This window comes from Synechococcus sp. BIOS-U3-1 (assembly GCF_014279975.1).
In the GTDB taxonomy this organism is placed as follows: domain Bacteria; phylum Cyanobacteriota; class Cyanobacteriia; order PCC-6307; family Cyanobiaceae; genus Synechococcus_C.
In genome coordinates, this window is record NZ_CP047936.1 from 1,166,637 (window position 1) to 1,275,521 (window position 108,885).

The 108,885-nt window shown below is 52.2% G+C and carries 128 protein-coding genes, 1 tRNA gene and 1 other RNA gene (2 of these 130 running past the window's edge); 44 read left to right on the forward strand and 86 right to left on the reverse strand.

The features are described 5' to 3' along the window. On the forward strand, nt 1-338 hold the 3' end of the coding sequence (gene cobW, locus SynBIOSU31_RS06070; RefSeq protein ID WP_186492553.1) for a cobalamin biosynthesis protein CobW. The gene continues 775 nt to the left of window position 1, outside the view; only the last 338 of its 1,113 coding nucleotides appear in the window; its start codon lies beyond the left edge, outside the window; the stop codon is at nt 336-338. Nucleotides 339-388: 50 nt separating this feature from the next. Beyond that, a complete protein-coding gene (locus tag SynBIOSU31_RS06075; RefSeq protein WP_186492554.1) occupies nt 389-751 on the forward strand; it encodes an MliC family protein in 363 nt (120 codons plus the stop codon). Nucleotides 752-793: 42 nt separating this feature from the next. Here SynBIOSU31_RS06075 and SynBIOSU31_RS06080 read toward each other — a convergent pair whose 3' ends face one another. Further along, complete coding sequence (locus SynBIOSU31_RS06080; protein WP_370593687.1) at nt 794-1,402, reverse strand: hypothetical protein; 609 nt, start codon at nt 1,400-1,402, stop codon at nt 794-796. Between the two features lie 69 nt (nt 1,403-1,471). Then, complete coding sequence (locus SynBIOSU31_RS06085) at nt 1,472-2,020, reverse strand: methyltransferase family protein (RefSeq protein ID WP_255477391.1); 549 nt, start codon at nt 2,018-2,020, stop codon at nt 1,472-1,474. A gap of 67 nt (nt 2,021-2,087) precedes the next feature. Here SynBIOSU31_RS06085 and SynBIOSU31_RS06090 point away from each other — a divergent pair, with 67 nt between their 5' ends. After that, a complete protein-coding gene (locus SynBIOSU31_RS06090; RefSeq protein ID WP_186492555.1) occupies nt 2,088-2,789 on the forward strand; it encodes an SDR family NAD(P)-dependent oxidoreductase in 702 nt (233 codons plus the stop codon). On the opposite strand, the gene SynBIOSU31_RS06095 is transcribed toward SynBIOSU31_RS06090, so the two are convergent. Continuing rightward, the gene (locus SynBIOSU31_RS06095) at nt 2,790-3,173 is read right to left on the reverse strand and encodes a hypothetical protein (protein WP_186492556.1); all 384 of its coding nucleotides are present in this window, start codon (nt 3,171-3,173) and stop codon (nt 2,790-2,792) included. Nucleotides 3,174-3,240: 67 nt separating this feature from the next. On the opposite strand from SynBIOSU31_RS06095, the gene purS reads away from it, so the two are divergent. From purS to SynBIOSU31_RS06110, 3 genes are read left to right on the forward strand one after another with little or no spacing between them, the layout of a single operon-like run. Beyond that, nucleotides 3,241-3,495, forward strand: coding sequence for a phosphoribosylformylglycinamidine synthase subunit PurS (gene purS, locus SynBIOSU31_RS06100; RefSeq protein ID WP_255477392.1), 255 nt, complete (start codon nt 3,241-3,243; stop codon nt 3,493-3,495). Continuing rightward, the gene (purQ, locus tag SynBIOSU31_RS06105) at nt 3,492-4,145 is read left to right on the forward strand and encodes a phosphoribosylformylglycinamidine synthase subunit PurQ (RefSeq protein WP_186492558.1); all 654 of its coding nucleotides are present in this window, start codon (nt 3,492-3,494) and stop codon (nt 4,143-4,145) included. Before purS ends, purQ begins: the two co-directional genes overlap by 4 nt. A gap of 3 nt (nt 4,146-4,148) precedes the next feature. Beyond that, nucleotides 4,149-5,123: a S66 peptidase family protein gene (locus tag SynBIOSU31_RS06110; protein WP_186492559.1), complete on the forward strand. Its 975-nt coding sequence runs from the start codon at nt 4,149-4,151 to the stop codon at nt 5,121-5,123. 28 nt (nt 5,124-5,151) lie between these two features. Here SynBIOSU31_RS06110 and SynBIOSU31_RS06115 read toward each other — a convergent pair whose 3' ends face one another. From SynBIOSU31_RS06115 to accD, 7 genes are all read right to left on the reverse strand, one after another. Then, a complete protein-coding gene (locus SynBIOSU31_RS06115; RefSeq protein ID WP_186492560.1) occupies nt 5,152-5,814 on the reverse strand; it encodes a TMEM175 family protein in 663 nt (220 codons plus the stop codon). A gap of 277 nt (nt 5,815-6,091) precedes the next feature. After that, a complete protein-coding gene (fba, locus tag SynBIOSU31_RS06120) occupies nt 6,092-7,165 on the reverse strand; it encodes a class II fructose-bisphosphate aldolase (RefSeq protein WP_186492561.1) in 1,074 nt (357 codons plus the stop codon). A gap of 127 nt (nt 7,166-7,292) precedes the next feature. Next, entirely contained in the window at nt 7,293-8,360 is a 1,068-nt protein-coding gene (locus tag SynBIOSU31_RS06125) for a class I fructose-bisphosphate aldolase (protein ID WP_186492562.1), read from the reverse strand. Nucleotides 8,361-8,658: 298 nt separating this feature from the next. Then, nucleotides 8,659-9,435: a histidine phosphatase family protein gene (locus SynBIOSU31_RS06130; protein WP_186492563.1), complete on the reverse strand. Its 777-nt coding sequence runs from the start codon at nt 9,433-9,435 to the stop codon at nt 8,659-8,661. 110 nt (nt 9,436-9,545) lie between these two features. Then, nucleotides 9,546-10,625 (reverse strand): Gfo/Idh/MocA family protein, encoded by a 1,080-nt coding sequence (locus SynBIOSU31_RS06135; protein WP_186492564.1) that lies wholly within the window; start codon nt 10,623-10,625, stop codon nt 9,546-9,548. A 32-nt stretch (nt 10,626-10,657) separates the two neighbouring features. Next, nucleotides 10,658-11,068 carry a hypothetical protein gene (locus SynBIOSU31_RS06140; protein WP_186492565.1) on the reverse strand — a complete coding sequence of 137 codons (411 nt, stop codon included), beginning with the start codon at nt 11,066-11,068 and terminating at the stop codon, nt 10,658-10,660. Further along, nucleotides 11,065-11,946, reverse strand: coding sequence for an acetyl-CoA carboxylase, carboxyltransferase subunit beta (gene accD / locus SynBIOSU31_RS06145; RefSeq protein WP_186492566.1), 882 nt, complete (start codon nt 11,944-11,946; stop codon nt 11,065-11,067). Before accD ends, SynBIOSU31_RS06140 begins: the two co-directional genes overlap by 4 nt. A gap of 273 nt (nt 11,947-12,219) precedes the next feature. Here accD and SynBIOSU31_RS06150 point away from each other — a divergent pair, with 273 nt between their 5' ends. After that, complete coding sequence (locus tag SynBIOSU31_RS06150) at nt 12,220-12,768, forward strand: ferritin (RefSeq protein ID WP_186492567.1); 549 nt, start codon at nt 12,220-12,222, stop codon at nt 12,766-12,768. A 23-nt stretch (nt 12,769-12,791) separates the two neighbouring features. Here SynBIOSU31_RS06150 and SynBIOSU31_RS06155 read toward each other — a convergent pair whose 3' ends face one another. The 5 genes from SynBIOSU31_RS06155 to lpxD form a co-directional block, all read right to left on the reverse strand. Then, on the reverse strand, nt 12,792-13,613 hold the full coding sequence (locus SynBIOSU31_RS06155) for a prepilin peptidase (protein WP_186492568.1): 822 nt from the start codon (nt 13,611-13,613) through the stop codon (nt 12,792-12,794). A gap of 11 nt (nt 13,614-13,624) precedes the next feature. Then, the gene (locus tag SynBIOSU31_RS06160; protein WP_186492569.1) at nt 13,625-13,915 is read right to left on the reverse strand and encodes a hypothetical protein; all 291 of its coding nucleotides are present in this window, start codon (nt 13,913-13,915) and stop codon (nt 13,625-13,627) included. A gap of 88 nt (nt 13,916-14,003) precedes the next feature. After that, a complete protein-coding gene (locus SynBIOSU31_RS06165; RefSeq protein ID WP_186492570.1) occupies nt 14,004-14,906 on the reverse strand; it encodes a phosphoribulokinase in 903 nt (300 codons plus the stop codon). Nucleotides 14,907-14,981: 75 nt separating this feature from the next. After that, nucleotides 14,982-16,055, reverse strand: a complete 1,074-nt coding sequence (gene leuB / locus SynBIOSU31_RS06170) for a 3-isopropylmalate dehydrogenase (RefSeq protein WP_186492571.1) — start codon at nt 16,053-16,055, stop codon at nt 14,982-14,984. 31 nt (nt 16,056-16,086) lie between these two features. Next, nucleotides 16,087-17,166 carry a UDP-3-O-(3-hydroxymyristoyl)glucosamine N-acyltransferase gene (gene lpxD / locus SynBIOSU31_RS06175; RefSeq protein WP_186492572.1) on the reverse strand — a complete coding sequence of 360 codons (1,080 nt, stop codon included), beginning with the start codon at nt 17,164-17,166 and terminating at the stop codon, nt 16,087-16,089. A 739-nt stretch (nt 17,167-17,905) separates the two neighbouring features. Here lpxD and SynBIOSU31_RS06180 point away from each other — a divergent pair. Beyond that, nucleotides 17,906-18,151: a hypothetical protein gene (locus SynBIOSU31_RS06180; RefSeq protein ID WP_186492573.1), complete on the forward strand. Its 246-nt coding sequence runs from the start codon at nt 17,906-17,908 to the stop codon at nt 18,149-18,151. Between the two features lie 109 nt (nt 18,152-18,260). Here the strand turns inward: SynBIOSU31_RS06180 and proB are convergent, their stop codons facing one another. From proB to hisA, 10 genes are all read right to left on the reverse strand, one after another. Then, nucleotides 18,261-19,364 (reverse strand): glutamate 5-kinase, encoded by a 1,104-nt coding sequence (gene proB, locus SynBIOSU31_RS06185; protein ID WP_186492574.1) that lies wholly within the window; start codon nt 19,362-19,364, stop codon nt 18,261-18,263. Beyond that, on the reverse strand, nt 19,361-19,870 hold the full coding sequence (locus SynBIOSU31_RS06190; protein ID WP_186492575.1) for a YqeG family HAD IIIA-type phosphatase: 510 nt from the start codon (nt 19,868-19,870) through the stop codon (nt 19,361-19,363). Before SynBIOSU31_RS06190 ends, proB begins: the two co-directional genes overlap by 4 nt. Continuing rightward, nucleotides 19,870-20,412 carry a DUF3727 domain-containing protein gene (locus SynBIOSU31_RS06195; protein WP_186492576.1) on the reverse strand — a complete coding sequence of 181 codons (543 nt, stop codon included), beginning with the start codon at nt 20,410-20,412 and terminating at the stop codon, nt 19,870-19,872. The genes SynBIOSU31_RS06190 and SynBIOSU31_RS06195 overlap by 1 nt, the downstream gene beginning before the upstream one ends. Continuing rightward, a complete protein-coding gene (ruvX, locus tag SynBIOSU31_RS06200; protein WP_186492577.1) occupies nt 20,409-20,915 on the reverse strand; it encodes a Holliday junction resolvase RuvX in 507 nt (168 codons plus the stop codon). Before ruvX ends, SynBIOSU31_RS06195 begins: the two co-directional genes overlap by 4 nt. Before the next feature lies 1 nt (nt 20,916). Further along, a complete protein-coding gene (locus SynBIOSU31_RS06205) occupies nt 20,917-21,990 on the reverse strand; it encodes a hypothetical protein (RefSeq protein WP_186492578.1) in 1,074 nt (357 codons plus the stop codon). 51 nt (nt 21,991-22,041) lie between these two features. Further along, the gene (locus tag SynBIOSU31_RS06210; RefSeq protein WP_186492579.1) at nt 22,042-23,208 is read right to left on the reverse strand and encodes a F420-0:Gamma-glutamyl ligase; all 1,167 of its coding nucleotides are present in this window, start codon (nt 23,206-23,208) and stop codon (nt 22,042-22,044) included. 60 nt (nt 23,209-23,268) lie between these two features. Continuing rightward, nucleotides 23,269-23,805 (reverse strand): thylakoid membrane photosystem I accumulation factor, encoded by a 537-nt coding sequence (locus SynBIOSU31_RS06215; RefSeq protein WP_186492580.1) that lies wholly within the window; start codon nt 23,803-23,805, stop codon nt 23,269-23,271. A 54-nt stretch (nt 23,806-23,859) separates the two neighbouring features. Then, entirely contained in the window at nt 23,860-25,476 is a 1,617-nt protein-coding gene (locus SynBIOSU31_RS06220; protein WP_186492581.1) for a DUF3685 domain-containing protein, read from the reverse strand. A gap of 27 nt (nt 25,477-25,503) precedes the next feature. After that, nucleotides 25,504-25,899, reverse strand: coding sequence for a Fur family transcriptional regulator (locus SynBIOSU31_RS06225; protein ID WP_186492880.1), 396 nt, complete (start codon nt 25,897-25,899; stop codon nt 25,504-25,506). 150 nt (nt 25,900-26,049) lie between these two features. Continuing rightward, nucleotides 26,050-26,820, reverse strand: a complete 771-nt coding sequence (gene hisA / locus SynBIOSU31_RS06230; RefSeq protein ID WP_186492881.1) for a 1-(5-phosphoribosyl)-5-[(5-phosphoribosylamino)methylideneamino]imidazole-4-carboxamide isomerase — start codon at nt 26,818-26,820, stop codon at nt 26,050-26,052. 80 nt (nt 26,821-26,900) lie between these two features. Between hisA and SynBIOSU31_RS06235 the strand changes: the two genes are divergently transcribed. Beyond that, the gene (locus SynBIOSU31_RS06235; RefSeq protein ID WP_255477436.1) at nt 26,901-27,821 is read left to right on the forward strand and encodes an NAD-dependent epimerase/dehydratase family protein; all 921 of its coding nucleotides are present in this window, start codon (nt 26,901-26,903) and stop codon (nt 27,819-27,821) included. Here the strand turns inward: SynBIOSU31_RS06235 and pgsA are convergent. Then, nucleotides 27,790-28,335 carry a CDP-diacylglycerol--glycerol-3-phosphate 3-phosphatidyltransferase gene (pgsA, locus tag SynBIOSU31_RS06240; RefSeq protein ID WP_186492582.1) on the reverse strand — a complete coding sequence of 182 codons (546 nt, stop codon included), beginning with the start codon at nt 28,333-28,335 and terminating at the stop codon, nt 27,790-27,792. The two genes, SynBIOSU31_RS06235 and pgsA, sit on opposite strands and share 32 nt — an antisense overlap. A 31-nt stretch (nt 28,336-28,366) precedes the next feature. Between pgsA and SynBIOSU31_RS06245 the strand changes: the two genes are divergently transcribed. After that, complete coding sequence (locus tag SynBIOSU31_RS06245) at nt 28,367-28,837, forward strand: CBS domain-containing protein (RefSeq protein WP_186492583.1); 471 nt, start codon at nt 28,367-28,369, stop codon at nt 28,835-28,837. Here the strand turns inward: SynBIOSU31_RS06245 and SynBIOSU31_RS06250 are convergent. Then, entirely contained in the window at nt 28,834-30,048 is a 1,215-nt protein-coding gene (locus SynBIOSU31_RS06250; protein ID WP_255477393.1) for a hypothetical protein, read from the reverse strand. The genes SynBIOSU31_RS06245 and SynBIOSU31_RS06250 overlap by 4 nt on opposite strands. A gap of 77 nt (nt 30,049-30,125) precedes the next feature. Here SynBIOSU31_RS06250 and SynBIOSU31_RS06255 point away from each other — a divergent pair, with 77 nt between their 5' ends. Together SynBIOSU31_RS06255 and SynBIOSU31_RS06260 are read left to right on the forward strand one after the other, a co-directional pair. After that, the gene (locus tag SynBIOSU31_RS06255; protein ID WP_370593711.1) at nt 30,126-30,587 is read left to right on the forward strand and encodes a L,D-transpeptidase; all 462 of its coding nucleotides are present in this window, start codon (nt 30,126-30,128) and stop codon (nt 30,585-30,587) included. 35 nt (nt 30,588-30,622) lie between these two features. After that, nucleotides 30,623-30,907, forward strand: a complete 285-nt coding sequence (locus SynBIOSU31_RS06260) for a hypothetical protein (protein WP_370593688.1) — start codon at nt 30,623-30,625, stop codon at nt 30,905-30,907. 311 nt (nt 30,908-31,218) lie between these two features. On the opposite strand, the gene SynBIOSU31_RS06265 is transcribed toward SynBIOSU31_RS06260, so the two are convergent. Both SynBIOSU31_RS06265 and pdeM read right to left on the reverse strand, forming a co-directional pair. Then, nucleotides 31,219-32,721, reverse strand: a complete 1,503-nt coding sequence (locus tag SynBIOSU31_RS06265) for a hypothetical protein (protein ID WP_255477437.1) — start codon at nt 32,719-32,721, stop codon at nt 31,219-31,221. Then, nucleotides 32,715-33,467: a ligase-associated DNA damage response endonuclease PdeM gene (gene pdeM / locus SynBIOSU31_RS06270; RefSeq protein ID WP_255477394.1), complete on the reverse strand. Its 753-nt coding sequence runs from the start codon at nt 33,465-33,467 to the stop codon at nt 32,715-32,717. Before pdeM ends, SynBIOSU31_RS06265 begins: the two co-directional genes overlap by 7 nt. A 140-nt stretch (nt 33,468-33,607) precedes the next feature. On the opposite strand from pdeM, the gene SynBIOSU31_RS06275 reads away from it, so the two are divergent. Beyond that, the gene (locus tag SynBIOSU31_RS06275) at nt 33,608-34,783 is read left to right on the forward strand and encodes a transporter substrate-binding domain-containing protein (protein WP_370593689.1); all 1,176 of its coding nucleotides are present in this window, start codon (nt 33,608-33,610) and stop codon (nt 34,781-34,783) included. A 26-nt stretch (nt 34,784-34,809) separates the two neighbouring features. Here SynBIOSU31_RS06275 and SynBIOSU31_RS06280 read toward each other — a convergent pair whose 3' ends face one another. Further along, nucleotides 34,810-35,046: a ribbon-helix-helix domain-containing protein gene (locus SynBIOSU31_RS06280; RefSeq protein ID WP_186492586.1), complete on the reverse strand. Its 237-nt coding sequence runs from the start codon at nt 35,044-35,046 to the stop codon at nt 34,810-34,812. Between the two features lie 87 nt (nt 35,047-35,133). Between SynBIOSU31_RS06280 and SynBIOSU31_RS06285 the strand changes: the two genes are divergently transcribed. Further along, complete coding sequence (locus tag SynBIOSU31_RS06285; RefSeq protein ID WP_186492587.1) at nt 35,134-35,745, forward strand: PCC domain-containing protein; 612 nt, start codon at nt 35,134-35,136, stop codon at nt 35,743-35,745. Nucleotides 35,746-36,017: 272 nt separating this feature from the next. Here the strand turns inward: SynBIOSU31_RS06285 and SynBIOSU31_RS06290 are convergent, their stop codons facing one another. Then, nucleotides 36,018-36,227, reverse strand: a complete 210-nt coding sequence (locus SynBIOSU31_RS06290; protein ID WP_186492588.1) for a hypothetical protein — start codon at nt 36,225-36,227, stop codon at nt 36,018-36,020. A 588-nt stretch (nt 36,228-36,815) separates the two neighbouring features. Here SynBIOSU31_RS06290 and SynBIOSU31_RS06295 point away from each other — a divergent pair. Then, nucleotides 36,816-37,028 (forward strand): DUF6737 family protein, encoded by a 213-nt coding sequence (locus SynBIOSU31_RS06295; RefSeq protein WP_186492589.1) that lies wholly within the window; start codon nt 36,816-36,818, stop codon nt 37,026-37,028. Here SynBIOSU31_RS06295 and SynBIOSU31_RS06300 read toward each other — a convergent pair. From SynBIOSU31_RS06300 to SynBIOSU31_RS06315, 4 genes are read right to left on the reverse strand one after another with little or no spacing between them, the layout of a single operon-like run. Continuing rightward, on the reverse strand, nt 37,016-37,213 hold the full coding sequence (locus SynBIOSU31_RS06300) for a hypothetical protein (RefSeq protein WP_186492590.1): 198 nt from the start codon (nt 37,211-37,213) through the stop codon (nt 37,016-37,018). The two genes, SynBIOSU31_RS06295 and SynBIOSU31_RS06300, sit on opposite strands and share 13 nt — an antisense overlap. Before the next feature lie 50 nt (nt 37,214-37,263). Next, nucleotides 37,264-38,697: an iron uptake porin gene (locus SynBIOSU31_RS06305; RefSeq protein ID WP_186492591.1), complete on the reverse strand. Its 1,434-nt coding sequence runs from the start codon at nt 38,695-38,697 to the stop codon at nt 37,264-37,266. A 54-nt stretch (nt 38,698-38,751) separates the two neighbouring features. Further along, nucleotides 38,752-39,456 carry a ZIP family metal transporter gene (locus SynBIOSU31_RS06310; RefSeq protein ID WP_255477395.1) on the reverse strand — a complete coding sequence of 235 codons (705 nt, stop codon included), beginning with the start codon at nt 39,454-39,456 and terminating at the stop codon, nt 38,752-38,754. 31 nt (nt 39,457-39,487) lie between these two features. Continuing rightward, entirely contained in the window at nt 39,488-40,297 is an 810-nt protein-coding gene (locus SynBIOSU31_RS06315) for an ABC transporter ATP-binding protein (protein ID WP_255477396.1), read from the reverse strand. 34 nt (nt 40,298-40,331) lie between these two features. Here SynBIOSU31_RS06315 and SynBIOSU31_RS06320 point away from each other — a divergent pair, with 34 nt between their 5' ends. Beyond that, the gene (locus tag SynBIOSU31_RS06320; protein ID WP_186492593.1) at nt 40,332-40,565 is read left to right on the forward strand and encodes a transcriptional regulator; all 234 of its coding nucleotides are present in this window, start codon (nt 40,332-40,334) and stop codon (nt 40,563-40,565) included. Here the strand turns inward: SynBIOSU31_RS06320 and SynBIOSU31_RS06325 are convergent. Further along, the gene (locus SynBIOSU31_RS06325) at nt 40,553-40,981 is read right to left on the reverse strand and encodes an NUDIX hydrolase (protein WP_186492594.1); all 429 of its coding nucleotides are present in this window, start codon (nt 40,979-40,981) and stop codon (nt 40,553-40,555) included. The two genes, SynBIOSU31_RS06320 and SynBIOSU31_RS06325, sit on opposite strands and share 13 nt — an antisense overlap. A gap of 241 nt (nt 40,982-41,222) precedes the next feature. Between SynBIOSU31_RS06325 and SynBIOSU31_RS06330 the strand changes: the two genes are divergently transcribed. After that, nucleotides 41,223-41,666: a hypothetical protein gene (locus SynBIOSU31_RS06330; protein WP_186492595.1), complete on the forward strand. Its 444-nt coding sequence runs from the start codon at nt 41,223-41,225 to the stop codon at nt 41,664-41,666. An 841-nt stretch (nt 41,667-42,507) separates the two neighbouring features. Here the strand turns inward: SynBIOSU31_RS06330 and SynBIOSU31_RS06335 are convergent. Then, nucleotides 42,508-42,762, reverse strand: a complete 255-nt coding sequence (locus tag SynBIOSU31_RS06335; RefSeq protein WP_186492596.1) for a DUF3104 domain-containing protein — start codon at nt 42,760-42,762, stop codon at nt 42,508-42,510. A gap of 143 nt (nt 42,763-42,905) precedes the next feature. Between SynBIOSU31_RS06335 and SynBIOSU31_RS06340 the strand changes: the two genes are divergently transcribed. The 3 genes from SynBIOSU31_RS06340 (at nt 42,906) to SynBIOSU31_RS06350 (ending at nt 43,995) form a co-directional block, all read left to right on the forward strand. Beyond that, nucleotides 42,906-43,169 (forward strand): hypothetical protein, encoded by a 264-nt coding sequence (locus tag SynBIOSU31_RS06340; protein WP_186492597.1) that lies wholly within the window; start codon nt 42,906-42,908, stop codon nt 43,167-43,169. Nucleotides 43,170-43,199: 30 nt separating this feature from the next. Then, entirely contained in the window at nt 43,200-43,445 is a 246-nt protein-coding gene (locus SynBIOSU31_RS06345; RefSeq protein WP_186492598.1) for a hypothetical protein, read from the forward strand. Nucleotides 43,446-43,677: 232 nt separating this feature from the next. Continuing rightward, nucleotides 43,678-43,995, forward strand: coding sequence for a hypothetical protein (locus SynBIOSU31_RS06350; RefSeq protein ID WP_186492599.1), 318 nt, complete (start codon nt 43,678-43,680; stop codon nt 43,993-43,995). A gap of 123 nt (nt 43,996-44,118) precedes the next feature. Here the strand turns inward: SynBIOSU31_RS06350 and SynBIOSU31_RS06355 are convergent, their stop codons facing one another. Together SynBIOSU31_RS06355 and SynBIOSU31_RS06360 are read right to left on the reverse strand one after the other, a co-directional pair. Then, complete coding sequence (locus SynBIOSU31_RS06355) at nt 44,119-44,343, reverse strand: Nif11-like leader peptide family natural product precursor (RefSeq protein WP_186492600.1); 225 nt, start codon at nt 44,341-44,343, stop codon at nt 44,119-44,121. Between the two features lie 213 nt (nt 44,344-44,556). Further along, entirely contained in the window at nt 44,557-44,811 is a 255-nt protein-coding gene (locus SynBIOSU31_RS06360) for a Nif11-like leader peptide family natural product precursor (protein WP_186492601.1), read from the reverse strand. Nucleotides 44,812-45,848: 1,037 nt separating this feature from the next. On the opposite strand from SynBIOSU31_RS06360, the gene SynBIOSU31_RS06365 reads away from it, so the two are divergent. Then, entirely contained in the window at nt 45,849-46,172 is a 324-nt protein-coding gene (locus SynBIOSU31_RS06365; RefSeq protein ID WP_186492602.1) for a hypothetical protein, read from the forward strand. A gap of 64 nt (nt 46,173-46,236) precedes the next feature. Here the strand turns inward: SynBIOSU31_RS06365 and SynBIOSU31_RS06370 are convergent, their stop codons facing one another. Together SynBIOSU31_RS06370 and SynBIOSU31_RS06375 are read right to left on the reverse strand one after the other, a co-directional pair. After that, on the reverse strand, nt 46,237-46,530 hold the full coding sequence (locus SynBIOSU31_RS06370) for a DUF3104 domain-containing protein (protein ID WP_186492603.1): 294 nt from the start codon (nt 46,528-46,530) through the stop codon (nt 46,237-46,239). A 138-nt stretch (nt 46,531-46,668) separates the two neighbouring features. Next, the gene (locus tag SynBIOSU31_RS06375) at nt 46,669-47,211 is read right to left on the reverse strand and encodes a PAP/fibrillin family protein (protein WP_186492604.1); all 543 of its coding nucleotides are present in this window, start codon (nt 47,209-47,211) and stop codon (nt 46,669-46,671) included. A gap of 505 nt (nt 47,212-47,716) precedes the next feature. On the opposite strand from SynBIOSU31_RS06375, the gene SynBIOSU31_RS06380 reads away from it, so the two are divergent. Beyond that, nucleotides 47,717-48,382 (forward strand): hypothetical protein, encoded by a 666-nt coding sequence (locus SynBIOSU31_RS06380; protein ID WP_186492605.1) that lies wholly within the window; start codon nt 47,717-47,719, stop codon nt 48,380-48,382. 48 nt (nt 48,383-48,430) lie between these two features. Here SynBIOSU31_RS06380 and SynBIOSU31_RS06385 read toward each other — a convergent pair whose 3' ends face one another. Then, the gene (locus SynBIOSU31_RS06385) at nt 48,431-48,901 is read right to left on the reverse strand and encodes a DUF427 domain-containing protein (protein ID WP_186492606.1); all 471 of its coding nucleotides are present in this window, start codon (nt 48,899-48,901) and stop codon (nt 48,431-48,433) included. Between the two features lie 53 nt (nt 48,902-48,954). On the opposite strand from SynBIOSU31_RS06385, the gene SynBIOSU31_RS06390 reads away from it, so the two are divergent. Then, the gene (locus tag SynBIOSU31_RS06390; protein WP_186492607.1) at nt 48,955-49,680 is read left to right on the forward strand and encodes a lipase family alpha/beta hydrolase; all 726 of its coding nucleotides are present in this window, start codon (nt 48,955-48,957) and stop codon (nt 49,678-49,680) included. Here SynBIOSU31_RS06390 and SynBIOSU31_RS06395 read toward each other — a convergent pair. Beyond that, nucleotides 49,659-50,264, reverse strand: a complete 606-nt coding sequence (locus tag SynBIOSU31_RS06395) for a DUF1543 domain-containing protein (RefSeq protein WP_186492608.1) — start codon at nt 50,262-50,264, stop codon at nt 49,659-49,661. The genes SynBIOSU31_RS06390 and SynBIOSU31_RS06395 overlap by 22 nt on opposite strands. 250 nt (nt 50,265-50,514) lie before the next feature. Here SynBIOSU31_RS06395 and SynBIOSU31_RS06400 point away from each other — a divergent pair, with 250 nt between their 5' ends. Further along, complete coding sequence (locus SynBIOSU31_RS06400; RefSeq protein WP_186492609.1) at nt 50,515-50,748, forward strand: hypothetical protein; 234 nt, start codon at nt 50,515-50,517, stop codon at nt 50,746-50,748. A 135-nt stretch (nt 50,749-50,883) separates the two neighbouring features. On the opposite strand, the gene SynBIOSU31_RS06405 is transcribed toward SynBIOSU31_RS06400, so the two are convergent. Further along, on the reverse strand, nt 50,884-51,165 hold the full coding sequence (locus tag SynBIOSU31_RS06405) for a hypothetical protein (RefSeq protein ID WP_186492610.1): 282 nt from the start codon (nt 51,163-51,165) through the stop codon (nt 50,884-50,886). 318 nt (nt 51,166-51,483) lie between these two features. Here SynBIOSU31_RS06405 and SynBIOSU31_RS06410 point away from each other — a divergent pair, with 318 nt between their 5' ends. Further along, nucleotides 51,484-51,780: a hypothetical protein gene (locus SynBIOSU31_RS06410; protein WP_255477397.1), complete on the forward strand. Its 297-nt coding sequence runs from the start codon at nt 51,484-51,486 to the stop codon at nt 51,778-51,780. Between the two features lie 947 nt (nt 51,781-52,727). On the opposite strand, the gene SynBIOSU31_RS06415 is transcribed toward SynBIOSU31_RS06410, so the two are convergent. From SynBIOSU31_RS06415 to nadA, 8 genes are all read right to left on the reverse strand, one after another. Further along, on the reverse strand, nt 52,728-52,994 hold the full coding sequence (locus SynBIOSU31_RS06415; RefSeq protein ID WP_186492612.1) for a hypothetical protein: 267 nt from the start codon (nt 52,992-52,994) through the stop codon (nt 52,728-52,730). A gap of 190 nt (nt 52,995-53,184) precedes the next feature. Then, entirely contained in the window at nt 53,185-53,457 is a 273-nt protein-coding gene (locus SynBIOSU31_RS06420; RefSeq protein ID WP_186492613.1) for a DUF3764 family protein, read from the reverse strand. Between the two features lie 355 nt (nt 53,458-53,812). Further along, on the reverse strand, nt 53,813-55,594 hold the full coding sequence (locus SynBIOSU31_RS06425) for an Ig-like domain-containing protein (RefSeq protein ID WP_186492614.1): 1,782 nt from the start codon (nt 55,592-55,594) through the stop codon (nt 53,813-53,815). Between the two features lie 236 nt (nt 55,595-55,830). Further along, complete coding sequence (locus SynBIOSU31_RS06430; RefSeq protein WP_255477398.1) at nt 55,831-58,251, reverse strand: ligase-associated DNA damage response DEXH box helicase; 2,421 nt, start codon at nt 58,249-58,251, stop codon at nt 55,831-55,833. 71 nt (nt 58,252-58,322) lie between these two features. Further along, a complete protein-coding gene (locus SynBIOSU31_RS06435; protein ID WP_186492615.1) occupies nt 58,323-60,032 on the reverse strand; it encodes an ATP-dependent DNA ligase in 1,710 nt (569 codons plus the stop codon). A gap of 25 nt (nt 60,033-60,057) precedes the next feature. Beyond that, nucleotides 60,058-60,408 (reverse strand): DNA ligase, encoded by a 351-nt coding sequence (locus SynBIOSU31_RS06440; RefSeq protein ID WP_255477399.1) that lies wholly within the window; start codon nt 60,406-60,408, stop codon nt 60,058-60,060. A 27-nt stretch (nt 60,409-60,435) separates the two neighbouring features. Further along, nucleotides 60,436-61,428 carry a ligase-associated DNA damage response exonuclease gene (locus tag SynBIOSU31_RS06445; protein WP_186492616.1) on the reverse strand — a complete coding sequence of 331 codons (993 nt, stop codon included), beginning with the start codon at nt 61,426-61,428 and terminating at the stop codon, nt 60,436-60,438. Between the two features lie 55 nt (nt 61,429-61,483). Continuing rightward, entirely contained in the window at nt 61,484-62,416 is a 933-nt protein-coding gene (gene nadA, locus SynBIOSU31_RS06450; RefSeq protein ID WP_186492617.1) for a quinolinate synthase NadA, read from the reverse strand. A gap of 63 nt (nt 62,417-62,479) precedes the next feature. Between nadA and SynBIOSU31_RS06455 the strand changes: the two genes are divergently transcribed. From SynBIOSU31_RS06455 to SynBIOSU31_RS06465, 3 genes are all read left to right on the forward strand, one after another. After that, entirely contained in the window at nt 62,480-63,325 is an 846-nt protein-coding gene (locus SynBIOSU31_RS06455; protein ID WP_255477438.1) for a TIGR04168 family protein, read from the forward strand. Then, a complete protein-coding gene (locus tag SynBIOSU31_RS06460; RefSeq protein WP_186492618.1) occupies nt 63,319-64,404 on the forward strand; it encodes a hypothetical protein in 1,086 nt (361 codons plus the stop codon). Before SynBIOSU31_RS06455 ends, SynBIOSU31_RS06460 begins: the two co-directional genes overlap by 7 nt. A 247-nt stretch (nt 64,405-64,651) precedes the next feature. Then, nucleotides 64,652-65,398 carry a glycoside hydrolase family 24 protein gene (locus SynBIOSU31_RS06465; RefSeq protein WP_186492619.1) on the forward strand — a complete coding sequence of 249 codons (747 nt, stop codon included), beginning with the start codon at nt 64,652-64,654 and terminating at the stop codon, nt 65,396-65,398. Nucleotides 65,399-65,413: 15 nt separating this feature from the next. Here SynBIOSU31_RS06465 and SynBIOSU31_RS06470 read toward each other — a convergent pair whose 3' ends face one another. Then, nucleotides 65,414-66,211 (reverse strand): TPM domain-containing protein, encoded by a 798-nt coding sequence (locus SynBIOSU31_RS06470; RefSeq protein ID WP_370593712.1) that lies wholly within the window; start codon nt 66,209-66,211, stop codon nt 65,414-65,416. Nucleotides 66,212-66,258: 47 nt separating this feature from the next. Between SynBIOSU31_RS06470 and SynBIOSU31_RS06475 the strand changes: the two genes are divergently transcribed. Next, complete coding sequence (locus SynBIOSU31_RS06475) at nt 66,259-67,467, forward strand: class I SAM-dependent methyltransferase (protein WP_255477400.1); 1,209 nt, start codon at nt 66,259-66,261, stop codon at nt 67,465-67,467. Here SynBIOSU31_RS06475 and aroB read toward each other — a convergent pair whose 3' ends face one another. Then, nucleotides 67,468-68,595 (reverse strand): 3-dehydroquinate synthase, encoded by a 1,128-nt coding sequence (gene aroB, locus SynBIOSU31_RS06480; protein ID WP_186492621.1) that lies wholly within the window; start codon nt 68,593-68,595, stop codon nt 67,468-67,470. Nucleotides 68,596-68,672: 77 nt separating this feature from the next. Here aroB and SynBIOSU31_RS06485 point away from each other — a divergent pair, with 77 nt between their 5' ends. From SynBIOSU31_RS06485 to ssrS, 3 genes are all read left to right on the forward strand, one after another. Further along, nucleotides 68,673-69,569, forward strand: coding sequence for a carbohydrate ABC transporter permease (locus SynBIOSU31_RS06485; RefSeq protein WP_186492622.1), 897 nt, complete (start codon nt 68,673-68,675; stop codon nt 69,567-69,569). Between the two features lie 52 nt (nt 69,570-69,621). After that, the gene (locus SynBIOSU31_RS06490; RefSeq protein WP_186492623.1) at nt 69,622-70,788 is read left to right on the forward strand and encodes a 5-(carboxyamino)imidazole ribonucleotide synthase; all 1,167 of its coding nucleotides are present in this window, start codon (nt 69,622-69,624) and stop codon (nt 70,786-70,788) included. A 1-nt stretch (nt 70,789) separates the two neighbouring features. Continuing rightward, nucleotides 70,790-70,973, forward strand: a non-coding RNA gene (gene ssrS / locus SynBIOSU31_RS06495) — 6S RNA. A 359-nt stretch (nt 70,974-71,332) separates the two neighbouring features. On the opposite strand, the gene SynBIOSU31_RS06500 is transcribed toward ssrS, so the two are convergent. Next, nucleotides 71,333-71,497, reverse strand: coding sequence for a hypothetical protein (locus SynBIOSU31_RS06500; RefSeq protein WP_186492624.1), 165 nt, complete (start codon nt 71,495-71,497; stop codon nt 71,333-71,335). Nucleotides 71,498-71,970: 473 nt separating this feature from the next. Here SynBIOSU31_RS06500 and SynBIOSU31_RS06505 point away from each other — a divergent pair, with 473 nt between their 5' ends. Beyond that, nucleotides 71,971-72,318, forward strand: coding sequence for a hypothetical protein (locus SynBIOSU31_RS06505; protein WP_186492625.1), 348 nt, complete (start codon nt 71,971-71,973; stop codon nt 72,316-72,318). A gap of 974 nt (nt 72,319-73,292) precedes the next feature. Here SynBIOSU31_RS06505 and SynBIOSU31_RS06510 read toward each other — a convergent pair. Then, on the reverse strand, nt 73,293-73,751 hold the full coding sequence (locus SynBIOSU31_RS06510; protein ID WP_186492626.1) for a DUF6717 family protein: 459 nt from the start codon (nt 73,749-73,751) through the stop codon (nt 73,293-73,295). Between the two features lie 160 nt (nt 73,752-73,911). On the opposite strand from SynBIOSU31_RS06510, the gene SynBIOSU31_RS06515 reads away from it, so the two are divergent. Both SynBIOSU31_RS06515 and SynBIOSU31_RS06520 read left to right on the forward strand, forming a co-directional pair. Beyond that, nucleotides 73,912-74,088 carry a hypothetical protein gene (locus SynBIOSU31_RS06515; protein WP_186492627.1) on the forward strand — a complete coding sequence of 59 codons (177 nt, stop codon included), beginning with the start codon at nt 73,912-73,914 and terminating at the stop codon, nt 74,086-74,088. Between the two features lie 859 nt (nt 74,089-74,947). Further along, nucleotides 74,948-75,106 (forward strand): hypothetical protein, encoded by a 159-nt coding sequence (locus tag SynBIOSU31_RS06520; RefSeq protein WP_255477401.1) that lies wholly within the window; start codon nt 74,948-74,950, stop codon nt 75,104-75,106. A gap of 205 nt (nt 75,107-75,311) precedes the next feature. Here the strand turns inward: SynBIOSU31_RS06520 and SynBIOSU31_RS06525 are convergent, their stop codons facing one another. Then, nucleotides 75,312-76,241 carry a hypothetical protein gene (locus SynBIOSU31_RS06525; protein WP_186492629.1) on the reverse strand — a complete coding sequence of 310 codons (930 nt, stop codon included), beginning with the start codon at nt 76,239-76,241 and terminating at the stop codon, nt 75,312-75,314. Between the two features lie 412 nt (nt 76,242-76,653). Between SynBIOSU31_RS06525 and SynBIOSU31_RS06530 the strand changes: the two genes are divergently transcribed. Continuing rightward, nucleotides 76,654-77,016, forward strand: coding sequence for a hypothetical protein (locus SynBIOSU31_RS06530; RefSeq protein ID WP_186492630.1), 363 nt, complete (start codon nt 76,654-76,656; stop codon nt 77,014-77,016). Nucleotides 77,017-77,057: 41 nt separating this feature from the next. Here SynBIOSU31_RS06530 and SynBIOSU31_RS06535 read toward each other — a convergent pair whose 3' ends face one another. Together SynBIOSU31_RS06535 and SynBIOSU31_RS06540 are read right to left on the reverse strand one after the other, a co-directional pair. Beyond that, a complete protein-coding gene (locus SynBIOSU31_RS06535; protein ID WP_186492631.1) occupies nt 77,058-77,477 on the reverse strand; it encodes a hypothetical protein in 420 nt (139 codons plus the stop codon). 599 nt (nt 77,478-78,076) lie between these two features. Next, complete coding sequence (locus SynBIOSU31_RS06540) at nt 78,077-78,352, reverse strand: DUF2103 domain-containing protein (RefSeq protein WP_186492632.1); 276 nt, start codon at nt 78,350-78,352, stop codon at nt 78,077-78,079. A 79-nt stretch (nt 78,353-78,431) separates the two neighbouring features. Here SynBIOSU31_RS06540 and SynBIOSU31_RS06545 point away from each other — a divergent pair, with 79 nt between their 5' ends. Then, the gene (locus SynBIOSU31_RS06545; protein ID WP_186492892.1) at nt 78,432-78,659 is read left to right on the forward strand and encodes a hypothetical protein; all 228 of its coding nucleotides are present in this window, start codon (nt 78,432-78,434) and stop codon (nt 78,657-78,659) included. Nucleotides 78,660-78,673: 14 nt separating this feature from the next. Here the strand turns inward: SynBIOSU31_RS06545 and SynBIOSU31_RS06550 are convergent, their stop codons facing one another. Beyond that, the gene (locus tag SynBIOSU31_RS06550) at nt 78,674-80,062 is read right to left on the reverse strand and encodes a BCD family MFS transporter (protein WP_186492633.1); all 1,389 of its coding nucleotides are present in this window, start codon (nt 80,060-80,062) and stop codon (nt 78,674-78,676) included. Nucleotides 80,063-80,099: 37 nt separating this feature from the next. Beyond that, complete coding sequence (gene clpS / locus SynBIOSU31_RS06555) at nt 80,100-80,396, reverse strand: ATP-dependent Clp protease adapter ClpS (protein ID WP_186492634.1); 297 nt, start codon at nt 80,394-80,396, stop codon at nt 80,100-80,102. Between the two features lie 72 nt (nt 80,397-80,468). Here clpS and petN point away from each other — a divergent pair, with 72 nt between their 5' ends. After that, entirely contained in the window at nt 80,469-80,570 is a 102-nt protein-coding gene (petN, locus tag SynBIOSU31_RS06560) for a cytochrome b6-f complex subunit PetN (RefSeq protein ID WP_066907630.1), read from the forward strand. A gap of 104 nt (nt 80,571-80,674) precedes the next feature. Next, nucleotides 80,675-82,156: a hypothetical protein gene (locus tag SynBIOSU31_RS06565; RefSeq protein WP_186492635.1), complete on the forward strand. Its 1,482-nt coding sequence runs from the start codon at nt 80,675-80,677 to the stop codon at nt 82,154-82,156. Here SynBIOSU31_RS06565 and psb29 read toward each other — a convergent pair. Beyond that, the gene (psb29, locus tag SynBIOSU31_RS06570) at nt 82,153-82,833 is read right to left on the reverse strand and encodes a photosystem II biogenesis protein Psp29 (protein WP_186492636.1); all 681 of its coding nucleotides are present in this window, start codon (nt 82,831-82,833) and stop codon (nt 82,153-82,155) included. The genes SynBIOSU31_RS06565 and psb29 overlap by 4 nt on opposite strands. A gap of 81 nt (nt 82,834-82,914) precedes the next feature. Here psb29 and clpP point away from each other — a divergent pair, with 81 nt between their 5' ends. Then, nucleotides 82,915-83,505 carry an ATP-dependent Clp endopeptidase proteolytic subunit ClpP gene (gene clpP, locus SynBIOSU31_RS06575; protein ID WP_186492637.1) on the forward strand — a complete coding sequence of 197 codons (591 nt, stop codon included), beginning with the start codon at nt 82,915-82,917 and terminating at the stop codon, nt 83,503-83,505. Between the two features lie 138 nt (nt 83,506-83,643). Here clpP and ftsH read toward each other — a convergent pair whose 3' ends face one another. The 3 genes from ftsH to pyk form a co-directional block, all read right to left on the reverse strand. Continuing rightward, nucleotides 83,644-85,557 (reverse strand): ATP-dependent zinc metalloprotease FtsH, encoded by a 1,914-nt coding sequence (gene ftsH, locus SynBIOSU31_RS06580; RefSeq protein ID WP_186492638.1) that lies wholly within the window; start codon nt 85,555-85,557, stop codon nt 83,644-83,646. Nucleotides 85,558-85,619: 62 nt separating this feature from the next. Then, complete coding sequence (locus SynBIOSU31_RS06585; RefSeq protein ID WP_186492639.1) at nt 85,620-86,849, reverse strand: ABC transporter permease; 1,230 nt, start codon at nt 86,847-86,849, stop codon at nt 85,620-85,622. 13 nt (nt 86,850-86,862) lie between these two features. Beyond that, nucleotides 86,863-88,647 (reverse strand): pyruvate kinase, encoded by a 1,785-nt coding sequence (gene pyk, locus SynBIOSU31_RS06590; RefSeq protein WP_186492640.1) that lies wholly within the window; start codon nt 88,645-88,647, stop codon nt 86,863-86,865. Nucleotides 88,648-88,707: 60 nt separating this feature from the next. Here pyk and SynBIOSU31_RS06595 point away from each other — a divergent pair, with 60 nt between their 5' ends. Further along, a complete protein-coding gene (locus SynBIOSU31_RS06595) occupies nt 88,708-89,037 on the forward strand; it encodes a nucleoside triphosphate pyrophosphohydrolase family protein (RefSeq protein ID WP_186492641.1) in 330 nt (109 codons plus the stop codon). 18 nt (nt 89,038-89,055) lie between these two features. On the opposite strand, the gene SynBIOSU31_RS06600 is transcribed toward SynBIOSU31_RS06595, so the two are convergent. From SynBIOSU31_RS06600 to ilvA, 3 genes are read right to left on the reverse strand one after another with little or no spacing between them, the layout of a single operon-like run. Beyond that, nucleotides 89,056-89,361, reverse strand: coding sequence for a YggT family protein (locus SynBIOSU31_RS06600; RefSeq protein ID WP_186492642.1), 306 nt, complete (start codon nt 89,359-89,361; stop codon nt 89,056-89,058). Nucleotides 89,362-89,385: 24 nt separating this feature from the next. Beyond that, nucleotides 89,386-89,934, reverse strand: a complete 549-nt coding sequence (gene scpB / locus SynBIOSU31_RS06605) for an SMC-Scp complex subunit ScpB (protein WP_255477402.1) — start codon at nt 89,932-89,934, stop codon at nt 89,386-89,388. 54 nt (nt 89,935-89,988) lie between these two features. Continuing rightward, nucleotides 89,989-91,512: a threonine ammonia-lyase, biosynthetic gene (gene ilvA, locus SynBIOSU31_RS06610; RefSeq protein ID WP_186492643.1), complete on the reverse strand. Its 1,524-nt coding sequence runs from the start codon at nt 91,510-91,512 to the stop codon at nt 89,989-89,991. A 77-nt stretch (nt 91,513-91,589) separates the two neighbouring features. Between ilvA and dxs the strand changes: the two genes are divergently transcribed. Next, nucleotides 91,590-93,533 (forward strand): 1-deoxy-D-xylulose-5-phosphate synthase, encoded by a 1,944-nt coding sequence (gene dxs, locus SynBIOSU31_RS06615; RefSeq protein WP_186492644.1) that lies wholly within the window; start codon nt 91,590-91,592, stop codon nt 93,531-93,533. Between the two features lie 60 nt (nt 93,534-93,593). On the opposite strand, the gene psaK is transcribed toward dxs, so the two are convergent. The 3 genes from psaK to SynBIOSU31_RS06630 all read right to left on the reverse strand — a co-directional run bounded on the left by psaK (nt 93,594) and on the right by SynBIOSU31_RS06630 (nt 94,517). Then, nucleotides 93,594-93,851, reverse strand: coding sequence for a photosystem I reaction center subunit PsaK (gene psaK, locus SynBIOSU31_RS06620; RefSeq protein ID WP_186492645.1), 258 nt, complete (start codon nt 93,849-93,851; stop codon nt 93,594-93,596). Between the two features lie 67 nt (nt 93,852-93,918). Continuing rightward, nucleotides 93,919-94,209 (reverse strand): DUF3593 domain-containing protein, encoded by a 291-nt coding sequence (locus SynBIOSU31_RS06625; protein WP_186492646.1) that lies wholly within the window; start codon nt 94,207-94,209, stop codon nt 93,919-93,921. After that, nucleotides 94,209-94,517: a DUF2499 domain-containing protein gene (locus SynBIOSU31_RS06630; RefSeq protein ID WP_186492647.1), complete on the reverse strand. Its 309-nt coding sequence runs from the start codon at nt 94,515-94,517 to the stop codon at nt 94,209-94,211. The genes SynBIOSU31_RS06625 and SynBIOSU31_RS06630 overlap by 1 nt, the downstream gene beginning before the upstream one ends. 72 nt (nt 94,518-94,589) lie before the next feature. Between SynBIOSU31_RS06630 and csaB the strand changes: the two genes are divergently transcribed. Continuing rightward, on the forward strand, nt 94,590-95,669 hold the full coding sequence (gene csaB / locus SynBIOSU31_RS06635) for a polysaccharide pyruvyl transferase CsaB (protein WP_255477403.1): 1,080 nt from the start codon (nt 94,590-94,592) through the stop codon (nt 95,667-95,669). Here csaB and SynBIOSU31_RS06640 read toward each other — a convergent pair. From SynBIOSU31_RS06640 to SynBIOSU31_RS06695, 12 genes are all read right to left on the reverse strand, one after another. Continuing rightward, nucleotides 95,658-96,632, reverse strand: coding sequence for an ABC transporter ATP-binding protein (locus tag SynBIOSU31_RS06640; RefSeq protein WP_186492649.1), 975 nt, complete (start codon nt 96,630-96,632; stop codon nt 95,658-95,660). The genes csaB and SynBIOSU31_RS06640 overlap by 12 nt on opposite strands. Beyond that, the gene (locus SynBIOSU31_RS06645; protein ID WP_255477404.1) at nt 96,629-97,444 is read right to left on the reverse strand and encodes a carbohydrate ABC transporter permease; all 816 of its coding nucleotides are present in this window, start codon (nt 97,442-97,444) and stop codon (nt 96,629-96,631) included. The genes SynBIOSU31_RS06640 and SynBIOSU31_RS06645 overlap by 4 nt, the downstream gene beginning before the upstream one ends. Continuing rightward, nucleotides 97,441-98,316 (reverse strand): carbohydrate ABC transporter permease, encoded by an 876-nt coding sequence (locus SynBIOSU31_RS06650; protein ID WP_186492651.1) that lies wholly within the window; start codon nt 98,314-98,316, stop codon nt 97,441-97,443. Before SynBIOSU31_RS06650 ends, SynBIOSU31_RS06645 begins: the two co-directional genes overlap by 4 nt. Then, nucleotides 98,316-99,557 (reverse strand): ABC transporter substrate-binding protein, encoded by a 1,242-nt coding sequence (locus SynBIOSU31_RS06655; RefSeq protein WP_186492652.1) that lies wholly within the window; start codon nt 99,555-99,557, stop codon nt 98,316-98,318. Before SynBIOSU31_RS06655 ends, SynBIOSU31_RS06650 begins: the two co-directional genes overlap by 1 nt. A gap of 40 nt (nt 99,558-99,597) precedes the next feature. After that, complete coding sequence (gene ggpS / locus SynBIOSU31_RS06660; RefSeq protein WP_186492894.1) at nt 99,598-101,088, reverse strand: glucosylglycerol-phosphate synthase; 1,491 nt, start codon at nt 101,086-101,088, stop codon at nt 99,598-99,600. A gap of 60 nt (nt 101,089-101,148) precedes the next feature. Further along, entirely contained in the window at nt 101,149-101,706 is a 558-nt protein-coding gene (locus SynBIOSU31_RS06665) for a peroxiredoxin (protein ID WP_370593713.1), read from the reverse strand. Nucleotides 101,707-101,733: 27 nt separating this feature from the next. Beyond that, nucleotides 101,734-101,970, reverse strand: a complete 237-nt coding sequence (rpmB, locus tag SynBIOSU31_RS06670; protein WP_066907589.1) for a 50S ribosomal protein L28 — start codon at nt 101,968-101,970, stop codon at nt 101,734-101,736. 61 nt (nt 101,971-102,031) lie between these two features. Continuing rightward, nucleotides 102,032-103,933, reverse strand: coding sequence for a molecular chaperone HtpG (gene htpG, locus SynBIOSU31_RS06675; RefSeq protein ID WP_186492895.1), 1,902 nt, complete (start codon nt 103,931-103,933; stop codon nt 102,032-102,034). Nucleotides 103,934-104,011: 78 nt separating this feature from the next. Further along, complete coding sequence (locus tag SynBIOSU31_RS06680; protein ID WP_186492654.1) at nt 104,012-104,242, reverse strand: indolepyruvate ferredoxin oxidoreductase subunit alpha; 231 nt, start codon at nt 104,240-104,242, stop codon at nt 104,012-104,014. 24 nt (nt 104,243-104,266) lie between these two features. Next, nucleotides 104,267-105,445 carry an ATP phosphoribosyltransferase regulatory subunit gene (locus SynBIOSU31_RS06685; RefSeq protein WP_186492655.1) on the reverse strand — a complete coding sequence of 393 codons (1,179 nt, stop codon included), beginning with the start codon at nt 105,443-105,445 and terminating at the stop codon, nt 104,267-104,269. Between the two features lie 42 nt (nt 105,446-105,487). Beyond that, nucleotides 105,488-106,357, reverse strand: coding sequence for an inositol monophosphatase family protein (locus SynBIOSU31_RS06690; protein WP_186492656.1), 870 nt, complete (start codon nt 106,355-106,357; stop codon nt 105,488-105,490). After that, nucleotides 106,354-106,737 (reverse strand): 2Fe-2S iron-sulfur cluster-binding protein, encoded by a 384-nt coding sequence (locus tag SynBIOSU31_RS06695; protein WP_186492657.1) that lies wholly within the window; start codon nt 106,735-106,737, stop codon nt 106,354-106,356. The genes SynBIOSU31_RS06690 and SynBIOSU31_RS06695 overlap by 4 nt, the downstream gene beginning before the upstream one ends. Before the next feature lie 52 nt (nt 106,738-106,789). On the opposite strand from SynBIOSU31_RS06695, the gene SynBIOSU31_RS06700 reads away from it, so the two are divergent. Continuing rightward, nucleotides 106,790-106,876, forward strand: a tRNA-Ser gene (locus tag SynBIOSU31_RS06700). A gap of 136 nt (nt 106,877-107,012) precedes the next feature. On the opposite strand, the gene pstB is transcribed toward SynBIOSU31_RS06700, so the two are convergent. The 3 genes from pstB to pstC form a co-directional block, all read right to left on the reverse strand. Then, nucleotides 107,013-107,828, reverse strand: a complete 816-nt coding sequence (gene pstB / locus SynBIOSU31_RS06705; RefSeq protein WP_186492658.1) for a phosphate ABC transporter ATP-binding protein PstB — start codon at nt 107,826-107,828, stop codon at nt 107,013-107,015. A 63-nt stretch (nt 107,829-107,891) separates the two neighbouring features. Next, the gene (pstA, locus tag SynBIOSU31_RS06710; protein WP_186492659.1) at nt 107,892-108,797 is read right to left on the reverse strand and encodes a phosphate ABC transporter permease PstA; all 906 of its coding nucleotides are present in this window, start codon (nt 108,795-108,797) and stop codon (nt 107,892-107,894) included. A gap of 2 nt (nt 108,798-108,799) precedes the next feature. Continuing rightward, nucleotides 108,800-108,885: the 3' end of a phosphate ABC transporter permease subunit PstC gene (gene pstC / locus SynBIOSU31_RS06715; protein WP_186492660.1), read on the reverse strand. The gene runs 862 nt beyond the window's last position; only the last 86 of its 948 coding nucleotides appear in the window; its start codon lies beyond the right edge, outside the window; the stop codon is at nt 108,800-108,802.

Sequence of the window (108,885 nt, forward strand, 5' to 3'; positions counted from 1 at the left end):
ACGACCACCACCATCACGATCACACCCATGTGGAGGCGGTCAGTGGTCAGATTCGACTCGAGGGATCCTTCGATCGTGGGCAACTCGAACAGCTGCTAAGCAGTTTCGTGATCGCCCACGATGTGATCAGGCTCAAGGGTCGACTCTGGATTCAAGGAAAAACTCTTCCTCTTCAGATCCAGATGGTTGGTCCTCGTCTGGAGAGCTGGTTTGAGTCGGCTCCGATTGAGGCCTGGAAGCCGTCCGGATCACAAGGTCTGGAATTGGTGGTGATCGGTTTGCAAAACGATTCCACCCGGCAATTAGAAGAACGCTTGAATCAAGGGTGCTTGCAATAAAACTGGTTGCATCAAGACTGTCAGCAGAAGACTTCTTTGCAGAACATTTGATGCTGTTGTCTTGGTTTGCTGCAGCGGTTCTTCTTGGGGGGCTCTCGAGTCCACATGGATCCGTCAGGGCCGATGAACCGAAGCTTCAAACGGGGTCAAGGGTGAGATACCTCTGCAGCGGGGGTGAGCGGCTTGAGGCGACCTACTACCAGCTCCGCGATCGATCTCTGGCGTTTGTGCGTCTGCGACTTCCCGAAGGGCGTGAGCTCACATTGCCTCAAATTGCGTCGGCATCGGGAGCTCGATTCAGTGCTGAGCAGGATTTCACCTGGTGGATCAAAGGCACTAGCGGTTTCCTTCAACGGCGCGATGCTCAGGGTGAGTGGCAGGTCACGTTGAAGGACTGTGATTCAACGACTTAGAGAGCAGCAGCTCGATCAGCCGGAGTGGTTGTGTTCGATCCTTTAGTTACGGACTTCCAATTGATCGGTACCGCTGCGTTTGATCAGTTGAGCCAGCTTGAGCATGTCGGACCTGTTGACCAGGCCGATGCAGCCGAGTGTGCCGCTGTTCGCATTCCGCAGTCCTGCGCTGGGATCGAGGTGAATCCCAAGCACTCTGCGGCCGGTGGTGAAGGTGGGCTCGATGCTGATCCACACAGGACCAAGTTCGGGGTAATGGCCGTCGACCAACGGTTCGACGACCCCCACGCTGTATCGACCAATGGGCAAGGGAGCACGGCTACCCAGCTGGTCACGATTGGCGTTCTGACGGTTGGCACGGCCACTGAGGGCGTCGAAGCGACGCGGGGGCTCACCTGGAATATCAATCATGAGATTCCAGATGGGATCTCCGGTTGTTTGTAGACGCCGATCGGTGCGCTCTAGAACAAGAGTGGGTACGGGATCTGGCTTCGGCTGTTCAGGCTCAAGCAGGGCCATCAAGGGCTGCCGTTTCAACGATTTGGTCTCAGCCCTTGCTTCCGGCATCAACGCTGCACCTGCCAGAACCATGGCCAGGGTCAGGCCTGAGAACAGGCGGCTGAACAGAGGACGAGTTCTGGCGATTTGCATCCCGTTTGCAGAAAAACGAGCCTTTCATAAGGGACCTGATTATTGCTTGATGAATGAATAAACGGTTGTTCAGCTGGCCTCGAGTCGTCGCCAGTCCAGGCCTGGGCAATGGGCAACGATGGCTGCCGTTGCCTTCATGTAGTCCGCGTAGGAGGGAATCTCGCGAAGCAGTGCGAGTTCCTCGCGTCGTGCTTTGCCTCTCAAGACGGTGACTAGCAGCAGAAGCAGCAGGAAATGCAACATGCTTCCCAATGCGATCACTACTCCCAGAGAACAGACCAGAACCGCTCGGTAGAGGGGATGCCTGCAGCGTGCGTAGACCCCTGTGGTAACAAGACCGGCGCCCGGTTTCGGGTCCGGCAAGGGAGAAAGGCTGGGACCCAGTGTCAGGACCCCCTGGACGGCCAGGCCCAGACCGATTGCCAGGGTGATGAGGCCCATGAGTTGAGCCGTATGAGGCCAGGAGACCCCGAAGATCCACGGCTTTGGCCATGCAGGGAGCAGGTGACAGGTGATCAGGGCCAGCTGTGCCATCAACCACCACTCACCGCGACGGTTATTGAACCAACCGTCCCAGCTCAACCCCCAGCCTGTGAATGCTTGTTTCCAGTCGGTCACGGCAGGGGGGCTCCACTACGGCTGGCCCTCGATGGGACCATGCTCCAATCCTGACCTCCCATCAACCATGAGAACCGTCGTGATCACAGGTTCCAACAGGGGGATCGGAGCCGCGGTAGCTCGCACGCTGATCAAGCAAGGTCAGAGACTTTGTTTGGCAGTGCGTGATCCGGAGAGCCTGTCAGGAACTGATCTGGATCCAGATCAGGCTCCCGCTCAACTCATGTCATGCCCTTATGACGCTCGCGTTTCAGAGGATGCTCAACGGGTCGTGGAGATGACCTTGAACCGGTTTGGATCTCTGGACACGCTCATTCACTGCGCTGGAATCCTGCGTCGGACGCCCCTGCTGTTCAGTGAGGAGCAACGTGCTGAACCAGATGAACTCTGGAACGTGAATGTGATGGGTCCCTGGTGGTTGACTCGGGCTGCCTGGCCTGCCCTTGTTGACTCTGGACAGGGTCGAATTCAGGTGCTGGTTTCGATGAGCGGCAAGCGCTGCAAAGGGTCGCTTGCTGGGTACACGGCGTCCAAATTCGCACTGATGGGCCTCTGCCAGACCATGCGCAATGAGGGCTGGGACAAGGGCATTCGTGTCACCGCTGTTTGTCCTGGTTGGGTCAATACCCAGATGGCCGCTGGGGTCAAAATGCCGCCCGAGCAGATGACACAGCCCGAGGATCTGGCAAGTCTCTGCGCGCACCTGCTCACGCTTCCATCGGCAGCAGTGCCGTTTGAGTGTGCCGTTAATGCCTCGCTGGAGCGCTGATCAATCCAGAGGGATTTCCCCTCGGGCGCAAATGTTGTTCCAGCAGAGAGTCCGTTCGGCGATCCAACGGGCCTGAACGCCAGTCCAGTTGCTGTTGTCATTCAGCTGCATCTTCATGTGGCCGCTGCCGTCATGGTGAAAGCGCACGATCTGCTTCTCGAACGCGAGCTGCCAGCTGGTTCCTGGTTGATCGCTTTCGTAACGACAGTCTTGCCACGTTTGATGTTGTTGCCGGCATTCAATAGTCACGCTCACGGCTGGCCTGGCTGGTGCAGCCAGGCCGAGTCCCGTGGCTAGCAACATGCTGACCTGGCTCAGTGTGCGGATGAGGTGAGCCAGTGGATGGTTCACGGACTGGCCTTTGCCGCAAGGTTCTTTTTTCAACCTGCATTTGGTTGGACGAATGCGGACCCCTGGCCTGTCAATATTTAACAATTGCTGCTCAGAGCCCGTGCCGCGTTACCAAGCCCGCGTTCTGGTGCACCTGCGCCCATCGGTTCTCGACCCTGCCGGTGAGGCTGCCAGGGCGGCCGCGTCTCGTCTTGGTGTGGATGGTGTGGAGCGACTGCGCATCGGCAAAGCCGTGGAACTGGAGCTGGAGGCATCGGACGAGGCGGAAGCACGGCGAAACCTGGAGCTGCTCAGTGATCGGCTGCTTGCCAATCCTGTGATTGAGAACTGGACTCTTGAGTTGACCCAGTCATGACCATCGGGGTTGTCGTTTTTCCGGGGTCGAACTGCGACCGTGATGTTCGCTGGGCGACCGAGGGCTGCCTGGGAATGCCAACGCGATACCTCTGGCATGAGGATCGGGATCTGAGCGGCCTTGATGCGGTTGTTCTTCCCGGTGGATTCAGCTATGGCGACTATCTGCGCTGCGGTGCGATCGCCAGGTTCGCTCCGGTCCTTGAATCACTGCTCAGTTTCGCCTCATCCGGTGGACGGGTTCTGGGTATCTGCAATGGTTTCCAGGTGTTAACGGAATTGGGCCTTCTGCCTGGAGCGCTCACTCGTAATCGCGATCTTCATTTCATCTGTGAGGACACCGCTCTCTCTGTGGTCAGTGATCGATCGCCATGGCTGTCTTCCCGTGTCCGTGGAAGTCAGTTTTCCCTGCCGATTGCCCATGGAGAAGGCCGCTACCAATGCAGCGATGACACGCTCAAGCAGCTTCAGGATGATGACGCCATCGCTTTGCAGTACTGCGTAAACCCCAATGGGTCCGTGTCCGATATTGCCGGCATCACGAATGCCACGGGTTCGGTGCTTGGTCTGATGCCTCATCCTGAGCGCGCCTGTGATCAACAGACAGGAGGCATTGCAGGTCGAGCCATTCTGGAAGCACTGCTCTCCTGATCCATGCATCGTCGTTCTCTTCTGGCGCTGGCTCTCTGCGCCGGCTCGGGAGTTGCTGGGTCCTGGGCTGGAGGCCATCCCAAAACCGTTCCCAGGCCACGTCAACCTCGGCCAGTGTCTCCACTACGTCGTGGTTCACGGCTGAGAGCCATCAATCCAGGCACCTGGATGGACCCCGACACGGATTTCACGCCATTGCTGCAGCGTTGCGCAGCCCAGGGATGGAGTCTTGAAATTCCAGAGAGCGTCAGAGGTCAGTGGCAATGGTTTTCTGCCACTGATGCTCAGCGACGTGAATCAATCGAGGAGGCCTGGAACGATCCCACTCTCGATGGCGTGGTTTATGTGGGAGGTGGCTGGGGTGCCGCGCGCGTGCTGGAGTCTGGGCTGCATTTTCCCGATCGACCCTTCTGGTCTCTTGGATTTTCTGACAGCAGTGCCCTGTTGCTCGCCCAGTGGCAGGCCGGTCTACTGGGAGCCATCCATGGCTCTGCCTGGGGAGTGGAGGACCAGTGGCAACGCACGGTTGACCTGCTGAGCGGACGCCCAACGCAACCTCTGCAAGGACGAGGATTACGCGGTCGAATGGCCCGGGGGCGTCTGGTCGTCACGAACCTCACGGTTGCCACCCATCTGATTGGTACTCACTGGTTCCCTTCGCTCGAAGGAGCAATTCTTGTATTGGAGGATGTAGGTGAAGCGCCCTATCGAGTGGATCGAATGCTCACCCAGTGGCGCAGCGCTGGTCTGTTCAAGGGTTTGGCGGGAGTGGCCTGTGGTCGTTTCCGCTGGACAGAAGACGACGTTCTTCCTGGCGATTTCTCCATGGATGAAATCCTTGAGGAACGTCTCGGTGATCTCGGCGTTCCTCTGGTGATGGACCTTCCGCTTGGTCATGGTCAGCCGAATCTCGCACTCCCTTTAGGGCGTAAAGCGTTGCTTGATGCATCTTCAGGACAACTCACACTGCAGACCTGAAGGGCTTCTTTCAGCAGCTGTTGCGTGTTTATCTTTTTCGCTTTTTGCCTCCTGTTCTTTTCCTCAATAACAAGTCCATTGGAATGATTCCCAGGCTCAAATAGGGCACCAGTGGAGGCGTAAATTCTGCGGCAAGGCCAATCAATAGGAATGCGGAAACGAAGCTTGCTCCTCGATATTTTTTGAGCCCTGAACCTTCACGACGTTCTCGGAGGACTGACTCCTCAAGCAGCTCAGGCTTCTGCCAGGCATGGATTGCAACGAGCCATCCAACTCCGCTAATCAGTGAGAGGGTCCACCAGTACAGGAGGCCAACCCCCTGGGTGTCATTCAGCTGACCATCAGATAACGAACCATACAGTGCTGTGGGCCACGGAAGAAAGACAATCAAGGCCATCCATAACGAATTCAACCAGAAAATTGTCCCGTCAAAGGCTCTCATCGAATTGAAGACCTGATTGTGCTTAAGCCAAAGCACGGAAAGGATTAAAAATGTAAACCAAAATACAAATATCTGAGATGAGTTGTCGCTGATTAGTTTCCATATCGACTCTCCATCTGTTGCGTTAATGTCAACCAGTGGAAGCAGTTGAAGGGTAATCGCAATCGCAACAACGGCATCGGTGAAATTGATCAAACGGTCGAATGATCGCCGCTGAACGGGTGAGATTTGAATTTGAACCTCGTCCATTCGAAACCGATCAAAGGATTCCTATGGTAGATCTCTCTTGGATATGAGCTTTGCTCTCTCTTGGCCTATAGGTCGTCGTTTGATTCAATCAGATGAAGTAAGCATCTTTATTCAATGGAATGCTGCCCCTTGTTTGTTTTGTGCAATGACTCTTTTGTGAAAGATATGGGTTTGATGGGATTTCAATCCGTCTCTGATGACTAAAGGCTTTTGATGACAAATCAAAAAAAAGGGGCCGCATGGCCCCTTGGTGATGCAAGTTCTGCGATCAAGTTGATCAAACAGCAACAGCAGCTTTTGGATCAAGCGCGCCCTTGGCGTAGAGACCGGCGTAGTACGTGATGCTTTGCTGTTGAATTTTGCTGGCGTTACCTGCAGCCCAGAACTGCTGATAGCGGTCGAGGCAGACCTGCTTCATGTATTTACGAGCTGGCTTATTGAAATGGCGGGGATCAAAGTTGGCTGGATCAGCCATCGCCGCTTCTCGCACTGCCGCAGTGAAGGCAAGACGATTGTCGGTATCGATGTTCACTTTGCGGACACCGTTGCGAATCCCTTCCTGGATTTCCTCCACAGGGACCCCATAGGTTTCAGGAATGGAACCGCCATGCTTGTTGATCATCTCCAGCCACTCTTGGGGCACTGAAGAAGATCCATGCATCACAAGGTGAGTGTTGGGAATGGCTTTGTGTATTTCAGCGATTCGGCTGATTGCCAGCACTTCACCGGTGGGTTTGCGGGTGAACTTGTAAGCACCATGACTGGTGCCGATCGCGATGGCCAAGGCGTCGCATTTGGTTTTAGCCACGAAATCCGCAGCTTCTGCAGGATCCGTCAGCAGCATGTCCATGGAGAGCTCACCTTCGAAGCCATGACCATCTTCGGCTTCGCCTTTGCCGGTTTCTAGTGAGCCCAGGCATCCCAGCTCACCTTCGACACTGACGCCGACGGAGTGAGCGAAATCAACAACCTGCTTCGTGACAGCGACGTTGTAGTCGTAACTGGCGGGTGTTTTGGCATCCGCTTCAAGGGATCCATCCATCATCACGGATGTGAATCCATTGATTGCTGCCGAATAGCAGGTATCAGGAGCATTGCCATGGTCCTGATGCATCACCACGGGGATGTGGGGATAGGTTTCGGTTGCGGCCAGGATCAGGTGGCGTAGAAATATTTCACCTGCATAGTTGCGAGCGCCACGGGAAGCCTGCAGGATGACCGGACTGTCGGTCTCGTCTGCCGCTTCCATAATTGCCTGCACCTGCTCGAGGTTGTTGACATTAAATGCAGGGATGCCGTAGCCGTTTTCGGCAGCGTGATCGAGCAGAAGCCGAAGCGGAACGAGCGCCATAGAGAAAGTCCAGAAAAAAGCCCTATCGGACAAAAAGGTCCGTAGGGCCGAGACTTTACCTGAGTGGTGTTCGATTTGTCACGCACGCCTGTTTCGCAAGTGGCGTCAGGCCGTGCGTGATGGTGAATCAGTAGGTGTAACCGGCTACAAACAGTTGCTCGTCGGAGGAGGGCTGTGAGCCGGGCACATAGCGACCGAGTGAGGCCTCAGAGTTGGCCTGGGCGCGAGCCAGCAGTGCTTTCTGGCCAGCCTCCAGATTTGTACCTGCCCACCCTTTCAGGCAGGAGTGCTGCAGTGCCCTTCCGTAGGAGAAACCAAGATTCCATTTCGCTTTGCGCTCGATGGTGTTCATGTTGTTGAGGTAAACCGAAGCGGCTTCTTCGCTCAGGCCGCCGGAGAGGAAGACGATGCCGGGAACGCTTGCGGGGACGCTGCGCTCCAGAGTGCGTACCGTCATGGCAGCAACTTTGGCTGGATCTGCCTTCTCGGAACAATCGGCTCCCTGCACGGTCATCGAAGGCTTCAGCAGGGTTCCCTCAAGCAGAACACCGTTGGCCTGGCAGGCGTTGTAGACCTCTTGGATAACGTGCTCCTGAACCCGGGCAGTTGTTTCGATGGTGTGATCACCATCCATCAGGATCTCTGGCTCCACAATCGGCACAAGACCAGATTCCTGGACTGAGCGTGCGTAACGAGCTAGTCCCCAGGCGTTCTCCCGAACTGACAGTGCAGAGGGGCAGCCGTCAGATGTGATCTGCAGAACAGCGCGCCATTTTGCGAAACGTGCTCCCTGGGCGTAATAGTCAGCGGCACGCTCAACCAGCCCGTCCAGGCCGGTGCAAAGCGTTTCGACCGAGCCGGCGCCCACGAGTGGGCGGAGTCCTTTGTCGACCTTGATGCCTGGAATGATGCCCAGCTTCCCAAGCTTGGTCACCATGGACTCGCCGTCGGCATGGTTCTGGAACAGGGTTTCTTCGTAAAGGATGGCTCCGCTGATGAAGTCTCCGAGACCGGCTGTGGTGAAGAGCATCCCGCGGTAAGCCTGACGATTGGCTTCGGTGTTCTCAACTCCGATGGAGCCCAGGCGCTTGCCAACGGTCTTGGTGGATTCATCCACAGCAAGAATCCCTTTGCCAGGTGAGGCGAGAGATTGTGCGGTTGCAATCAGTTCGGAGGAATAATCAGACAGTGCCATTTGATTCTTCGGAATTGAGAGAGTCTCGGGGTCCCGAAGGACACCCAAGCCTCTCTGTTTACACCCTTAAGTGAGATTTGCTACCCCAGGGTGGAATCATTTGATCTCTGCTGCTCTGATTGGTTGCGGCTTCTTGCTCGCTGGGCTATGCGATTCGGGCTGATGAGGCCTGAGCCCAGAGTTGATGATCTCTGACGTGCGGGCTCTTTTCGATCAAATATGAGTTGCTAAGTGATCTGAGCCATAAAAAAGCTGGCTCGTCATGGAGCCAGCTTTTGAGGTGAAATGTCAGTGGAGATCAGAACTGAGCCAGAACGTTCCACTGCGCGGGAAGTACTTTTGCAATCAGTTGGAAGTTTCCACCACCCATGGGCTTAATCACATAGGAGACACCCATGGGAGCGGGATAAATGCCATCGGGGGGTTCAACCGCCATGGTGACGCCCTGGAATGGATCATCGTGACCTACCAAAAAAGTGTTTTTGCCTGACTCAGGCTTGGCTGAGAGCAATGGCGACACTCGGGCTGCGTATTCCTTGTAATCCGCAGGCGTGCAGTCAACGCAAGGCAAGAAATTCAGATTTGAATTTTTGGTGTACTTGCCAAAGGCAAGGTCTGCTGTGTTGTAGGCACGGCAGTAATCACTCGAGATCACATCACCAACAGGGATATTGGCAGCTTTTACACCTTCTCCGATTTGCTTGGCCTCGGCTTTGCCATCGGCGCTTAGGCGACGCTGTGTGCTGCAGTCGGCGAGATCGAGCTCAGGGCTGACCTGGTCACCCCAGTCTTTTGTAGTACTCGCATGTCGCGTGTAGACGACGTATCCACCTTGTCTGAGGTTGTTGATCAGTTCTTTGGCGCCAACTCGATTCACGAAAAGGTCGTTTCGCTCGTCGCCGGACAGGGTGGTGTCATTGACTTCATAGTCCTCGACGCCATCGGTCTTTGCAGAAGGCTGTTCTGCAATTGCGGCATCGCTGGTTTGATCCTTGTTTGAATCCTTAGAGACTGTTCCAGAGGAGCAAGCCGCCATCAGGAAAAGGGTCGCGAAGCAGGTCGCTTTCTTGAGCATTGGTTAATGAACGTTGTCTTGATTAAAGCGATTTAAAAAATCGACAACATTTTGTCGGTCACCCACCGCGGTTTCCGTTGATACCGCAATAGCGCGCGCTGCTCACGAGATCATCGTGGCAACAATGTCTTGTCACAGGCTTGCTGGCTCGCAAGACCTTCGGCAAGCCCCGGCACCATTGGGTGGCCCTTTTGAATACTGTTCGCCCACCAGCTCTGAAGACGCGCAACCGGTGCAACGCGCCCATCACTCCATGTGGTCGCGAAGCGTAGATCCTCGTCCGGCTGGACATTTCGAGGAGCCTCTCCTCCTCGCTGCATGGTCAGGGAAAAGCCATGCACATAATCCTTCTGATTCTCACTTCCTAGAACCAGGCTGCCTTCTGACCCGTAGATCTCAATCCAGCAGCCACGTCCATTGCGGGCAACTGAAGACAGTGCGATTTGGGCTGCGACGGTTCCGCCTTGATGGGTCTCTAGGGCGACATTGATCAAGGCGATGTCGTCAGCATCAACGGGTTGCATGCTGCCTTTGGAATCTGGCCTCTGTTCAATTGCGGTGCGAGTCATGGCCTGTGGTTCTCCAACAGAACCGATGAACCACGCCAAAATGTCAAAGGCATGAGTTCCAAGCGCTCCGAGCACTCCTCCCCCTTGGCTTGCCTGCGAATACCAGTTCCAGGCTCGTTGCGGGTTGGCTCTGCTGCTCATCAACCAATCCAGTTTTACAAGCCAGGGAGTTCCAATGGCTCCCTGCTCGAGAAGGCGTGCGGCCTGCTGGAACAACGGAACGGCCCTGTACTCGAAGTCAACGGCAACGCTGAGACCTCTGCCGATGGCTTCGCGTTGTAGATCCGCGACCTCTTGCGCATTCAGGGCGACTGGCTTCTCAAGCAGAAGATGCTTGCCAGCTTTCAGGGCTCGCAACGCCAGCTCGTAACGGGGTGCCGGTGGTGTGGCAATGATCACTGCATCGACTCGGGAATCTTCGAGGAGTGAGTCCCAGCAGTTGTAACCCTTCAGCCCGGAATGGCTGCAGGCCAGATCCAGTCGATCATTACTGCGGTGCCAGAGAGCGACAGGTTCCAGCCCTGGAACGCTCTGAAGAGCGGGCAGATGCACAACTTCGCCGAAGCCGAGGCCGGCGATGGCAACACCAATCGGGCGCTGAGATATCGGACTGGGAGCCATGGTGAAGCGGGCGGCGGATCAAGGTGAAGTGGTCAGATCAGTTCGGAACTGCAGACTGCATCGATGACTTCTGTGATCAGATCATCCTTGGCTGGGGCTTCCCAGTCAGCTCTGAAGCGGGGCAGTCCGTTCTTTTGGGTATCTCTATACAGCGACTGATCACAGTCGATCTCCATCACCACAAGCGTCCCCAGGGCGGGGGATTCATCCTCGGTTTTCAGGCTGTATCGACTGAGAACCGACACATTGCCCTCTCTTGTTTTGCGGACACTTCCTGCGTCCCACCACTGTTGCCCTTCGCCAGTTGATGGCACTTCACGCCAATCAACTGGACCAGCGAATACGGGCTGCGCCGGTTCCATGATCAGCAAAGTCAACAGTGCTACGGCCAAGACTGCTGATGCCAGCCACTGTTCGACTCGTTTCAGCAGATCGTTGTTCATGCCTTGACGGCGACCTCGGGCCGACAGCCGTGCAGGCTTAAAAGAGTTGCCAAGGTTTTCTTGAGCTGTGTTCGCGGAACAATTGTGTCAACGAACCCATGCTCTTGAAGGTATTCAGCCGTCTGGAAGTTGTCCGGAAGCTTCTCCCTCAGGGTCTGTTCAATCACTCTCCGACCGGCAAAGCCGATCAGAGCCTTGGGTTCGGCAAGGATTAAATCTCCGAGCATCGCGAAGCTCGCTGTCACGCCTCCGGTGGTGGGGTGCGTCAACAAAGGCATGTACAGCACACCCGCTTCCCGATGGCGTTCCAGGGCTCCTGAAATCTTGGCCATCTGCATGAGGCTCAGCATGCCTTCCTGCATGCGCGCACCCCCTGAGGCGCAAACAATCAGCAGGGGCAGGCGCTGGGCTGTGGCAGCTTCGATCAGACGGGTGATCTTCTCCCCCACAACGGAGCCCATGGATCCCCCCATGAAACGGAAATCCATAACAGCAAGGGCCATAGGAATATCGTCCACCCGGCAGAGTCCCGTGATCACTCCATCGCGAAGCCCTGTGCTGGCTTGGGTTTCTCGCAGGCGATCGGCATAGGCGCGTCGGTCTTTGAATCCGAGTGGGTCGGTGGGAGTCAGATCTTCGTCGAGAGGTTCAAAGCTGCCTTCGTCAGCAATGATCGCGATCCGCTCAGCACTGAAGATGCGGTGGTGATAGCTGCAGTTGCCGCAGACGCTTGCGTTGGCGAGAAGGTCTTTGCGATAGACCACCTGGGAGCATTCAGGACATTTGCTCCAGAGACCATCACCCTCTTCGGGTTCCTGAGCGACCTTGACCACGGACTGACCCTTGCGGCGATCAGCGAACCAGTCGAAAAGAGACACGGGGACGATCCAGACCAGCCCATTAAAAGACGGACTGGGCCGAGAACCATGCCACCGGGACTTTTCGTCTATTTCAGGAGCGTTTTCAAATCGAAATTGATCGTTTTTGTTCTCTTAGTTCTGTTCACAGTCAGTCTTAAAAACGAGCAACGAAAACAATTGACTGGTGCGTAACATTTGTCACTTGAGTGGCTTAAATGCAGTGGTTTTTAATCTTTGCTCTAGGACCCACTTGCAGTTGCATGCCTATAAAAAATTATTGGCCTTTTTTTGATGGCATCTCATACATCGGCAATCAATGAACATCTTGCCCTTGAGTTTCAGGCAAGTCATACATATCTCGCGATGTCGATTTGGCTGAGAGAAAGAGATCTGATTGGTTTTTCCAGTTATATGCTCAATAAGAGCACTGAAGAACGAGGGCATGCCTCAAGGTTCATTGCCTACCTTGTTGACAGTGAGTGCAATGTTCAGTTGCCAACCATCGATTCACCTGAGAGGGAGTGGCAATCTGTTAAAGCACTTTTTGACAAGGTGTATGAGATGGAAAAAACTGTCACTAAGTCAATCAATAACATCTATACACTTTCAGAAAATGAAGGGGACAGGACTGCCACAGCCATGCTCGATTGGTTTGTGGGTGAGCAGTTGCAGGAAGAATCTGAAGCTCGATTTGTTCTGAAAAGATTGCGCTTGGCTGATTCCAGTCCAGCTGCATTGATTTTGCTTGATCAGCAGTTCCTCGATGGAACTCTGCTTGCCAATGTCAAAGCAGGAGGAGCTTTTGATATTGCAGGTGCTGGCGGTCGACCTGCGGTCTGATCTCCAGCACCTACTTAGCTCTTTCATGGTCCGATCAGTGTTACCCACTGACTCCACCACCATTCAGGGCCCATCAACCAGACCAGCCAGATGCCTACGGCAATGAAAGGACCGAACGGAAAGGGCTCTCTGGGCTTCAGGCGCCCGGTAATTCGGCCTGCAACCCCGAACAATGCTCCTGAGATCACAGCGATCCCCATCGCTACGCCCAGCCCAGCCAGACCCAGCCAGGCTCCAGCCATCGCTGCCAGTTTGGCGTCTCCCAAGCCCAGAGCAGGTTGTCCAACCAATCGTTCGGCCAGAGCACTGAGAGCTTCCAGCACCAGTAATCCCGCTGCTGACGCCAGCAGATGATTGAACAGAAGACTTCCGTCTGTCTGCTGATCTGAAAAGGCTGCAACAAGTCCCGTGGCCAACAGCCCGCTGATCACTCCAGCGCGGCAGATGGGTTCCGGCAGCCAAAGGTGATCGATGTCGATCAGCACCAGCGGTATCAAGAGGCTGATCAGCAGGACTCCACCAAACAGGTTGACCAATGTGGTCACCAAGTCTGCTGAGATCGAGTCAGCACCCAAGCCGATGGCCCACGCAGAACTGAGCCATAACCCTGCAGAGAGAGCTTCAACAACGGGGTAGCGAGCTGCAATGGGTTGATTGCAGCTGCGGCAGCGTCCTCGCAGTGACAGCCAGCCAATCACAGGAATGTTGTCGTGCCATTGCACCGAACATCCGCAGCGAGGACAGTGACTGCCTGGCCAAACAACGGACTCCTCTCTCGGTAGCCGCCAGGCGACAACGTTGATGAAGCTGCCGACACAGGCCCCTGTCAGCAACAGGATCGACATCAGGAGAGCGTTCAAGACCCGGTCCCTCTGAGCCGTTCTTTTGGATTGCGAGATCGCTTCAGTCTTCGACTGATCAGTTCTGCACTGATGAATTGTTCATGCGGCAAAAGTGTTGGAGCATCGAGAACAACACGCCCCTCTGTGAGATCGAGATTCACCACAACTCCGAAGGGTTCGAGCGCATGAGTTGATTCGCTCAGATGCTGAAAATAAATTTTTCGTGCCAAAGCGATCAAACGTCTACTATCCACCCGCTCCCAGCGTGGAGTGAGGCTGGCGTTTCCGCTTGCTCCTGCAATCACGAAGGAGGGAGGTGAAACAGAAATAGGCTCACCTGATCATTCAGATGAGCCCAGGATAGGACTGATTGGAGCTGCTGCTGAGAAGAACTCAGTTCAGCTTTTTCTTCTCTTCAATCATGCGATGAATGATCGGAGTGAGGATCAGTTCCATAGCGAATCCCATTTTGCCTCCATTCACCACAATGCTGGTGGGACTGGACATGAATGAGTCGTGGATCATGCTCAGAAGATCGTTGAAGTCAATACCCCACTTCTCTCGAGCACCTTTGCGGAAGTGAATGATCACAAAGCTTTCATCCGGACTTGGAATATTCCTGCAGATGAAGGGGTTGGATGTGTCGACTGTGGGGACCCGTTGGAAATTGATATCGGTTCGGCTGAACTGGGGACAGATGTGATTGATGTAGTCAGGCATCCTGCGGAGGATGGTGTCGACAATCGCCTCAGCTGAATAGCCGCGTTCAGCATTGTCACGGTGGATCTTTTGAATCCATTCGAGATTGGTGATCGGCACCACACCAACCAGAAGATCGGCAAGCAATGCGACGTCGTAGCCATCACCTTTCACGCCACCATGAAGACCCTCGTAAAACAGCAGGTCAGTGCCGGTGGGAATGTCTTCCCAGGGTGTGAACTGACCAGGGTTCAGATCGACGCCCAGCCGCGAATTGTGTTCAGCTGCTTCTTCTGGACTGTGCAGGTAGTAGCGCTTCTGCCCCCCGCCTGTTTCGCCGTAGACGCGGAAGAGTTCTTCGAGCTTGTCAAAGAGGTTGGCTTCAGGGCCGAAATGGGAGAAGTTCTCACCCTTGGCCAGAGCATCAGCCATGGCATCTTTCATGGCCATCCGCTCAAAGCGGTGATAGCTGTCTCCTTCAACAACAGCCGGTGTGATGCTTTCACGCGCGAAAATGTGCTCGAAGGCACGCTTCACGGTGCTGGTGCCGGCACCTGAGGAACCGGTGACAGCCACGACGGGGTGACGCTTCGACATCGACGGAGGCAGATCTGGCCCGAAGAGTTTGGCAGGTCAACGGACCGATTTCGAATTTTGCTTGATGAAATCTGTTCAGAGTGCTTTGAGCAGTTCCTCACCCATGGCCTTGCAACCCAGTGGTGTGCATCCTTCCGCCATAAGGTCGCCGGTGCGGAATCCTTTCGCCAGCACCTGATCCACAGCTTGTTCAAGCGCATTGGCAGCGCTGGGTTGCTTCAAGCCTGTTCGCAACATCATCGCTGCCGAGAGAACCATGGCCATGGGGTTGGCCTTGTCTTGGCCAGCGATGTCAGGAGCTGATCCATGCACAGGCTCAAAGAGTCCTGGCCCCTCACTTCCCAGGGATGCGGAGGGCAGCATGCCGATGGATCCGGTGAGCATGGCTGCCTCATCGCTGAGAATGTCGCCGAAAAGATTTCCGGTCAGCAGGACATCGAACTGGCGTGGATCGCGCACGAGCTGCATGGCAGCGTTGTCCACATACATGTGACTCACGTCCACATGGGTGTAGTGGCTGGATAAGGCATCCACCCGGTCTCTCCACAGCTGGCTGACATCGAGAACGTTGGCCTTGTCCACCGAGCAAAGTCGGCCCCGACGTTCAGTCGCTAACTCGAAAGCCACTTTGGCAATCCGATCGACCTCTGAATCTGAGTAGGTCATGGTGTTAAAGCCGCGTTCTTCTCCGTCGGCTTCGATTCGCCCTTTGGGTTGGCCGAAGTAGATGCCACCAGTTAGTTCGCGCACGACCATCAGATCGACGCCTTCAATCACCTCCGGCCGCAGACTGCTGGCATCGATCAAGGCGGGCACGATTTTCACCGGACGGAGATTGGCGAAAAGCTTCAGTCCTGAACGCAGAGCAAGAAGTCCGCTTTCCGGGCGCTTGTCTCTCGGCAACGTATCGAAACGGGGACTACCGATCGCAGCGAGCAACACGGCATCGGCTGCACGGCAGTTCTCGAGAGTGCTTGCCGGTAACGGTTCTCCAGTTGCATCGATGGCAGCTCCACCTATGAGCTGCTCATCAAACGTGAGACTGAAGTCAAAACGTGCGGAGACGGCTTCCAACAGCTGTCTGGCCACGACAGTGATTTCAGGACCGATGCCATCACCGGACAAGAGAACGACTCGATGCTGATCCATGTTGCCGAGCCCGGACAGTGCTGGTGGGAGATTACTGAGCGGTCTCGGATTCTTCAGCGCGCGAAATCATTGGCTCAACTTGCCGCTGGAGCTGACGTAGCTGTTTGGTCATCTCCGGTAATTTGCTGAAGGCCGCAGAACAGCGCAGCCAAAGCCTGTTCGGAATTGCTGGATAACCGCTCACCACCTCACCTGAGCCGATCTCGCCATGGATGCCGCTTTTGGAGCTCGCGATCGCTCGATCGCCAATCACCGCACGATTGGCGACGCCGACCTGTCCAGCGAGAATCACACCATCACCCAGCCGCGCACCACCGGCGATACCCACCTGTGAGGCCAGAGCGCAGCCCCGGCCTGTCACAACGCCATGGCCGATCTGGACGAGGTTGTCGACTTTGCTACCGGCTCCAATCCGCGTTTCACCGACGGATGGACGATCAATTGTGCTTCCGCAACCGATTTCGACCTTCTCTTCGAGAACAACCAATCCCGTCTGGGGCATTTTGCGCCACCCTTTGGCCGTCGGCACAAAGCCAAACCCTTCGGAGCCCACGACTGCATTGGAGTGAACGACACACCCGTTGCCGACGCGGCATCCAGGGTGGAGAACTGCATTGGCGTGCAATTCGCACCCTTCCCCGATCTCCACGTTGCCGTAGATCACCACTCCTGGATGGATCACGGTTTGAGCTCCGATCCTGGTGTCATCTCCAATCGTCACGTTGGCCGAGATGCTGACACCGGCTCCAAGCTGCACGCGATCGGAGATCACGGCGCTGGGATGAATACCGGCATTCAGAACAGGACGGGGATGGAGTTGTTCCAGCGCCTCAGCGAAAGCCAGTCGCGGATCTCGACAAACAGCCCAGGCCAGTTTGCGTTGCTCGGCCAGCTCCTTCAGCTCCTCTTGATCCGGGAGAAGAACGGCTCCCACGGCACTGGTTTCAAGGCTTGTGACCAGGGCATTGCCTCGTTCAAGGAAGCTGATCTGATCGGATTGTGCACACTCGATCGACGCGGCTCCCCGGAGGTCTGGATCTTGGCCTACGGAAACCTTCACAACGCCGGACTCGCCCTGCTCAAGAAAGGCGATCAACTCGCTGAAGCGCATGGAGACGTACCGATTGACTGGAGAGCGTGTTCACAGCTGACATTCTCCAGCTGGCTTGCAACGCATTCGTTACTTACAGCCTTTGAGAATCCACTGAGAAGTTGCAGTTAAGTTAGCCGGGATAGACGTTGATGATGCATGTCGGACTGTTCCGAAATCACGACTTTTCGAGAGTGTGAATCGGTAGGGCTTGCCGATTCACTGCATTGAACAACCTGAACTCTCATCGCATCAGGAGAGGCTTTTGGCTTTTCGAGGGCCTTGTCTTTTCAAGCCATTCTCAAAGTGTTTTTGATGGTTTGATTTTTAATCTCAAGCCCTTTTTGATGTAAATTTTGATTATACACACTTGAGGTAATTGTTGTTGCTGAGCCTTAAGTATAGATTGTCTGTTTAATTATTTTGTCGTCTCCTTCGTTGCTTGTGTTGTTGTTAGGTCGAATGTGATTGATCCAAGAGGATCTGCAGAGGCCGTTGGCTATGCTGGAGCGTCTACATCATTTCATTATGTCGAAGTGGGTTCTGATTCTTGGAGGTTTGTATTCAGGTCTTCTTCTTTACATCTATGTGATATTGCCCTCGATCAAGTAATTCTCCGCCGCTGGTTCGCTTCGATTACGTTCATCTGCTAAAAGTGCCGGTTCGAAGTGTGTTTTAAAGATTGACCTTTGTTGGGTTGGTTGGATTAAGGTGGTTGAACGAAGGTCGCTGTTGGATATTTCATACCTGATGTTGGTTGTTGCTGTACACGCTGATACAGCTGCATCACAAGTTGCACGCTATTCTGGTTATTGACGATAAGTGTGTTATGTCGGCGAAACGGGATCCGGTGATTAGTTTGTTTGCCGCTGCGTCTGTCGGAGCTTTTTTGCTGACATCTTGGCTGGCTCATGATTACGCCAATATTATTATTCCCTTCCTCTTTCTCAGCATGATCTGTGCCAATGGATTTGGATATTATATGGGATTGTCGGCTGATAAATAATTCTTATTTTGTTAGATATAAAATTAAACCGTTTTTGTACTGAGCATGTTTGAGGGGTGTTTGAGGTGTCTTTTCCAGTTTTGTTTGTAGTCTTGATTGTCGGTTGAGCTTAATTTTTTGAAGGCATCATCAACACCATTGCGTCGCGATGTACCACGACTGGAGAGCCGCCAGCGCTTGCATTGGATGACTTCTGATTCAGTAAATTGTTCAACTTTTCGCTGCTCATCGTAGTCAAGCCGCGGGCCACTTCTTGTCCGTTCTCATTGAGCAGGAGCACAGCCTGGTTCGCGTCGAACTGTCCGTCCAATTCGGTAACTCCTACTAGCAGTAGTGAAGCTCCCTTGTTGAGCAGTGCTCTACAGGCTCCGGGATCAAGGCGTAGCGAACCTGTTGGTTGCAGTGCATGGGCCAGCCAGCTTTTGCGATTGCCAAGCGGTTGGGGGTTGGGATGGAAAACGGTGCCGCCTCGACCTCCTCGCAGGATGTTTTGCAGTGCCTCGGATGTCCTGCCATCGCCTAGATGCACTCTGACGCCGCTTGCGGTGGCGATCCTAGCTGCTGCAAGCTTTGTGGCCATACCCCCGGTACCCCAGTGGCCGCCGCTGCCTGCTCCTTCTTCGAGCGCTCCGATCTGCTCTGGATCATGCACATCCTTGATTGGAGTGGCATTGAGATCACTGCGTGGATCCGCTGAGTAGAGACTGTCCACATCAGTCAGCAGAATCAGCTCGTCGGCTTTCACTGCAGCAGCCACGAGTGCTGAAAGGGTGTCGTTGTCGCCGAATTTCAGCTCGTCCGATGACACCGTGTCGTTCCCATTCACCACGGGGAGCACTCCCCACTCAAGCAGCTGATTCAGTGTGGCGGATGCGTTGTGGTAACTCAGGCGATCGGCTAGGTCTGCTCGAGTGAGAAGCACTTGCGCTACTGGAATGGAATGGCGGGAAAATTCTTTTTCATAGAGACTCATCAGATATCCCTGGCCAACTGATGCAGCAGCTTGCAGGCCTGGAAGACTGAGTGGACGCTGGGTCATGCCGAGTCGTTGACATCCCAGACCAACGGCTCCAGAGGACACCAGCACTGTTCGATCGCCGCGGCCCATACTTTCAGCAAGGTTGCTGGATAGACCTGCAATCGCTTCCGCTGTAGACGTCTCTTGGCGTTGTCTCAGCAGGCTGGTCCCCACTTTCACAACCCTGAGCGTCATTGACCCACTGCCCCGAAGAATCTTGCGAGATGTCGCTCCAGTCTTTGAACACGATCGTGTCGGCAGGGTGTGCCGTCGGAGCGAGGTGGTCTCACCAGCACGGTGTAAAGCCCTAGTCGGTTGCCGGCAAGAACATCGGTGAAGACACGATCTCCGACCATGGCGATTTCGGACGACGCATTGGGAAGCTTGTTGATCACGCGACGAATCGCTCCTCGTCGTGGCTTTGCCGCCGAGCATGTGTAGGTCACATTCAGCTGATCCGCCACTGCTTGGATTCTTTGGCGAGATGGGTTGTTGCTGACCAGGTGGATGTGCAGCAAACGCGAGGCATCCTTTGCCCAGCGACGCATTGGAGCGGAAAGCTCAACATCACGCCCTGGGAGGAGGGTGCGGTCCACATCGAGCAACAGAACCCTGATGCCCCTCCCAATCAGTGGCTCAAGGGGCAAATGGGCCAGGGTTAACCCTGGATCCCAATCGGGTATCAGCCAGTGACGCTGCATCACTCAGGAAGTCCCTGCTCATCCAGCTCGGCTTCAATCCGTGGTTGAACACGGTCGAACTCCTCACCCTCAACAAGCAAAGCTGCACCGTCGTCCATTCTCGCTACTACGAAAAAGGGATCTAAAGGGATGTACAGGCCGTATTCCTGTTCATCCACTAGAAAACTCACCAACAGCTCGTAGGTTTCGGATTCATCGTCAACGTCCTCTTCGTCGAGATCATCAGGGTCGGGTTCGTCCAGTTCACCATTGACGGTCAGAGTCACCGCTGAGCGAACCAGTGTGAGGTCGTGTTCCTGAAGCACCACATCAGCGACCGAAAGGATCGGCTCGCTGCTGGTGATGCTTTCGATCAGCTCTGGATCGTCCCCGTCTCGCAGCCTGAACAGACATACAGGCGTGTCGACCGGGGTGAGCAGGGCGTAATCCTTGTCATCGAGAGGAATGAGCTGCTCAAGGAAACACAGCAGGTCGTGTCCATCACGGTCCTTGACGAGAACGGTGGGCACCTCACCGCTGGATGCAGGTCCGCTTGAACTCATGGCGCTGGGGGAATTGAAGTCCAGGATCTTGCATCAGCATCCGTTTTGCCACGATTCACAGGCGCCATCTGGACTGGTTGTGGTTCAGGCCCATCGGCCAGCCACTGTTCAAGGAGCAATGCTGCAGCAGCGCTGTCCAGTCGCCCAGAGCGATCTCCATGAAGTTGATGGCGCTCTCCAGCTGCCCAGCTGCTGCTGTGTTCGTTCACAAAGGCCATGGGCATTAGCAGAGCATGAGCCAGGCGGATTCCATAGCGATGACAGTGCTTGGCCTGCAAAGTTGGCTTGCCGGCGTCATCCAGGGGGAGCCCAACGACTAGAGCCTCAACCCGGCGTTCGGCGCAGAGTGTCTTGATGTGATTGACATCGTTGTTGAAATCACCACGTTTCAACGCATTGAGTGGAGTCACGGTCAATCCAAGAGCGTCGCAGCCTGCGAGGCCGATTCTTCGACGGCCCACATCAAGGCTGAGAGCTGAACGTGCTCGGGGTCGTGAGCTCAATTCAACGCCTCGGGGCCAGGCTCGGAGTGGGCAGTTGAGGTTGTTGAGGTTGCAGACGACCGAGCATGGATTCAAGCGGCCGGAGGCCACCCAGGTTGCGTTGGTGCACACGTCTCCAGATGCTTCGTCCAAGCATCATTTCCAGGGTTCCTTCCTGCCACCCCTGGCTTTCGAGTAAAGCCCTCAGATGGTGGTCGTCTTCCGCCACAAGCAGTGATGGGGTGATTTGCTGGCTCAGCAATTGAAACAACGCAGCAGGCAATGCAGCGCCAATGCGTTCATCCCAAGCGGGTCCTCGAAGTAGTTCAAGGCGGGGTGAATCCAGCCCCCACGGGCGCCTGATCAGCCCTGCAATCACCTGACTGTCTCCATCTCTCTCAACCCTTAAAACCATTGATCCGCCGCCACTTAGGTCCAACAGGTCGCACCATTGGCGATCAAGGATTTGCCTGTGCTGAGGGCTGATGCTGGCCTGCTCAAGGGTCAATAATTGGCGTGTGTTGTCCCGGTTGAGAGGACTCCAGCAGAGTCCCTGCGGAAGCTGCACATTGGACTTTGGAAATGGGCTCGAGGGTGAAGCGGCGACCGGAGGGTTCCAGATGCGCCCCTGGCGTAGAGGCTGGAATCCAAGCTCCCGCAATAGATCCAGTTGCGGCCGATCTGTTGGGTCGCAGCGCACGAGCCAGCTGCGACAGCGAGAGATGTCATCGCTCAGGGCCTGCTGAATTAGCAAACGCAGGCCTTGCTGGCGACTGAAGTGACGGGAGGAAGCAATCGAGAGAGCATCCAGATGCCAGCAGCTGTTGCGACGGTTGCTGGAGCGCATCAGCAGCAGAGATTCGATCTGGTCCGCTGATTCCGAGGACGACTCGATCAGCGCTAGCACTCGGGTGAGTCGGGCATTGAGTGGGTCAGGCAGGAACTGGTCAAGACGGCTGATCCAGGACTGAACCAACAAGCTCTGCAGAGCGCTGTTCTGAATGGTGGAACCTGCATCGGATACAGATGCGATCTGGCTCAAATGACCAGCTTTCAAGGGCTCGACCCGGAGCCGGAATCCCGCTTTCGCTGCCACGGCAGGCCTCCACCATTGATTAAATCTATCGCCGCCTTCCTTGAGGTGAGTTCAGACCGGTCTGACCAGCACCAGCGGTGTGCGCTCGTTGGCATTCCCAGCAGGATTGGGGCGCAGGGCACGATGCAGCAATGCTTCATCACAGCCGCTGCTGGAGGCCAGAACTTTCACACGTCCAAGATCGTTCACATCAACGATTGCAACGGAGACGCCGAGAGCGTCAGCGGCGTCTTGGCAAAGACGAATCGGGTCCTGGGGACCCAGAACGATGGTCTGGTCATAGGGGGGTGTTGTCCCGGTGATGTCATCAATGAGGCGTGCCTGATTGCCTGCGAGTCGATAAAACCAACCCTTCAATCCAATAATTTTCAGCGCCAAGCCGATCGACCAGGCGAGGATGACCCTGGTCGGACCAACCTGATCAATCAGGGTTTGTAGTCCGCAGGCGGTTGCAAGACTGCTGGTGGGGTGGAAGACCCGGCAGAGCAACCGAGCGATCCAGGTCGGTTCGACCATGGAGGGGTGGGTGTATCTGCCTTGAATCACGGCGACGGGTGTTTCCCCAATTGTGAGAATGTCGCCAGGCTGAACCAGTTCGCCCGCATAGTCACGAAGCACCTCAAGGGTGCTGTCGAGAGGGCCGAGCAGGTGTGTTTTCAGCGGAAGAACCTTGCAATTCTCCCCGGAATGGAATTCAGCTTTGGTGGGCTGAAGCACCGCGGGTCTGCGCAGAGGAACCACCACACCCTGTCGACGATCAAGTCGTCCAAAGGGGCCATAGTTCACCCAGTTCACATCCATCCAGACCGTATCGACCCGATCAGCAAGAGCAGCACCTGGCGAACCGCTGAGCGTGACATTGACCTGAATGCGGGTGCTTTTATGCCCTTTGACGATGTAGGCAGGCCAGTACCCATCGGCCCGGGTGTCTTCATCAGGGTGGTGCGGCGTGATCTGGGTTTTGACCAACACATCATTGAGATTTGAGCTGCCGATCAGCACCGGGTTGACCTTCAGCTCAGGCACCATCACCTCCATCCGTGCATGGGGGTTGGTGATCTCGATCCACCCCTGGAGCTCAAGATCATTTCCTGATGGTTTGACGCTCCAGTCCAGATGACGGAGTTTCAGCGGAGATGTTGGCCGCAGGCGATGCCGCGCTTCGATCCAGAACACTCCCAGACCGACCAGGAGCAGAATTACAAGCAGAACACACATGTCAACGTCGGCTGTCGGCCGGTCTCAATGGCGCGCAGCGTAAGGCGTCCATGTGACCGTTCAACGTGAGATCACTTCCGTGTTGAGCTCGTTGAAACTGAGACTCATGCTCTCTCCCTGCGGCGCGGGAAGCCCAGTGGCCTGACTGATGGCGTTATTGATCTGCTCGAGAGGGACTTGCCCCTCCTCGTCGAGTAAGAGCTGGCCTTCTCCGTCGATCACCACCACTTGCGGAATAATTCCGTGCCAGTAATGCGCAGGATCAGTTCGGTCGGTGGTGGCTCTCCCCTGCAGTGCATCTGTGGTCAAAGGCAGAAGGTCCACGCTGTTCCCCCAGAGCCTTTGAAGCTCCGAAACCGCTGGAGAGAAGGCTTTGCTTGTGCTGCTGTCATCGAGGTAGTAAACGATGACGCTCGTGCGACCCGCTTGCTGTGAATCAGCCAGGCTGACGGCCGGAGGAACCAAAGACCCGTTACCGGCGTAGAGCGCGAAAATATTGCCGTCATAGCTGTCAGTTTCCCGGATGGCCTGAGCCGGCAATGCAATCAGCATCAAGGCCAGCACCGCGACGATGGAACGGATCAGGAACGCGGTCATGACAACGGGACAGTCCATGCATTCTGAGCCCTGATCCTGCCTTGCCGTTGAGAATCAGCTGCGCCCGAAACTTCGACCCATCCCTTGAGCAATGCCACGTCCGATCAGACCGATGGCCCGACCCACCACCTGGGTGAGCACCACCACCATGAGGTCACCGAGACGTTTCACCAGAGCCTGAACCTGAGGTGCGATGGCATCACGAGCTTCCACGATCAGGGCGACCTGCTGTTGCCACCAGCGCAGGCGCTTGAGCTCCTCATCTCTGGGTTCGGTTAAAAGCAACGGTTCGATGCGTCCGGTTTTGAGGCTGAACAGCAATCGGCGACTCTCGTATAAACGAATCGGACGTTCAATCCACTCTTGCCAACGAGACTGACTGTTGAGTTGATTGCGCAAACGTTCCAGTTCGCGCGTTGAGATCAGGTTCTGTTGCAGCAGATATCGGCGCAGCTCGGGCCATTCGCCACAGACTCCGAGCAGTTCGGAACCAATCAGCTCAGCGGTACGCACGAGCCAGTTGCTGATCAGTGTCTCGAGCTGCAGCAAAGCCCTGGGGTCGTCTGATGGGAGTAGCTGACCATCCACCAGGACCGGTTGATCCAGCACCAGCGACGCCAGCATGGACTGTGGGTCTGGCAGCTCATCATCGGATTGACGTAAATCCGTCCGATCAACAAGTTGGTCGGCCACCGCAACAAGACTTTCTCCCTGCGGGAGACGTACATAATTCCCTGCCACGGTGCGCAACGCCTGTTGCCTCACTTCCGTCTGCAGAGCCTGCCAGCGTGCGCTCAGTGCGTTCTGGTCGCGAGTGCTGACAAGCTCATCGCCACGCAGACGTCGAAGAACCTCATTGAACTGTTGAAGAAGCGCTAACAGCAAGTCGCGGCGACGCTCCGGATGAAGTCCCTCGATGGCGAGCAACTGGCCTGTTCCATTCCCCAGTCCACTGCCTACAGCACCTTCGAGTCGTTGCTGAATGGCATTCCAGACAGCCGTTGGTTCTCGGTTGTTCAGTGTCAGTTCAAGGGTCTTGCTTTGATCGCGCAGAGGCCCCACCTCAGCAAGACCGGTGTGAAGAGGTCCCCAGAGCCACAGCAGCAGGTTTCTGGCACTGCTCAGTTCACGACAACGACCCTCTAGCATAAGTCGCATCACAAGATGCTCAGGTGGCGGGTCAAGTAGCGCTTTGATGACCTGAAGATCCCTACCGATCTGCTGTAGGCCACTGACCAGAAGCGATTGCGCCACGCTCAGGCTCGGCTCGCTGGCTGAGGAGTGCGCTGAAAGGGGTTTGATTTTCAGCACCCTGCCTCCCTTGAGAAGGGTCTGGATTGCTTGCCTCAGTGCTGCAAGGTCAGGGTCTTGAAGAATGCCGTCGCAATTCAACGAGAGCAGTGCCTGAGGATCACGTCCGTAGTCGGCCGGTAACAGCAGCAACGTGGGAGCAGGTGTCCAGCGCTGTTGCAGTTGCAGAATCTCTCGCTGGATGATTAGAGGTTGCGTTTCCGTGGGCAGTGACCAGATCACTAGTGATGGATGCCCTTGAAGTTGATCAGCTGACCGTCTGACGCGAAGTGGCAGCTCTTCAGTGGCGATTTCCGCTGCAAGACTTTCACCGAGTAGATCGGGAGCGAAAAGGAGAATCTCCCGGTCCTGGTCGATCACGGTGCCCTGAAACTGTGCTGATGGACGTCAAGGTAACGGCACTGGCGAGGATGCTCCAGTGGCAATTTTTGGACGTCCGTTCAACTGCAGGGTGTACGACTCGATGTTGAATCCGGTCTGACGTTCAATTTCTCTGAGCAAACCGTCGGGGAGCCTCACGTCCAGGTCCTCGATCGAGCCTGTTTCCAGGCAGGTGAGATGACTGTGTGGATCGTTTCGATACCCATAAAGCCTGCCATGGGCTCGATCGAGGCACTCGATCACCCCTGCACTTTGAAGTGCCTCAAGGTTCTGATAAACGGAGGTATGGCCGATTCGTCTCCCTTGTTGGTTGAGTTTTTCGAAGATGTCTCGTGCGCTGAGGTGACTGGCTTCGCTCCACAGCAGGTCGAGCACCATTCGCCGCTGTTGGCTTAATCGCATGCCCAGATGTCGGCAACGATCGAAGGCATCCTGAAGAGTGCGCTTACCGCTGGCTCCCTTTGGCAGAAATGACTCGACTAGCGACTCCACGGCAGTCGTCGTAACGAGTTCAGGTTAGACCCGCGAAACAGCCTCGTCTTGATGGTGTCGTCAGGCCAGGTCCTTCAACAGTCCTGTTGGTGGGTCCTGAAGTCGTCCATCATCGAGTGCCTTGAGGGCTTCCCGTAGATCAATGCGGCCGTCGTAGAGCGCTCGCCCAACGATGACTCCCTCAACGCCGAGTGGCTCCAGTGCCAGTAGCGCTAGCAAGTCAGCCATGCAGCCCACGCCACCGGAAGCGATCACGGGAACGGTGCTGGCAGCGGCCATCTGTCTCAGAGCGTCGAGGTTTGGGCCAGCAAGAGTTCCATCCGTGCTGATGTCGGTGCTGATGATTGCCGCAATTGCAGACTCACTAAATCGTGCGGCCAGAGCCGTGGCTTCCGTGTCGCTGTGTTCCAGCCATCCCCTCGTTGCGACCTTGCCATGGCGGGCATCAATGCCAACGATGATCCTGCCGGGATGGCGTTGAGCCAGCTCCACGACAAGTTCCGGTTGCTCCAGTGCAACCGTTCCCAGGATCACGCGTTCCAGACCGCATCCCAACAGTTCCTCGACGCGTTCAGCTGAACGCACGCCTCCACCGAGCTGAACCGGGATCGAAAGCGTTTCCGTGATTGCACGAACTGCTGCATCGTTGATCGGTTGACCGCTGCGGGCTCCGTCGAGATCCACGAGGTGCAGACGTCTGGCTCCTTGGTCTTGCCAGCTCCTGGCTTGAGACAGAGGGTCATCGCTGAAGCGAGTGACCTGGTCGTAATCCCCTTGGTGCAAACGCACGCAGGCCCCTCCCAGCAGGTCGATGGCTGGAATGATCTGCATGGGCGTTGCAATGGACTGACTCCCATCCTGCACGGGTGGGTTGGGCACGCTTCAATATCTTTTGGTCTGCCTGGGTGCTCGTGCAAATCCTGTTGATGGGGGGAACCCGCTTTGTGGGCAAGCCCCTCGTAAGCCGTCTGCTTCAGCAGGGTCACAGCCTTACCCTGTTTACACGCGGCCGGCAGCCTGTTCCTGAAGGAGTTGCGTCTGTCAATGGGGATCGTGGTGACGACAGGGCTCTCGATCAGCTCAAGGGGCGAGCTTTCGATGTCATTGTCGATAGCTCTGGGCGCACGCTCAACGACAGTCAGCGAGTTGTGGAGCGGACGGGTGCACCCAACCATCGTTTTCTCTACGTGAGTTCAGCGGGTGTCTACGCAGGCAGCCATAGCTGGCCTCTGGATGAGGACAGCCCCCTTGATCCGGAAAGTCGTCATGCCGGCAAGGGCGAAACAGAGCGATGGCTCATGCGTGAAGGGATCGCTTTCACGAGTTTTCGACCCACTTACATCGTTGGCCCTGGGAATTACAACCCAGTTGAACGTTGGTTTTTCGATCGGATCACGCATGATCGACCCATTCCTTTGCCCGGGGATGGCACCACCATTACTCAAATCGGCCACGTCGAGGATCTGGCCGAAGCGATGGCGCGCAGCCTTGAGGTGGATGCCTCCTGCAATCGGATTTACAACTGTTCAGCAAAAAAAGGAATCACATTTCATGGACTGATCGAAGCGGCGGCGCTGGCCTGCGGCCGTGCGCCTGAGAGCCTCGATCTACGCAGTTTTGACCCTTCAGGACTCGATCCGAAAGCTCGAAAGGGGTTCCCTTTGCGACTCAGTCATTTCCTGACGGATATCAGCCGCGTTGAGCGTGAACTGGCCTGGACTCCTCGGTTTGACGCACTTGCATGCATGGCTGACAGCTATCAGCGCGATTACGCGCTGGCACCAACCTCCGCACCGGACTTCAGTGCCGATGAGTCCCTGATCGGGGCTTGAGATAAGCCAAGGCCGACCAAAGTGCCAGCACCAGGGCTGGCCAGTAGAGCCACCATCCCAGTGCATGCAGGCTCAGCGTGAGCTGGTCTGCAGACCAGCCCGCCGGCCAGAGCATCAGAAACAGGCTGAGAAACTGGAGGGTGGTTTTCCATTTCCCCAGCCAAGAGGCTGGAGCACCGCTGGAGCTACCTGATCGCCATCCGGAAATCAGCAATTCTCGAGCTAGCAGCAGCCATACAGCCCACAGGGGGAGTTGTCGCTCCGCTGCCAACCAGATCAATGGAGCGCTGATCAACAGCTTGTCAGCGAGGGGATCGAGTTTTGCTCCCCAACTGCTGCCCCCATCAGCTTTGCGGGCCATCCAGCCGTCAGCCCAGTCGCTGATCGCGCCGATCAGCAGCAGCAACCAAGCCCAGCTCTGCTGCCCTGAAGCCAGCAGCAGCAGCAACGGTGCTCCAAGCACGGCGCGCAGCAGCGTGAGTCGATCGGCCCACAATCGCCATGGAGAGATCAAGGCTCAGAATGCGTGAAGTTGATCAGGTCCCATGGTGCTTCAGCAGACGGTCGGGGAGGTGATGTCCGCTCCGGTCCTGACGGTGACGGCGGAGACCCTGCTTCAGGATGCAGTCAGCGTGCTCAACGATCACCACGTGAGTGGTCTGCCAGTGGTTGACGGGGAGGGCGTTCTGATTGGAGAACTCACCGAACAGGATCTGATGGTCCGCGAGAGCGGTGTGGATGTCGGTCCCTACGTGATGCTCCTTGACAGCGTCATTTATCTGCGCAATCCACTGAACTGGGATCGCCAAGTGCATCAAGTACTGGGCAACAGTGTTGGTGATTTGATGCACCGTGACAGCCACAGCTGTGAAGTCAGCCTTCCGCTGCCAAAGGCTGCTTCGATGCTGCATGACAAGGGAACACAACGTCTGATTGTTGTAGATGCGAACCGCCGTCCGGTCGGTGTGCTCACCCGCGGTGATGTTGTGAGGGCGCTGGCATCAGCTCAGAGCTAACGCTGGGCGACCGGCTGAATACGGATGGCGATCGGCTTGATCAGACGGAAGTCGACCATGTCGCCAACGCTCAAACCAGCAAACACCTCATCTTCGAGCTCAGGGCGGATGTCGAGCTTGTGAATTTTGCCGAGCGGACCTCTCAAGGTCACCATGTGGTCGGTTCGTGAAAGGCGCACCACCTCGGCTGTTCCGCTGGCCATCGCCACCCGAGCACCTGCAGGCACCGGTCCGAAATCACGTCCAAGCCTGCGGTCTTCTCGCAGCAGAGAGAGTTGAGTCTGCTGGGAGCTGCGCAGATCCACCACCAGTCCCTGCAACATTTCAATGTTCACCTGATCTCCGACCTTGAGGCCCGCTGCGGTCGGATCAATCGCTGAGGTGATGAGCATGCTGTGACCTCGAGCACCCTTCACGTTGAGTAGTTTCTGTCCAGGGACCAGCCGCTCAATGGTGGCGTTGAGTTGTACGAGCTCGAAGGCCTCCAGTAGCTCGCTTTTCAGATTGACCTCTTGGTCAGCCAGGGGGCTGATCAGTAGAGGCTCTCCACTGCCTCGGTAGCTCTTGAGCGCGTTGCCTGTTGAGGAGCGGGGCAATTTGCGCACATTTACTGCCAGAGGCTGGATCAGTCGGAAATCAACGGTGTCGCCAACCTTGATGCGATCAAAGGGGCTGGCTCCATCGCTGATCACGACATCCAAGTTATTGATCCCACCGAGGGGCCCCAGAAGATCGATGCTGTTGTCTTGCCGGTCAATGCTGATGACTTGGGCTGTTCCAGAGGCCAGCGCTAGACGCATACCCTTCTTGAGCTTGCCCATGTCCGCGGGGAGAATGATGTCTTCGCGGTTGAAACTCAGCTCCTTGTTGGTACTGGCTTCCAGCTCAACAACAAGGCCGTCGAGAATGGAGAGTGAGACCTCGTCGCCTTGTTTCAGGCCAAGGGGCTCGAGATCAATGCCCACGGTGAGGATCTCTTTGTGACCATGAGGATCGATCACCTCGATCACTTTCTCGGCAGGCAGTGAGGTGGTCACGGTGGCTTTCATCTCCGTGACCTCGAAAGCCTCCAGTTGTTCCAGAGGAAACCCTGCCTCAGCTCTCTGAGCAATTCCGCAAGAAACACCGAGAACGGCAGCGGCAATCCACCTGGCGGGATGTCTTCTGAGTGCGGATTGGAGCGCCTGGAAGTGAGTCACAGGTCTGAGCAACAGTTGAGAGACGGTAGCCGGATCCGTTCTTGGGTCAAAATGTCGCGGAAAGTGAGTCCCGAGGCATCGTGTTTCGATTGAGGCAAATTGCTGTATCCGCAGGGTTGGCTTTGCTGACCCTCGGTTTGATCCAGGTGCCCGCGCGGGCTGAGAAAGCGATTCAAATTAGCCTCAAGGACCGTTATCTCACGTTGTTTGACAACGGCAAGGTGGTGGAGCGTTTCCCTGTTGCGATCGGCGCTCCTGAATCTCCGACTCCCGCAGGTAGCTACGCCATCACTCGTATGGAGGAGGCGCCTGTGTATCACAAGGGAGGAAAGGTGATTGCACCGGGTCCAAAAAATCCAGTTGGTGTTCGCTATATGGCCTATTTCCAGATCGGATCAGGTGAATATGCGATTCATGGAACTGCCTGGCCCAATTGGGTGAAGCTGCGTTCGGCAGTCAGCCTTGGATGCATTCGCATGTTGAACAAGGATGTCGTCACACTGTTTCAACAGGTGGATGTAGGGACTCCTGTAATCGTGACCACAAACTAATTCCAGTCCCCTTCGCTCTGATTCGCTGCCGCTCAATGATGTTCGTACGCATTGCTCGTTCCGTGCTCTTTGGCTCGGTGCTCACGCTGATCGCCAGCTCGGTTTCAGCCTCTCCTCAAAAGGAGATGCCTGAACAGACCTTCCTCGATCAGGTCGAAGCGCCGGACCACGTACTGGTGACCGCCCGCGGTTTCGAAGCAGTTAATGCAGAAGCTCGGCGCCAGGGCCTTCGCTTTCCTGCTGTTGGCTATTGGTCTCCAGAAAACATCTGCTTCAAGACACCCGCGAGAGGTGATTGCAACGGCCTATTCCGTCGCTAAACCACTGTTCATTGTTCTCAGAATTGAAGGGATCTTTTCCCTAAACCCTTCAGCTCCCATCGCTGCTTTGTCTTCTGCAACTAGTTTGTGGAGAACAACGAATTCAATTTGTGCGTAATGTTCGACGCAGGGTTAAAAATCTTGATTTGAATTTAAGTGTGTAGCTGCTTGAAGTCTTGGGATGATGTTCAACAAGCAGATTTCTATGTTCTACTTAACACTATGTTGATCCAGCATGATTACTAATAGGGCCTTGAGGTTGAAGAAGGTTTTGTGCTGCAATCGATCAGGGTTGTGGCGCGGAGCTGATCTCAGGGCGCTGGGGGTGGCAGCAATGGTGGCGGTGGTGCTCCGATGAGGGCATCTGTCTGAGACAGGCTTGGCTTCTGATCTTCAATAGGGTCTGAACCTTCTATGGATCCAGCGATTGGCTCTGATGGGTCGTAGGTCTGGGATGGAAGCAGTGGGGAGCCTCGCTTAGGCGACGGTTCCGGCGTCAGAAGAACGGGTGGCGGGAGGTCTGGGGGAAGATCGCGTTCATAAGAAGGAAACGCTGATTCCGGTTCAACAGCATCCAATTCATCGTTCGGCCGCGGCTGTTCAAGCAGCACGAGGGGGTCAGCGGTGATAGGCGGTTCTGGTAACGGCGAACGTTCAGGCCGACCCAATTGTTCGTCCTGAGAGAAGCCAGGCTTCAGAGGTTGACGTTTCGGTTGCCAGATCAATCGAGCAACGGGCTCCACTCCTTGTTCCATGACGCGATTCAGCCCTGCAAGGGCCTTGTCCATCAGTCGATGACCAGCAGCTTCGGCACAGTCCAGAGGACCCTGGCACTCCACCTTTGAACGCAGGCTTTCGCTGAGGTTTCCCACCAACCCGCCTTGCAGATGGAAGCGGCGTTCACTCAACCGCAGCAAGTAGGGCACGTGCACAAAACTGGTCGCGCCACCACTGATCCAGTTGGCATCTTCTTCTGTGAACCCTTTCACTCCAGGGATGATCAGGCGACTCTTGGAGGCGTGATCTGGCATATATGCGGCCACCAGTCCTCGGCGGCGGGCCAGCTCCCTGGTCTGCTCCAGGGTGAGACCGTCCCTGCTCATCAGCATCTCTAGCCGGCCATCGCTGCGTAGTCCGTAGACCATCCGGATCCTCGGCAGGTAGTAGCGAATGCGCTGGCCCATGCTGATGCTGTAAGCACCCTTGTAGCTGTAGGGGGGTGCGTTCAGATCGTTGTAAACACTGTGTAAACCACCCACGAACATGTCGTAGATCTCGGCACGTTCAGAAGTGAGTTCTCCGTAGCCAAAGTCCACTCCTCCATCTCGCTTGATGCCAACGAACGCTCGCTGTCGCGATGCTGTTCGATTCCTGCCCTGCCAGACCTTCTGTCCGAATTTCAGATCCCCGAGCGGAACGGTGATCTCCTGTCCACCGTTGTCGATGTGCCGTTCGTACATCGGACCTGATACGTAGGCCAGAGCCGCGGAATCCTCATAGGCATCCTGTTCACGATCCCAGCCCTCGAGTAGTCCCAACCGCACCTTTCGTGGATCGAAATCGAGTGCGTAGACCTCATCATCCGACTGATAGCGGAAGGCTCCAAGAGCAGCACCACTGGCTTCGTCTTCCAGTGTTGCGATGGCATCAGGCCGCGGAGTTCCGGGGGCCAGTGCGACAAGGGTTGCAAAGACTCCAAGGGGCACACCCAGGATCAACCAGCGTTTACGCAGTCTTTTCTGGCGTGGACGCCTACGCCGAACCGGTTTCTGGCGTGGCTTCGCTGCAGTGGTGGAACGGGTCCGGGTCACCATTTCACCTTGGACCCTCTGGATGACTGTGCGGGGTCGAACCAAGGAACGATGGTGCCCTCGGCAACCAACCATTTGCGGTAACGGTGACGGCAGTCATGCCCTCCCGTCAACTCTCCGAATGCAGGAATCAGTATTCGCTGTTCCATGCTGTCGTAGGCAAAGCAGGGAAGTCTGAGTCGATCCGATCCCTGACGCAGGGTGGTTGTGGGGTGAATATGCCCGCAGAGATTTAGGCCTTCACGCCCATCCATGGGCTGTTCTGGTTCATGGCTGAGCCAGAGGTTTCCCAGTCTGAAGGCGGGATGCTGGGGAAAAGCACTCGGCTGTAGGTGGCGGTCATGGTTGCCACCAATCAGAAGCACCTCAGCGTTTAAGCGGATGTGCAGGTCTCTGAGATCAGCCTGCAGGCGCTGCGTCAGCCCAAGTGGGCCGTGGATCAAATCTCCAAGGATGATCACGCGTTTTGGCTTCCACTTCAGACAGAGATTCCTTAGTCGCTGCAATGTGCCTCTGTCGTCATCACTGGGAAGCGGGATTCCGCAGGCCTGGAAAACCTCTGCCTTGCCAAGGTGCAGATCAGCGACAAAAAGGTCCTGGCTGGATGGTCGCCAGATGGCTTTCTGAGCCAGCAAAACCAGCTCTTCGTCTCGCCATTGCCAGCGACATTGTGCGACGTCTTTCTCTGCAAGGGCTGTTGGCTCACCTTCAGCCTGATTGCTGCTGCTTTTGGCGTTGATGGCAGTCAACAGTGGGGTGACCAGCTGAGATTTGCACCATTTTGCTTCCAAACCACGAAAGTGTTTCAAAAGCGTGTTCTGCCCTTCATCGGGCATCTGGGAATAGCCTCTCGGCGTCTGAGGTGGCAACCTCAGAATGATCGAGTCAGTTGACTTCTGATGACCCTCGCTTTGTTGCTTGCCCTACTGGGCTCACTTGTCGCCATGGGCGTGATCGTGAAGCGCCTGGAGAACAACGGGTGAAGCGCATGATCGGAGTTCCCAGGATCTCTTTGCTGCTCGCCGGTTTGATCAGCATCGTTGTTCCAGGTGTGGCAGTTGCGGAGCCTCTTCGCGTTGGGGTCAGTGGTGCTCCCCCTTTCGTGATGCCGAAGGGTGAACCGGTTCAGGGCATCAGTCTTCAGATCTGGGATGAGGTGGCGAGCCGGCTGAACGAACGCTACGAAGTCATCTATCAGCCGAATACGGAGGCCAACCTGACCGCGGTGGAAAACGGTGATCTGGATCTCGCTGTTGGTCCGATCAGCATCACCCCCGACCGACTGGCGAACCCGAAAATTGATTTCACCCAGCCTTACTTTCATGGCAGGGAAGGGTTGATGATTCCTGTGAGGGCTCCTGGACTTTGGGCCAGGTTCAAACCCTTCTTCGGCTGGGCGGCTCTGTCATCGCTTGGTGGCTTGATGATCCTTTTGTTCTTTGTTGGCAATCTCATGTGGCTGGCTGAGCGCCGCCGCAACGCCGAGCACTTCCCCCGTCAGTACCTGCATGGAGTCGGTAATGGGATGTGGTTTGCCCTGGTGACTCTCACAACGGTCGGCTATGGAGATCGATCTCCTGCGACCAGAACCGGACGCACCATTGCAGGCGTCTGGATGCTGATGTCGCTGCTGGCGTTGTCTTCGATTACGGCAGGTTTGGCGTCAGCATTCACGGTGTCGTTGTCGAGGTTGGAACCCTCTGCCATCCAGGACCGCAACGATCTGCGCGGGAAGACTGTTTCGGTGGTGGCTGGAACGACCAGTGGTACCTGGGCAAAAATTTACGGCGCTAGGGCCCGTGCATCCGCAAGCCTTGAGCAGGCTATCGATTTGTTGAAAAAGGGTGAGGTTGATGCCGTGCTGTTTGATGAGGCTCCTCTTCGTTATTACCTTCAGCAAAAACCTGGAGTGCCATTCAAGATGGCGCCCTTCGCGTTGGCGAGTCAGACCTACGGATTCGTCATCCCGATGAATAGTTCCTTGCGTACGCCAATCGATGTCGAACTTTTGGAGATGCAGCGAACTGGAGAAGTCAAGTTGATCACTGATGTGCTGCTGCGTTGATGGAAACGACCTATGCACCGATGGTTTCAGTTGAGTGTGCTGTGCCGGCGTAATCCGTCTTCGATCAGAAAGTTGGCAAGGCTGCTGCAACTGCGACCCTCGGCAAGTGCTTGTTGCTTGAGGCGGCTCATGACTCCGCCGGCAAGAGTGACATTGAGCCGTTCCGAGTCCGCAGCCTCGGCCACCTGGGCCGCCGTGACATCGCTTGGTTCGTTTTGCAGTTGTTCCTGCAACTCTTCCAGCAGGCTTTCAAGAAATGACACTGTTGCGTGTTATTTGCGTTACTGAATCGTACCGTTTAGGTGCTCAGCGGCGTGGCGTAACCTGACGCGGATTCTTGAGCTGCCTGGATGGAGACCCTGCCTCTTGAGCTGAAACCTGGCCAGGACCTCCATTTGGCTCTGACAGATCTGGCAGTTCAGCAACAGCTCAGTGGATTTGTTCTCGGGGTGGTCGGCAATCTTTCTCAGGCCACTTTTAGCTGTCCTGGTCAGCAGCAACCAACTCGGATGAGCGGCGTGCTCGAGGTCATCACGCTGAATGGAACCTTCTCTCCCACTGGTGTTCATCTTCACCTCAGCCTTTCAGACGGTGCCTGTCAGGTGTGGGGAGGACATCTTGAACCCGGCACCGTTGTTCTCAAGGGTGCACAGCTGCTTTTAGGTCTCAGCGGTCTGCCAACTGAGCAGACTGGCCAATCCCAAGAGCGCGTGGAGCTGGCGGTGCTGCCAGGTTGTCCATGGAGTCTCCGTGCCCGTCAGCTGTTGGAGAGGTTGTCGATTCCCCATCGCCTGGAAACGATCGAAACTGACGATCGTTATGAAGCATTCCGACAACGCAGCGGTATGAACACCTTCCCGCAAGTCTTTATTGATGGTGAGGTGATTGGGGGCTATGACGACCTCGCTGAACTCTCATTGCAGTCCTCGTTCAGAGCGTTAGCGAGCACCAAGGGGGTCTAGCAATCACAGCTTTAGGCCCAGCGCAAGTTGTTTGCTCTGCAAGGTCCGCCAGAACAACTTGATCCACTCGGATTTGAGACGTTAGTTATGGCGATTGGCAGGATAATTAATTGAATGAAGTTTGCATCAAGAGTCATCATTGAAAGATGAATTCTTGCTGATACCAGGGTCCCAAGCTGCAGTTTTTTAAAAATCTATCTAGACCTTTTGGCGACTTTTGTTGAAGTTCTTGTTGTGGTATTAAAACTCTTTATCCCATCGTCGGGACAAGCTCAGCGCGAACCAGGCAATTCTGGGAGCTCGATGCAGAGCTGCTCAATCTCATTTTGCAGTGCCGATATCCGGTCCATGGGTGTCAGCTCGCTGCGGCCAGGGGGCCAGAGCTGATCGCTATCCAGATCGGAGGCCAAGGCCTCTTCCTCCATGGTCTCAATCAGTTCGGCGAGCTGGGCACGTGCTTCGAGCCATTTGGTGATGCTCAAGATGTTTAGGAGCCTGAGGCGTTCAATCGATTTGAAACGTAGCCAGCCTTCTGCCGCTGGTCAGGTTGAAAGCAAACTGATGGAATAGTTCAGTTTCGGCTGGTACCCGCTGTTGTTTGTTGCTGGCTTCCCTCGTTTGCATTGGATGATAGAAATTCGTGTTAAGGCAATCCATCTTCATGCCATTGCACTGATGTTCGTATCGCGCTTGGCTTTTGCGTCCCTTGAGACATTCAGCTGAACGGGGAGTAAAGGATGATCAATGCTGTTAGAAGTGCAAGGAAGGAGCCAAAAATGCCAAAAACAGCATGCTTAAATGTTAATTATTTGCTGCTCTTATAGCAAATACGTTTTGAATGCCATCTCAATAATGTTGTCTACGCAGGTATCCATGACTGCATTCTTGTTGATTACTTGAACGCATCTCTGCATCAGTTGTGTGCTGATGGCCAGCTGCATCTTGGCGGGAACTTTGGGTCTTCGTCTCGTACGTCTGGTCTTTCATGGTTGATGTGCCAACCAGCTCAAGCCACTGCTATGACGCATTGGTGTTCAGCTCCGTGGCGAAGGAGCACTTGAGAACCTGCAGTGTCTGATCGTTTCCAATCGAATCTTTGGGCCGAAAAGCCCTGGTGGTGTCAGCCCTGGACGATCATTCTTACCGGAGTTTTCGCTATCTCCGGTAGTTGGTTCGTGCTGCATCGCCTCTGGATCACCATCCCCGCAGCAATGGTCGTTTTGGTTTGGTGGATGCTGTTTCTGGTGATCGCTCCCGCCGCCTACAGGAATCAGCCGCGTTGAGCGTTCCTAAAACGCTGTTTCTCTTCCAATAGTTCTGTTTCGAGCTGTTCGATCAGATTGGTGACTAGGGCCTGAAATTCTGGCTGGCAACCTCGAAAGGCCGCCTTGTGCCGGATCGGTTCGTTGCGCATGCGCAGATCGGTCAGCATCAACTGAAGGGCGTCGATTCTGGCGTTGCTGTTCAAAGCTTCAGCCTGCAGGCGAGGCGAGGTTATGACATCACCTCCCCCATCCACTAAAAGCGCAGAGTGGTTTTTACAAGCGCACCGAGCTGGCTTAGCTGCTCGCCTTCGGGGGTATCAGCCCCCAGCGGTCTGCTCAGAAAGAACACTGCCGGTGTGATCGTGATGGCATCAGTCACTGCCAGCGTTGCCCAGCACTCCATCACATAGACGTCATCGTCAGGGCTTGCCCCTCCTACCAGTTCTGTGGCAATGATCGGCTGACCGACGGCTGCTCCCATCGCTGTTCCTGTATTGAAGAGATCGGTCCACTGAACCGCCAGAGTCCATGACTGGGACGTGGCGACGAGCCCTTTACGGTTGACGCCCTTTCGATAGCGGGTGCTGTTCCGTCCCCAGCCGACACTCACGGAAGGAAACCAGCCAGCATCAGTTGGTTGCCAGTAGCCGCTGAGCGCAGTGCTTGTCGTGATTCCAGGCTGTTCGTAGCTACGCAGTGTGAATGGACTGGCGTAATCAATGATTCCGAAACCATTCTCAATCGCCACTAATGCAGTGGCCACGCCCCAGTTCTGCTTGGCATAGCCAAGTTGCAACGTGCTGCTGCTACCAGATTCTTCACCCATGAGCCCTGCATCCATAGAGCCTTCATGGCCCTTTCCCGCGATGTAATTCGCACTCACGCTTAGCGGACCTCTCTGCCAAATCACGCCGCCACCAGCTCCGAGATTGCTGCTGTAGGCACCGGAGGCACCGGCCTGGGTGAATAAATCCAGCACAGTGTCCTTCGGGTAAATGCTGGGTCGTAATGCCAGCATTACGGTTTGGTTCACCCTGCTGCCCAGCGTGAACGTCCAGTCCTGTCCGAGCGGAAACTGATACCAAGCACGGTTGACCCCGATCAGATCAGGTGTGCGGTTCTGTTGGAAGGCCACCTCCAATTCGGAGAGCTTGCTTGGGCCACCTCCTCCGAAGCTGTCGTCGCTTGAGTCGAGATTTCCTCCCCGCAGCCTGATATTGAGTAGGTCTTTTCCGGTGAAGCTGGTTCTCAACGTCAATTTTTGGTCGTATCTAGCTTCCAGATCTCCGTAGCTGCTGCGGACAGAGTTCAGGAGACCTCCCTCCGTTCCAGAAAATTCGTTGCCGCCGACGATGAATGTGCTTACGCCTCGCAGGCGCGTGGTTGGGGAAAAAGTGAGGCTCGCTAGTGCAGTGGTTCGTTGCTCAACTCTTTCGAGCTGCTGGTTGAGCGTGGATCGTTCAGCCTGAAGTTCGCTCAGTAGACGTTTGAGCGGGTCGGTGAGGGTGCTTGTCGTCTCAAGGCAATGCTGAAGAACATTCGCGGCGTGATAGCGATCCTGCAGATGCTGCGTTGATTCGCAATTCGCTTTTCGAAACAGCTCCACCAGATGGGGGGAGACTGCTTCCAATGACTGTTCGAACGGTTGAGGCTGGGCAGACCCTGAGAGGGCCTGAGTCGCGAACATCACTGCAAGTGTTGCAGTGTGGATCCAGCGTGATGATTGGAGACAGCTCACAGCTCAGGAGGTGACGCAGTCGAGAAGCCAGATGCAGAGCAGACCTAAGAAAAAAGCCACATTGACAAGACTCGAATCGTCTTCTCCGCGTGCATGGGCTTCTTTCATCACTTCCTCCACCACCAGGTAGATCAGAGCCGCAGTGCCGAACGCGAGTGTGCCGGTCAGAGCAGCTCCCTGCAACCCATTGGTGATCAACAAGCTGATGCTGAGACCGATCACATAAGTGACAGCCATCAGTGCACCTGAAACCCCGCTTCTCCAGCGACCGCCGCTCCGGCCCAGCAGAGTCCCAAGTCCGAGGGTCGCTAATCCCATTTCAAGTGCAACTGATACGGGAATGACCCACTGCTGCTCTGCGGCTTCGCTGCTGATGCCCACCACAAGACCGTCGATCAGGCTGTCAACGAGAAAGGGCAGCGTTAGCAGCAGCATCGGTCGAGGCCGTCCTTGTTCCGATCTGTCGTCGGGATCCTTCAGAACTGCATTAATCACCAGCAATAGAGAGAATCCGAGGCAGAAACCGATGGCAAGAGCAAGTGGATGACCACTGTTGCTGGCAGCCGGCATTAAGTCGGCTGCTGCAATGCCCAGGACCAGACCGCCTACAAGATGGGCAATCACAGCTCGAAAGCGTTTGCCAGGTTGGATACGGCTGCCCATCAGACCGGCAAAGGTCATGCTGATGGCCGGGAGGATCAGAAGCACGTCAGCATCGAGCGCACATCATCCAGCAACGTCATCCTGGCAAGACCTGTCGGTAACCACCGGCCTGCACAACGGTGAGTGGCGTGTTGAACAGGGCTGAAAGTCTGGGTCCTGTGAGTGCTTCTTCCGCTGAGCCATCAAGGCTGACGAGGCAGTCCCTCAGTCCTACGACCCTCTTGATCTCAGGAATAATGGCATCCACCTGGTGGGTCACCAGCACCAGGGTGATGCCTTGTTGGCACAGATCCTGCAGGGTTCTCAACAACGTGTGTCTTGCACGCAGATCCAGCGCATTGGTGGGTTCATCCAGTACAAGAACTTCCGGTGCATGCACCAGTGCTCTGGCAATCAGCAGCCGTCGCCGTTGGCCTTCGGACAGATGTCCGAAGTTCTCATCAGCCAGACCTTCCAGATCCATGCTCCTCAGCAATGAATCAGTACGCGACCACTGTTCCTGAGTGGGGCTTCTGTCTCGGCCGAGACCGATGGCACCGAAGAAAGCTGCCAGCAACAGCTCCCGACCTGTGAGGGATGCAGGGATACGTTGCTCAACTTCGCTGCTCACAACCCCGAGGCGTTGTCGCAGTGCCCAGAGATTGACCGTCTCAGATCCAAACAAGCGCAGATGTGATCCCTGCTTGACCACAGGGTAAAGACTGCGACTGATTAACTTCACGAGCGTGGTCTTGCCAGCACCGTTAGGACCGAGTACCGCGGTTGATTCCCCTTTTTTAAGGCGAAGTGTGAGGTCTTTGACGACCTGATGACCATTGATCCATGCTTCAACGGCCTGGCAGTCCAGCCAAGCTGCACCGGTGTCTCTTGCCTGATCAAGCTCCATGGGTTGATTCTGGCCTTTTCGCGAATTCGTGTTGATGTTTGATCGTCGTTGTGTCCGTTGCGGTTCCACTACCTTTCGCGCTGATCGCTCGCTTGGTGGTCGCATGGTTTGTTCCCATTGCGGAGTTCCGGCCGATCTGCAATCGCGACGATCCAGCACGAAGGGAGGATTAATTCGATCACCTCGAAACAGTCCAGGTGGTTTCCGGTTCTGGATTCTGCTGGCTTTGATCGTTCTTGTTTTTGTGCTGCTGTTTCAGTCCGCCTGAGTGATTTCGTCGAGTCTCTCGACCAGCATCGACAGAGCTGATGCCAGAGGACGTTCCTGGCTCAATTTTCTGCTCCAGAGCTGACCGCTGCGGATTTCAGCAGGACTGGCCAGGGTCATGTCCTGACCTTCAAGCAGCTGTAGTTCTTGAAGAGGCACGCTGAGCAAGCCTGTGAACACGTTCACGATGCGCTGATCATCCTGATGCCGGAACCAGGCCATCAGTTGATCTGGGCACCAACCGATCTCTTCATTGAGTTCTCGTCGCAAAGCGATGATCGCAGTCTCGCCTGGCTCCAGATGTCCACCAAAGAGCCCCCAGCATCCGGGCGCGACGATCCTTGGATTCTCATCACGTAGTTGCAGTAGCCACCGGCCTTCCTGCTGCAGCATTGCTAGAGCGACTTCTACTGTCATTGCCTTATTCAGTGGAATCGAGCCATTTCTTCTCGACGTGAAGCCTGCCGTGAAGGAGGAACATGATCAGCGGCAGAACAGCGTTAAACCAACAGACCAACGTGCGCAAACGTACTGCGTTCTGAGGTGATTGCTAGATCGGATTCCTCTTGGGATCACAGTTTATGTCAGTCAGAGTTTTGTGATCAACGCTTGTTCCAAGCCAATGACAAGTGATCACGGTTCAGCCACTATTAACAGCATGGAATTTGAACAATTCGTCGCCAAAACCAGGAGCCTCGACGCGGACTCCAAAGAGCGCATGGCACTGGCCGAAAGATGTCCGGACCATGAAGCGCGAATTCAGGTCGGTACTGGTCACGCCAAGAATATCCCTCTCAAGGGAAACCTGCTGATGGCAGATTTTGCCAACGATGGCAAGCAGTTCACCCAGGACGAGTTGAATTACATGAGCGATGAACAAGCATCGATGCTGGCCGGGATGGTGTTCATGAAGCTGTTTCCCAAAGCTGCGCGCATCTCCGAGAACGATATTCTTGAAGTCGAAGACGAAGATGAATCATGGTCTGGAACTGTTTATACAGGCGAGGGCAATGGTTGGGTGTTCGGATGGGTGATTGAAAAAAATGACAATAAGCAATACTTGATTTCATTTAGTGACTATGAGAATGAAGATGAGGCGTAATATTTACTGTTATTGCAGCTCTGAGGATGATTAGCTTTGTTGCTTCCAGTTGATAAGGCTGCTGTCTGAGCCTCTGTTGATTGATGAAAGTTGGCAAGAAATTGTCTGAGTTTTATCTATGGCTGAATCAATTGATTCGTTGGGTTGCTCTGATGTTTTGTCTGCCGCATCGCAGAGAACTGTTGATCGAATTTGAGTGTATTGCTTAGCAACCTAGAAGTCGTATGCAACGATTTCTAGGTTGCTTGGTAAAGGATATGAATTACTGCAGCAAGTCTGCATCACACCACGATAAGTTTTCTCGTTACCGAAATGTCTAAAGAAAAAGATTGTGACGCAACGCCAATCAGTAAGCCATATTGATCGCTTCCTTAGACGCGATCACGAGATCGTTCGCCTGTCCCGGGATAAACAGGACGAGCGAGAAGTGTCATCGGCTTCCTAACCCCAGAAGCCTTGGTTTGAACGACGTTTTTGGAAGTGATCTGCATTGGTTTAGCTGCAGTTTATTGAGGTTTTGATGGGTGCCTCGCCATCCCCCATGCCAAGGCATACCCACGAGAAAAGCCGCCCTCCGTGAGAGGAAGACGGCTTATCTGAATGTTGCTCAAACCCATTACTCAGTTGGCCGAGTAGGGCGGGTCGAAGCGTCTGGCTGTTTGGCTTGTAGGGCCAGTCAGGCAGCTTCTAAATGGTGCTCAGTTGGACTGTCGTTACTCATTGAACGCCTCCAAATCCTGTTGATGCGATCACTATCTATCAGTGAGGGGGCATCTGGCATCCGTCGAATCGCTCATTGCTTCTCGGCGCGTGAAGTCCCAATGTGGAAACGGCTTATTGCTTACAGCCAAAAGAGGTAGTCGACTCGCTGTTCATCACCGATCCCGTCGTGTGCGTGAAGAACGAGGCTTACCGCATCCGCATTGACCCAGCGCGCGGCGCCGTCGTCAACATTGGCTACTTGAACGAGAGCACCGACTCTGTTCTCACTGACATCGCCTTCATACCAGATGATTTGTCCCATCCACCAGTCATCTTCGATGTGCTCAGCGATGTGCTGAGGATTTTGGATAAGCACAAAGGTCCCTGGTCTCACAGATTTCAAGCCAGGTGCCTGCGGGTTTGCGCTTAGTGCAGGCGTTCTATCTATCACTGTTTTGGCTTGCTAGTGAACCCATCGGAAAGCAACAGATTTGACTGCCACGCACCGCCTATCTTTCGTGCATATGGGGAGCCCAAGTGGCAGCCAAGCAATCCACCACACAACCCAACTGTCGATGTTGGGTTTGGTTTAGGGGAGGTCTAGGCCTTGAATCCGAGTGGATCAGTGGTTTTTATGGGGCTCCTTCGACACTTGGAGGCATTCGCATCGAGAGAAGCGACTATGTGGCCTGCCGAGTTGCTGATTGGCGTGTGGTGTTTGAGGAGCCTGCAGATATCAATGTTGGTCCTGTGATTCCTGACGGTGCTGCCTGGAAGCTTGTGCCGACTGACCCAAGGTAATCGCAATCATGAAGAAGGAGGTAAATCATTATGCCTGAACATCGTAAAATTTATCCTAAAATTCCCGCCTATTTAGTAGCTGTTTGTTCAGCATTTCTTGTTGCGTTGTTTCACCTGGAATATACCGGACATTTTTTGGTCGGTTATTCCTTTTTTGTTGGTCTTATTGCAGGCGGATTTGGTTGGCTCTTGGCATGGGGGCTTTGGAGGTTCTGGATTGTATTCCCATATAAGAGGGTCTTTAAGCTCAGGGTTAAAGTGTATTTAGAGGACTGACTTATTGGAATCTGCGAATAAATTTGATTCGCTTGTTCCCAAAAACAATCAAAGCTGAGCTGATAAGAGTTACTGGTTTGTTCGGCACTGGTGCATGTCACGGCAAAGCCGCTCTGAACTCAACATGCATGCCTCTTAGGCATGCCATAACAAGGAAAAAGTTGTCTTAAAAAAACTTGTGTAGTATTTGAGGAGTTCTAAAAGCTTTGAAGTGAATAGCATTCTGACATTGTTGGCTTTGTCTTTCCCCTTGACAGGGGCATTGGCCTCTAAGCCCATTGATTCAAAGATTGATCGTCTCAACAAGGATGGCTATGAATATGTTACAACTGCTGGTGATGGAACTATCTATTTTGCAAAAAGAAAGCGTCGAATTAGTGATACAGTTCTCATCGATTTAGTTGAAATTGATTCTCCGAGCAGTGATGGATTGGTGGAATCAATTCAAGTCTATAATTGCATTGATAAAACCTATAAATTTGATGGAAAATGGAAGCCAATCTTGGCTAAGACAATAGGAACCAACTTGTTTAACTTTGCCTGTTCTTGAGTAAAGACAGTGTTGAGTGCGACCGATTGTCTCAGGTATAGAACGCTGGTTTTAGGATTACTCAGGGTATTGAAGCAATAAACGTTCCCTGCTGCTGCGGGGGCATCAGGTGTCTAATCTGGGTCAAACCCCAAATGCACATCCCTTGCTAAATGTACACACGCCTCCCGAAACTCCTTCCAGTTCCTCTTCACTGAGATTGCTGATCTTATCAGCTGTAAATTCATGACCATGCTCTTTGGCAATACTTACAACATCTTCAGGAGTCTTTGCTGCTTTTAGTTTCCCCCGAAGATTGGAATCTTTTTTGACTTTGGCGAGGAATGCCTTGAGTTGTTCAAGGGACATGGGTATGAGGTCAGTTCAACATTTATAGCAATGGTCTGCGGCAGCGTCTTTAACTAATCATTAGTGTGTTCAATCGTGCCAGGTATTAGAGGCTAAATAGTGTTCTTGTCAGAGCGACATTAGAAATAGAAAGCGCCTAAAGTGATAGGAGCTTTCTATTTCTAATATGAGATAATAGAGACGGAATTACGAGTTTTGTTTATAGTCGGCATTTTATACGAGTTTTGTGTGGAGGCAAGGCAGTGAGGGTGACCAGCAGTCTGAATCTTGTCCCCCAGCCACGCCTTCCAGTTCTTTTTCAGAAAGCTCTGATTGAGCATTCTTCAAGTCATCAGCACAAATCATAAATCCTGCCCCTTTTGCAATTGCAAGTATTGCATCGGAATCGGCTGCTGTCTTGAGCTTTTCTTGGACGCTGGGGTCAGCTTGGATTTTTTCCAGAAAGGCTTTGAGCTGTTCTTCTGACATCGTTATTAAGCTAGTTCCACTTTTATAGCAACGGAATGATGCAGGTTCTCATGACGATAATTATAGGGCTCAAATTTGCCAGGTATTGGGAATTGACTCTCGGTCTTTTGAGTTTGGCTAAAGAAAACACTAGCATTTAATTGCAAAGAAGGGATTGCTGAATCAGGATTTCCAGTTTCGTCTCAGGAAAATTCATACTGTTATCCATTCTTAAGTTGCACAAGTCATCCCTAGTTGTCAAAGATTCCCCCGCATAGTCCGTTCCCACACCTTCCATCGTGCACCCGCACGGTCAGCTAAGTTGACGTCGGCGAGTGCATCAAGGAACCAGACGCTGTTGTCTCCAATAGACAGAGGCAGGAACGGACCAATGCCTGCTTGATTGGGTGTGCCAGCACCTTCAAGTGCTTCTTGAAAGCCAAGGGTTGTTTTACCACCACATCCTTAAGGTGATGCTCATCACATCACCCAGATCCTCTGCAGTGCCGTCCTGTGCCCTCAACGGAGAGTCGGCGAAGCATGGATGAGGCGTCAGTCCGCGCACAATGCCGGGCTTTGCTTGGTTGCGCTTGAAGATTACACCAGGTACTGAGCAATGACAAAAAGAAACCCCCGCCAAAGGCAGGGGGTCTGAAAACTTTGCGGGAGTGTTTCCGTGTTTCCACCCCGTGAGTTTTCCTCCTCACTATCAGATCGTATTAACAGTATTTGGATGTGCAACTACTTGTGACCAGTGGATTGAACGGCACAACATGGCGCTATACCTGAGGCCGTTGGCTTTTCTCACCGAGAATCCCAACTCCCCAACTTCCTTCGATTTTTGTGCTGCAGGGACGGGAATTGGGATAAGCCTCTCAAGCAACTTGCACAAACTCCGCAAGGTCCAATCACTGAAATTTGTGCCAATTAGATTATTACCCAGCTGGCATGGCGGTGAACTTTAGATAAAAGATGCTGGCAACAATCGCCAACCAACGACTCAAGGCGGTGGAAACGGTAACCTTGAGGTCTCGCAAGCTGGAGATGACTTTCTGATTATGAACTTCTCAAAGCTCTACGGAATTGCATTCTTCACACTGATTCCACTTGCAATTGTGCATGGAATTAAACTAAGTTCAGCAGGTGGTAGGTGTTTTGATTGGGCGCGAGAAGGTTCACCAATCATTATCAAAAGTGAGCAAAGCGCTGATTCATTACTGCCAAGAAATATAAAATTAATGAGTAGAACTTGCGAGACAAAATATTTCAAGGTTCTCGGTGTTGAGATTCCAACATCAGATCGCATCATGACATACGAAGAGTATGAGCAATTCAGTTCTGACGGATTCAAAGAAGTAAAAGAGTTCTTTCCAATCTGGTAATCAACGTCAGAAGCGAGAAGTTGCAACATTGAAGTCATAGCGCTTTTGCGCCCACCCATGTCTCTTACAACGAGTCGTTCAGCCCATCGAGGCAATGGAGCACCTTCAGCACCTCATCCCCATTCACCCACCTGATTGCTCCGTCATCAACATCGGCGATCTGAAACATCGAGTTGATGTCCGGGTTGCGAGCGCCACCATCGATCCAGATCACATGTCCCATCCACCATCCATCTGTCTTGGCTTGAGCGACGGTCTGCTGCTCTTGGACAATCACAAAATCGCCCCGCTTCACATCCAGGAACTCGGGGCGAGCTTCTGCCGGTGCTGCGGTTCCTGAGGCGTGATCGACTGACATGAGCGCTCCGATAGTTCAGATGTTCTACTCATGCCACCTGTCACTGGCAAGTCCTCCTGCGAGGTTGATTGCCAAATGCTGGAACGGATTTTGGGAGCGTCAGAAGTATGAATCACTTCCCCTTTTGTTCCCCAAAACTCAGTCGATTGTCTTGGGGAAATCAGGAAAGAAGTCAGAGACTGCTAAGTCATGCCTCTTGAGCAGGGCAAATGTCGTTCCAGCATTGCCCCGGCAGATGCGCAGCTCTTCCGTGAGTGTTGTGATGTCAAGCCATGCCGGAAATGACTGGTTGATGGACTTGAACAATTCGAGCCGCCGTCCGCCTGGTAAGGCTGGCCCTCTCCAGCCCCCTTTTCGAAAGCGCACTCCAACTCGATTGATACCATCAGTACTGAGCTCAGCCTCAACCGTTACCGCAGCAGCTACGCCTAAAGGACCGGCAAGACGTAGGAGATTCATACCTCGAGAGTTCTCCGGATCGAGAACCTGGAGATTGTCCAACCAGATCGCTTGCTTTAGCCATGGTTGCGTTGCGCTGCTCCAGCGAAGTTCCCACACACCCTTTAAAAGTTTTAGGTCTCTGTTGAGATCAATGTCTGAACTTGATTCAGCAGCCTGAATGAGTTCAAGGATCTTCTTATCCCCTGGCTTCTCTTTTAGTAGCCGAATTAAATCCATCATCTTTAGATCGTGCATAAAAACATCAAATTTTTTTTGTTTATGATCCTAGCTCGCAGCCATGCCAATTGTATGAATTCTCCTTTACAGCGACTTGACCTTTGAAGGTGTACAGAAACATTTATTCGCTTTAATCTATTTGTTATGGTTTTAAAACTCAGCTCTGCGGTTTTGCGCTTTCGTCTTGGGTTTACATTTTTCTATTTTCACTTGTGACTATGCCTATCAGCCATACTCTGGAATTCACCAATAATCACTATTGTCCTTAGGTGACGTTGCTTCCTATTTATCCTGATCTCCAGAAGGTGCCTAAATTTTGCATTTCTTGGGTTGACACTATTAGCGCTTCGCGACACATCCTTTTTGAGTTTTTTTATTGATACTGAATTGTTGAAGCCCCTATAACGGATCTGCTATTAATTGTGATTCTATTCCCTGATGCTACAAGTAATGTCAGAAAGAGGTTTGTGAGTTTCACTTTCTGATGGCCTTGATCTGAACGCAGCCTATGTTGAGGCTGATTACTGCATCTTCGTGTTTTCTTCTTGTATCAACGCTCTACATATTAATTGTTTTATCTGAAGATAAGGTACTTGCCTGTACCTCAATTGAGCGCTTGTGTGCATCCCAAGTTTACTACTGTGGCTTTAAAGATCAGTTCAATATGGCAATCCCTTCTATTGTTAATTGGCTGCGTGACGATATTGACTGTGGGGATGCCCCCGCAGCTCTGTATGTGGCAGAAGTTAACGAATGTCCTGGGCTGATAACTATTGGCCATTGCGCTCTAGAGCTAGTTGGCCAATTGCAATCATTGCCACATCTTGGAAGGCTTAGGTATATCACAAGTGTTGATCCTGTGATTTGTGATAAGCGCTCAAGTCTCTTCCTTAAGGACTGTTGGCTTGGTGAGCAGTTTCTTCTTTTTCAACTTTCTGAATATCGTAAAATCCTGCCACACTTACAGGATTTTGAAGTGCATAGGTATACAGAGACTCTAGAATTACCTGAAAGTGGTTCGTCCAGGTTTGTGGAGTGGATAGCTGAAACATCACAGAGAATATTCTGTAACCCGCAATTTGGATACAGGCTTTGTCTCGACAGCTTGGTGACTACTTCTAGGCAGCGTCTTCTTTATGAACAAGTTAAACGGCAGTGGACCAATGACGAGTGAGCTTGTCTGTTGATTGATTGATTGCGTTGCTCCTTCCTTCTTGGTTGATCAGATCAACTCTGGGTGCTTTGGATCTCCCTTAAATGGACCTTCCACTGCTGAGCTAATCCACCCCCCGTAAAATCCTCCTGGCTGGGCTGTTACCTCCTCCCCGTTGAGCCAACAGCCATCCATCAGTCCTGGATAGAGGGCAAACCAGCCCGCGATTGATTGGAAGGTCTCTGTGGGTTTGGAATAGCGCCAGACTGCTCGGTGGATGCAATGACCTCCAGCCATGACATCGAAATAATCAGCAACTCCTTTCCATTCGCAAAAGCTGTTGCCACTCGCGGAAACTAATAGCTCTCGATTAGTTCTTTCTGGTGGTAAGTAATACGTTGGTGGATGATACGTTTCTAGCACTCGTTTGCATCCAACGCCGTCGAAGAGAACCTCTCCGCCAACCCGAACAAGCACATGATCAGGGGTAAGCTCGAGGCGTGGTGGACGGGGATAGTCAGAAACTTTTTCTGTTGTCATGAAGTGGTTTTGACCTGTAGGGATGATGGTGTTGTTTCAGCCTGATCAGTGCGATGACATCTGTTGATTCCAACCAGCCGGTGGTGATTCTCGGTGGCTTCCTTATTACAGAAGAGGCCTATCAACCGATGGCTGATTGGCTGATGGATCAGGGTGTTCAGGATGCTCAGGTGGTTTCAGTTAGCCGCTATGACTGGCTTTTGACAAGTTGGGGGTTTGGATGGCGGCGAGTGCTGGATCGAGTTGATGCGTTAGTGAAGGAGCTTCAGGCGAGGTCATCAACGGGCCGAGTGACCTTGATCGGTCACAGCTCCGGAGGGGTCATGTTGCGGCTCTATCTCAGCGATCAATTGTTTCATGGCCGTTACTACTGCGGAGCCACCCGATGTGATCGTTTGATCACTCTTGGCAGTCCACACCAAGCTATTCGTTCGACTCCTCTCAGGGCCATGGTTGATCGTTGCTTTCCCGGATGCCATGAGCATGGTGTTGATTATGTGGCGATCGCTGGTGAGCTGCTTTTAGAGAGCTCGACTGCTTCTGCTTTCAGTCGTCGGAGTGCCAAAGCCAGCTATCGCGGCATTGTGGGTTCCGTTGATGTTATTGGTGATGGCCTGGTGCCAGTGGAATCGGCATTGCTTTGTGGTGCTCGCCACCTCATTCAGCTCGAGACTGCGCACGGAGGGTTGTTTGGTTCCATCTGTTATTTCAATCCGGTAAGACTGCATGCTTGGTGGTGGTTTGCTGTTGGCGGCTCTCAGCAGAGTCGGTTCGGATGAGGTTTTGGCTGACGTCCGTCAATCCGCCAATATCCAAACCAATCTGGCCTTAAATCTGCTTCAGGTTGGTCTGGCTCTGGTCTCAGATGGATGTGCCAGCCCTCAACATTGAAGATTGGTAGACAGTCATCAACTCCCTCCAGGTTGGCGATGTTGTGCAAGTCATCCTTATGGATCTGTAGTGCATTCTTGAGCCATCGCCGACGAGCACGTGCCTTAGCCGCGTGTTTGCTGGGAGCCGCTACGAGTCCGAATTGATGCTGTTCCTGCAAAGAGTTGCTGTCATAGCCGCCAAGATTGATGAACCAGAGCTGATCGTTCATTGACGCTGAAGGCGTCTTCCGTGTGTTGTTGTGATTGGCTAGGCCGTCGATCAACTCAATGGCATAACCATCAACATGTCGGATGGCCTTGTAACTGTCGATGTGAAGTCCGCTTAGCAGCCCAAACCATTGTTGCCTGAGCCTTGGAATGGTGTCTTCAATGGTTTCTCCAACCACCCAGCGCACATCGTGCAGTTCTATGTGGCTGCTGGCCGTGCGACCACCTAGAACTACGAGAAACAGTTCCGGAGACGTGCTCATGGTTCAAGAGTGAAGCTTCCACGTCTGAACACAGGTTGTGTCATCAGTCATCACTGGTGTTTCAAGGTTCGATCGGTCCGTAGGACCACCTGGATTCTGCTGCTTGACCCCCTCCGCGGGCTAGTCCTCGTATTGCTGCCCGCTCTGACCCCGCAATGGCAGTGACAGAGTCGTTCAATTGTTTGGATACTCGAGAGAAGGTCTGTTTTTCAGCTCATGGCCTTAGGATCCACCGACTCATCGAGCGTTGATGGCCTGGGAATACACACAGCTTCGCTTTGTTCCCCGTGGCAAAAGCTGGACTGGCGAAATTGAAGAGCTCTGGCTGGACGACAAGCCGTTGATCTCTAGGAATCATCCGCAGCGTGTGAGCCTGGTGGAGTTGATGAATGAGCTAGGAGCTCAAGGCTGGGAACTTGTGACCTATGCCCAGCCCTTCACTGGCTACCACGGGGGCTGCTACACCTTCAAACGCCAGACCTGAACTTCAAAGGACCCAAATCCCCCTATGAATTGAGTGTTTCCTCAGTATTGGCGAGATTCACTAATCAAATCGGAATTGTGTTTGATCACACGGCTCGGAGATCATCGTGGTTTTGCTGATCTAGTTGCCTCTTGTTTAGAGGGTTTCAAACTTTTCAGCGACCAATTGGTGTAAGACCGCTAGTTGGTTAAGGCTTTCCAGTTTTTGCTGCGCTTGACTCAGCATTGCCCTCCCATGGGGAGCACAAGCTTCGATCAAAGCAACCCCTTCTGAAGCTTCTGCCTTGATGCGTTCAGCGCAAAGCTCGAGTTGCTTAGCTAGTGGTTTGTCATGATCACTCTGATGATAAGCGGGTCCAGCAAGAACAGACAAGACTTTTAAAAAGGCAAGGCGGGCTTCATCAGCAGTAATTGTCATGGTCTTCAAAGTGCTTCTTTACCCGAATGTAGGTTGTTGATTGCATCAGAGGCCGTATGTTGAAGTGTGTTTCAGTATCAAGGGCCTCATGTTAATAAAACTTCCTGAAAAACCCTATTAAGCGTTTTGTTTGGCAGCATGATTGCCAAAATTTCATAAGCCCCCTTGTAGGAGTGGTATGAGTGTCGTCCTAATTAATAATGAATCAGTTCAAATATTCAGTTTTTAGCTTAGCTTTTTTTTTCCTGAGCTCTTCTACAGTTAAACTAGAATAGCGAGATTTTTCCTTAAATGCAGATTAGAGAATTCAATAAAAAAGTGGCTTTGTTTGTCACAGAGAAAGTGGGAACAATGTCTTGTGCTTACTTATTTGCTCTGATAGCGCTTGTTTCGCTACCTGAAGCGCTTTTATCAGAAGATCCATTGGAAATTGTCTCCTGGATTGCTGAAACATTTTTACAGCTGGTTCTGCTATCGATCATCATCGTAGGCCAGAATATCCAAAGTGAAATTGCTGAAGAGCAGGCTCAGACTGATCGAGAGACATTAGTTGCTATAAGAAAACTAGCGGAAGAAATCAATGTTGTTGTCGCTGCTCAACAAAATACTGTATGATTGTTATCGTTATGATAAAGTAAGCATTTCAGTGATTTAATAGTTTTTGCTGATCTATTTTAGATTTGTGGGGCATTAATATCATTTGATTGTGCACGCAGATAGAGCTCCATTTCTTTAATGTTTGTCATCATCTGTGAGTTGTGTATGCACTGATTGGGTCAACCCATATCAACTCAGGTGACTATAAGAATGTCTTAGGTTCGTTGCATTGCACAAAAATTGATCGCATCTATTGACGAGGCGACAATTAAGATTGATCCCTTGAGGCTTTTGACCTCATGTATTAATCGGCATTGAACTGAGCTACAACAGCCTTAGATGCATCAAGAATGCGCACTGATCGTCTGATTTTTTGGCAAAGGCTGTTTCCCCAGATAAGAGCTTCATCCCTGTTATCAGTGGTCCCATGTAAGTGCCATTCAAGAAATGGGTTTAATTCTTCGATTTGATAGCTTTGCAGAGCCGTCTTCCTAGCAACCATAGGCCTGCTCGGCATGAAATTGAGCCCATTCTAGATCACTAATATGTTAATTCTTAGTGTGATTACTGTAGATTCATTAGTACAAGATTGCTTGTAAGTAGATATACTTCCATTGACCAGCCAAATAAAAATGATAAAGTCACGGAAAAGATGAGGTAAAAATATTGAGTTATTAGTGGGAAATGAGAAATTTCGGATTTGTTCATCCGTATATGAGTGCTCCAGGCAAACTTACTGCAATTTATGCGAACTGAAGGATTGTGAGGATTAAAGCTGTTATTTCTCTGTATCACATATTTTACTTAGTGATCAAATGCTACGTATTTTAGGTTCAATGGCTAAGACTCTGTATTGATTTCATGCCCTTTCATTTAACTCAGCTTGGATGACTTGTTCTGGCATGTATGGATAAGCACCTTGCTGCCTAAAAGGCATCATTGATATTGATCATCATGATTTTTATCTATAACGGATGATCAAATGGATGTGGATGATCAGGAAGACTGACTTTGTAGAGTGTGTCTTCGACTGGCTTCCACTGAACCAGGTGAATCGGGTTGATTTTATGTTTGTCGAGACAATCCCAGATGTCACTTCCAGGCAAAGTGGCTTCTGACCATTGATCGCCTTCGCTGATCATCTGCTCTCTCACATAGTCTTTCCAATCTTCCCAGTTGATTTTAGGATAGCTTGCGACGAACTTATCAAGAATCACGATATGAAAATCCATTGTTGACTCCTTTAATTGACAGTGATTAACTTGGAATATGATACGCACACAATGTTTTGTAGTGCGCTTCTAGCCAATTAATTACTTTACCATTGATCTATGACTATGCCGCACAGTTTGAGATCATAAAATCGCCCCCGCTTCATGCGGGGTCTTGATCTGCTGTAGTTGCTTCGCTTTTCTGATGCGTTCACTGCTCTGTATAGGCTGTGATGATTGTGCTTTCGATGATGTGCCCAGCTCCTCGGATCATGTCTTTGTTTTCTTCAAAGACCTTTTGTGCCACCCCAATGGGGGCTTGTTGAATTGCACAGACCTTTGATGGATCTTCTTTAGAGACACCTCTAAACAATGATTTGATCCCTACCGATGCATGCATTTGGTTGACATCATCGCTGTCATAGACTTTGGCCCATTCCGAGAATGGAACGCTGAGTTTGAACGTCCAGATGGTAGTTTCCACGTTGCCGAACCAAGACTACCTTTGATTCTGACATCAAGACTGTTTCTCACCGTCTGAGTATGTGACAGTCTTTTTTCTAATCAAGGTATTAATTACCACCTCAATAGGCTGTGGGTTAGCAACTAGCTTATTACTTGATGTATTCGTCTATTTAGACGGATCTGATACGCTTAAAGAGGCTTTGTTGTTAGTTGCCCTGCCTATATTTTGTGACACAGTCTCTTATTCGTAATACTTAGCCTGCCAAAATATATATCCCTGATTTTTAGCTGAAAATGGCTTGCAACCATGATCCTTCATTGGGCATTAAATGGCTTCCTTGTTGTCTGATACTAATTTAGCCGAATTTATATTGTTAAACGTAATCACCTGGAGCTAAAACATTGATTGTCACTTTAGCCACGTCGTAAGCCTCCCCATCACTTAATACGTAGAAAAATGAATCTTGACCCACAAAGCCAGAATTTGGCCGATACTCAAAGAGGAATTCGCCAATTTTGTTCAATTTTCCATTGGATGTTAGGCTAAAATCCTTGATAAATGTGTTATCGCCATCAACATCGGTGTCGTCTAAAAAACCAGGTTGATTGTCGACATTGATGATTGTATCTGTTTTTACTGAATTACTGATCGTATTTCGATTGTCCCATCCTGTTATATCAATAAAGTCGTCAACGGCTAATGGTGCGTCATTGACTGATGTTATATCAAGCGATAAATTAAATTCGTGGGCTTTCTTGCCGTCGTTAATGCGTAGGCTGAATTGTTCTTCTCCGTATGCGTTACTAAATGGTGTATACGTTAATGATCTAAATTCTGGTGCATAGCTCAGTGTGCCCAGTCTTGTTGATGTTATTCCTTCAAGTTTAAAATCTGCTATTGGTCCAATTTCATTTTCAATCAAAGAAACTATATTTACGTTATTGTCCTCGAGTGTATTCATGTTTATCGTTGACGGCCGTTCAAAACTATCAGATGAACTCAAAATCTCAACACCGTTCTTCTCCCATTTTGTTGTTATATGACTTCCAACGAATAATGGATTATTTTCATTTTTTGGCATTGCAGACCATGGATGTTCATCAAAGTTTAATCCAGCAATGTATTGCTCACGGCTTTTATAAGGATATGAATTAGGCTTGTAGTAGCCTTTGTCAGCGTGTATATCATTGGCCTTAGCAGTATTAAATAAGGTTATTCCATTATCAGCTTTTCCTAGACCAGCAACGATTCCATCTGCAAATCCAGTACCCCACGAAACTTCATACTGATTAGTTGCTGCCATCCCAAACCATTGATTTGAAGTAGATAAAACTTGGTCAGTAACTAATTCTTCAAGAAGTGCACCTGAGTAACATTGCGCCAGGGCAAATGTTGTATTTTTTGATTTATTTATAACATTTCTAAAAATACTTGCGAACTCATTAGGGTTAATATTTGCACTCTCCCACGACACAAGAGAGCCTAAATTTTGACCTATGGTTTCTTTGGGAGCTACATCTTCATTAGACGCGTGACTTCCATGATCAAAAGTCCAAACAAAAAGAGAGTCGTCGTTGTCGATAGTTTTTAATCGTGAGTTATTTCCATTAATTGCTTCATCCAGGCTTGTTTGATTCGCGGGCACTACTTTGGAACCTTTACTTAGCGCATATGAAAAATCAGACTTTGAGAAGAGTTCGTATTTTAAATACTGTTTTCCATTAATGGCAATAATATTATAATCAAAGAATACCTGTTTAGACTTTGCGTTGTCTGTCAACTCTTTGATTTTTTTGAGCTTTTTCTCTGTCTCTGAGGCTGTCGCTGGAGTAAGAAATGATTTTCCTTCATTGTCTTCTTGTGTTGATGCAATAATCTCTTCGAATAAAATTTCTATCTCTGGGTTTTCGGCAAAAAAATCTTTTAAAATACCCTTTGAATCGATTTGATCGCTTGCATTTGTGTTATAGTTTATTGAATTTCCGGCTTTGTTTAAATTTCCATCTGCATAAGCTATGATGATATTTGAGGGGTCGATGCCTCTGTCTAATAACGTTTCGTAAGTTTTTTTTGTTAGACTATAGTATCTTGAATAATTGCTTTGTAGGTTGCTCCCACCGGAAAAAAGCACTGCGTAATTTTTAGAGTCGCTCATTCGTGTTAGATACTCCTTCCTAGCCTATCCCTGCCTGAGTTCTCATGAGTTCAAGCGCCTTTGAATTAAGAATTTCTTTTGCTTCGCGAGCGTTGTGCCTGTCTTTGTTCACTTCGAAATTCCAAGCCGATTTATCATCTCTAGGTATTTAAGATCTTGAAAAGCTGATTTTATTTTTTGAAATTTTACGCCGTGCTCACTTCACAAGTTCTTTCGAGTTGTCGGTCTTAAATAGATTAAAATTCGTTCCGTAACGCCTCAGATTGCATTCTCTGGATGCGTTCCATTACTGACTCATTACTCATACGGTTGTTGAGCCGTTCCACCAGCAGTGGAAAAGCCAGTGGTGTAGGTCTTGGTGATTGGCTGTGAAGTGTTTCTCCTCTCTGCATTCTTTTCAATGCACTGCGCAGTCTCGGCAGTTCAAGTTGTTCATGTAGCACTTCTTGCTGCGCTTGTCGTAAGAGAAGATTGCCTGGTTCATGTTTGTTGAACACCTCCCATAGCAATGAACCACTGATTTGGAGCTGTCCTGCGGTTTTGTTCTTTCCTGGGAACCCCTTAACAAGCAGACCTGCTACCTGGGCGATACCTCGAAATCGCCGTCGACACAACTCGGACAGATTTAAGGCCTGTTCCAGATCAATTTCCAGATTGCTGTCATCGAGCAAATCATCCAAATGCTTTTCCAACAGGTCATCCATGGGATACCCCTTTGGCGCTAGCAGTTCAAACCCATAGTCATTCACTGAAACCGTGATGGTGCCTCGATGGTGTCTTGTGAGTCTTGTAGCCCATAGGAAGCCCAGGCCCTCATGCACAAAGCGACCTTCAAATGGATAGGCGTAAAGATGCATGCCCTCGCGTGTCCGACAGGTTTCAATCAGCAGTTCTGCACTCGATGGCAAGGTCGATAGATCCATCTGACGTTCAAAGAGTGGTTCCAGTGCTTTCAGTTCAGGTGTGTCTAGTTCTCCTCGGCCTGCGCGTGCAACTTCTTCCCTGAGATGGTGGGTTAGCAAATCAGATAACGACATCTGACCTCCAGCCCAGGCCGGAACCGCAGTGCTTTTCCTGGTGGTGCTCTTGACATAGGCCGTCATGTCCCGAAGTCTCACAAATTCAAGTTGGCGTCCTGCAAAAAAGAACACATCCTTTGGTTTGAGTTGGCTGATGAACGTTTCTTCCACGTGTCCGAGTACAGATCCCCGCGTAAAGCGCACCCGGACAGATGGAGCTGATGTGATCGTGCCAATGTTCAGACGGTGCAGTCTTGCAATGGCGTTGTCTCGAACCACAAAACGTCCGTCATCTGTGGTTTCAAGTTTTCGGTAGCGAGGATAGGCACCAAGACATTCACCGCCTTGTTCCAGAAAACGTAAACACCAATCCCACTCACCCTGACTGAGTGCTTTGTATGAGCTCGTGCTTCGGATGGCATCAAGCGTTTCAGCTGGTTTGAAACCAGGCCCACACGCCAACGTCGTCAGATGTTGCAGCAGCACGTCTAGGGGTTGTTGTGGTGGGCGCCGCTCCTCCACCATGCCGTTTTCTAATCCTCGGCGAACGGCACTGAGTTCCAGTAATTCAAGAGCATTCGTCGGCATGAACAGCACCTTCGATGTTCCGCCTGGGAGATGTGCTGATCGTCCAGCTCTTTGCAGTAGCCGCGCCAAATTTTTCGGGGATCCGATCTGAACAACCCTCTCCACGGGTTGGAAGTCCACTCCCAGATCCAGGGAACTTGTGCAGACCACCCAGAGCATCGACCCCGCTTTGACGGCAGCTTCGATTGCCTCCCGTTCACTGCGATCTAGAGCGCTGTGATGCAGTGCTAATAAACCCTCCATTTCTGGGCAGGCGTAGCGCAAACACTGAAACCAACGTTCAGCCTGATTGCGAGTATTGGTGAACAGCAGTGTGCTGGTGCAGGGTTCGAGCTGCCCGATGAGATCTTCGTAACGCCTAAGTCCCAGGTGACCTCCCCAGGGAAATCCATCAATGCTGTCCGGAAGGATGCTCGTGACATCGAGCCCTCGCTTGGGAGCTCCTGTGATCAAACATGGCTCACAGCACTCGCCAAGGGCATGCCGAGCTGATTCCTCAAGATTTCCGATTGTGGCGCTGATCGCCCATGTCTGCAGTTGTGGCCGCTGTTGTCGTAGCCAGCTGAGTGCGAGCTCCGCCTGGATGCCGCGTTTGCTCCCGATAAGCTCATGCCATTCATCAAGAATGACTGTTTCGAGCGTCTTGAACAGTGCTTCGCAATGGCGACTTGCCAGCAGAACGCACAGTGATTCCGGTGTTGTGATCAGAATTTCGGGTGGTCTTTTGGTTTGTCTGCTGCGTTCAGCTGTGGCTGTATCTCCGTTCCGAATTCCAACCCGTATGGGCCAGCCCATGGCATCAATTGGTTGCTTGAGTGCGACTGCCAAGTCACGGCTCAGTGCTCTAAGTGGAGTGATGTAAAGCAAGCGGATGCCCACATGCTCACTTGGGACATCCAGGATGCGCGCGATAGATCCCATCACTGCCGCATAGGTTTTTCCTGAACCAGTTGGCACCTGAATCAGACCACTGAATCCCTGAAGATGTGCTTCCCAAGTGCGTTTCTGAAATTCGAGCGGCGACCATCCCTGATGTTCAAACCAGTCCAAGATCGGCGAGAGCTTTTGATTCAGATCTGATTCGCTTTCATTGCGATCGTATTGGTCTTGAGATATCGGTTTCACGTTGATAGCGTGCGTTTCGCCAATTGATCGCAAAGCGTTTGAGCATCTTCGATGGTGTTGGCGCTGTCGGCTATTCGGTCACTTCGCCATCGAAGGATCCTGGGGAAACGAACGGCAAGTCCACACTTGTGTCGCTTTGAGGCCTGAATGCCCTCAAATCCGAGTTCGAAGACCAGTTCAGGTTCCACGGCCCGCGTTGGGCCGAAACGTTCACGGGTGTGACTGCGGATCCATCGATCCAGCTCGAGGATCTCGGAGTCGTTCAAGCCGGAATAGGCCTTGGCGAACGTCACCAGTTGACGGTTACTCTTCGACTCTGATTGCTGGTTCCAGAGTGCAAAGGTGTAATCGGTGAACAGGTTGGCGCGACGTCCTCGGCCTGCCTGTGCATAGATCAGCACCGCATCGAGGGTCATCGGATCGCGCTTGTGTTTCCACCAGTGTCCACGCTTTCGCCCGCTCAGATACGGGGATTGCAATTGTTTGAGCATCACCCCTTCGGCACCCTGTTCTACGGCGTCTTTGCGCAGTTCATCCAGCTGATCCCAACACTGAAGTCGTTGTCCGCTGCTGAGTCGGCAACGCCACTTCGTTGTGTTGGTGTCCATTCGTCGTTGAAGATCGCCGAGTTGTTCAAGCCGTTTCTGTAGCGAGTTCGAGCGCAGATCTGCTCCGTCTCGTTCCAGCAGGTCATAGGCAACGAAACTCACAGGGCACTCAAGCCGTAATTTGCGGCCAACGGTTTTGCGGCCGAGTCGTCGCTGTAGGTCGCTGAATGGTCTTGGGTGTTGCTCATGTTCTGCCCAGCAGATCACCTCGCCATCAAGCACCGTATCGGGGGGTATTGATGACGCCATTTCGATCAACTCGGGGAATTGCTCATTGATGAGTTCTTCGCCACGACTCCATAGATACGTTCCGCTCTTGCGTTGAATCAGTTGTCCACGGATGCCATCCCATTTATTTTCCACCCACCACTCGGAAGGCACACTCTTTTCGATTGTCTCTTCTTTGAATGGGCTGGCCAGAAAAAAGGGGTATGGAACAGGTCCTCGATTGCCACGTTCTTCGGTGGCGACTGCGGTCAGTGAATCAAACCACTGTTTAGAGGCGTCTGCCGGCGTCATCAGACGCTCGAGAACCAAAGCCTCATCAAGGTTGAATCCTGTGGCAATCGCTTTGACGACAAGGCCTCGCGCCACACCGATACGAAAACCTCCCGTCAGCAGTTTGTTGAATAGGAACAGGCGTTCGTGGGGCAGTGATTCCCAGATCGCAAGCACAGTGTTGTTCTGCTCATCAGCATCCATCTCCGCCAATGCAGGCAACAGTTGTTCCATCCACCAGTGCATCGGCGGTGAATGACTGAGTTGATTGATCCAGGTCGTCACACTTGGTGTGTGGACACGGCCGCGAATGTCGCTCTTGAGTTGTGGCCAGAGCAGTGAAAGGGTTTCTGCTGAATCACCGACATGGCTCTGACAGTCATCGAAAAGCCAATCAGGCATTGCACTCGCCTGCTGAAGGATTTCCCGCAACCGGCGACCGGTGATCAGTCTTTTTCGCCGTTCACCCATCAGCAGCAAGACCGACCATGCCGCGTCGTGGGCATTGACTTGCTGGAGATGTCTCGCGATGAGATCGATCTTGCGTCTTGTTCCTGTGCTTTGATCCAGCTCTTCAATCAGAGCCGCGAAAGCATCCATACTGAAAGGGTCTCAGGCTGTTTGCTCAGTAATTCCAGCGATTGTCTTCCGCTGGTCCAGTCACCTGGACATTGCATCCATTGATTCCGGCTGAAGCGCTGTTGAATGATTTGATGTATCGGTTCACTGAGCCAGATTCATTGACTTCACTCAGAGCCTTCTGCAAACGGGCCAGATCGCTACCGACCTGATCTCTTGTGAGCAATCCAGAGGCGAGTCCAGCACAGATGGCCTCGGCTGCAGTGGCACCGTCAGCAGGGAACACCACTGTGTTGATCTGCTCAATGGTGATGATGGTTGGTTCGGCGAGGACCGGTCCTGCAGTTGCTGCGATCAAAACCACGAGGCTGGTCAAAGCCGAGCTGCGAGTCGCCATGGTGACAGGGATGGTGCTTGAAAATTCTTATAAGAGGTTAGTTGAGTCGAGTTGATCGAGTGGTTTGGCATCAATTCCATGTCGCTCCTGCAGAAAGCGTGCCAGCACATCGCTCTGGCCGTGGGTGACATAAACGGTTTTGGCTTCGCTATCCAGCACCGTGCGGATTAAACCTTGCCAGTCGGCATGGTCGCTGAAAACGAAACCTCGCTCATAGCCTCGACGGCGACGGGCTCCCCTCACAGCCATCCAACCCGAGGCAAAGGCTGTTTGCGGTGCTCGGAACCGTCTCATCCAGGCAGAACGATGGGCCGAAGGTGGTGCCAGGACTAGTCGACCTACCAGAGAATCCTTCCGCGGCAGATCGCTCACTGGTCTGCTCGCTGTCATGGCTACACCTGCTTCGCGGTAATGGCGCGTAACGGTCTCAACGGCACCATGCAGCAGCACTTCCTCTTCAACGCCGATGGCGTTCAGCTCCGCCAACAGTCGCTGCGCTTTGCCGAACGAGTAGCAGAACAACAGTGAGGGCCGCTCGCGGTCTCCATGCCACCAGTCTCGGATCTCTGTTGCCACCTTTAGTCCAGTGTCCCAGGCATAAATCGGCAACCCGAATGTGGCTTCGGTGATCAGCACGTCGCAGGGCACAACTTCAAAGGGTTCGCAGCTTGGGTCAGGGCAGCGTTTGTAGTCACCTGTCACCACCCACACCTGATCGTCGACCATCAATCGGATCTGCGCCGACCCCAGTACGTGCCCCGCGCTGTGAAACGACAGGCACGCCTGATTGAGCCAAAACTGCTTTCGGTAAGGCAGCGAATGGAGATTGATGTCACGCCCCAGGCGTTGTCGGAGCACCCCTTCGCTGACGTCTACAGCCCAGTATTCACCGCACCCAGGTTTGGCGTGATCGGCATGGGCGTGTGTGATCAAGGCCCTCGATACTGGCCGTGAGGGATCGATCCAGGCATCCGCTGCTCGGCAATACAGACCGCTTTCGGTTCGCTCGAGAACGTTCATCGATCAACTTTGGCAAGCCTGATCTGCTGCTGTGTCTCTCAGGCCCTGGAGGCTGTTACTTGCTCATTTCCAGCATCCGTCTAATCGGCGCTTCTGCTTTGGAACGAATCGACTCCTCCATGGTGATCTGCGGCGACAGTTTCTCAAGACAGTCGCGGAGTTTTTCCAGGCTGTTCATGCGCATGTAAGGACAGGCGTTACAACTGCAGCCATCCAGTCCAGGAACATCCAGCAATTTCTTCTCAGGGACCCGCTGCTTCATCTGATGCAGGATCCCTGGCTCTGTGAGAACGATGAATGTCTTGGAGTCACTGATTTCGGAGTGGATCAGCAGTTTGCTTGTGGATCCGATGAAATCGGCAAGATCCAGAAGATTTTCCTGACATTCCGGATGGGCGATCACCTCAGCCTCTGGATGCTCCAGTTTGAGCTTGAGCAGTGCTTCTTCACTGAAGGTTTCATGCACAAAACAGCGCCCCGGCCAGAGCGTGAGTTCACGGCCGCTCTGTCGCTCCACCCAGCGTCCGAGGTTTCGGTCAGGCGCAAAGAGCACCGGTTGTTCTTCTGGCAGCTGTTTCACCAGATCCACGGCATTGCTGCTGGTGCAGATCAGGTCGCTCTGAGCCTTCACGGCCGCTGTGCAATTGATGTAACTAACAACCAGATGGTCGGGATGACGTTCGCGAAAGCTGGCGAATTCATCGGCTGGGCAATCGTCGGCCAGTGAGCAGCCCGCATCGATATCAGGCAGCACTACCGTTTTTTCAGGGCTGAGGATCTTCGCGGTCTCCGCCATGAAGTGCACCCCACAGAACACGATCACATCGGCATCAGTATTGGCAGCCTTTCTCGACAGCTCGAGTGAGTCCCCGATGAAATCAGCGATGTCCTGGATTTCGGGCTCCTGGTAATAGTGCGCCAGGATCACGGCGTTGCGTTCCTGGCGGAGCTGGTTGATCGCCGCGATGAGTGCGGTGTCAGAGCTCATCGGGGCCTTCTGGGGCAAGATGAGACCAGCCTAGAAGTCGTTCTGACATCACTCCGTGTTGCCATTGCCGGAGACCTCCATGGTGACTGGGGTAAAGGGGATGTGGATCTGATTGAGCGACTGCAACCGGATGCACTCCTGTTTGTGGGAGATCTCAGTGATGGAGACCTCCGTTTGGTCAAGAGCATCACCCAGCTGTCGCTGCCTGTGGCCGTCCTGCTTGGAAATCATGACCGTGGACGCGACAGAAGCGGTGATCTGTTGCAACAGCAGATCACGATGCTGGGGGATCGCCACTGCCCCTGGAAATTACGGGCATGGAGCCAGCCAGCGCTGGCGGTCGTTGGTGCCCGACCATGCAGTGCAGGAGGTGGGTTTCACCTCTCACAGGCGGTCCAAGCGGTGTTCGGCCCCATCACAGAAACACAGTCGGCCGATTGGATCGTCGATGCGGCCAAGCAGGCCCCCGAACACTGGCCATTGGTTGTGCTGGCTCATTCCGGTCCGACGGGCCTGGGTTCTTCTGCGGACAGCCCCTGTGGTCGTGATTGGAAGCAGCCACATATCGACTGGGGTGATCGGGATCTGGCCATCGCACTGGATCGTATGCAGCGAATCCGTCCGGCTGATCTCGTGGTGTTTGGCCACATGCACCATCAACTCAGGGGACAACGTGGTGAACGAATCACGTTTCACCGGGATCGCCGAGGTACATGCTTTGTGAATGCAGCATGCGTGCCAAGAGTTGGTGTAGACGAGTCAGGTCAGCCGCTGCATCACCTCACTTGGGTCGAATTCACAGGTACTGAACCATCGTTGGTCAGTCACCGTTGGTATCGCCCCAGTGGCGAACTGACGTATGAGCAGACTTTGCTTCGTTCTGCCACGACAGAACAGACGCCATGCTGATTTATGTCTGCGTGAGTACGCATGGCTATGGCCATGCTGCCCGTCAGGCGGCGGTTCTCATCCAGTTGCATCGACTCCAGCCGGATTGGCATCTGGTCATCAGTTCCTGCGTGGACGAGACCTTTCTCGACCTTGTGCTCCGAGATGTGCCAGTCAGCAGAAGAGTGGGTCGCTGGGATGTGGGCATGCTTCAGGCCGATGCGCTCGGAGTTGATCAGCAGGCAACCCTGCAAGGTCTTCAGCAACTCGAGATCGATCTCCCCAGGCTTCTACAGCGCGAGGTCGACTGGATTCTGGGGCAGGACAGCCAATGTGTTGTTCTCGCTGATATTCCGCCTGCAGCAGCCGAGCTGGCACGTCAGCTTGATGCTCCTCTGATCTGGATGGGCAACTTTGGCTGGGATGAGATTTATGCACCCTTTGGTGGTGCCTTTCTCGATTGGGCTAATAACGCCAAACGGGCTTATCGAAGCGGAACGCTTCTGCTGCGCTGCCCGTTCTCATTGCCCATGAACTGGTTGCTGCCAGAACAGACGCTGGATCTTGTTTCAGCAGATCCTGAACCGCTTCCACGTGATCTGGAGAGGCGTCTTCGCGCTGATGGTCGAAAGATCGTTCTGGTGGGTTTTGGTGGCCTCGGATATTCGCTGCAAAAGGACCTTTTCAGCCGCTGGCCTCAACATCTGTTTCTGATGCCTTCACCCAAGGATTGCGTGGAGCTTGAGCCAATCACGAATGTGCTGTTCCTGCCTCAGACCATCAGGTTTCTGGATGTGATGCCGTTCTGTGATCGTCTACTGGGCAAGCCCGGATTCAGCAGTTTTTGTGAGGCGATGACCTGCGGTCTCGCACTTCATGTGGTGGAACGTCATGGATTTGCTGAAGCCTCTGCGCTGATGGACGGTTTGCGAAGACATGCGGCCCATCGAATTCTCACGCGACAGTCACTTGAACTCGGTGACTGGAAGCTAGATCAGCCGCTCGAACCTGCTGCTGGAGCGCCCTTGCGCGTTGGCGGGGCCGTTCAGGCCGCTGAGGCGATCCGCTCGGTCGCATCCAACACTGTTAAGCAAGGCTGATTTTTTCAATTAGGTGAACTTATCTGTGCTTCAAAGCATTTCTGTCCCTGGACTTTTGAGCTTTTCATGACATGCGTGACTCGCATGACGGTTGCTTGCCTGTCACAGCCTCTCTGTGATCGAAGGCGTCTGTTCGACACAGTTTGCGCGTGTTTAAAGCACTGGATTCTTTGAATCCATCGAATCACTCAACGAATTCACTGCATTTGTGTGTTCAACGTTTGATTCTGTCCCCTGATTGATCTGTATGACCTCCCTTGCTCTCACCGCCTGCCGTTGTATCTCAGGCGCTGTTGCAAGTGTTGTTCCACTGCTCTCAATTCTTCCAGCTCCAGCGGCGCGTGCAGCTCTTCCTGCATTGGAAAGCTCCCGTTCCAGGCTGGTGATGCTTGAAGAGGATGCCAAGACATCGGCTCTCCCTTACATCATCACTCCCGAGCGTCGCGCGATTCTCAACACCATTCGTTTCGCTGAAGGCACCTGGAAGGGTGGTCATGACCTTGGCTATCGCGTCATGTTTGGCGGTGGTCTGATGCCCTCGATGGACCGCCATCCCAACCGGGTGATTTATTCCTCCCGCTACGCAAGTGCTGCTGCTGGTGCCTACCAGTTCATGCCATTTACATGGGATATGGTCAAACGTCGTCTCGGCGTCAGAGGGTTTGGTCCCGAAGTGCAGGATCAAGGCGCACTGTTTCTGATCCAACGTCGTAAAGCTTTGGGTCTCACCGATCACGGAGTAATGACGCCCCAGTTAGCTGCAAAATTGGCCCCTGAATGGGCATCGTTTCCGACCTTGCGCGGAAAAAGCTTTTACGGTCAGCCCGTAAAGCGATTCACTAATCTGCAAGGCTTTTTTAATCTGAATCTGGCTCAGTTACGCAAGATTCGTGATGAGCGACGCTCTGCTCTTTCTAATGAGAGCTCTGATCAGAGCGAGGGTATTTCTGCCCCTGTTTGTACAGGTCCGACCATTCTTTGTGGGATGCCTTAAGGCATCCCAGCTCACTCAGGCGTCCTCGCTGGATTCCTTCACCTTTCGACCGACTGTCGCGCCCGCGATGAGATAAGCACCTATTCCACCTGCCATAAACCCCATTCCGTTGCGAATCAGTGGCAGCAGATCACTGGTTCGTGTGATCACCGGTGCAACCCCGAACACGCCGAAGAGCATGCCCCAAAGCGGAGACAGCAATAACAGCCACCCCCAGGCAATCCGTTCTCCCTCTTTGCGTGGATAGGCAGCAAATCCCGCGATTAGACCACCCAGGACTGAAGTGCAGAGTGTCCAGAGCCACTGCTCCGTCGGTAGTCCTGGAACAACTTGGCATCCGCCACGATCTAAACAGAGTTCCACAGCGTCCAGTGCCGCCAGGATGGCGCCGTCCTCTCCGTGATCCTTCACATAAAATTGATTGCCGTAGCGCGTCTGCAGTTCAACCCACCAGGTGCGGGGCATCAGCGCAAACAGGGCATCACCCACATTGAAGTTGAGCAGATTGCCCCCCCTCGGATCCGCCACCACCAGCAGACTGCGTTCGTCTAGACCCCAGAACTCCTTTACGGCCAGACCCGGAGTTCGCTCGTATTGCGTCAGCACTCTCAACTTCCAGCCGCTGCGTTGCTCAAAGGCATCGAGAGAAGTTTCCAGTGATTCGCGCTGCGTCTGGCTAAGAGCCTTGGCGAGGTCAATCACCGGTGTCGGATGGTCCGGGAGCAGATCGGGATTATCGATTGCCCCTACAGGCGCGGCGAACATCACCAGCAGAACCGACAGGCTCAGCAGTGCCTTCAGGCCACGCATCATTGCTTGGACACCCATGATTTAGAGCGAGTGCACGCCATTCTCACCACATGAAGGCCTTAGCTGTGCCCTGCCCCGAATGGCTGCTGGACCGACTGCAAGACCATGCCCGACGGGTGCCCTTCTCCACCTTCATGGAATGGGCACTGCATGACCCTGATCACGGCGCTTACGGGAGTGGTCAACTGCAAGTTGGAACGGCTGGCGATTTCGTTACGTCCCCTTCCCTCGGTGTGGATTTTGCAGGCCTTCTGATTCATCAGCTGATTGATTGGCTTGAGACCCTGGCGGCTCGCCATCCAGATGCCCTGCTGTCAATCGTTGATGTGGGGCCAGGGGAAGCTGATCTGATTGCCCAGTTGATCCCTCTGCTGCAGGCTTCAGCCGCTGAATGGCTGTCGCGCCTGGAGTGCGTGCTGGTTGAAATCAACCCCGGAATGCAGCTCCGCCAGAGGGAGCGTCTTCAATCACTGGGCAACATTCCTTGCCGCTGGTGTTCCTTGGAGGAGCTTGCTGCTGAACCGGTGAAGGGCATCCTCATTGCCCATGAGCTGCTGGATGCTTTGCCGGTCGAGCGCCTCATCCTTCGCAGTGGTTCACTGCGTCGTCAGATGGTCACTCTCACGACCTCTGAGGCATCAGTCCCTCTGCTGTCTTGGGATGACGATCCTTTGCCTCATTTGCTGCAGGATCAGATCGACGAGCAGGCGAATCGTGATGGTCTCGAGCTCCCGCCAAGTGGAGCCTTGGAAGGCTGGGCGACGGAATGGCATCACTCCTTGGATCCCTGGATGAAGGAGGCCTTTTCAGCCATGACTGATGGCATGTTGTTGGTGGTGGATTACGCCCTGGAGTCACGCCGTTATTACGCTCCGCGGCGCGCTGATGGAACTCTTTTGGCCTACAAACGTCAACAGGCATCCACAGATGTTCTGCGTGATGCAGGTTCTCAGGACATCACCGCTCACCTGTGCTTGGAATCGCTCCTGGGAGCTGCCTCAGAGGCTGGCTGGATTCTGGATGGCCACTGCCGTCAAGGAGAAGCGCTGCTTGCGTTGGGTCTTGCAGAGCGGCTCACAGCACTGCAGCAGCTCCCCAGTGATCAGCTGGCGCAAGCGCTGCGTCGAAGAGAAGCCCTGCTGAGGCTTGTCGATCCCAGTTGTCTCGGTGAGCTGCGCTGGTTTGCCTTTCATCGCTTTGCACCAAAAGGCTCTGAACAAGTGCATCTCAACAGTCGTTTCTTGCGTGAACCGACCTGATCAGTTGAGGGATTCAAGGCAGCGGTTGACATCTTCGTTGCTGATTTCGTCACTGATGATCACGTTTCCGATCTTTGTTGGCAGCACAAAGCGGAGTCGACCGTGTCGAACTTTTTTATCGCCTTGCAAGGTCCGCAGCGCTGCCTCCCGATCCAGGGCTGGCCAGGCAACAGGTAAGCCTGCTTTCTCGATGAGTTTCAGTTGCCGCTGTTGATCAGCTTCGCTCCAGAGACCTTTTTGGACAGCAAGCCGTCCAACTGCCGCCATGCCGATTGCCACGGCCTCACCATGGAGCCAAGTGCCGTATCCCGTCAGGGTTTCAACAACATGACCGAAGGTATGGCCGTAGTTGAGGATTGCGCGCCGGCCCCCTTCTCGTTCATCGTCGGCGACGACCAGTGCCTTGGCTTCCGCTGAGAGCACAAGGATGTCATGGAGCAATGTCGGATCCATTGCTACGGGATCTGAGAGGTCTGTGGCCTCCTCCAGACGGCTGAACAGGTCAGGGTCTCCAATCACCCCGTATTTGATCACTTCGGCCATTCCAGCCCTGAATTCACGAATGGGGAGCGTGTTCAGTGTCAAAGGATCAATCACCACCAGGCGCGGCTGGTGAAAGGCTCCGATCAGATTCTTCCCTTTTGGATGGTTCACGCCCGTTTTGCCACCGATGGAGGCGTCCACCATCGATAGGAGAGTGGTCGGAACCTGGACGATGCCGATGCCGCGCAGCCAGCAAGCCGCTGCGAAGCCCGTCATGTCACCAACAACGCCTCCTCCAAGAGCCAGCATCAGGGAGGTGCGCTCAAGACCCTCCTGCTGTGCCTTGTCAAGGATCAAACTCAGCGTTTGCAATGTTTTTCGTTCCTCTCCCGCATCGATTTCCAGCAGTACAGGGTTGAAGCCTGCAGCTCTGAGTCCACCCAGGCAGCTGTCGCCGTAGGGCCCTGCGACGTCAGGATTGCTCACCACAAGAATTTTGGTTCCTGACCGAATCGGTAATTCGGCCAGTGCAGCGCCAATCTCTCCCACCATGGAACGGCCGATGATCACGTCGTAGGGATTCCGCTCCAGGGACACCGTGATCCTTGTGCGTTCCTGCAAGTCAGCTACCTGCGCTGTGCTCATGAGCCGATGCTGCGGTTGCGATCCGCGGGCGATTCGATCGACTGACCCTATCCTCAGCCGCAGGCTTTTTGAGTTCGATGAACCCTGTCACGAGGCCAGATCGGCGAACAAGCCTCACCGCCTGGGCTTTTCTCGCACCTGCGCTGACGTTATTGAGCCTCTCCGTGCTCATTCCGGCCGCGATGGCTCTGTTGATCAGCTTCACGCAGACTGGGCTGGATGTCTCAGAGCCGCTGCGGTTCATCGGCTTGGCCAATCTGCGCAGGCTGGCTGGTGATCCGATGTTCTATCGCGTCTTGGGCACCACCCTCGTGTACCTCGTGAGTGTTGTGCCTCCGATCGTCATTGGTGCCCTGACCCTGGCCGTACTCGTGAATCGGGTCTTACCTGGAATTCATTGGCTGAGAGCTGCGTTTTACACACCCGTGCTGGTGTCAATCGTTGTCGCGGCTATCGCCTTCCGCTGGCTGTATGCAGAGAACGGGCTGATCAATGGTTGGCTCGAAGCGTTGATCGGATCTGGATTCATTCCTATCGAATTTCTGACCAATCCCCTATTGGCCCTTCCTTCAGTGATGCTTGTGACCCTTTGGAAAGGGCTGGGCTACTACATGGTGATCTTTCTTGGTGGCCTTCAGGGCATTTCCAAGGAGCTTTATGAGGCTGCTGAATTGGACGGCAGTGAGGGATGGAGACAACATCTCGATATCACCCTTCCCCTGCTGCGTCCCTACGTCACGCTGGTGGCAGTGATGTCAGCTATCGCGGCCACTAAGGTTTTCGAGGAGGTGTTTCTCATGACCCAAGGAGGACCTGCCGACTCCACCAGGACCCTTGTTTACTACGTGTATGACCAGGCATTTGCAGAGCTTGAGATCAGCTATGCATGCACCGTTGGTCTTGCGCTGTTCCTGATTGTTTTGCTGCTGACGGCCATCCGGTTTGCTTTGAGTGAGGAACGATCCGTGATTTAAGAAAGTTCCTTGGGGGCTGGATGGCAAGCTTCTGGGGATTGATTCAACGGCTATGGCCAGCGCTGCCGGGACAATTGGAGTTGTTGGGGGTGGTCAGCTCGCACTGATGCTGTGTGAAGCAGCGAAGTCACGCCAGGTTGCTGTGATCGTGCAAAGCGCGTCTGAACAGGATCCGGCGATCGCAGTTGCTCAGCAGCAGGTTTCAGGTGCACCCACAGATGCTGCTGCCACTGCGGAATTATTGAAGCGCTGCCAGCACATCACGTTCGAAAACGAATGGATACCGGTTGATGCTCTGCGGGCACTGGATTGTGATGGTGTGGAATTTTCCCCTTCCCTCACCAGTTTGCTGCCGCTGGTGAACAAGCTGTCTCAGCGGCGAATGCTTGATGATCTAGCGATTCCAAGCCCCGCTTGGATTGCTTTGGATGAGATCAACACCGACTCACCAGCGCTTCCTGCCGGCTGGACATTTCCGGTGATGGCCAAAGTGGCCCATGGCGGATATGACGGCAAGGGCACTCGCGTGATCAACAATCGCAAGTCTCTTCAGCAGCTGTTGAGCAGCGTTGCAGTTGAGGATTGGTTATTGGAGACCTGGGTGACTTACGAGCGTGAACTGGCGCTTGTTGTCAGTCGTGATCAGCAGGGACGCATTCGCAGTCTGCCGCTGGTGGAAACGCATCAGAAGAATCAAGTTTGTGACTGGGTACTGGCTCCAGCGCGGTCGGAGCAACTGTTGGAAGCCACTGCATACAACATTGCTGCCTCTTTGCTCACAAGCCTGAATTACGTGGGCGTGATGGCCCTTGAGTTTTTCTACGGCCCAGCTGGGCTGATGGTGAATGAGATTGCACCTCGCACTCATAACTCTGGCCATTTCTCCATCGAGGCGTGCAGCAGCAGTCAATTTGATCAGCAGCTCTGCATTACCGCGGGTCTGCCGGTTCCAGCAACGGAACTCGTGGTGCCTGGCGCCATCATGGTGAACCTTCTGGGGTTGCCCACTGAAGGCACGGAGCCCTTGAAGTCGAGGCTTGCTGCACTTGTTGCCATCCCCAGGTCTCACCTGCATTGGTATGGAAAGCAGGAAATGCCTGGACGGAAGGTCGGTCATGTGACTGTGTTGCTCGAGCAAACCCATTGCGAAGCTCGTGGGCAGGAAGCTGAAGGCCTTTTGAAGCAAATTCGTGAGATCTGGCCGAATCCATTAAATTGATAGTGGACTGCCTGGTTGGTGACAGCCTTTCTCTAGTGCTCTGATCTGACTCTCTTTCGACTTGGGGTGACTGTCGTGAAGGTGCAGTAAACCGGCCTCGTAGCCGGAAACGAATCCTCACTTTGTCGCCCCTTCTGGTAACTCCAGGTCGAAGCCTGAAGGCGTCACGGTCAAGTGGTCCACCTAATGCAGCAACAGGGTGCTCAGCGAGACAACGCTTGCGAAAACTCTTCAAAAAACCTCATCATCAATCGCTGAGAAGATCTTTGATTCTTTGATTGGCCACCTCAGGATGACTAATCACACGCAGGGAGTGGTTTGGAGGCTATTCCTGCTTCGATTTGCTCCAAATCACAGGCTCATAGAGGCTTATTGTTGATATTGTCCTAGTACTCATGTAGAGCGGCTGAATTGTAATCGTTGAAGCGTAGTTATTTATTTCCAATAGTCAGTAGTTGGATTCGCAATAACACAGCAAAAGACATCGCCATGTAGACATAATGTTTAAGCGATTGACGCCTGCCAGGGCTTTCTAAGGAATAACCTATTTATTGGCTAATGCCTTGGCTTTTTCAATTTCCTTGATCAAATCTTCAATTGTTCCAGGTGATCCCTTGATTTTCTGAACTGCCCACAGCGCTGACTCAAGACTATCGATAAAAGTCTGGTTTTGATCAGGGAACTCAGTGTTGATGAGCTTGTACGCCATTTCTGAGTTCATAAGCAATGATCACATCCTAGGCGAAGCATGGCTCAAATGATTATTAACAAAAACTGCGTCAAAGACTTCTTGTGCCTTTGTCCATACTTCTATCAACGATATCAGAAATCTCAGCACCAATCTTGTAGCGCCTAATATCGTTATTCCGAACTCAAACGTCATCACTTCAGAGAAGGAGATCTAACGATGACGAATATAGATAAAATCCCCTGACATTAATCCCATTGTTTAAGCCAATTCATTTGATTCTAGGAATTCAAGTCGCCAAAAACCAGCACTGCTTCTCTAATGCTTATCAAATTCCTCACAAAGGCATTGATTTAAATGATTAGCTATGCCGCGCTAACCATTTTCATGCAGTTGCGTACGATTGTGTTAGAAGGCAAAGGCCTATCACGTTTAATTGTTGCTTTATTGCTAGTTCATGACTACAGTTGGGTGATTAATTTGCAATTGAAGGGTTGAAAGCTGTTTACCAATTCATTGTCACCGCGCCTCTTGCCATTGCGACGGTCTTGCCACTTGAAGTGTCGGCTGCAACCACCAAGCAAGGAATTGAGTTGGCGAATTCAATCGGCTTTCAGTCCGGCAAACAATATTGTTCCGGAAAGTCTGCCGGTGATGCAATTGAAAAGGGTACTGCCAAAGCGATGTTTGACTCAAGCATGTCCATGGATGAAATTGACACCATTGATATGGCTCAAGATATTTATAGCGTTCCGCTGATTGAGTCATTTTTTGCCTACACTATTGATAATTGTCCCGCTCGAGCAAAACGGCTATGGCGTGAAATCAATGAATCAATGTGATTTGATTAATAATGTAAAAGTTCTTAAATTGTTACTTAGTATTTATGCATGAATAGAAAGTGCTTAGGATTTTGAAGAAAAAGTGATACCTTCCGTGCTCACGAGCAATCCGTTACGGAATTAGAAAACTATAATGACAAGCGTTTGAAACTCAAAATGAATTATGGATTCCTTATGATGTCAAAAACCATTCTTATCCATTTGAATGCAATCATGAGATAGAGCATGAACTCTCAATCAAAAAAAAAAGGAGGAATTTTGCCCGTTCCTCCTTGGTTTTGCATCCACCACGTAAACGCGGCTCAATAAATCTAGAAAATTGTTGTTTTGAACGTGAGTGGGTTTACCGTACCTCACTCCAGAGGCAGTGAATAAAGATCTACTGCTGAGCTGTTTGATTGAGTTTGAAGATGCTCAACGCCAGCATCGCGGTTGAAAAGCTTACGAGGAGGAGGACCACAAGGTCATCTTTCATTGCTTAGCACCCCTATTGATTTTGTAGATGTTGAGTGTGAAACAAGCGACTGCAAAGCTGACTACAATCACCAAGAGATCAGAAGTCGTCAATTGATTCAATCAAGTCCTAACAGGTTAGGACTTTTTTTGCATGTGGTGCGGCGTATAACCGTACTTCAGATCCTCTGATCAATGTCAATACACATGGCAAATATCTTTTTAAGCTTTCATGGCTCGAAAATTACAGTATTGGTAGGTTCAAGACATACAAATTGCAAGTAATTAGATGTTTTTCGTTGTGCGGCTAGACAATTGAATCTCTTTTAATGTCTTGATTGAGGATAAAAAGATCTCACTAACACTTTTAGACTGAATCCAGAAGCTTTGATTCTAGCATCTCTCAACATTGGAAATATGATACGTAGCTGTCTGGGCGATGATCGCTTTTTAGATCTACAAGTCTTCTTCATGCATTCGCTTTCTTATACAGAGACCATGATTGTTGAATCAATCATTAGTTATGAAGTGATCTCACAGTGGATATACATGAGCTCAGGAGCGGGGTCCCAGCAAAGCTTTAGCCATGGGCTCAGCCATGCTTGCTTGCCGGTCACTTCATCCAACCAATAGGTTGAACCTGGATTTTTACGATCTTCTTTCAGCCAGGTAAGGGTCGTTGTCTCTTCTTCAAGGGGAATACGGCTGACCGTAACTTCCATTGTGGAATAGCGATCAGCTTTTACCTCAGACATCGATCGATAGATGTCGTCCATGATCTGTTCTGTTCCACCAACGAGGAGCTCGTTTTTCGTTTTGTATTCAGGCATTGAGAATTGCCACATGCCATCATCCCGACGTTCCATCTGGAATGTCCATTGGTCTAGATCTGGAGCTGAAGCATTGACTAACTCACGCTCGGCGTCAGTCAGTTGCCAGTATGTTGGTTCAAGCAAGGTAGTGTTTTCTTTTGCAGACATTCAGTAAATTGAATGAGGCTTTGTAAATCCAACTATAGAGATTAATGATTGAAATTATTCAATGTCTTGGTTTATGCATTTGATCCCAAAACAAAACCAATGATTTGTTGATAAAGGTTCACTGTCGGCTGATGCTTTAGGTGAGTCCATCTTTGGATCCATGAACGGTCAGAAACGCTATACGGTGAGATACCGCGAGCCAAGCAGTCGAAGAATTGAAAACTGCTACTACGCCGGTGATGCCTTCGAGGCCAGGATTTTGGCTATGGAAGCTATTCCTTATATCAAGGCACATCCCCATTCCATCGACCTGATTCGCTGTGAGGAATTCAAGTAGGCATCGATAGGTCTGCTTTTCTGTTATTTGCCGCCCCATGGTTGCCATTTGCTCCATGAAATTGGTTCGAGCAATGCGTCGTACCCCCCAATCAACAATTGATCGAGTCATTGCATGCGGTTTGTGGGGCTTGGTTGATCGTAAAAGCTCAGGCTTACCGTCGTCTTCAACGCTTATCTCATCGATAAGTCCCCCTTAAGGCACTTGCTTTTGAACATCCTTCTAGATGGTTGATGCTCAATTTGTGAGCTGATCCAGTGTTCTTGTCTTCAGCCTGTGTGGCTCGGTATCTACACCTAAGACGCACTGCAAGGGGCTTCCTTCTGCTTAGTAGCAATTCACTGCTGCCTGAGTTCGCAACATCGATTGCTCTATTAAGCTTCAAGCCTGTCTGATGGGGATCATCTGTGCAGAAACCTTCGGATCTAGTAACGCTCCCATTGCTCTAGAGCGACCTCAGCGGCTTTGAGGATCTTTTTGACCTGAACGTCTCCAACGCCCCATGAATGGTTCACGAATGCTTTTTTCTGCAAGAAACACCTTTTTTGGTCAGTGCTTTGCTGCCCTCTAGGCTTCCTCTGGTTACTTTCTGAGACCTTCAGCTCAGCTCAATCTTGAGGTTTGCCCTGTCTGGTTGGCCAGCCCGTTCACCCATGAGGCTGAAGTTGCTGCGTTGAGCCGGGATTGGATCGTTAGACGTTGTGGATGTTTTTGGTTTGATCTGTCGCTTGAACGGCTTTGCTCACAGGGGTTTCGCGTGGTGTTGCACAAACCTATCGTCTTAAGCCAACATTAAGGTGTCGCATTCGTCTTTATCTGGGTTCGGGCCCCTGTTGCCATGGCCGCAATCATCCGATTCATGTCCGGTCCAGAACCGGTCTGGCGTCGCTGTCTTGAGCGTTGCTGGTTTATGGAATGTGATATCGATCCTTTAATTCTTCAGGCTCGTCTGCTCCATCATCAAGGTCGGCATCAAGATGCGCGTGCTGTGGGAGAGGAGTTACACCCTGTTTTTTGAACAGTTTTTACACTCATTACTCAAGCTGTTAATCAGTTGTAATGCAATTCTGATTAGTGCTTCATATCAATGTATAGATACTGTTAAACTAAATTACTTTCTCTTTGATGTATTATTGCGTGTTAAATTTTGGTTTCAGATGAATCTGACGATTTAAGTCAATGCCGTATGGGTATTCGTAGGACCCAAAATGTTTTTTGGGGCTTTAAGCAAAAATCATGTCTGAATTAATCAGTGGCGGTGTGTACAGGCTTATGTCGTTGCCGTCACCAGCTTCATAGGAGATAAACAAATTAATTTTTTTTCCATAGATGCTTTCGAACTCACCAAGTGATTGGCCTTCCTTGGTTTTGTCAAATTCTCCACTTAATTTGCCATCAATTTTGGCTATGAGGAACTCTTGGCCTCTCCGCAGTTTGTAATCATCAATTAGAGAAACATCAAGCATTCCACCACTAATAATCATGTCTCCTGATACATCGATGAAATCATATGTAGTTTTGGTTCTGTCTCGATTCCTATCGTCATCACCGTTTATTTCGATCGAGATGTTCCCATCAGATTTAAAATAGTCGCCATTGAAGAGCATTCCCCCTGTTGAATTTCCAGGATGGACTTGTCCGTGATCAGTCCAAGAACCAACGATTGATCCATTTCCTGTCAATATTCCGCCATTGTAGAATTTTGATGCATCTTTAGTCTTATTAAGGATTGTACCGTTGTTTATAATCGAACCAACGCCTGAATTGTCAAACTCTCCATTGATCTCGATTGTCGCTAAGGACTCATTCAAAATTTTTCCATTATTTCCAAGTACTCCCTTTTCTCTGATATAGACCGTCCCTTTCATCCCATTCTTGAAACGGCCCGACGTATTGGGTGTGTTAAAGGCGAAGTATCCGGACGTATATATCTTCCCGTAATTTTCGAGCGTTCCGAGTTCTAAAGTTGTGAATTCTGTTCCTTCACCGACGTTGATATAGCCTGTATCGTAAACATAGATGTCTCCAGAATTTCCGAATTGCCCTTTAGTGATGGACAGGCCACCATAAATTGAGTAAGTATTAGGATATTGATTCGAGTCGGTATTGAAAACCGTTTCTCCCTTGGGAATGGTGCGATTGGTTTGAGGCATTGATTTCTTTCCGCTCCCTCTATGGTAATGGAATAATTCGCTTTCGACTACATCTTTAATTTAGTAACATACTACTCGGCTTAGAGTAGCTTGCCTTCGAGCACTTTTGATTGAAATGTCACTGATTAATTTTCCCGTCCGCCAAGCGAAGTGATTTGAAAAAGTCCGACATTCTTTTTCGAAACAAAGTTTACTAAAAGGCATAATTAGTGTCTGTTTTGTATTGGCAATTGGTTTAATTCAAGAGCTGTGCAACCAATTATCATTGAGCAGTTTTGATGAATAGACCTAATGAGCTTATTAGGTTAAAAAAATTGCAGAATCGCTATGCTGTTTCAAACCTGACTAGGCACTGATGAGGCATTGTCATCCGCTCGTTGTTTTTGCATTGACATTGATTGCCTCTTGTTCGATGGGGTTCTCATCAAGACCTGAAGCGGAGAGTGCTTGTCGTCAATGGCAAGGTCAGGTGGAGACAGTTGGTTATAAGCGTGAATTGCTTGGCTTTGAAAAAAGAACAAAATTTGAACAAGAGAACCCAAGGCCTGATGCCGCCTTTTGGGATGACGAGATCATTGACTGGGAGAAGCAAAAACTAGCCTATGCTTCGACTCCCATTAGTGAAACTGTTGAGATGAGCCCTCGTTATTGTCAGGTGGATATAGAGACTTCACAGTTTCTTGGTTACGAGAATAATGCGATTAAAAATGGCATCTATCAAGTTGAAGCAGGCAAAAAGGGTGAGTGGATGGTTGTTAAGCACTTCCGCTATTAAGCAGTTTTGCTCTATAGCATCATTTTTGAGTCGCGTTTAAATTAATCCAACCATGGGTCACCAAGGTTTCGCTCGGTAACTATTTGCAACCCCTTTAGAGCGAGTTTTGTGCCAATCGATTGCTGGTCTCTAGCTGAATAGCCAGTTTGAACAAAGATTAGCTTGGCAATAATTATGCTATTAATTGATAGACTTTGGTTTTTAATTGTGTTGTAGTCCTGATCCACGATTTCAGGTCCCTTTTCTTCGTTCCAGGTGAATGTTGCCTTGTACAGATTGTGCTTAATTTCTTTCCAGGGTGCTGGCTCGATCTTGATCAACTCAGGACAGCTGGCTTTTGACAACTGACGCCTTAGCTCTTCGTTTCGTCCTTCTTCAAGTCTCTTGACTAGTTCCTGGGGAATGATTGCTGAATTGCCCACAAGGGTTAGTGGCTGCTTCGTGATAATAACTTCTCTCATCTTGGAAATGTTAGTGACTTGGTTGTTTGACTGTGTCGTCGTTGGTAGATTCTCTCATGTTTTATTTTAGATTTGTGATGATCAAGGATTTGTGAGACGCTTTTCTGTGTGTTTCTCTTTTTTGTTGCAGTCTTGAACGCCTCGGAGATTCTTTTGTCCAATAGGGCTTGAGGCTGATGGTTTCTCTGGTTGGACTCAATTTGACAATTTGGTTTTTTATCCAATGCCTTTTAGTCGATTCGTAGATTCATTGAGTCATCAGTTCGCTGAGTTTCGCAGTGGGTTTTTGTTTGATCCAGCAAGCCGACCCATTGAGATAACTAGAATTGCAATCCATGCGTGTTTGTTCTTAAGCTGTATTCATTCATTTAATTAATTATTTAATTTAAATGCAATAGATCAAGCATTTGATCATTCGCTATCGACACTCAGTCAAGCACTTGTATTGCATCCACCCTGGTGTCTCGGTTTTTTGGGTTTTTGCTAGCGGTCATTGCGATGGGCTGGGTATGAAGCAAATGTGTCCATGCTTGCCTTGACCTTCATCCTTTGCATTGATGTTTTGCAAGGAATCCCACGTTGAACTGAGTAGTGATGAATTAGGGGCTAGAGGTTTGGATTCGTCTAAGGAGTTCATCCTTGGCGAGCTGTGTCACTACAAAAACTTCTTGAGCACTGGTGCCTTTGCGGGCAAGCATTTTGAAGCCACCTGTGACTGGTATCGAAACCCTCAACTGAAGATACGAGCTACGTCCACGGACTCTAGAAATCACCCCAGGGGTGATCGTCTGAATCTCAGGATCCTTGGCGAGAACCTTGAGCCAGGGGATCAACCCTTCTACATAGGTGCTGTGCGTAATAACCAGGCGCCCCACAGAGAGTTGCTGCTTGCTGAAACTTGAACTGGTCGAAGCTAGTGGATTTGGCTACAGAGAAGAGAGAGATCTGCTTTCCATGCTCCGATCTGTCGACTTGCTGCTTCGTGAGGTGTCCGGTCCCTTACAAGATCGTTGCGGTCCCCAGGCCAGGGTTTTGACGGCAGAGGTTCATGGTGATGAAGTTCGGGGGCTGGCGTTTTGCCCCGGCAAGGTGCTGCGTTATGTCTTGGCTGCTCGCAACAGACGCATCAAAACAACGGAAATGCTCCGGTTGGCGCGCAGCAGCAGACAGCCAGCTGCCTGAACAGTGTTGTCCTTTCAGTCGAGCTCACTGGTCAAGACCGAGCTGAGCGCTTGTTCGACCTTGGATTGAAACAACTTGGTGTCGACACGTAGTAGGAGCAGACCCGCCGCTAGAAGTCCACAAGCCTGAACGATGAACACCCCGGCGTAGGCCCCAAAGCTGTTCTGCGATCCCGTCAGTTCGCCGAAAATGCTCAGTAGTGCTCCTCCGCTGATCGTTGCTAATCCTCTGGCATACGCCTGGGCTAGCCCCCACACTCCGATAAAAGTTCCTGCCATCAGTGGCGAGGTCAGGCCGAGCATCAATGTCAGGCTTGCATTGGTGCTAATCCCTGCGCCAACGCCAAACAGAAACAGTGCTGTTCGGAACAGAGTTGTTGATGCTAATAATCCTGCCAAAACCATCAGCAGCACAAACAGTGCTGAGAGAACTCCACCAGCCAGTGCCGTCCGCTGTGCACCAAGGCGTGGTGTGATCAAGAAGCCTGTTGCGGCAATACCCAGCAATGTTCCAACTCCCCAAACGGCATTCAGCCGTGTGCTGACACAGAGGTCCATGGCGAAAACCGACCCGCCGTAGGGTTCCAGGACAGCTTCCTGGAGAAATAACGCGAAAGTGAACAGGGACAAAACAGCAAAGAAATACCCCACCTGAGGAGATCTCTTCAGCACAGTCCATGCACGACTGAGTGAAATTTCCTGATGATTTGCCAGGCGTGGCTGGTCCTCGCTTTTGCCAGGCTTGAGAGGTGGTTCCACCCCTGCGATTGAGACCAAAACGAGGATGAAGATCACGATGGGAGCCACGCTGATCAGCCTTTCCACTCCGGCGATCAAATTGCTCAGCTCGGCTGTGGCGCAAGAGGATCCAAGAAACGAGCTCAGCAGAATCGCTCCAGCGACGATCCCAACCATCAGCATCGACCAAACGATGGATACCAGGGCAGGACGTTGTTTGTCCGTGCTCACATCAACTAGCAGCGCCGCAAAAGGAGTGGAACTGGCTGCAATCGCCACCCCGTAGAACACAAACACCAGAGCGAGGACCAAGCCTCTCCAGATCACATCCGTCTGATTGCCTGTCTGGGATGCTTCCGCCAGCCAGAGAACGGTCCGACCTGCAACCCAGGTCAATGCGCAAAACGCAGCAGCCCCACCAACAATGAAGGGTGTGCGCCTCAGTTGTCTCCAGCGGCAGCGATCCGATTGCTGTCCGAACCAGATTCTCGAAAAAGCAACCAGTTGCTGACTTCCGAGAGCCAGTGCGGTCAGAGCGGCAGGGACCTCAAATTCGTCAATTAGCAGCCTGTTAAAGATGCCAAGAGTGAGAACGGAGAGAGCGCCTAGACAGGCCTGAAACAGTCCAAGACGCAGTGCGAGGACAATGAACCGTGCTGATCCCACGGACTACAGAAGCGATTTGCTGACCTTAGGTGGGGCTTCAGCAGCGTTCGACTGGAGCCATCGTCAAGCCTTCTGAACCAAGCTGTTGGTGATACAGCTCAGCTTGCTCCAACGGACCACACCAGACTTCGGCACGACCTTCCCCGTCGATTCGACGTGCCAAAGCCCAGGCTCGATCCGAATTCATGCCAGGAATGACCTTGCACAGGCACTCCACCACATGCTCAAACGTGTTCACGTCATCGTCCAGCACGATCACTCGAGCTTCTGGATAGCGCTGAGTTGTGCCCTGGCGTTCGAGAACCGTTGCTGCACCGGGTGATGACGAAGTCATGATGTCTCGTGAACAGACGGGATGAATCCGCAAGGAAGCTTAGTTACACTGCCGTCATTCAAGAGATCCACAATGCTTTTCACCCTGGGTTGGGCCTCTCTCGCAGCTGTGTTCAGCTTTTCGATCGCCATGGTGGTCTGGGGTCGTAATGGTGACGGTTCCATTAATTTCTGACTTGTACGAGACGCTCCAGTCTCCTCTGGTCAATCAAGGTCTTGCTATTACGGCTGTAGCGCTGTTGGTGTTCGTCAGCGGATCCGTGATTTATCTGTCCACTATTGAGTGGAAAGATCGGCGGCGGCGTCGCTGAAACTGTGTTCAATATTGCTCTTCTGAGTCAGAGCTGGAAACGTCTTCGCATCCAGCTCTTCCGATCAACAGCCTCGCTAGCGGGTATTTCCCTACTCGTTTCATCCGGTTGGATTGGAGTGCAACTGACCAATCGTCAACAGCACTGGGCTGATCACAGTCCTGCACTCTCTCTGGCCCAATTGTCCAGTGCGCTGATTCTTGTTCAGAGTTTCCGCGGTGATCCCAAACGTGCTGTTCCGTCGCTTTGGTCAGAGCGTTTGGGCCTTGAGCCAGCCATTGATCTCTGGCGGCGCTACGGCCGCTCCATGTGGTGGCAGGGATGGTCGCAAGACGGTGATGCTTATCTGATTCTTTCGTCCTCAACGTTTCCTTCAAAGATTCAAGGGCTTGAACGTCAGCGTGTGGGCTCGATGGAGGTTTTGGCTTCCGATGCATTACATCGGCAGCAGTTGTTGCAAGGGCTGAAAACCAATCAGGTCCAAAAGGCTGCCGTGCCCCACGGCAGCCTCCTAGGAGCCTGTTTCCAGGGCCTATTGGAGGGGCCGGGGGTGATTTGGAACGCGGATGCGCTCGCAACACTCAGCGGAACGCTTGCTCCCTTGCTTCAACAGGGTCGCGAGGGTTGTGTTCAGCTTCGGCTTCAGTCCAATCAAATTCGTTGGGACGGTGTCATCGGCCGTCGACCCCTGAGTTCCCTGACCCAGCTGAGCTCAGGATTAGCACCAGGCTATTTCGAAGCAGGTCCTCATCCCACATCCACCTCTTCAGCCTTAAGCGATCTCACATTGCTTCAGGTTGATGGACAGCATATGGACCTGATTCTGGGAACGTTGCTGTCTCGGCAGATCATTCAGGCTCCACTTGAGGAGCACTACGGAATCAATGGTTCCATGCGTAATGAAATTGCTGACCTCCCGTTTTCCTTACGGCTGCAAAGCCGTGCAAACGGTGCGTACAAAGCTGGCTTACAGGTTCAATTGCCCTTGAGTACGAGCCGACAGCAATGGACAGCGATCCTTAATGCAGTTTCGGATCGCCTTGGTTCCAGCGGATTTCAGAAGCGTGAGGAGGATCAGCCGTCCCCTAATCAAGAGAGTCCTACCCTCTGGCAGTTGCGGGATGATTCTGATCAGACCACCGTCGGGGGCTGGGAGATCATCCAAGGCCCGACGTCGCCAGTGTTGAGCATCGGCTTTGGCACTGAACCTGCTGTTCAGGCTTTCCTTACACCCCTCTCGCAGCAACAATCCCCGTCACTCAGAGTCACAGGTGACCCAAAGCGATTAACTCAACTTGGGCTGCTTGGAGGTCTTTGGCCTAAGCCAGTTCAGACCGCATCGAGCCTGAATCTGGAGATCAGGCCTCTCAACAACCCAGGTAATCGCCAGTCAGTCAGCCACTCGTGGTGGAGAGTCAGCGGAAGCCTGACACTGACTCCTGACTCTTAATCCTTGGATGCTTTTTCAGCCTTCTGCCGTTCGCGCTTGCGTCGTTCGGCAGCGAGCGTTTCCTCCATGAGTTCAACGGCTTGAACCATTTTTTCGAGGTTGCTGCGATAGAGCCCCAGATCCTTCTCCAGGCGAGGACGAGACAATCCGATCTGCTCACCGATGGCGTGAACCGTTTTGCTCAGTTCCTCGGGATCATCACTTTCGTTGCCTTGAGCTTCGGAGAGCAGGCTGAATAATCCAACGGCGACGAGACGGGAGTAGTGAAATTCATCTCCGGTCACTGCTGAAAGGCCGCTGGCCAGGGGCTCTGGAGCACCTTTGCCCTTCGATTTCAACCAGGTTTGTACGTCATCAACAGTGTGTCCTTTGACGGCTTTGCTGCTCCCTTGCGCGAGAGCCTTGATTTCATCGCCATCAAATCCGTTGCAACTGCAGAGAGCGGCAAACAAAGGGTCGAGTTGTTTCTCTGGGCGGTATCCCTTCGTGAACGCCTGGAAGACCTGACACAGCCCCACAGCGAACAACGCATTGATCCTGAAGTGGGTTTGATGACTCAGTAGGTGGAGTTCCACCAGCAGTTCATCGGCTGTGCGTCGATACAGCGAAGGAATGACGTAAGGGAAAGCGGAGTGAAAGGCTTTCTTGCTGTCAGCGATCGTCTGGGACCCAGTCAAGCTTTTCTAAGGCTGTCTTTAAGGCAAGACCATAGCGCTGCTGTTGCCGCCGTTAAGATTCGGCAAGTCAGTAAGCCCAACATGATCCCCATCGTCATTGAGGAATCCGGACGCGGGGAAAGGGCGTTTGATATTTATTCGCGCTTGCTGCGCGAACGCATCATCTTTCTTGGTGAAGCTGTCACCAGCGAGTCGGCGAACAGGATTGTCGCTCAGTTGCTGTTTCTCGAAGCGGAGGATCCTGAAAAGGACATCTACCTCTACATCAATTCTCCGGGAGGATCTGTCTACGACGGTCTTGGTATTTTCGACACGATGCAGCACATCAAGCCCGATGTACAAACAGTGTGTGTCGGACTAGCCGCAAGTATGGGTGCGTTTCTTTTGTGTGCAGGGACTAAAGGGAAACGCAGCAGTCTCCAGCATTCGCGCATCATGATTCACCAACCACTTGGTGGTGCAAGGGGACAGGCCAGCGATATTCGTATTCAGGCTGACGAAATTCTTTACTTGAAGGATCGCTTGAATCAGGAACTTGCCGATAGAACCAGTCAGCCTCTAGACAAGATTCAAACGGATACTGATCGTGATTTCTTTATGTCCCCAGCTGAAGCTAAGGACTATGGATTGATCGATAGTGTGATCGATAAGCGTCCTGTGCATTCTGTTTGACTTTTACTTCATCAATTAAAAAACTCCCCTCATGGGGATTTTTTAATGCTTGTAGTTTTTCTTGGATGATTGATATGAGGGCAAAAAAATTCCAGACTCATTGCTGAGTCTGGAACAAGAAATGTTGACAGAACTAATTCAGTTCAGAACAGGTGAGAAACGATCCTTTTCTGGAATCGTGGTGTAAGTGGCAAGAATTTCGCGGAATTCGTCGCCATCCATCGTTTCTTTCTCGATCAGAAGTTCGACGAGACGATCCATCGCTTCCCGTTGACCTTGAACAAGGCTCAAGGTTTCTTCGTAGCACTGCATGACGATTCCACGAACCTGCTCATCAATTTGCTTAGAGGTCCCCTCAGACGTGTCACTGCGTGTCATCAGATCTCTACCAAGAAAGACCTCCTGACTTCCACCACCTGTTGACATCTGGCCAAGACCGCTCATGCCATAACGAGTCACCATCTGCCGAGCAATGGAGGCAACCATTTGGATATCTCCTCCAGCACCAGTGGTGACTTCTGCGTAGCCGAACACCACATCTTCCGCAGCTCGACCACCCAAAGCGCCCATAATCCGAGCTTTTAACTGAGAACGGGAAACCAGCATCTGTTCTTCATCGGGTGAGAACCAAGTCAAACCTTGAGCTTGTCCACGTGGAATGAGGGTGACCTTCTGGACAGGATCATGATCCTTCACAAGGCTGCCAACCAGAGCGTGACCAACCTCGTGATACGCAATCAGACGTTTGCTGCGACCGTCGGTCAATGGATGACCTTCTAATCCTGCAATAATTCGGTCAACAGCATCATCAATTTCAGACAGGCTGATGGTGTCCTTACGACGTCGGGCCGTCAGGATCGCAGCCTCGTTAAGGAGATTGGCAAGGTCAGCACCTGTGAAACCAGGTGTCCTGCGGGCAATGCTTTCGAGAGACAGATCTTCAGCAAGCTTTTTATTGCGTGAGTGAACTTTGAGAATGGACAAGCGGCCCTTGATATCCGGCGCATCGACTGTCACCTGGCGGTCAAAACGACCAGGACGCATCAATGCTGAATCAAGGACATCGGGGCGGTTGGTAGCGGCAATGATGATGATTCCACTATTGCCTTCGAAGCCATCCATTTCAGTGAGCAGCTGATTCAGCGTTTGCTCGCGTTCATCGTTACCGCCTCCGATACCCGCACCTCTTTGGCGACCAACGGCATCGATCTCATCAATAAAGATGAGGCAGGGACTGTTTTCTTTGGCACGTTTAAACAGGTCACGGACCCTGCTGGCACCGACACCCACAAACATTTCCACAAATTCAGAACCCGACAGGGAGAAGAAGGGAACACCTGCTTCACCTGCAATTGCTTTTGCCAGCAAGGTCTTACCAGTACCAGGAGGCCCTACAAGCAACACACCCTTCGGAATCTGGGCACCGACCGAAGTGAATTTTTCTGGCTGCTTCAGGAATGTCACAACCTCTTCAAGGTCCTGCTTGGCTTCGTTGACGCCTGCAACGTCGTCAAACATCACCCCTGTTTCTGCCTCCATAGCAAAACGGGCTTTTGTCTTGCCGAACTGCATGGCTTGACCAGGACCACCAGGCATGTTGTTGCCACGACGGGCAAGGAAAATCAGAGCACCGATCAGAAGTAGCGGGAACGCAAGGTTTCCAAGGATGCCAAGAGCGGGGGGCGCAGTTTTGGGAGGGTGAACATCAAAACTGATGCCTTCAGCCTTGAGGGTATTAATCAGTTCTGGTGCCAAGCCAGGTAGGTCGACTCTCAAACGTTGAACTCGGTTGTCGAGATCGGGATCAACCGCTTCAACCACAGCATCACGGCCACCGTCATAAATGTCGACTGACGTCACCCGACCAGCTTCCACGTAATCCAGAAAACGGCCATAACTCATCCTGGCAACCGCCGTGTTGCGTGGCGCCTCCGTTGGTCCACCCGGTTTCAGGTTGTTCAGCGCTCCGCTGCCGAAGAATTGCAATGCCAGCAGCAGAGCAACAGTGATGGGAAGTCCCCAGAGAAGGATCTGCCGCCAGCGCTGATTCATGGCAATCAAGAAGATCCGACGATCGTAAGAGCTACGGGTTACAAACTGTGCAGTTCTTCTACCTAAAGACTGCGCAACGCCGTAATCGGATCGAGGCGTGCTGCGCGCCGTGCGGGAACTACACCGAAAAACAGTCCAATCGAACCTGAAAGCCCAACCGTTAGAAGAACTGTTGGCACACCGATGGCAGCCGGAAGCGGGGTCAACAAGCTCACCGCCGCAATCGCCCCATAACCGGCTGCGGTCCCAATGACCCCTCCAAGACTGGAGAGAACCAGAGATTCGACCAGAAACTGACGCAGAACATCCGAGCTGCGTGCACCAAGTGCTTTGCGCAGTCCGATTTCCTCGGTTCTTTCGCTCACAGAAACCAACATGATGTTCATAATGCCGATCCCGCCGACCAGCAGAGACACCCCTCCGATGGCACCAAGCATCAGGGTTAGACCACCGGTAATGGTTCCGACAATCGTCAGTGCGTCCTGTTGGGAACGAACAGCGAAATCGTCATCACGAAGAATGCGATGCCGTTGACGCAACAGATTTGAGATTTGGAATTTTGCCGCACTGGTGCTGTTCTCGTCTCTGGCCTCTGCACTGATGAAACTGAGGCTCACTCCATAGGTGGGGTCGCGCCCCTTAAGGCGGCTGACCATCGTGCTGAGGGGGATATAGGCGTTTTCATCCTGATTGGACCCGAAGACAGCTCCTTTAGGGGCCATCACTCCGATCACGTTGAAATTTTGGTCGCGGATGCGCAGAGAACTACCAATTGCTGCCCCACTTGGAAACAGCTTGTCGCGCAGATCAGGACCGATCACCACCACCGTGCGTGCGGATTGAACGTCTTGTTCGCTGATAAAACGCCCCCGACCCACTTCAAAACTTCTGACAGGTAGAAACTCCGGTGTCACCCCAAAGATGGCTGCTGTGCTGCTTCTTGCCCCTGACTGCACCACCTCGTTAGCGTTGATCTGTGGAGCTACCCGCTTGACGCTGGGGACCTGTTGAGCAATTGCCTCAGCGTCTTCCAGCACCAGAGTGCGAGGAAATGCCACCCCCTGACGCCTTGTGTCGTTACTGCCTGGCACCACGAACAGCACATTGGCTCCCAGGTTGCTCAGCTGATTTTCAGCAAGATTCTGGGCACCACGTCCCACGCCAACAAGTGTGATCACAGATGCATTGCCGATCACAATGCCAAGCATCGTCAACAGGCTGCGCAACTTGTTGGCCTTCAAAGTGTTGAGGGCCATGCCGACGGTTTCGGCGATGGGCAGATTGCTCGCCATGGGGTGCTGAGGCTTAGAGCATCGTGTCGAGTTTCACAGCCATGTTGCTGCCGGTTCCTCGATGAACGGCTCCTTCTTTGACAAGCAGAGTCACAACTTCGCCTTCCAGCAGATCTCTCGTGGCATTGGCAATGCCTGTAATGACGGGGATGCCAAGACGCTGGGCTATCACTGCCGCATGGGAGCTCTCTGCGGGCGTTTCAGTGATCACCGCTGCGGCGTCTCTGATGGCGTCGAGATAGTCGGCATTTGTATCGGTGGCCACCAGCACCTCGCCGGGCTCGAGTTTGGCGCAGTCACTTGCGCAGGTTGCGATGCGCACTTTTCCGCTGATTGATCCACTGCCGAAGCCTGTTCCACGACCGAGCACAGCACTCACAATGCCCACCTTGATCAGATCGGTGGAGCCGCTGACTCCAGCAAGGGTGCCAGCTGTCTGAACGCAGAGGTCCCCGTCCTTGAGTACGCCCAACTCCTGTGCCACTCCCATGGCGAGAGTGAAGGTTGCGGTTGTGCTCTGCTGCGTTTCGATCAGTAGCGGTGTCACGCCCCAGACAAGTTGAAGTTTTCTGGCCACTGACACCTCGGATGTGACCGCAAGGATCGGGGTGGATGGTCGAAATTTGCTCACATTGTGTGCGGTGGCACCACTTTTCGTCAGCGGCAGAATCGCCGCCGCATTGAGCTGTCGGGCAATGCTGCTGACTGCGCCGCTGATGGCATTGGGAATTGTGCTTGGTAGATGCGTATCGATCGGGCGTTGCGGATAGTCCCGTTCAATCCGTCGGGCGATCGTGGCCATCGTCTCCACGGCTTCGACGGGAAAATCTCCCACTGCAGTCTCGTTGGAGAGCATCACAGCATCGGTGCCATCAAGAATGGCGTTCGCCACATCACTAACCTCAGCGCGCGTTGGACGAGGGCTTGAGGCCATTGAATCCAGCATCTGGGTGGCCGTGATGATCGGAATTCCAAGGCTGTTGGCCTTGTGGATCAGATCCTTCTGCAGCAGAGGCACCTCTTCGGCAGGCATTTCCACGCCGAGATCACCTCGGGCCACCATGACGCCATCGCAGAGGGGAAGGATGGCGTCGATTTGATCGATGGCTTCAAATTTTTCGATCTTGGCAACCACAGGAGTCGAGAAGCCGTGTTTCCTGATCAGCTCACGAATTTCCTGCATGTCCGATGGATTGCGGACGAAACTCAGTGCGACCCAGTCGACTCCCTGCTGCAAGCCGAATGCCAAATCCTGGCGGTCCTTGGTGGTGAGTGCTCTCACCGACAGCTGCACATCAGGGAAATTGACTCCCTTGTTGTTGGACAGCACTCCACCAACGTTGACAACGCAGTGAAGAGTCTGGTCAACCTCATCCACCCGGTCGACTTTCATTTCGACTCGACCATCATCGAGCAAGATGCGACTGCCTGCTGTGACCTCCTCGGCAAGCTTGTCGTAGGTGACCGTGGCAACCGTCTGGTTGCATCGCACCTGTTTGGACGTAAGGGCGAAGTGATCGCCCTTTCCAAGGGTGATTGGACCTTCTTCAAAGCGACCCAATCGAATCTTCGGACCTTGAAGATCCTGCAAAATCCCGATGTGGACCCCGAGCTCATGGGCCACCTGTCGGATAGTGGCGATCCTGGCGGCGTGCTCGGAGTGGTCCCCGTGCGAGAAGTTCAGTCGGAATGTTGTCGCGCCTGCTTGAACCAGTTCCCGAATGCGTTCGGGACTTTCGGTGGCTGGGCCGATCGTGGCGACGATCTTGGTTCTGCGTGTCAGATCGATCTCGGCCATCCTTGCCGCCGGAAACCAGCGGAATCTACCGTCATGCCCTCAACCCTCTGATGATTCTCCGTGCTTCTCAACGACTACCAACTTCAATCCCGCAGCACGGCCCGATACCCCGATGCCGGAAATAATCTCATCTATCCAACCCTTGGCCTGTCCGGTGAGGCCGGTGAAGTCGCCGACAAAGTCAAAAAATTGATCCGCGATCGTGGAGGTGTTGTGGACGAGTGCTTCACCAAAGATGTGGGCCTGGAGCTTGGGGATGTGCTCTGGTACGTGGCCCAGCTGGCCACTGAACTGGGCCTCAGCCTCGAAGAGGTGGCCTCGGCCAATCTCAGCAAACTTCAGAGTCGGTCCCAACGCGGCACTCTTCAGGGGGAGGGTGATCATCGTTAAGAGCTCAGCGATTTGCGCTCAGCCGTAGGCCCCGACCCCACCTGCATAAGCAATCATGCTTGCCCGCATCAGCAGAGATTGCATCAAATTGAGTGCAACAAAAGCAAGAATGGCCGACAAGTCCAGTCCACCGAGCGGTGGGATCAAGCCGCGAAAGGCATTGAGATAGGGATCGGTAATCGAGCTCACGGTGCTGAGCACAGGATTTCCCCAGTCGAGATTGGGGAACCAGCTCAGAAGCACCCGCACGATCAAGACCAGCGAGTAGATCTGAAGTGTCTGGGAGAGCACCTGAAGGACTGTGGACACAAGCTCGGTGGCCATGGAAACCGATGAATTAAGAGAACTCTATGCAGCCTGGGATGGTTCGGAGCCACCGCCAAGCTCAGGAAGGACCGAGAACGTTCGATGGAACTTCTCGGACAGCGTGATCCAGTAGGAGCGCCCCTCGCTTTGACGCTTGCGTTCGATGAAGTTCTGGTTCACCAGTTCTTTGATGTGGTCGTAGGCACCGGAACCTCTGAGATCCACCAGATCGGACTGGAGAATCCTTTTTTTCAGTGCCACCGTCGCCAAGGTTCGCAATGTGGCTGTCGAGAGATTGACCGGAAGCAGATCGCGCACAAGTTCACCCAGACCTGGACGCAACTGCAAGCTGTAACGACCGTTGCTCTGATTGATCTCCAGAGAGGTGTCTCGCTGGGCGTAGCCGGCAATCAGGATCAGAATGCCCTGCTCGGTCTCCGATTCGGACAGCCCAACCAAGGACGAGAGCTCCTGCAGCGACACTGGCCGACCTTTCAGGTACAGGATTGCCTCAAGACGAGCGGGGAGTGATACCAGCGAGGCAGCGCCCTGAGCGTTGTGACTGCGTTCTTGGTCGCGTCCCTGATCCACGCCAGCATCCAGTGATCCGACAAGCCAAGGTAACGCTCATCTCAGTGAGCGCCATTAGGGGCCAAGAAAAATCCGGTAGGCAGGGTTCGATGTTTCTTCCCAGCTCGGATAGCCCAGATCTTGCAGGACGGCCTGCCATGACTCGAGATCGTCGGGGCTCACCAGGACGCCGACCACAATCCGACCGACATCAGCACCATGATTCCGATAGTGAAAAATGCTGATGCTCCAGCTTGATTGGAGCGCATTGACAAAACGCATCAGTGCACCGGGACGTTCAGGGAACTCAAATCGATAAAGAAGCTCCTGAGTTGGCTCAGCCGATCTCTGCGGTAAACGGCCACCCACCATGTGACGCAAATGAACTTTCGCCAGTTCGTCGTCACTTAGGTCGAGGCATTCATATCCATTGCTACGAAGAGACGCCAACAGATCAGAGCGGTCTTGGATATCTCGGACCTGAATACCCATGAAAATGTGGGCCTGGTCTCCGGCACCCATTCGATAGCTGAATTCAGTGAGGCTGCGCTTCTGAAGGAGTTCAGACAGCTTGCGCAAGCTCCCTGGCTGTTCTGGAATCTGCACGGCGAGCATGGCCTCACGCTCCTCACCGAGCTCGGCCCGTTCCGCAACAAATCTCAGACGATTGAAGTTCATGTTGGCGCCGCATGCGATCGCAACAAGTTGCTTGTTGTTTAATTGCCGCCTTGAGACATCCGCTTTCAGACCTGCAACAGCCAGGGCTCCGGCCGGTTCAAGGATGGATCGAGTGTCTTCAAAGACATCTTTAATTGATGCGCAAATCTCATCGGTGCTCACTGTGACGATGGCATCTACATATTTCTGGGCCAGTTGAAAGGTGTGTTCTCCCACCTCTCGTACAGCCACACCATCCGCGAACAATCCCACCTGCGGAAGGCGAATCCTTTCACCGGCTTCAAGAGACAGCGTCATTGCAGCAGCGTCATGGGGTTCAACCCCAATGACTTCAATGTCAGGCCAGAGGCTTTTGACATAAGCAGCCACCCCACCGATGAGGCCACCACCGCCAATGGCCACATAAATGGCATCTGGGGGTTGTTGGCTCTGGCGCAGGATTTCCATCCCAACAGTTCCCTGACCAGCAATCACCTCCGGATCATCAAAAGGATGGATGAAACAGAGCCCCTCCCTTTCGCTTCGTCTTCGGGCCTCCGCGTAGGCCTCGTCATAGGTCTCTCCGTGAAGGATGACCTCGCCGCCAAGCTGTCGAACCGCCTCAACCTTCACGCTGGGTGTGGTGATCGGCATCACGATCACGGCTCTGCACTGCAGATGGGCCGCACTGAGTGCAACTCCCTGGGCATGGTTTCCTGCGCTTGAGGCGATCACACCGCGTGAACGTTCCTCGTCCGAAAGTTGAGCCATGCGGTTGTAGGCACCACGCAGCTTGAAGGAAAAGACCGGTTGTAGGTCCTCACGTTTGAGCCAAATCTGATTGTTCAGACGCCGGCTGAGATTGGTCGCTAACTCGAGCGGGCTTTCGCGGGCGACGTCGTAAACCCTCGCGCGCAGGATCCTCTGCAGGTAATCATCCATCGGATCAGTCTGCCAACCAGAGGCTTTCACGGGCGGCTGGCACGCCTCGTAGATTGACTCAATCTGCCGGGAGGCTCATGCACCTGAGCGATCTATCGCATCCCAATCAGCTGCATGGTCTATCCGTAGCCGAGCTTGAAGACGTCGCTGCACAGATTCGGCAGCGCCATCTGGAAGTGGTCTCCAATAGCGGTGGGCATTTGGGTCCTGGCCTTGGAGTTGTTGAGCTCACACTCGCCCTCTACCAAACACTGGATCTTGATCGTGATCGCGTGGTCTGGGACGTCGGTCATCAGGCTTATCCCCACAAGCTGATCACTGGTCGCTACGCCGATTTCGATTCACTCAGGCAGAAGTCAGGCGTTGCCGGATATCTCAAGCGATCCGAGAGCACATTCGATCATTTCGGCGCTGGTCATGCCAGTACGTCTATCTCAGCTGCTCTGGGAATGGCCATGGCCCGAGATCGTCTCGGCCAGGATCACAAATGCGTTGCGGTGATCGGTGATGGAGCCCTCACCGGTGGAATGGCCTTGGAGGCCATCAACCATGCAGGACATATGCCCAACACACCTTTGCTGGTGGTGCTTAACGACAATGACATGTCCATTTCCCCACCAGTCGGGGCTCTTTCAAGCCATCTGAACCGGATGAGGCTCAGCCCTCCGATGCAGTTTTTGTCAGGGAGCGTGGAAGAAAGCATGCGCCATCTCCCATTCATGGGTGGTGATCTTCCGGCTGAACTCAACCGGCTCAAAGGCAGCATGCGTCGTCTGGCGGTGCCCAAGGTCGGTGCGGTTTTTGAAGAGCTTGGATTCACTTACATGGGGCCAGTTGATGGTCACGACATTGCCGAAATGATGAGAACGTTTCAGGCTGCTCACCGTGTTGGTGGTCCAGTGCTGGTGCATGTGCTCACCACTAAGGGCAAGGGTTATCCCTATGCGGAGGCCGATCAGGTGGGCTATCACGCCCAGTCGGCATTTGATCTCAACACCGGCAAAGCCCGCCCGAGCAAAACTCCCAAACCGCCCAGTTACAGCAAGGTTTTTGGACAGACTCTTGTCAAAATCTGCGAACAGAATCCCCGCGTTGTTGGAATCACAGCGGCCATGGCGACCGGTACTGGCCTTGACCTTCTTCAGAAGGCCTTGCCAGATCAATACATCGACGTGGGCATTGCTGAGCAACATGCGGTGACCCTGGCTGCGGGTATGGCATCCGACGGTCTTCGCCCCGTTGTGGCCATCTACAGCACATTCCTGCAAAGGGCTTTCGACCAGTTAATCCACGATGTGGGGATTCAGAAACTGCCGGTCACTTTCGTGCTGGACCGCGCTGGCATCGTCGGTGCCGATGGGCCGACCCACCAAGGCCAATACGACATCAGCTATATGCGTGCCATCCCCAACTTCACGGTCATGGCGCCCAAGGATGAGGCTGAACTTCAACGCATGTTGGTCAGCTCTCTTAAGCACGATGGGCCTTGCGCAATCCGGATTCCAAGGGGCCCTGGGGAAGGCGTTCCATTGATGGAAGAGGGATGGGAACCGTTACCGATTGGTTGTGGCGAAGTTCTCCGTTCCGGAGATGACTTGGTGATCGTGGCCTATGGAGCCATGAATGCCAAAGCGATGGCGACGTCAGAGATCCTGGCTGCCCAAGGTATTCAGTCCACAGTCGTCAATGCTCGATTCCTCAGACCTCTCGACACAGCTTTGCTACATCCACTGGTCCAGCGCATCGGTCGTGTCGTGACCATGGAAGAAGCATCCTTGGAGGGTGGATTCGGTTCCGCGGTGATTGAATCCCTTCAGGAATCTGATCTCCATCTGCCTGTCATGAGGCTGGGAATCCCCGATGTGCTGGTGGACCATGCAACGCCACAGCAAAGTTTCGAATCACTAGGTCTGCTTCCTGATCAGATGGCTCAGAGAATCAACGAGCGATTCAACTTCATCACCACGAAGGTTCATAACACCTCTGAAGCAGGTGTTGAAAGTCCCGCGGTCCCTAGCTGAACGATTCAAAAGGGGTGCTCTCGCCACCCCTTCATGTTGATTCTTCAGTTCAGAGTCGTTTTAAAGCACTCCACGGGTTGCCAAGCCGAGGATGGCACCCATGCCAATGACGTGTCCGAGACTTGTTGTGGCCAGCAGAGAGGCATGGCTCATGCCACCGAAAAATGACGGGTTGGGCAATTGGGCTCCCTCATTGGGGTATTTGATCGCAGCTTTGCCGATAGCGATAGCAAGTACGTTGCAAGCGATCATCACAAGCCCCACCTTTGGAGACCAGGTAACCGTGGCAGGAGCAATGGCCAGAAGAGGAGCGAGCATGAAGAACAGAGGCAACGATTTATCTTCCAGCCTTTAAGCACACACGCCTAACACTTGTAAAAGTTGTTCATCGCAGTACTTTTTGATACCCAATCAGTCCTGCCACGATCACGGCGTTGCTCAGCGTCAGGAAAGCTTCAGCTCCTCCATGCAGGGGATCAATGGCCACCAGCTCACTCCCAAATTGCAGATCAGCAATCAAAGCTGCTGCAATGGTCATCCCGACAAACAACAGCGTGAGCTGAAAGCCACGACGACTGAGAGCGGGAAGCAATCGACGTTGTCCTAGGTAATAGAGAAAAATCAGATAGGGAAACAGGGAGAGTGCGAACAACGGTGATGGATCGAAGTCAGGCATCAGAGCTGATCCTCAAAGTTTGTTGGCGCTTTGATTGACCATGCGGCCCAGGCCAGCATGGCGTTGCCGATCAAGGTGAATGATGCCTGGAGCGTCACTAGCCAGCGCAACTCTTCAGCGTTGTCGTAGAGGTGCCATGTGCACGCTGCCATTGCACTCACCAAAGCAGGAAGCATCGCCCAGGCGATTCGCTGAGTGGATGCTTCCTGACCAACGGGCTTGTATTGATGAATCAGCACGATGGCTATCAGCCATTCAGCCACGGAGGCCCAATGAATCCACCACGTCCCTAGCGATAGCGCGTGCATTTCATTTCAATGGCGTGGCCCACCGTAACGGTTGAAGACTTGGATAATGATCGGATCAACTGCTGATTGCTGGTGAAGGGGCTTCGCAGTGGGCGGAAGTTGAGAGTGCTGCTCTGTGGTTATTACGGCGAGCACAATCTCGGTGACGATGCTCTGCTTCAAGTGTTGGTGTCGCAGATTCCCTCTAATTGGGACCCCGTGGTGACAGCCAATGATTCAGCCGCTGTTCACACTTTGGTTCCCAGGGTGTCGACCGTGAATCGTCGATCACTGTTGGAAACCATTCAAGCCCTGAACCACGTTGATGCTCTGGTTCTTGGTGGAGGCAGTTTGCTTCAGGACGGAACAAGTTTTAAAAGCCTTGTTTATTACCTTGTTCTTCTCTGGATTGCCCGTTTCAAGCGCATTCCAATCCTGCTCTGGGGTCAGGGACTGGGTCCACTGCAGCGTCGATTCAGCCGTGTCTTGGTGAGGCAAACACTCGCTGGAGTCAGGGCTGTGTCTTGGAGAGATCCCGGTTCGATGGGTTTGGCACAACGCTGGGACCTCAACATTCCCATGGTGATGGCACCTGATCCTGTTTGGCGTCATCCCTCGCCACGGTGGACTGGTGGAGACCGGCTAATCCTCTGCTGGAGACCCACTCCTCTATTGGACAGCAAGGGTTGGAGTGTTCTGCTTGAGGCCGTTGATCGATTGAGTTCCAATGGATGTTATGAGGTGATCTGGCTGGCCTTCCATGCAGACCAGGATGCAGCGCTGTGGACTGAACTTCAGAGTCGTGAACTGGTTCCTGAGCGATTGTGTCGGCGCTCCGTTCAAATGCAGGCTGAGTCTCTTGAACAGGTCCAGCTGTTGTTTAGTGAAGCTGCTCTAGTCATCGCAATGCGTCTGCATGCCTTGATTCTTGCGGCTACTGCAGGTTGTCCCAGCGCGGCGCTGAGTTATGACCCCAAAGTGAAGGCCGCAGCGCAGCTTGCGGCCTTGCCATGGGTGGATCTGCACAATCAGCTCAACGCTGATCAGTTGAACCATCAATGGCACCTAGCTATCACAGCTCAACCTGTTGACTCACAAATCGACCAATTAAAGTGTGATGCGCAGGTTCACGAGACCATGCTTGTTGAGGAACTCGAAAAACTATCGGCTTAATCGAAGACCTGTTTCAGCATTGAATAGGATTTCTTCTTCAGATCGCCATGTCAATCTGATCTGTTCTGGAATGGTCTGTTCTGGTGGTGCCATCATTCGAATCACTCCTTGTTTTGTTTCCAGGAACAACAATTGAGAATTGCCAAGCCATTCTCTCGATTGAAGCTTGCCTGATAATCCTGAATCAGAAAAACGAATGGATTCTGGTCTCACGCCACGTAAATGACCGGACTCGTCGTGAAGACAATTGATTTGAGGTCGACCGATAAATCGAGCAACGAAAAGGCTGCAAGGATTGTGATAAAGATTATATGGAGTATCGATCTGTTCGATTTTTCCCTCATGAAGCACAGCGATCCGTTGTGCCATTGCCATGGCTTCATGTTGGTCATGAGTCACATAGATGGTTGGTTTTCTTTGCTCTAAGACAAGTCTGCGAAGTTCGGGACGAATATCTTCCCTTAGTTGTGCATCCAGATTGCTCATCGGTTCATCAAGAAGATAAACGTCAGGCTCTCTGAGCAGTGCCCGAGCTAAAGCAACTCTTTGACGCTGTCCACCTGAGAGCTCAGCAGGGCGGTTGTTGGCACGATTCCAAAGTTGCACAAGCTCAAGAACCTGTCTGATTTTCGATGTTCTCTCGCGCTTTGATACGCCACGAATTCGCAAACCAAGTTCGAGGTTTTCAAATACATTCAAGTGCGGAAGCAGTGCATAGCTTTGAAAAACCATTCCAACATTTCGCTCGGCAGGTGACAGAGTTGTGATGTCACGACCACTGACGTGAATGGAGCCCGTACTGACAGGATCCAGCCCGGCAATTAAGCGCAATGTTGTGCTTTTCCCGCAACCACTGGGTCCAACGAGAGCGAGACATTCATTGTCTGCGACCGACATCGTCAAGTTTTCAACAATCCATTGGTTGTTGATACTTCGACCGACCTGCTTAAGTTCAAGTGTCATCCCTTAACAGCTCCAGTGGTTAAGCCTGAAACAATCGCTTTCTGGAAAACCATCACCAAAATGATGAGGGGGATTGACCCAATCACTGTAGCTGCTGCATAAGGGCCGTAAGGAACTGAATGAATGGAAGAGCCAGCAATTCTTGCCATCGCTACTGGAAGTGTCAATTGATCTGAGTCGCTGATCCAAGTGAGTGCGATTGGGTATTCATTCCACGAGAACAGAAAAACAAGAATCGCTGTGCTGGCAATGGCTGGAGAGATCAGCGGAAGCAAGACCCAACGAAACCGTTGAAGAACGCTTAATCCTTCAACTCTGGCAGCATCCTCGAGCTCTGGAGGAAGATCAGAAAATGCATTGGTGAGCAAGAGAACCGCCAGGGGTTGCGATAGCGCTGCATAGGGAATCGCAAGTGCAATCAGACTATTTCCCAGTTGAAGATATCGGGCGATTTCTAGCAGTGCTAAAAAGAGCAGGACATAGGGGAATAATGCGCAACCAATCAACAGACATTTGATTAATAGTGCACTACGTTGCCCAAGTTTGCTAAGGCTATAACTAGCAGGAATCGCCAATATAAGTGTAAATACTGTAGACACACTGCCTGCAAAAAAACTATTAAAGAGATAGTGAATGAAAGATGGATTACTGTTCAGAACACTTTCATAATGAGCGAGTGTCCAGCGCTGATCAAGTGAAGCAAATGGGGTGACGAGTGCTTGATCAGTACAAAATGAGGTGTAAAGCTGCCAGGCCAAAGGGCCAAGTGACCAGATCAATAGAGCGATAATTACGAATCGTGCTGCTTTCATTTTGCGTAGGCTCCTGCAGCCCGATTTCGCACCAACGTGATCACGAGCCATGCAATCAAAATCAGTGAACTGAGAATCACGAAGCTGCCAATCATGATGGTGGCGCTGTATCCAAAGTCAAGAAAACGTAGAGCGTTCCAATAGGCATAGAGAGCAATGCTTTCCGTGCTGCTGGCAGGACCGCCTCCCGTCATCACCTGCACCAGATCAAAGACTCCGAAGGCCTGAGCAAGACGGAACACCAGTGCAAGGCCCATGTAAGGAAGCAGCAGAGGAATCGTGATACGACGCAAGCAAATCCAGGAACTTGCTCCTTCCAGTTTTGCGGCTTCGTAGAGATCAGAAGGAATGGTCTGCAGGCCAGCAAGCAGAATCAGTGCCACGAACGGCGTTGTTTTCCAGATGTCCGCGTAGACGGTAGTAATCCATGCAATCGATGGTTCTCCAAGAGCATTGAGCGATCGTCCCAATGCCGATTGCATCAGTCGGTCAATGGGGCCATAGGGGGTATTAAAGATCCATCTCCAGCCAAGAGCCATCACTGTTGTAGGTAAGGCCCATGGAATTAATGAGGATGATCTGATCAGGGCTCGCTTTCGCAATGGCTGATTGAGAATCAAGGCAATGATCAAGCCGAGTACGATTTCAGCCGTTACTGAGACAAAGGCGAAGCGGAGCGTCTGGAGTAGGTCTTGCCAGTAGCGGCCGTCATGAATGAACCGCTGCCAGTTGGCACCCTGATTGGGGATGGCCATCAAACCCGTCATCACGGAATCGGCATGGAAGCTGAGCCATCCGTAGCGAAAGAGCGGCAGTGCAAATACCGAAATCAGCAAGAGCAGGGATGGAATCAGTAAGAGGAGCAAAGGCATCAGGGCGCTGCTCCTGCTGCTTCAAGCACTTGACTCGTTGATCGCTCTGCTTGTTGCATTCCTGCTGTAGGGGAAGTCATGCCTGTGAGTGTTCCACTTAATTTTCGCTGCAAAACATCACTCACCTGCGCGTAAAGTGGAGTCTCTGGTCTGGAGCGGGCATAGGACAAAGCTTGACCAATGGCTTGCAGGGATGGATGCGTTTTCAACAAGTTCTGATCATTGAAGATCACTCTCTGAGTTGGTGTATAGCCGTATTGACGATATAGATACCGCTGAGATTCCTCACTAGTGAGATATTTAAATGCTTTAACGGTTGACTCAGGATTTGCAGACCCCTTTAAAAGACTCAGTCCCCAACTTCCTAAGGTTGCTGCAGGTTGATGACCCGTTTGAGCCACCATCGGGGCGATGCCAACCTTATTTTTAACCTGACTGTCATTTTTTTGTAATTCAGCCCATGCGTAGGGCCAGTTGCGCATGAAAGCCGCCTGACCAGACTTGAAGCTCTGTAATGTCTCAGACTCGGAGAAGTTGGTGACAGCTCGTGGACTAATTCCTCGTTGGATCAGGCTATCGAGCCATTGCGCAGCAGCAACTCCTGCTGATTCATCGAGTCCGATTCTTCCAGTTTCCGGTGAAAACCATTCACCACCGAAACCGTCAATAATCTCTAGAAATACACAACTTAATCCTTCATATTGCCTGCCTTGCCATACATATCCATAGGGAATGCTGCCGCTTGATTGGAGTTTTTGGCTGATGCTCTCGAGTTCTTGTGGAGTCCGAGGGGGCTCATTCATTAGATCTGTGCGCCAATAGAGAAGGCCAATATCTGCATTCAGTGGCCAGCGCATCAGAGAGTCCTGATAGTGGTTTCCTTTGCTGGCACCTGCCGCGAGAGCATTCAGATCTTCCTCAGTGAAATATCTGTCAAGCGGTTCGAGCCAGCCCGCCTTTGCATATTTCGGCACCCAGGTCACGTCCATCAGCAGTCCGTCAAATGGTGTATCACCCAATAAAAGACTGCTGATTGCCAAGTCTGAGATTGCCTCAGTTTCCATAGGGCCTCTGATCACATTGAGATGAATACGACCCTGGTGTTGTTGATTAAAACTTTTAACTAGTTCTACGGTTGAATCAGCAAAAGGTGCCGGCATCAATATCGAGACATGGTCTGGTTGTCTTGCAACAACGGAAAGATCAATCAGACTGCTGGCAATGATGACGATGGAGACCATCAACAACCTGAATAATCTCCTCCTGATCCAGAGCATGGCTTTACTCCTGGGTTTCGAGCGCACCCATCTGCTCATCGGCCCAGTCCGATACCGTGAATGCCTCAACTGCTGAACTCATTTTCTCCATCCTTTCGATTTGTTCTGAGGCAGGCATATCAATTGCTGTATCAATCGCTGTATCCATCTGTTTGTGCGAATAAGGGTTGGTCAGAACTGCACCATCGAGAATCACTGAAGCCCCTGTAAATTCAGAAAGTACGAGTACTCCAGCCTGCCCTTTCCTTGCGGCGGCATATTCCTTGGCTACCAGATTGAGACCGTCACGCAGTGGGGTGATCCAACAGATGTCTGCTTGTGAAAACCAGGCGACCATTTCTTCATAGGGAATTCTGCGCGTTGAAAATCGAATTGGAACCCAATCCATTTTGCTGAAACGTCCGTTGATACGACCAGCTGTTTCCTCAATCAGTCGCTGGGTATCTTCATAGATCCTCATTCCTGAAGCTGCAGCAACACAGGCCAGCATCAATACCACTTTTCCGTGCAGTTCTGGTCGGCGTTCAAGCAGTCGTTCGAATGCCAACAATAACTCTTCGTTTCCTTTCGTGTAATCAACTCTGCTCGCGGAAAGGATGAGCTTCCGTCCTTTCTTGGTATCTTCATCAATTCGCTCTGATAAATGACGAACATGCGAATCTTTCGTGAGCGCCTGAATCACGTCTGGAGATGTTCCGACTGGAGACGACAGAAGACGTACCTTCCGTCCTCGATAGTTAAGCCATGGGGTTTCAGATGGCTCCGTTAATGCCGATCCACAACCAAGAAATCGAAGCGGAACATCTTGTTTTTCACCTTTTTCTACACCTAAAAGACAATTCGCTGCCCTTGCAAAATTCTCTGTGTAGCGGGGAATATGAAATCCAACGACGTCGCAACTGAGTAGGCTTTCTACGATTTGCTTTCGCCAGGGAAGAATCGAAAATACATCACTACTTGGGAATGGTGTGTGATGAAAAAATGCGATTTTAAGATCTGAGCGCTTGCTGCGAATATATCCAGGAACAAGCCAAAGGTTGTAATCATGAACCCATACAGTTGCGCCAGGAGCCGCTTCTGCGCAAGCTGCATCTGCAAAACGTTGATTAACCTCTTCGAAAATACTCCAATCAGTATTGTTAACGTCGAAGTAGTTAGGGAAGGTATGTAAAATTGGCCAGAATGATTCCTTGGAAGTGACGTGATAAAAACTTGAAATTTGCTCTTGTTCGAGCGGTATTCGTCTCAACGTGAATGACGCTGGTTCGTTCATCGAGATTCTTTCGTCTTCTGCATTGGCTAGGTCATTGACCTGACGCCAAGCAATCCAGGTTCCGTTGTCTCTGTCTCTGAATAAATTTCTCAGGGTTGGGATGATCCCATTCGGACTTTTTTGGTCACGCCAAACTCGCTCTCCTGTTTCGTCTTTTGCTTCATCAAATGGTGTCCGATGATAAAGAATAATAAAATTGCTGCTGCCTATGTTCAGATCCATTTTCATGATCTCCCATATGATGTTGGTTTAACTCCACTGTTCAGCTCATCAGAGGGTCTGTTAAGCAATGGAATTACTCTGTTCTGACATCAACGTGTTTAGCACGTCTTGAGCATGGCCAACGGGTCTGACGCCAGTCCAGCGGGCACGTAAAACACCTTGAGAATCAATCAAAAACGTATGACGTAACGAGTAAGGAGCCATCCATGACCCGTACTGACGACTGACCTTTCCTTCAGGGTCTGACAACAAGGTGAAATCAAGCCCTTCGCTGCTGCAGAATGATTCGTGATCATCAACGCTGTCAGCTGAAATAGCTGCGATGTCGCACTGATGAGCATTGAAATCTTTGAGCGATTCCTGGAAGCCGTGAGCTTCAATCGTGCAACCGGACGTGAAATCCCTCGGATAAAAATAAAGCACTAACCAACGACCAGACCAGTCGTCAAGACTCCAATCTTTTGACGCGCCTCCTCCAAGAGTTCCTGGTAGGGCGAAATTGGGCGCTTGCTCTCCGATTTCAGGGAGTTTTCCGCCGAGAGCTCTCGCTTTTGACGGCTTCCAGAACAGAGCTGCTGCCCCAGTCACTGTGAAACCCAGAAAGTCTCGGCGTTTCAGCACAAGCTGAGGCATGTCGGTAACGAGTCAGACTTTGGCCAAATCAATGCCAAGTGATTTGGCGTAGGCACCTAGTCCTTTCTTCTGAATGGTCTTCAGGGCGCGGGTTGTGATCCGAAGATTCACCCAACGGTTGCCTTCTGCCCACCAGAGTCGTCGCTGCTGCAAGTTGGCCTGTTGCAGCTTTTTCGTTCTGATGTGGGAGTGGCTCACTGCCATTCCGTTATTGGCACGCGTACCAGTGAGCTGACACACCCGAGACATGATGACGATCCTTGATTTCAGTGGCCAATGGCCAGAACTCCAATTTAGCAAACAGACCAGGTCAGGTCCCTTTGCTGACAAGCTCAGACATCAGTTTGGCGCTACGTGTCTGGAAGCCCGCTAATTCACTGGGTTCCAGGCCTCCCACTCCCAGACGTGCCATGTCATAGAGGTGTAAAGCGAGCTCCGAAGCCAATTGTTTGCTGGGTGATGATTGCGCGCTGCCCAGAAGCACACCACCTGCGGACAGTCTCAACAGTCCTTCGACCAGCGGATGACGGCGGTTGATCAGCAGTACGTGATGATCAGGTAACCCTGGCAAACGTTGATCCATCAGAGCTCCCATGTCATTCATGCGTCGCATTTGTTCGGGAAGCAGGATCATCGCCGGTGGAGCCTCTTCACCTCCTTTCAGTGCCTGGACCTGAATGGTGACTTTGTCGTTATTGAGTGCCTCCTTGATCAGGCTTCTGATTGATTCACTCTGCGTTTCGCCATCCTGGTCACTGATTTCTGGCTTTTCATCGCGCAAGCTTTCATCCAGCTCTGCATCCACTCTTTGAAATTTGAACTGATCGTTGGTTGCTTCCAGCCAGGGCAGGAATTGACTGTCAATGACCGTCTCTGCAAAGATCACTTCAGCACCTTGGCTCCTCCACAGTGAGAGGGCACCGGCTTGAGCAACTTCATCAGTGCAATACAAAATCCGCTTGGATTGCGTGTCTGAGAGTCTGCTCTGATAAGACAACAAGGTTGTGTAATTTTTATCTCCAGCCTTGATTGGTTCTGCTTCGTCTTCAGACCAAAGAGCAGTAGTAGTGAACAAAATTAGATCTGATACTTGCTCAGCAAACTTGTCGTCTTCCATGGCACCAATTTTTACAAATGGTGCAAGTGAATCCCATGCTTTTGCATACTCTTCTGGTTGGTCTTTTTTCAGGCTTTTCAGTCTGTCAGCCACTTTTTTGGCAACAAAATTACCAATTGATCTAACTTTTCGATCCGTTTGCAGAGCACTTCTGCTGACATTCAGTGGGATGTCTGGAGAGTCAATGACTCCTCTTAGGGGGAGTAAGTAACGCGGAACAATCTCTTTAATTGAATCGCTCACGTAAACTTGGTTGCAGTACAGGCGAATATCGCCCTTTTCCCAATCAGCTCGTCCTACGGATTGAGGGAAGAAAAGAATTCCCTGCAGCGTATAGGGGTAATCGGTATTTAAGTGAACCCAGAGTAGTGGATCTCCTTGAAAGGGGTAGAGGTAACGGTAAAGGTCGATATAGTCCTGATCAGACATCTCCCTGGGATTTCTTCTCCAGGCTGGGTTCCTCTTGTTGACACTTTCGCCCTCGAGTTGAACATCAATGGGCATGAAGTCGCAATACTGAGTGATCAGTGTGCGTAACCTCGCAGGTTCCAGATACTCCAGTTCATCCTCCATTAAATGAAGGATGACGTCAGTTCCTGGCTCAGATCTATCGTGACTCTCCAGTTTAAATGCAGGAGATCCATCACACACCCAGCGAACTGCTGCGCTGTCGGGACGTGCTGAACGAGTAATCAGCTCAACCTCCTTGGCCACCATAAAACTGGAATAAAATCCAAGGCCAAAATGACCGATAATGGCATCAGATTCTTGTTTGTATTTCTCTAAAAAATCCTCTGCGCTGGAAAAGGCCACTTGATTGATGTATTTTTTCACTTCATCGGCAGTCATCCCGATGCCGTTATCACTGATTTTGACTGTTTTTGCTTCTCGATCAACAGTAATGTTGATCAGACCCTCATCTGCCTCAGAACAATCACCCGCCATTGCTGCCATGCGGCGTTTGCTGATGGCATCGGTACCGTTACTGACCAATTCTCTCAGAAATACTTCGTGGCCTGAATAAACGGCCTTCTTGATGATTGGAAAAATGTTTTCGGTATGGATCTGAATCTGACCCTGTTCAAGCACCGACATCAGCACGCATGAGTTTGCTGAAAATTAGTCACGGTGACCGCTGCTGATCAAGACGTTCCTTGGTGAGTTTCCCGTACGTCAGAGCGTCTGGGGACGTTGGAGGTCTGATCGTTCCTCAGGCAGTATCGCCCCTTCGATGGGGCAGATCTGCAGGCAGACGCTGCAGTTAATGCAGGTTTCGAAATCGATCCAGTAGTACTCAGTTCCCTTTGAGTTTTCACCGTTGCCAGGTGTGATGCAAGCGACAGGACAGGCTTCGACGCAATCGCCCGCTCCTTCGCAGACATCGGTCACGATTGTGTGAGCCATGCATCCATTCAGTCCCGGCTGATCTTAGGGATCGATCCACTCGAGGCTGTCGCAGCCTGACTGTTTCAGGCGATTCATCGCTTCGGCATGATCCTCACACGCACGATGATCCAGCACACTGATCCTCCCTTGCTGATGGAGTTCCATTTGACGTTGTAGTGCCGTCTCCAGAGTTTGCGTGGGCCCGTAACAGATCAGTGTCGCGGTCTCTTCATGGGTGGTGGTGACGGAATCTCCTGGAAGATTCCTGATGTCATCGACGCAGTAGCTGAATCCCAGACCTGTTGCTTCAGCGCCTTCACCGCCAAGTCTCTTGACCAGTGAGTCGTATCTTCCGCCCCGAGCAATGACCACTGGAGCCGAGTTTCCCTGGCAGACCAGCTGCAGCAAGATGCCGTCATAAAGCTCGTAATGAGGTTGAAATGTTGGGTCAAGTTGCAGTTGCAGTCCCGAATCCTCAGCAAGTGGAAGCAGATGCGTGAACAGTCTCACTAGCTGTTTCAGCACCTCTTGATTCGGATATTGCTCATCCAAAGCGTGGAGGATCTCCTGGGGGGTGCCTCTTCGGTCGAGCCAGTAGGCCAAATTGTCATGGGCATCGTTTGCTAATCCCAGCTCTTGCAGTCCAAGACGGTCGTACTGACTGAGGCAGGCACGGATCTGGTTTCTCTGCCTCAATTCGAATGGTTCCAACAACAGTTCCATCAAGCTTGTATGCCCGATCAACAGCCTCGGTTGATGGATCTTGTCCAGGCTCAGGCTTTTTAGCGATGCCAATAAAAGACTGAACAATTCGAGTTCCGACTCAACCCCCAGACCTCCAAAGAGCTCAACACCGCAATGGAGGTTCTCCTCAATGCACTGACCTCCTTCATCGGCCGTTCTGGATTCGAAGACCGTTCCGCAACTCCAGAGTCTCAGTGGTCGCTGACGCTCTAGCAGCCTTGTGCAGGCAGCTCTGGCGATGGAGGCTGTCAGCTCCGGTCTCAGTCCCAGTGGTTCATCCGAAACAAGTCGAACGATGTCGCGGCTGTCGATAGCCCCTCCCGCCTTGAGAGTGTCCATTCGTTCAATCCTGGGAGGCGTGACTTCTTCGAATCCCCAAAGACAAAACACCCCGGCCAGGGTTTCCCTGAGTTCCTGGTTGCGTTGAACCTGCTGAGGATTGAGATCTCTCACGCCTGAGGCGGGTTGCAGGGCCATCGCGCCTGTCGCTGCTTCGATCAGGATCCCATGGCTTGGGTTTCAGTTTGCATAAAGCCGCTCTGCGAGAGGCTCGATGCCTTCGAGTTCCCTCTGCAGAGCGGTATGAAGTCCAGGTCCGGTGGCGAGAATTCGACCCGATGACACGTCGTAATTCTGGGCTCGGTAATCACTGACCTCTCCACCTGCGATCACCACCAATGCAGCGCCAGCTGTCAGATCCCAGGGAGAAAGGCCTCGCTCCCAGTAGCCGTCGAGTCGCCCTGCAGCCACATAGGCCAGATCAACAGCTGCGGCTCCACCGCGTCTTACACCTCTTGTCTGATGGGTTAAGCGGCAGAACTCCGCGTAGTTGTTGTCCAAGCGTTCCCTTCGGTCATAAGCAAATCCCGTGACCAGAAGGCTGTCTTCCAGTGTTGAGCAGTTGCTCACCTCGATGCGTTGATCATTGAGGAACGCTCCCATACCAGGACAGCACCAGAACACCTCTTGCAAAAAAGGGACAGCCACCGCTCCGAGGATCGGAAGACCTCTCCACAGCAAGCCGATGGATGTGGCGAAAAAGGGATAGCCATGCGCGAAATTTGTCGTGCCATCGAGTGGATCAACACACCAGCAGAGCTCTGACACATCACCCTGTGCACCGGATTCCTCGGCCAGCACGGGAATCTCAGGGGTTGCCTCACTAAGACCAGTCAGCACAGCCTGCTCAGCAGCCAGATCGGCATCGGTGATCAGGTCTCCAGCCCTTGCTTTTTGACGGATTGAGACGAGTTGCCCGTAGTGCTGCATCAGTATCGATCCACCTAGGGCGGCTGTTGCTTTAGCGACCTGACTGAGTTCTTCAAGTTTCATCGGCGTCAGGCCGGCATCTGCGGCAGCTGCACCGCAATCCAGATGTTGTTGCGTCATTCCTTCCAAGTTTCGAGTTCCTCAAGAGGGATCTCACGGGTGATGGATCCTCTGCCGAAGTGGCGACCGAATTGCAGGTCGTAGACCTCATCTTCGTCTTGTGTCTCAGCGACAAGCGGGCCAATGGCTCTTGCTACACACAGAAGCCCATAGCCCTTAGATCTGAGCTCTCTGGAGAGTCCCATGGCTTCCTGTTGATCCAATTCACCCTGCTGGACACGAACAGCGCAGCTTGTGCAGCATCCGTTCCGACATGAAAAAGGCAGTGGATCGCCTTGTTGTTCAAAGCTCTGCAGGATGTAATCACCTTCGGGCACGTCATGGGAAATCACCCGACCTTGCTGTCTCCAGTAGATGGTGACCCGATGAGTCGGCCTCATTCAGTGCTGCAGGAAACGCCCTGCTACATTCTGACGTGCCAGACGAGCCCCTGGAGAGGTGGCCGAGTGGTCGAAGGCGCAGCACTGGAAATGCTGTATAGGGGCAACTCTATCGAGGGTTCGAATCCCTCCCTCTCCGTTTTCCACCGGTCCTACGGGACCGGTTTTTTATTGGCCAGATCTCGAAGATTGATGTCTAATGATTGATGATTTATGCATCGATGCATCGTTGGCGTTCTGGTGTCACAAAAACAATCCATCCAGGAATCCAGTGATCAGCCGAAACGTCCAGAAACATAATCCTGTGTGGCTTGTTGAGACGGTGAATTAAAAATCAGATCTGTTTCATTAAACTCCACGAGATATCCAACTTTCCCGGAGCCTCCTTCAACCGCTTCTGCATTAAAGAAAGCAGTCATATCGCTCACTCTCAAGGCCTGCTGCATGTTGTGCGTCACAATAACAATCGTGAAACTCTTCTTTAACTCATGCATTGTTTCTTCGATTTTCAACGTTGAGATTGGATCAAGTGCTGAACAGGGCTCATCCATCAGGATCACTTCTGGTTGAATCGCAATCGTGCGTGCAATGCAAAGGCGTTGTTGTTGTCCACCAGATAATGAATATCCACTTTCGTTGAGCTTGTCTTTGCACTCATCCCAGACTGCGGCTTGGCGCAGTGAGCGCTCGATCAATTCATCCATGTCGCCTGTATATCCATTAATACGTGCACCAAATGCAATGTTTTCATAGATACTTTTAGGGAATGGATTGGGTTGCTGAAAAACCATTCCGATACGACGTCTTACCTCTACTGGGTCAACTGACGGAGCGTAGAGATCTGCACCATCAAATAAGACTCGCCCTTTCAAAGTGCATCCTTCGATAAGATCGTTCATTCGATTCAAGGCTCTTAGCACGGTCGATTTCCCACATCCAGATGGCCCGATGAATGCTGTGACCTTGCCTCGTGGTATGTCGCAATAAACATTCCTAACAGCCTCATAACTGCCGTAACTGATCGTTGTGTTCTGAATCGAGAGGCAGATGTCTGATGAGACTTCTGAACTTGATGGAGCGATGGAAGTCATGACAGCTGATGCGGTACGGATGGAGCGCAAGAAGAATTTTTGGACTGGTGGAAATTTTTTAGATCAATTAGCAGCAAATCGTCCGAGCCAGCGTGCAAATAAATTGATAATGAGAATAAAGAGTACAAGTACAAACGATGCTGCCCATGCCAATTCATTTTGGGCTGGATAGGGAAGTCGTGCATAGTTGTAAATTAGCACTGATAATGTAGCAATAGGATTAAAAATTGAATTGATTCCCTGGGGCCAGTAACTGGAGAACAAAGCTGTAAAAATTAAAGGTGCAGTCTCTCCTGCGGCTCTAGCAATTGAAAGAACGACACCCGTGGCTATTGGGGTAAATGCTGAAGGCAATGTAATCCTCAGTATCGTGACAAACCTTGAAGCCCCAACACCTAAGGCTGCACGCCGAAGATCATCTGAAACAAGCTTTAGACCTTCGTCAGTTGTTTTGATGACTGTAGGCAGCATCAGTATTGATAAAGCAATTCCGCCTGCAAGTGCACTGTGGGAATTGCCAAAAATAATTTTAGTTTCTACGATTGCGATATAGATAAAGACGCCAGCGATGATTGATGGAACGCCTGACATCACATTAGTGCCAAATCGAATGAATTGAGCGAAACTTCCGCCACGTGAATATTCAGCGAGAAATATTCCGCCCCCAACACCAACTGGAATGGCGATTAGTGCCGAAATCAAGGTCACCAAGAGTGTTCCGATAACAGCATTTCCAATACCCTCGCCCGGAAGACCTGTTGAGGGCTCATTGAACAGGCTGAGGTTGAGCATGCCGCCACCTTTGACCAGCACATAGGCCAGTACGGCAATTAATGGCAGTACAGCAATGACAGCAAACAAACCAGCAAGAATGGTGAGAATTCTGTTGATGACATTGCGCCTGAGCCCTTGTTTATAAGAGAGGTCTGGAATATCAAGTGCCGGGAGAGCTGTAGATGAAAAAGTCATGATCAGTACTTCAGACTGAGACGTTTAACTAGCCACTGGGCGATGATGTTCACTGCAAGGGTGAGGATCATGAGGACAAATGCGGCAT

Excerpts from the sequence above, each read along its gene's own strand:
- SynBIOSU31_RS06075 (WP_186492554.1), top strand. The coding sequence starts at position 389 with ATGCTGTTGTCTTGGTTTGCTGCAGCGGTTCTTCTTGGGGGGCTCTCG.
- SynBIOSU31_RS06080 (WP_370593687.1), bottom strand. The coding sequence starts at position 1,402 with ATGCAAATCGCCAGAACTCGTCCTCTGTTCAGCCGCCTGTTCTCAGGC.
- SynBIOSU31_RS06090 (WP_186492555.1), top strand. The coding sequence starts at position 2,088 with ATGAGAACCGTCGTGATCACAGGTTCCAACAGGGGGATCGGAGCCGCG.
- purQ (WP_186492558.1), top strand. The coding sequence starts at position 3,492 with ATGACCATCGGGGTTGTCGTTTTTCCGGGGTCGAACTGCGACCGTGAT.
- SynBIOSU31_RS06110 (WP_186492559.1), top strand. The coding sequence starts at position 4,149 with ATGCATCGTCGTTCTCTTCTGGCGCTGGCTCTCTGCGCCGGCTCGGGA.
- SynBIOSU31_RS06115 (WP_186492560.1), bottom strand. The coding sequence starts at position 5,814 with ATGGACGAGGTTCAAATTCAAATCTCACCCGTTCAGCGGCGATCATTC.
- fba (WP_186492561.1), bottom strand. The coding sequence starts at position 7,165 with ATGGCGCTCGTTCCGCTTCGGCTTCTGCTCGATCACGCTGCCGAAAAC.
- SynBIOSU31_RS06125 (WP_186492562.1), bottom strand. The coding sequence starts at position 8,360 with ATGGCACTGTCTGATTATTCCTCCGAACTGATTGCAACCGCACAATCT.
- SynBIOSU31_RS06130 (WP_186492563.1), bottom strand. The coding sequence starts at position 9,435 with ATGCTCAAGAAAGCGACCTGCTTCGCGACCCTTTTCCTGATGGCGGCT.
- SynBIOSU31_RS06135 (WP_186492564.1), bottom strand. The coding sequence starts at position 10,625 with ATGGCTCCCAGTCCGATATCTCAGCGCCCGATTGGTGTTGCCATCGCC.
- SynBIOSU31_RS06140 (WP_186492565.1), bottom strand. The coding sequence starts at position 11,068 with ATGAACAACGATCTGCTGAAACGAGTCGAACAGTGGCTGGCATCAGCA.
- SynBIOSU31_RS06150 (WP_186492567.1), top strand. The coding sequence starts at position 12,220 with ATGGCATCTCATACATCGGCAATCAATGAACATCTTGCCCTTGAGTTT.
- SynBIOSU31_RS06155 (WP_186492568.1), bottom strand. The coding sequence starts at position 13,613 with ATGTCGATCCTGTTGCTGACAGGGGCCTGTGTCGGCAGCTTCATCAAC.
- SynBIOSU31_RS06165 (WP_186492570.1), bottom strand. The coding sequence starts at position 14,906 with ATGTCGAAGCGTCACCCCGTCGTGGCTGTCACCGGTTCCTCAGGTGCC.
- leuB (WP_186492571.1), bottom strand. The coding sequence starts at position 16,055 with ATGGATCAGCATCGAGTCGTTCTCTTGTCCGGTGATGGCATCGGTCCT.
- lpxD (WP_186492572.1), bottom strand. The coding sequence starts at position 17,166 with ATGCGCTTCAGCGAGTTGATCGCCTTTCTTGAGCAGGGCGAGTCCGGC.
- proB (WP_186492574.1), bottom strand. The coding sequence starts at position 19,364 with ATGACGCTCAGGGTTGTGAAAGTGGGGACCAGCCTGCTGAGACAACGC.
- SynBIOSU31_RS06190 (WP_186492575.1), bottom strand. The coding sequence starts at position 19,870 with ATGCAGCGTCACTGGCTGATACCCGATTGGGATCCAGGGTTAACCCTG.
- SynBIOSU31_RS06195 (WP_186492576.1), bottom strand. The coding sequence starts at position 20,412 with ATGAGTTCAAGCGGACCTGCATCCAGCGGTGAGGTGCCCACCGTTCTC.
- SynBIOSU31_RS06210 (WP_186492579.1), bottom strand. The coding sequence starts at position 23,208 with ATGTGTGTTCTGCTTGTAATTCTGCTCCTGGTCGGTCTGGGAGTGTTC.
- SynBIOSU31_RS06215 (WP_186492580.1), bottom strand. The coding sequence starts at position 23,805 with ATGACCGCGTTCCTGATCCGTTCCATCGTCGCGGTGCTGGCCTTGATG.
- SynBIOSU31_RS06225 (WP_186492880.1), bottom strand. The coding sequence starts at position 25,899 with ATGCGATTAAGCCAACAGCGGCGAATGGTGCTCGACCTGCTGTGGAGC.
- hisA (WP_186492881.1), bottom strand. The coding sequence starts at position 26,820 with ATGCAGATCATTCCAGCCATCGACCTGCTGGGAGGGGCCTGCGTGCGT.
- SynBIOSU31_RS06245 (WP_186492583.1), top strand. The coding sequence starts at position 28,367 with ATGGTGCTTCAGCAGACGGTCGGGGAGGTGATGTCCGCTCCGGTCCTG.
- SynBIOSU31_RS06260 (WP_370593688.1), top strand. The coding sequence starts at position 30,623 with ATGATGTTCGTACGCATTGCTCGTTCCGTGCTCTTTGGCTCGGTGCTC.
- SynBIOSU31_RS06265 (WP_255477437.1), bottom strand. The coding sequence starts at position 32,721 with ATGGTGACCCGGACCCGTTCCACCACTGCAGCGAAGCCACGCCAGAAA.
- SynBIOSU31_RS06285 (WP_186492587.1), top strand. The coding sequence starts at position 35,134 with ATGGAGACCCTGCCTCTTGAGCTGAAACCTGGCCAGGACCTCCATTTG.
- SynBIOSU31_RS06305 (WP_186492591.1), bottom strand. The coding sequence starts at position 38,697 with ATGTTCGCGACTCAGGCCCTCTCAGGGTCTGCCCAGCCTCAACCGTTC.
- SynBIOSU31_RS06315 (WP_255477396.1), bottom strand. The coding sequence starts at position 40,297 with ATGGAGCTTGATCAGGCAAGAGACACCGGTGCAGCTTGGCTGGACTGC.
- SynBIOSU31_RS06320 (WP_186492593.1), top strand. The coding sequence starts at position 40,332 with ATGTTTGATCGTCGTTGTGTCCGTTGCGGTTCCACTACCTTTCGCGCT.
- SynBIOSU31_RS06325 (WP_186492594.1), bottom strand. The coding sequence starts at position 40,981 with ATGACAGTAGAAGTCGCTCTAGCAATGCTGCAGCAGGAAGGCCGGTGG.
- SynBIOSU31_RS06330 (WP_186492595.1), top strand. The coding sequence starts at position 41,223 with ATGGAATTTGAACAATTCGTCGCCAAAACCAGGAGCCTCGACGCGGAC.
- SynBIOSU31_RS06345 (WP_186492598.1), top strand. The coding sequence starts at position 43,200 with ATGCCTGAACATCGTAAAATTTATCCTAAAATTCCCGCCTATTTAGTA.
- SynBIOSU31_RS06355 (WP_186492600.1), bottom strand. The coding sequence starts at position 44,343 with ATGTCCCTTGAACAACTCAAGGCATTCCTCGCCAAAGTCAAAAAAGAT.
- SynBIOSU31_RS06360 (WP_186492601.1), bottom strand. The coding sequence starts at position 44,811 with ATGTCAGAAGAACAGCTCAAAGCCTTTCTGGAAAAAATCCAAGCTGAC.
- SynBIOSU31_RS06365 (WP_186492602.1), top strand. The coding sequence starts at position 45,849 with ATGAACTTCTCAAAGCTCTACGGAATTGCATTCTTCACACTGATTCCA.
- SynBIOSU31_RS06370 (WP_186492603.1), bottom strand. The coding sequence starts at position 46,530 with ATGTCAGTCGATCACGCCTCAGGAACCGCAGCACCGGCAGAAGCTCGC.
- SynBIOSU31_RS06375 (WP_186492604.1), bottom strand. The coding sequence starts at position 47,211 with ATGATGGATTTAATTCGGCTACTAAAAGAGAAGCCAGGGGATAAGAAG.
- SynBIOSU31_RS06380 (WP_186492605.1), top strand. The coding sequence starts at position 47,717 with ATGTTGAGGCTGATTACTGCATCTTCGTGTTTTCTTCTTGTATCAACG.
- SynBIOSU31_RS06385 (WP_186492606.1), bottom strand. The coding sequence starts at position 48,901 with ATGACAACAGAAAAAGTTTCTGACTATCCCCGTCCACCACGCCTCGAG.
- SynBIOSU31_RS06390 (WP_186492607.1), top strand. The coding sequence starts at position 48,955 with ATGACATCTGTTGATTCCAACCAGCCGGTGGTGATTCTCGGTGGCTTC.
- SynBIOSU31_RS06395 (WP_186492608.1), bottom strand. The coding sequence starts at position 50,264 with ATGAGCACGTCTCCGGAACTGTTTCTCGTAGTTCTAGGTGGTCGCACG.
- SynBIOSU31_RS06400 (WP_186492609.1), top strand. The coding sequence starts at position 50,515 with ATGGCCTGGGAATACACACAGCTTCGCTTTGTTCCCCGTGGCAAAAGC.
- SynBIOSU31_RS06405 (WP_186492610.1), bottom strand. The coding sequence starts at position 51,165 with ATGACAATTACTGCTGATGAAGCCCGCCTTGCCTTTTTAAAAGTCTTG.
- SynBIOSU31_RS06415 (WP_186492612.1), bottom strand. The coding sequence starts at position 52,994 with ATGGATTTTCATATCGTGATTCTTGATAAGTTCGTCGCAAGCTATCCT.
- SynBIOSU31_RS06425 (WP_186492614.1), bottom strand. The coding sequence starts at position 55,594 with ATGAGCGACTCTAAAAATTACGCAGTGCTTTTTTCCGGTGGGAGCAAC.
- SynBIOSU31_RS06435 (WP_186492615.1), bottom strand. The coding sequence starts at position 60,032 with ATGGATGCTTTCGCGGCTCTGATTGAAGAGCTGGATCAAAGCACAGGA.
- SynBIOSU31_RS06440 (WP_255477399.1), bottom strand. The coding sequence starts at position 60,408 with ATGGCGACTCGCAGCTCGGCTTTGACCAGCCTCGTGGTTTTGATCGCA.
- SynBIOSU31_RS06445 (WP_186492616.1), bottom strand. The coding sequence starts at position 61,428 with ATGAACGTTCTCGAGCGAACCGAAAGCGGTCTGTATTGCCGAGCAGCG.
- nadA (WP_186492617.1), bottom strand. The coding sequence starts at position 62,416 with ATGAGCTCTGACACCGCACTCATCGCGGCGATCAACCAGCTCCGCCAG.
- SynBIOSU31_RS06460 (WP_186492618.1), top strand. The coding sequence starts at position 63,319 with ATGCTGATTTATGTCTGCGTGAGTACGCATGGCTATGGCCATGCTGCC.
- SynBIOSU31_RS06465 (WP_186492619.1), top strand. The coding sequence starts at position 64,652 with ATGACCTCCCTTGCTCTCACCGCCTGCCGTTGTATCTCAGGCGCTGTT.
- SynBIOSU31_RS06470 (WP_370593712.1), bottom strand. The coding sequence starts at position 66,211 with ATGATGCGTGGCCTGAAGGCACTGCTGAGCCTGTCGGTTCTGCTGGTG.
- SynBIOSU31_RS06475 (WP_255477400.1), top strand. The coding sequence starts at position 66,259 with ATGAAGGCCTTAGCTGTGCCCTGCCCCGAATGGCTGCTGGACCGACTG.
- aroB (WP_186492621.1), bottom strand. The coding sequence starts at position 68,595 with ATGAGCACAGCGCAGGTAGCTGACTTGCAGGAACGCACAAGGATCACG.
- SynBIOSU31_RS06485 (WP_186492622.1), top strand. The coding sequence starts at position 68,673 with ATGAACCCTGTCACGAGGCCAGATCGGCGAACAAGCCTCACCGCCTGG.
- SynBIOSU31_RS06490 (WP_186492623.1), top strand. The coding sequence starts at position 69,622 with ATGGCCAGCGCTGCCGGGACAATTGGAGTTGTTGGGGGTGGTCAGCTC.
- SynBIOSU31_RS06500 (WP_186492624.1), bottom strand. The coding sequence starts at position 71,497 with ATGGCGTACAAGCTCATCAACACTGAGTTCCCTGATCAAAACCAGACT.
- SynBIOSU31_RS06510 (WP_186492626.1), bottom strand. The coding sequence starts at position 73,751 with ATGTCTGCAAAAGAAAACACTACCTTGCTTGAACCAACATACTGGCAA.
- SynBIOSU31_RS06515 (WP_186492627.1), top strand. The coding sequence starts at position 73,912 with ATGAACGGTCAGAAACGCTATACGGTGAGATACCGCGAGCCAAGCAGT.
- SynBIOSU31_RS06520 (WP_255477401.1), top strand. The coding sequence starts at position 74,948 with ATGTCCGGTCCAGAACCGGTCTGGCGTCGCTGTCTTGAGCGTTGCTGG.
- SynBIOSU31_RS06525 (WP_186492629.1), bottom strand. The coding sequence starts at position 76,241 with ATGCCTCAAACCAATCGCACCATTCCCAAGGGAGAAACGGTTTTCAAT.
- SynBIOSU31_RS06530 (WP_186492630.1), top strand. The coding sequence starts at position 76,654 with ATGGGGTTCTCATCAAGACCTGAAGCGGAGAGTGCTTGTCGTCAATGG.
- SynBIOSU31_RS06535 (WP_186492631.1), bottom strand. The coding sequence starts at position 77,477 with ATGAGAGAAGTTATTATCACGAAGCAGCCACTAACCCTTGTGGGCAAT.
- SynBIOSU31_RS06545 (WP_186492892.1), top strand. The coding sequence starts at position 78,432 with ATGCTCCGATCTGTCGACTTGCTGCTTCGTGAGGTGTCCGGTCCCTTA.
- clpS (WP_186492634.1), bottom strand. The coding sequence starts at position 80,396 with ATGACTTCGTCATCACCCGGTGCAGCAACGGTTCTCGAACGCCAGGGC.
- petN (WP_066907630.1), top strand. The coding sequence starts at position 80,469 with ATGCTTTTCACCCTGGGTTGGGCCTCTCTCGCAGCTGTGTTCAGCTTT.
- clpP (WP_186492637.1), top strand. The coding sequence starts at position 82,915 with ATGATCCCCATCGTCATTGAGGAATCCGGACGCGGGGAAAGGGCGTTT.
- ftsH (WP_186492638.1), bottom strand. The coding sequence starts at position 85,557 with ATGAATCAGCGCTGGCGGCAGATCCTTCTCTGGGGACTTCCCATCACT.
- SynBIOSU31_RS06585 (WP_186492639.1), bottom strand. The coding sequence starts at position 86,849 with ATGGCGAGCAATCTGCCCATCGCCGAAACCGTCGGCATGGCCCTCAAC.
- pyk (WP_186492640.1), bottom strand. The coding sequence starts at position 88,647 with ATGGCCGAGATCGATCTGACACGCAGAACCAAGATCGTCGCCACGATC.
- SynBIOSU31_RS06600 (WP_186492642.1), bottom strand. The coding sequence starts at position 89,361 with ATGGCCACCGAGCTTGTGTCCACAGTCCTTCAGGTGCTCTCCCAGACA.
- ilvA (WP_186492643.1), bottom strand. The coding sequence starts at position 91,512 with ATGGATGATTACCTGCAGAGGATCCTGCGCGCGAGGGTTTACGACGTC.
- dxs (WP_186492644.1), top strand. The coding sequence starts at position 91,590 with ATGCACCTGAGCGATCTATCGCATCCCAATCAGCTGCATGGTCTATCC.
- psaK (WP_186492645.1), bottom strand. The coding sequence starts at position 93,851 with ATGCTCGCTCCTCTTCTGGCCATTGCTCCTGCCACGGTTACCTGGTCT.
- SynBIOSU31_RS06625 (WP_186492646.1), bottom strand. The coding sequence starts at position 94,209 with ATGCCTGACTTCGATCCATCACCGTTGTTCGCACTCTCCCTGTTTCCC.
- SynBIOSU31_RS06630 (WP_186492647.1), bottom strand. The coding sequence starts at position 94,517 with ATGCACGCGCTATCGCTAGGGACGTGGTGGATTCATTGGGCCTCCGTG.
- SynBIOSU31_RS06640 (WP_186492649.1), bottom strand. The coding sequence starts at position 96,632 with ATGACACTTGAACTTAAGCAGGTCGGTCGAAGTATCAACAACCAATGG.
- SynBIOSU31_RS06645 (WP_255477404.1), bottom strand. The coding sequence starts at position 97,444 with ATGAAAGCAGCACGATTCGTAATTATCGCTCTATTGATCTGGTCACTT.
- SynBIOSU31_RS06650 (WP_186492651.1), bottom strand. The coding sequence starts at position 98,316 with ATGCCTTTGCTCCTCTTACTGATTCCATCCCTGCTCTTGCTGATTTCG.
- SynBIOSU31_RS06655 (WP_186492652.1), bottom strand. The coding sequence starts at position 99,557 with ATGGTCTCCATCGTCATCATTGCCAGCAGTCTGATTGATCTTTCCGTT.
- ggpS (WP_186492894.1), bottom strand. The coding sequence starts at position 101,088 with ATGGATCTGAACATAGGCAGCAGCAATTTTATTATTCTTTATCATCGG.
- rpmB (WP_066907589.1), bottom strand. The coding sequence starts at position 101,970 with ATGTCTCGGGTGTGTCAGCTCACTGGTACGCGTGCCAATAACGGAATG.
- htpG (WP_186492895.1), bottom strand. The coding sequence starts at position 103,933 with ATGTCGGTGCTTGAACAGGGTCAGATTCAGATCCATACCGAAAACATT.
- SynBIOSU31_RS06680 (WP_186492654.1), bottom strand. The coding sequence starts at position 104,242 with ATGGCTCACACAATCGTGACCGATGTCTGCGAAGGAGCGGGCGATTGC.
- SynBIOSU31_RS06685 (WP_186492655.1), bottom strand. The coding sequence starts at position 105,445 with ATGGCCCTGCAACCCGCCTCAGGCGTGAGAGATCTCAATCCTCAGCAG.
- SynBIOSU31_RS06690 (WP_186492656.1), bottom strand. The coding sequence starts at position 106,357 with ATGACGCAACAACATCTGGATTGCGGTGCAGCTGCCGCAGATGCCGGC.
- SynBIOSU31_RS06695 (WP_186492657.1), bottom strand. The coding sequence starts at position 106,737 with ATGAGGCCGACTCATCGGGTCACCATCTACTGGAGACAGCAAGGTCGG.
- pstB (WP_186492658.1), bottom strand. The coding sequence starts at position 107,828 with ATGACTTCCATCGCTCCATCAAGTTCAGAAGTCTCATCAGACATCTGC.
- pstA (WP_186492659.1), bottom strand. The coding sequence starts at position 108,797 with ATGACTTTTTCATCTACAGCTCTCCCGGCACTTGATATTCCAGACCTC.